This window comes from Massilia sp. MS-15, from assembly GCF_020176695.1.
GTDB lineage: Bacteria > Pseudomonadota > Gammaproteobacteria > Burkholderiales > Burkholderiaceae_D > Telluria > Telluria hydrophila.
Genome location: NZ_JAIWIA010000030.1, coordinates 53,736 through 156,044, shown reverse-complemented (window position 1 = coordinate 156,044; position 102,309 = coordinate 53,736). Strand labels below are relative to the sequence as shown.

General features: G+C 66.1%; 89 protein-coding genes, 1 tRNA gene and 1 pseudogene (1 of these 91 cut by a window edge). 23 read left to right on the top strand and 68 right to left on the bottom strand.

Translation table 11 applies throughout. The features are described from left to right. A partial coding sequence (locus LCI23_RS13135) for a GntR family transcriptional regulator (RefSeq protein ID WP_224946900.1) occupies positions 1 to 312 on the bottom strand: 312 nt, incomplete at its 3' end. 90 nt (positions 313 to 402) lie between these two features. On the opposite strand from LCI23_RS13135, the gene LCI23_RS13130 reads away from it, so the two are divergent. Both LCI23_RS13130 and LCI23_RS13125 read left to right on the top strand, forming a co-directional pair. Beyond that, complete coding sequence (locus LCI23_RS13130) at positions 403 to 864, top strand: OsmC family protein (RefSeq protein ID WP_224946899.1); 462 nt, start codon at positions 403 to 405, stop codon at positions 862 to 864. Next, positions 864 to 1,442, top strand: a complete 579-nt coding sequence (locus LCI23_RS13125; protein ID WP_224946898.1) for an FMN-binding negative transcriptional regulator — start codon at positions 864 to 866, stop codon at positions 1,440 to 1,442. Before LCI23_RS13130 ends, LCI23_RS13125 begins: the two co-directional genes overlap by 1 nt. Positions 1,443 to 1,455: 13 nt before the next feature. Here the strand turns inward: LCI23_RS13125 and LCI23_RS13120 are convergent, their stop codons facing one another. The 3 genes from LCI23_RS13120 to LCI23_RS13110 form a co-directional block, all read right to left on the bottom strand. After that, a complete protein-coding gene (locus LCI23_RS13120) occupies positions 1,456 to 2,154 on the bottom strand; it encodes a DUF4142 domain-containing protein (RefSeq protein ID WP_224946897.1) in 699 nt (232 codons plus the stop codon). Positions 2,155 to 2,247: 93 nt separating this feature from the next. Continuing rightward, positions 2,248 to 2,847, bottom strand: coding sequence for a DUF4142 domain-containing protein (locus tag LCI23_RS13115; protein ID WP_224946896.1), 600 nt, complete (start codon positions 2,845 to 2,847; stop codon positions 2,248 to 2,250). A gap of 230 nt (positions 2,848 to 3,077) precedes the next feature. Next, positions 3,078 to 3,296, bottom strand: coding sequence for an alkaline phosphatase family protein (locus LCI23_RS13110; RefSeq protein ID WP_374041170.1), 219 nt, complete (start codon positions 3,294 to 3,296; stop codon positions 3,078 to 3,080). A gap of 99 nt (positions 3,297 to 3,395) precedes the next feature. Between LCI23_RS13110 and LCI23_RS13105 the strand changes: the two genes are divergently transcribed. Beyond that, the gene (locus LCI23_RS13105; RefSeq protein WP_224946894.1) at positions 3,396 to 3,695 is read left to right on the top strand and encodes a hypothetical protein; all 300 of its coding nucleotides are present in this window, start codon (positions 3,396 to 3,398) and stop codon (positions 3,693 to 3,695) included. 152 nt (positions 3,696 to 3,847) lie between these two features. Here the strand turns inward: LCI23_RS13105 and LCI23_RS13100 are convergent, their stop codons facing one another. After that, positions 3,848 to 4,315: a GyrI-like domain-containing protein gene (locus LCI23_RS13100; RefSeq protein ID WP_224946893.1), complete on the bottom strand. Its 468-nt coding sequence runs from the start codon at positions 4,313 to 4,315 to the stop codon at positions 3,848 to 3,850. A gap of 297 nt (positions 4,316 to 4,612) precedes the next feature. Here LCI23_RS13100 and LCI23_RS13095 point away from each other — a divergent pair, with 297 nt between their 5' ends. Beyond that, positions 4,613 to 5,236 (top strand): GIN domain-containing protein, encoded by a 624-nt coding sequence (locus LCI23_RS13095; protein WP_224946892.1) that lies wholly within the window; start codon positions 4,613 to 4,615, stop codon positions 5,234 to 5,236. Positions 5,237 to 5,260: 24 nt separating this feature from the next. Here the strand turns inward: LCI23_RS13095 and LCI23_RS13090 are convergent, their stop codons facing one another. From LCI23_RS13090 to pstS, 4 genes are all read right to left on the bottom strand, one after another. Next, positions 5,261 to 5,590, bottom strand: coding sequence for a DUF4326 domain-containing protein (locus LCI23_RS13090; RefSeq protein ID WP_224946891.1), 330 nt, complete (start codon positions 5,588 to 5,590; stop codon positions 5,261 to 5,263). A gap of 155 nt (positions 5,591 to 5,745) precedes the next feature. Beyond that, entirely contained in the window at positions 5,746 to 6,147 is a 402-nt protein-coding gene (locus tag LCI23_RS13085) for an OsmC family protein (RefSeq protein ID WP_224946890.1), read from the bottom strand. A gap of 35 nt (positions 6,148 to 6,182) precedes the next feature. Then, positions 6,183 to 7,400: an MFS transporter gene (locus LCI23_RS13080; RefSeq protein ID WP_224946889.1), complete on the bottom strand. Its 1,218-nt coding sequence runs from the start codon at positions 7,398 to 7,400 to the stop codon at positions 6,183 to 6,185. A 114-nt stretch (positions 7,401 to 7,514) separates the two neighbouring features. Next, positions 7,515 to 8,543: a phosphate ABC transporter substrate-binding protein PstS gene (gene pstS, locus LCI23_RS13075; RefSeq protein ID WP_374041169.1), complete on the bottom strand. Its 1,029-nt coding sequence runs from the start codon at positions 8,541 to 8,543 to the stop codon at positions 7,515 to 7,517. Positions 8,544 to 8,753: 210 nt separating this feature from the next. Between pstS and LCI23_RS13070 the strand changes: the two genes are divergently transcribed. Continuing rightward, complete coding sequence (locus tag LCI23_RS13070) at positions 8,754 to 9,749, top strand: porin (protein WP_224946887.1); 996 nt, start codon at positions 8,754 to 8,756, stop codon at positions 9,747 to 9,749. A gap of 12 nt (positions 9,750 to 9,761) precedes the next feature. Here LCI23_RS13070 and LCI23_RS13065 read toward each other — a convergent pair whose 3' ends face one another. The 13 genes from LCI23_RS13065 to LCI23_RS13005 all read right to left on the bottom strand — a co-directional run bounded on the left by LCI23_RS13065 (position 9,762) and on the right by LCI23_RS13005 (position 24,387). Next, positions 9,762 to 10,535 (bottom strand): enoyl-CoA hydratase, encoded by a 774-nt coding sequence (locus LCI23_RS13065; RefSeq protein WP_224946886.1) that lies wholly within the window; start codon positions 10,533 to 10,535, stop codon positions 9,762 to 9,764. 170 nt (positions 10,536 to 10,705) lie between these two features. Beyond that, positions 10,706 to 11,902: an acetyl-CoA C-acyltransferase gene (locus tag LCI23_RS13060; RefSeq protein ID WP_224946885.1), complete on the bottom strand. Its 1,197-nt coding sequence runs from the start codon at positions 11,900 to 11,902 to the stop codon at positions 10,706 to 10,708. A gap of 39 nt (positions 11,903 to 11,941) precedes the next feature. Beyond that, positions 11,942 to 14,338 carry a 3-hydroxyacyl-CoA dehydrogenase/enoyl-CoA hydratase family protein gene (locus LCI23_RS13055; protein ID WP_224946884.1) on the bottom strand — a complete coding sequence of 799 codons (2,397 nt, stop codon included), beginning with the start codon at positions 14,336 to 14,338 and terminating at the stop codon, positions 11,942 to 11,944. A 58-nt stretch (positions 14,339 to 14,396) separates the two neighbouring features. After that, the gene (locus tag LCI23_RS13050) at positions 14,397 to 16,187 is read right to left on the bottom strand and encodes an acyl-CoA dehydrogenase C-terminal domain-containing protein (RefSeq protein ID WP_224946883.1); all 1,791 of its coding nucleotides are present in this window, start codon (positions 16,185 to 16,187) and stop codon (positions 14,397 to 14,399) included. Between the two features lie 57 nt (positions 16,188 to 16,244). Beyond that, positions 16,245 to 16,865: a TetR/AcrR family transcriptional regulator gene (locus LCI23_RS13045; protein WP_224946882.1), complete on the bottom strand. Its 621-nt coding sequence runs from the start codon at positions 16,863 to 16,865 to the stop codon at positions 16,245 to 16,247. Between the two features lie 293 nt (positions 16,866 to 17,158). Continuing rightward, positions 17,159 to 18,400: a DUF819 domain-containing protein gene (locus LCI23_RS13040; RefSeq protein ID WP_224946881.1), complete on the bottom strand. Its 1,242-nt coding sequence runs from the start codon at positions 18,398 to 18,400 to the stop codon at positions 17,159 to 17,161. A gap of 147 nt (positions 18,401 to 18,547) precedes the next feature. After that, on the bottom strand, positions 18,548 to 18,940 hold the full coding sequence (locus LCI23_RS13035) for an RNA-binding S4 domain-containing protein (RefSeq protein WP_224946880.1): 393 nt from the start codon (positions 18,938 to 18,940) through the stop codon (positions 18,548 to 18,550). Positions 18,941 to 18,958: 18 nt separating this feature from the next. Next, complete coding sequence (clsB, locus tag LCI23_RS13030) at positions 18,959 to 20,119, bottom strand: cardiolipin synthase ClsB (RefSeq protein ID WP_224946879.1); 1,161 nt, start codon at positions 20,117 to 20,119, stop codon at positions 18,959 to 18,961. Between the two features lie 10 nt (positions 20,120 to 20,129). Further along, positions 20,130 to 20,957, bottom strand: coding sequence for an endonuclease/exonuclease/phosphatase family protein (locus LCI23_RS13025; RefSeq protein WP_224946878.1), 828 nt, complete (start codon positions 20,955 to 20,957; stop codon positions 20,130 to 20,132). Between the two features lie 58 nt (positions 20,958 to 21,015). Continuing rightward, entirely contained in the window at positions 21,016 to 21,468 is a 453-nt protein-coding gene (gene nudB, locus LCI23_RS13020) for a dihydroneopterin triphosphate diphosphatase (RefSeq protein WP_224946877.1), read from the bottom strand. A 106-nt stretch (positions 21,469 to 21,574) separates the two neighbouring features. After that, positions 21,575 to 23,377 (bottom strand): aspartate--tRNA ligase, encoded by a 1,803-nt coding sequence (aspS, locus tag LCI23_RS13015; protein ID WP_224946876.1) that lies wholly within the window; start codon positions 23,375 to 23,377, stop codon positions 21,575 to 21,577. Positions 23,378 to 23,411: 34 nt separating this feature from the next. Beyond that, positions 23,412 to 23,999: a DUF502 domain-containing protein gene (locus LCI23_RS13010; RefSeq protein ID WP_224946875.1), complete on the bottom strand. Its 588-nt coding sequence runs from the start codon at positions 23,997 to 23,999 to the stop codon at positions 23,412 to 23,414. A gap of 67 nt (positions 24,000 to 24,066) precedes the next feature. Then, positions 24,067 to 24,387 carry an FmdB family zinc ribbon protein gene (locus LCI23_RS13005; protein WP_224946874.1) on the bottom strand — a complete coding sequence of 107 codons (321 nt, stop codon included), beginning with the start codon at positions 24,385 to 24,387 and terminating at the stop codon, positions 24,067 to 24,069. A gap of 724 nt (positions 24,388 to 25,111) precedes the next feature. On the opposite strand from LCI23_RS13005, the gene LCI23_RS13000 reads away from it, so the two are divergent. After that, positions 25,112 to 33,820, top strand: coding sequence for a DUF4214 domain-containing protein (locus LCI23_RS13000; RefSeq protein WP_224946873.1), 8,709 nt, complete (start codon positions 25,112 to 25,114; stop codon positions 33,818 to 33,820). Positions 33,821 to 33,849: 29 nt separating this feature from the next. On the opposite strand, the gene LCI23_RS12995 is transcribed toward LCI23_RS13000, so the two are convergent. The 5 genes from LCI23_RS12995 to ubiE form a co-directional block, all read right to left on the bottom strand. Then, on the bottom strand, positions 33,850 to 34,461 hold the full coding sequence (locus LCI23_RS12995) for a TPMT family class I SAM-dependent methyltransferase (protein WP_224946872.1): 612 nt from the start codon (positions 34,459 to 34,461) through the stop codon (positions 33,850 to 33,852). Further along, positions 34,451 to 36,031, bottom strand: a complete 1,581-nt coding sequence (gene ubiB / locus LCI23_RS12990; RefSeq protein WP_224946871.1) for a ubiquinone biosynthesis regulatory protein kinase UbiB — start codon at positions 36,029 to 36,031, stop codon at positions 34,451 to 34,453. The genes LCI23_RS12995 and ubiB overlap by 11 nt, the downstream gene beginning before the upstream one ends. Next, positions 36,031 to 36,681, bottom strand: coding sequence for an SCP2 domain-containing protein (locus LCI23_RS12985; protein WP_224946870.1), 651 nt, complete (start codon positions 36,679 to 36,681; stop codon positions 36,031 to 36,033). Before LCI23_RS12985 ends, ubiB begins: the two co-directional genes overlap by 1 nt. A 117-nt stretch (positions 36,682 to 36,798) precedes the next feature. Beyond that, positions 36,799 to 37,791 carry a Tim44 domain-containing protein gene (locus LCI23_RS12980; RefSeq protein WP_224946869.1) on the bottom strand — a complete coding sequence of 331 codons (993 nt, stop codon included), beginning with the start codon at positions 37,789 to 37,791 and terminating at the stop codon, positions 36,799 to 36,801. Positions 37,792 to 37,801: 10 nt separating this feature from the next. Continuing rightward, positions 37,802 to 38,536, bottom strand: a complete 735-nt coding sequence (gene ubiE / locus LCI23_RS12975) for a bifunctional demethylmenaquinone methyltransferase/2-methoxy-6-polyprenyl-1,4-benzoquinol methylase UbiE (protein ID WP_224946868.1) — start codon at positions 38,534 to 38,536, stop codon at positions 37,802 to 37,804. A 263-nt stretch (positions 38,537 to 38,799) separates the two neighbouring features. On the opposite strand from ubiE, the gene LCI23_RS12970 reads away from it, so the two are divergent. After that, positions 38,800 to 39,006 (top strand): cold-shock protein, encoded by a 207-nt coding sequence (locus tag LCI23_RS12970; RefSeq protein WP_224946867.1) that lies wholly within the window; start codon positions 38,800 to 38,802, stop codon positions 39,004 to 39,006. Between the two features lie 125 nt (positions 39,007 to 39,131). On the opposite strand, the gene LCI23_RS12965 is transcribed toward LCI23_RS12970, so the two are convergent. The 6 genes from LCI23_RS12965 to LCI23_RS12940 form a co-directional block, all read right to left on the bottom strand. Further along, positions 39,132 to 39,548 (bottom strand): gamma-butyrobetaine hydroxylase-like domain-containing protein, encoded by a 417-nt coding sequence (locus tag LCI23_RS12965; protein ID WP_224946866.1) that lies wholly within the window; start codon positions 39,546 to 39,548, stop codon positions 39,132 to 39,134. Between the two features lie 10 nt (positions 39,549 to 39,558). Then, positions 39,559 to 39,996 (bottom strand): HIT family protein, encoded by a 438-nt coding sequence (locus LCI23_RS12960; protein ID WP_224946865.1) that lies wholly within the window; start codon positions 39,994 to 39,996, stop codon positions 39,559 to 39,561. Further along, complete coding sequence (locus LCI23_RS12955; RefSeq protein ID WP_224946864.1) at positions 39,993 to 44,000, bottom strand: FAD/FMN-binding oxidoreductase; 4,008 nt, start codon at positions 43,998 to 44,000, stop codon at positions 39,993 to 39,995. Before LCI23_RS12955 ends, LCI23_RS12960 begins: the two co-directional genes overlap by 4 nt. A 214-nt stretch (positions 44,001 to 44,214) precedes the next feature. After that, positions 44,215 to 44,559 (bottom strand): hypothetical protein, encoded by a 345-nt coding sequence (locus LCI23_RS12950; RefSeq protein ID WP_224946863.1) that lies wholly within the window; start codon positions 44,557 to 44,559, stop codon positions 44,215 to 44,217. 2 nt (positions 44,560 to 44,561) lie between these two features. Further along, the gene (locus tag LCI23_RS12945) at positions 44,562 to 46,475 is read right to left on the bottom strand and encodes a M64 family metallopeptidase (protein ID WP_224946862.1); all 1,914 of its coding nucleotides are present in this window, start codon (positions 46,473 to 46,475) and stop codon (positions 44,562 to 44,564) included. A gap of 51 nt (positions 46,476 to 46,526) precedes the next feature. Continuing rightward, positions 46,527 to 47,030 carry a YqaA family protein gene (locus tag LCI23_RS12940; RefSeq protein WP_224946861.1) on the bottom strand — a complete coding sequence of 168 codons (504 nt, stop codon included), beginning with the start codon at positions 47,028 to 47,030 and terminating at the stop codon, positions 46,527 to 46,529. A 196-nt stretch (positions 47,031 to 47,226) separates the two neighbouring features. Between LCI23_RS12940 and ilvA the strand changes: the two genes are divergently transcribed. The 5 genes from ilvA (at position 47,227) to rapZ (ending at position 52,431) form a co-directional block, all read left to right on the top strand. Then, a complete protein-coding gene (ilvA, locus tag LCI23_RS12935; protein ID WP_224946860.1) occupies positions 47,227 to 48,765 on the top strand; it encodes a threonine ammonia-lyase, biosynthetic in 1,539 nt (512 codons plus the stop codon). A gap of 114 nt (positions 48,766 to 48,879) precedes the next feature. Next, positions 48,880 to 49,713: an NADPH-dependent 7-cyano-7-deazaguanine reductase QueF gene (gene queF, locus LCI23_RS12930; RefSeq protein ID WP_224946859.1), complete on the top strand. Its 834-nt coding sequence runs from the start codon at positions 48,880 to 48,882 to the stop codon at positions 49,711 to 49,713. A 329-nt stretch (positions 49,714 to 50,042) separates the two neighbouring features. Further along, a complete protein-coding gene (locus LCI23_RS12925; RefSeq protein WP_224946858.1) occupies positions 50,043 to 50,525 on the top strand; it encodes a PTS sugar transporter subunit IIA in 483 nt (160 codons plus the stop codon). Positions 50,526 to 50,577: 52 nt separating this feature from the next. After that, on the top strand, positions 50,578 to 51,513 hold the full coding sequence (hprK, locus tag LCI23_RS12920; RefSeq protein WP_224946857.1) for an HPr(Ser) kinase/phosphatase: 936 nt from the start codon (positions 50,578 to 50,580) through the stop codon (positions 51,511 to 51,513). A 39-nt stretch (positions 51,514 to 51,552) separates the two neighbouring features. After that, positions 51,553 to 52,431: an RNase adapter RapZ gene (rapZ, locus tag LCI23_RS12915; RefSeq protein WP_224946856.1), complete on the top strand. Its 879-nt coding sequence runs from the start codon at positions 51,553 to 51,555 to the stop codon at positions 52,429 to 52,431. A gap of 188 nt (positions 52,432 to 52,619) precedes the next feature. Here rapZ and LCI23_RS12910 read toward each other — a convergent pair whose 3' ends face one another. The 8 genes from LCI23_RS12910 to LCI23_RS12875 form a co-directional block, all read right to left on the bottom strand. Next, positions 52,620 to 53,705 (bottom strand): enoyl-CoA hydratase/isomerase family protein, encoded by a 1,086-nt coding sequence (locus LCI23_RS12910; protein ID WP_224946855.1) that lies wholly within the window; start codon positions 53,703 to 53,705, stop codon positions 52,620 to 52,622. Positions 53,706 to 53,849: 144 nt separating this feature from the next. Next, positions 53,850 to 54,203 carry a ribosome hibernation-promoting factor, HPF/YfiA family gene (gene hpf, locus LCI23_RS12905; RefSeq protein ID WP_224946854.1) on the bottom strand — a complete coding sequence of 118 codons (354 nt, stop codon included), beginning with the start codon at positions 54,201 to 54,203 and terminating at the stop codon, positions 53,850 to 53,852. A 58-nt stretch (positions 54,204 to 54,261) separates the two neighbouring features. Beyond that, positions 54,262 to 55,746: an RNA polymerase factor sigma-54 gene (locus tag LCI23_RS12900; RefSeq protein ID WP_224946853.1), complete on the bottom strand. Its 1,485-nt coding sequence runs from the start codon at positions 55,744 to 55,746 to the stop codon at positions 54,262 to 54,264. Between the two features lie 17 nt (positions 55,747 to 55,763). After that, positions 55,764 to 56,525 carry an LPS export ABC transporter ATP-binding protein gene (gene lptB, locus LCI23_RS12895; RefSeq protein ID WP_224946852.1) on the bottom strand — a complete coding sequence of 254 codons (762 nt, stop codon included), beginning with the start codon at positions 56,523 to 56,525 and terminating at the stop codon, positions 55,764 to 55,766. Next, on the bottom strand, positions 56,522 to 57,085 hold the full coding sequence (gene lptA, locus LCI23_RS12890) for a lipopolysaccharide transport periplasmic protein LptA (RefSeq protein WP_224946851.1): 564 nt from the start codon (positions 57,083 to 57,085) through the stop codon (positions 56,522 to 56,524). The genes lptB and lptA overlap by 4 nt, the downstream gene beginning before the upstream one ends. A 32-nt stretch (positions 57,086 to 57,117) precedes the next feature. Beyond that, complete coding sequence (gene lptC, locus LCI23_RS12885; RefSeq protein WP_224946850.1) at positions 57,118 to 57,714, bottom strand: LPS export ABC transporter periplasmic protein LptC; 597 nt, start codon at positions 57,712 to 57,714, stop codon at positions 57,118 to 57,120. Positions 57,715 to 57,720: 6 nt separating this feature from the next. Next, complete coding sequence (locus LCI23_RS12880; protein ID WP_224946849.1) at positions 57,721 to 58,251, bottom strand: HAD family hydrolase; 531 nt, start codon at positions 58,249 to 58,251, stop codon at positions 57,721 to 57,723. Further along, positions 58,251 to 59,273, bottom strand: coding sequence for a KpsF/GutQ family sugar-phosphate isomerase (locus LCI23_RS12875; RefSeq protein WP_307727730.1), 1,023 nt, complete (start codon positions 59,271 to 59,273; stop codon positions 58,251 to 58,253). Before LCI23_RS12875 ends, LCI23_RS12880 begins: the two co-directional genes overlap by 1 nt. A 99-nt stretch (positions 59,274 to 59,372) precedes the next feature. Here LCI23_RS12875 and LCI23_RS12870 point away from each other — a divergent pair, with 99 nt between their 5' ends. Next, positions 59,373 to 61,352, top strand: coding sequence for a monovalent cation:proton antiporter-2 (CPA2) family protein (locus LCI23_RS12870; RefSeq protein WP_224946847.1), 1,980 nt, complete (start codon positions 59,373 to 59,375; stop codon positions 61,350 to 61,352). 16 nt (positions 61,353 to 61,368) lie between these two features. On the opposite strand, the gene LCI23_RS12865 is transcribed toward LCI23_RS12870, so the two are convergent. From LCI23_RS12865 to LCI23_RS12845, 5 genes are all read right to left on the bottom strand, one after another. Further along, positions 61,369 to 62,487: a diguanylate cyclase gene (locus tag LCI23_RS12865; RefSeq protein ID WP_224946846.1), complete on the bottom strand. Its 1,119-nt coding sequence runs from the start codon at positions 62,485 to 62,487 to the stop codon at positions 61,369 to 61,371. A gap of 134 nt (positions 62,488 to 62,621) precedes the next feature. Next, on the bottom strand, positions 62,622 to 63,476 hold the full coding sequence (locus LCI23_RS12860) for an MOSC domain-containing protein (protein ID WP_224946845.1): 855 nt from the start codon (positions 63,474 to 63,476) through the stop codon (positions 62,622 to 62,624). 63 nt (positions 63,477 to 63,539) lie between these two features. Next, positions 63,540 to 64,454 carry a subclass B3 metallo-beta-lactamase gene (gene bla, locus LCI23_RS12855; protein WP_224946844.1) on the bottom strand — a complete coding sequence of 305 codons (915 nt, stop codon included), beginning with the start codon at positions 64,452 to 64,454 and terminating at the stop codon, positions 63,540 to 63,542. Between the two features lie 31 nt (positions 64,455 to 64,485). Beyond that, positions 64,486 to 64,722, bottom strand: a complete 237-nt coding sequence (locus tag LCI23_RS12850; RefSeq protein WP_224946843.1) for a helix-turn-helix transcriptional regulator — start codon at positions 64,720 to 64,722, stop codon at positions 64,486 to 64,488. Further along, positions 64,722 to 65,246 carry a DUF2975 domain-containing protein gene (locus tag LCI23_RS12845; protein WP_224946842.1) on the bottom strand — a complete coding sequence of 175 codons (525 nt, stop codon included), beginning with the start codon at positions 65,244 to 65,246 and terminating at the stop codon, positions 64,722 to 64,724. The genes LCI23_RS12850 and LCI23_RS12845 overlap by 1 nt, the downstream gene beginning before the upstream one ends. A 91-nt stretch (positions 65,247 to 65,337) precedes the next feature. Between LCI23_RS12845 and LCI23_RS12840 the strand changes: the two genes are divergently transcribed. Continuing rightward, positions 65,338 to 66,159: an alpha/beta hydrolase gene (locus LCI23_RS12840; RefSeq protein ID WP_224946841.1), complete on the top strand. Its 822-nt coding sequence runs from the start codon at positions 65,338 to 65,340 to the stop codon at positions 66,157 to 66,159. Between the two features lie 67 nt (positions 66,160 to 66,226). After that, on the top strand, positions 66,227 to 66,736 hold the full coding sequence (locus LCI23_RS12835; protein ID WP_224946840.1) for an arsinothricin resistance N-acetyltransferase ArsN1 family B: 510 nt from the start codon (positions 66,227 to 66,229) through the stop codon (positions 66,734 to 66,736). Between the two features lie 39 nt (positions 66,737 to 66,775). Here the strand turns inward: LCI23_RS12835 and LCI23_RS20685 are convergent. The 5 genes and pseudogenes from LCI23_RS20685 to ychF all read right to left on the bottom strand — a co-directional run. Continuing rightward, positions 66,776 to 67,557: pseudogene (locus tag LCI23_RS20685) on the bottom strand (transposase); the annotation flags it as partial. A gap of 446 nt (positions 67,558 to 68,003) precedes the next feature. Further along, on the bottom strand, positions 68,004 to 68,834 hold the full coding sequence (locus LCI23_RS12820) for a PEP-CTERM sorting domain-containing protein (RefSeq protein WP_224946838.1): 831 nt from the start codon (positions 68,832 to 68,834) through the stop codon (positions 68,004 to 68,006). 298 nt (positions 68,835 to 69,132) lie between these two features. Next, positions 69,133 to 69,564 (bottom strand): hypothetical protein, encoded by a 432-nt coding sequence (locus tag LCI23_RS12815; RefSeq protein ID WP_224946837.1) that lies wholly within the window; start codon positions 69,562 to 69,564, stop codon positions 69,133 to 69,135. Beyond that, positions 69,558 to 70,163: a peptidoglycan recognition family protein gene (locus LCI23_RS12810; protein ID WP_224946836.1), complete on the bottom strand. Its 606-nt coding sequence runs from the start codon at positions 70,161 to 70,163 to the stop codon at positions 69,558 to 69,560. Before LCI23_RS12810 ends, LCI23_RS12815 begins: the two co-directional genes overlap by 7 nt. 340 nt (positions 70,164 to 70,503) lie before the next feature. Then, complete coding sequence (gene ychF, locus LCI23_RS12805) at positions 70,504 to 71,595, bottom strand: redox-regulated ATPase YchF (protein ID WP_224946835.1); 1,092 nt, start codon at positions 71,593 to 71,595, stop codon at positions 70,504 to 70,506. Positions 71,596 to 71,854: 259 nt separating this feature from the next. Between ychF and LCI23_RS12800 the strand changes: the two genes are divergently transcribed. Next, positions 71,855 to 72,409 carry a hypothetical protein gene (locus tag LCI23_RS12800; protein ID WP_224946834.1) on the top strand — a complete coding sequence of 185 codons (555 nt, stop codon included), beginning with the start codon at positions 71,855 to 71,857 and terminating at the stop codon, positions 72,407 to 72,409. Here the strand turns inward: LCI23_RS12800 and LCI23_RS12795 are convergent. Then, a complete protein-coding gene (locus tag LCI23_RS12795; protein ID WP_224946833.1) occupies positions 72,406 to 73,500 on the bottom strand; it encodes a patatin-like phospholipase family protein in 1,095 nt (364 codons plus the stop codon). The genes LCI23_RS12800 and LCI23_RS12795 overlap by 4 nt on opposite strands. Before the next feature lie 97 nt (positions 73,501 to 73,597). Between LCI23_RS12795 and LCI23_RS12790 the strand changes: the two genes are divergently transcribed. Continuing rightward, positions 73,598 to 75,469, top strand: coding sequence for a DUF3857 and transglutaminase domain-containing protein (locus LCI23_RS12790; protein WP_224946832.1), 1,872 nt, complete (start codon positions 73,598 to 73,600; stop codon positions 75,467 to 75,469). A gap of 24 nt (positions 75,470 to 75,493) precedes the next feature. Here the strand turns inward: LCI23_RS12790 and pth are convergent, their stop codons facing one another. From pth to LCI23_RS12750, 8 genes are all read right to left on the bottom strand, one after another. Continuing rightward, positions 75,494 to 76,078 (bottom strand): aminoacyl-tRNA hydrolase, encoded by a 585-nt coding sequence (pth, locus tag LCI23_RS12785; protein ID WP_224946831.1) that lies wholly within the window; start codon positions 76,076 to 76,078, stop codon positions 75,494 to 75,496. A gap of 83 nt (positions 76,079 to 76,161) precedes the next feature. After that, positions 76,162 to 77,127, bottom strand: coding sequence for an IS110 family transposase (locus LCI23_RS12780; RefSeq protein ID WP_224946830.1), 966 nt, complete (start codon positions 77,125 to 77,127; stop codon positions 76,162 to 76,164). Between the two features lie 465 nt (positions 77,128 to 77,592). After that, positions 77,593 to 78,177, bottom strand: a complete 585-nt coding sequence (locus tag LCI23_RS12775) for a 50S ribosomal protein L25/general stress protein Ctc (protein ID WP_224946829.1) — start codon at positions 78,175 to 78,177, stop codon at positions 77,593 to 77,595. Between the two features lie 197 nt (positions 78,178 to 78,374). Then, the gene (locus LCI23_RS12770; RefSeq protein ID WP_224946828.1) at positions 78,375 to 79,325 is read right to left on the bottom strand and encodes a ribose-phosphate pyrophosphokinase; all 951 of its coding nucleotides are present in this window, start codon (positions 79,323 to 79,325) and stop codon (positions 78,375 to 78,377) included. A gap of 141 nt (positions 79,326 to 79,466) precedes the next feature. Further along, positions 79,467 to 79,543: transfer RNA gene (locus LCI23_RS12765), tRNA-Gln, on the bottom strand. Positions 79,544 to 79,610: 67 nt separating this feature from the next. After that, a complete protein-coding gene (ispE, locus tag LCI23_RS12760; protein WP_224946827.1) occupies positions 79,611 to 80,522 on the bottom strand; it encodes a 4-(cytidine 5'-diphospho)-2-C-methyl-D-erythritol kinase in 912 nt (303 codons plus the stop codon). 7 nt (positions 80,523 to 80,529) lie between these two features. Continuing rightward, complete coding sequence (locus LCI23_RS12755) at positions 80,530 to 81,135, bottom strand: outer membrane lipoprotein LolB (RefSeq protein WP_224946826.1); 606 nt, start codon at positions 81,133 to 81,135, stop codon at positions 80,530 to 80,532. A 50-nt stretch (positions 81,136 to 81,185) separates the two neighbouring features. Then, the gene (locus LCI23_RS12750) at positions 81,186 to 83,027 is read right to left on the bottom strand and encodes a tetratricopeptide repeat protein (protein ID WP_224946825.1); all 1,842 of its coding nucleotides are present in this window, start codon (positions 83,025 to 83,027) and stop codon (positions 81,186 to 81,188) included. A gap of 89 nt (positions 83,028 to 83,116) precedes the next feature. Here LCI23_RS12750 and mutM point away from each other — a divergent pair, with 89 nt between their 5' ends. The 3 genes from mutM to mutY are packed head-to-tail and all read left to right on the top strand — an operon-like array spanning position 83,117 to position 87,035. Further along, positions 83,117 to 83,956: a bifunctional DNA-formamidopyrimidine glycosylase/DNA-(apurinic or apyrimidinic site) lyase gene (gene mutM / locus LCI23_RS12745; protein WP_224946824.1), complete on the top strand. Its 840-nt coding sequence runs from the start codon at positions 83,117 to 83,119 to the stop codon at positions 83,954 to 83,956. 14 nt (positions 83,957 to 83,970) lie between these two features. Continuing rightward, entirely contained in the window at positions 83,971 to 85,920 is a 1,950-nt protein-coding gene (locus tag LCI23_RS12740; RefSeq protein WP_224946823.1) for a dynamin family protein, read from the top strand. Continuing rightward, on the top strand, positions 85,917 to 87,035 hold the full coding sequence (gene mutY / locus LCI23_RS12735) for an A/G-specific adenine glycosylase (protein WP_224946822.1): 1,119 nt from the start codon (positions 85,917 to 85,919) through the stop codon (positions 87,033 to 87,035). Before LCI23_RS12740 ends, mutY begins: the two co-directional genes overlap by 4 nt. A 94-nt stretch (positions 87,036 to 87,129) precedes the next feature. Here the strand turns inward: mutY and LCI23_RS12730 are convergent, their stop codons facing one another. The 8 genes from LCI23_RS12730 to LCI23_RS12695 form a co-directional block, all read right to left on the bottom strand. After that, entirely contained in the window at positions 87,130 to 88,275 is a 1,146-nt protein-coding gene (locus tag LCI23_RS12730; protein WP_224946821.1) for a deoxyguanosinetriphosphate triphosphohydrolase, read from the bottom strand. A gap of 2 nt (positions 88,276 to 88,277) precedes the next feature. Further along, entirely contained in the window at positions 88,278 to 89,921 is a 1,644-nt protein-coding gene (gene aroKB / locus LCI23_RS12725) for a bifunctional shikimate kinase/3-dehydroquinate synthase AroKB (protein WP_235584435.1), read from the bottom strand. 137 nt (positions 89,922 to 90,058) lie between these two features. After that, complete coding sequence (locus LCI23_RS12720; protein ID WP_224946820.1) at positions 90,059 to 92,197, bottom strand: Ig-like domain-containing protein; 2,139 nt, start codon at positions 92,195 to 92,197, stop codon at positions 90,059 to 90,061. 63 nt (positions 92,198 to 92,260) lie between these two features. Continuing rightward, positions 92,261 to 94,459: a type IV pilus secretin PilQ family protein gene (gene pilQ, locus LCI23_RS12715; protein ID WP_224946819.1), complete on the bottom strand. Its 2,199-nt coding sequence runs from the start codon at positions 94,457 to 94,459 to the stop codon at positions 92,261 to 92,263. Positions 94,460 to 94,467: 8 nt separating this feature from the next. Continuing rightward, entirely contained in the window at positions 94,468 to 95,010 is a 543-nt protein-coding gene (locus tag LCI23_RS12710; RefSeq protein ID WP_224946818.1) for a pilus assembly protein PilP, read from the bottom strand. After that, a complete protein-coding gene (locus LCI23_RS12705; protein ID WP_224946817.1) occupies positions 95,007 to 95,741 on the bottom strand; it encodes a type 4a pilus biogenesis protein PilO in 735 nt (244 codons plus the stop codon). Before LCI23_RS12705 ends, LCI23_RS12710 begins: the two co-directional genes overlap by 4 nt. Positions 95,742 to 95,744: 3 nt before the next feature. Next, on the bottom strand, positions 95,745 to 96,383 hold the full coding sequence (locus LCI23_RS12700) for a PilN domain-containing protein (RefSeq protein ID WP_224946816.1): 639 nt from the start codon (positions 96,381 to 96,383) through the stop codon (positions 95,745 to 95,747). Beyond that, a complete protein-coding gene (locus LCI23_RS12695; protein WP_224946815.1) occupies positions 96,380 to 97,459 on the bottom strand; it encodes a pilus assembly protein PilM in 1,080 nt (359 codons plus the stop codon). Before LCI23_RS12695 ends, LCI23_RS12700 begins: the two co-directional genes overlap by 4 nt. A gap of 364 nt (positions 97,460 to 97,823) precedes the next feature. Between LCI23_RS12695 and LCI23_RS12690 the strand changes: the two genes are divergently transcribed. From LCI23_RS12690 to LCI23_RS12680, 3 genes are all read left to right on the top strand, one after another. Continuing rightward, on the top strand, positions 97,824 to 100,163 hold the full coding sequence (locus LCI23_RS12690; protein WP_224946814.1) for a penicillin-binding protein 1A: 2,340 nt from the start codon (positions 97,824 to 97,826) through the stop codon (positions 100,161 to 100,163). Between the two features lie 244 nt (positions 100,164 to 100,407). Beyond that, positions 100,408 to 101,142, top strand: a complete 735-nt coding sequence (locus LCI23_RS12685; RefSeq protein WP_224946813.1) for a YIP1 family protein — start codon at positions 100,408 to 100,410, stop codon at positions 101,140 to 101,142. Continuing rightward, on the top strand, positions 101,139 to 102,309 hold the 5' portion of the coding sequence (locus LCI23_RS12680; protein ID WP_224946812.1) for an efflux RND transporter periplasmic adaptor subunit. 128 nt of this gene lie beyond the right edge of the window; only the first 1,171 of its 1,299 coding nucleotides appear in the window; the start codon lies at positions 101,139 to 101,141; the stop codon falls past the right edge of the window. The genes LCI23_RS12685 and LCI23_RS12680 overlap by 4 nt, the downstream gene beginning before the upstream one ends.

The following is a 102,309-nucleotide window of genomic DNA, read 5'->3' as shown; positions in this document are numbered from 1 at the left end:
CGGGGCGGGGCCCCCCGGCGGCGCCGGTGCGGCCGGAGCCCCTACCACCGGCAGCGCCGTGTCGACGAAGCTGCCCTGCCCTACCCCGCCGCGCAAGTAGCCTTCGGCGGCCAGCTGTTCGTAGGCCGCCAGCACGGTCTGGCGCGAGACCTGCAGCTGGCGCGCCAGCGTGCGGGTGGCCGGCAGGCGCGCACCCGGCGCAAGCCGGCCGTGCAGGATGGCCTCCTTCAGCCGTGCATAGAGCTGGCGGAACAGCGGCGTGGCGGCCCCGCGCTCGAGCGGGGTGGCGGCAATGAGTTCGTCGGCGATCATGGATTGGTATGCCCATCTTCGCGCGGATTGGCACTTTGAGCAAGCCAAGGCTGGCACTAGGATGGCGGCTCCACATCGCAAGGAGCGGCAATGAAACAGTTCGGGGCGGAGGTGCGCTGGGAACGCGCCGGCCAGGCATTCCTTGACGGGCGCTACAGCCGCGCCCACGACTGGCGCTTCGACGGCGGCCTGCAGCTGCGGGCCTCGTCCTCGCCGCTGTCGGTGCCGGTGCCGCTGTCCGACCCGCAGGCGCTCGATCCGGAAGAAGCACTGGCGGCGGCGGCCTCCAGCTGCCACATGCTGTTCTTCCTGGCGCTGGCCGCGCAGGCCGGCTACATCGTGGACAGCTACCAGGACGGTGCCGTCGCTTACCTCGGCCAGGACGCGGACGGCCGCGACGCCATCACGCGCATCGAACTGCAGCCGGCGATCGTGTTCGGCGGCCCGGCGCCGACGCCGGCGGCGCTCGCCGGGCTCCACCACGCGGCCCACACGCGCTGCTATGTCGCGAATTCGCTCAAGGCGGACATCCTGGTGCTGGAGACGCACTGATGTACCTGCCGACCCGCCACCGCCAGTCCGACCCGCAGGCGATCCATGCGCTGATCCGCGCCCATGCGCTGGGGATGCTGGTTACCCAGGACGATGGCCGGCCGGACGCCGACCACCTGCCCTTTACTTTCGTCCCCGCCGCCACCCGGACGGACACCGAACCGGCGGATCGACCGCAGGACCTGTTGCGCGCCCACGTGGCGCGCGCCAATCCGCTGTGGCGGCGCGCGGGACAGGCGGTGCTGGTGGTGTTCCGCGGCCCGGACGGCTACGTGACGCCGGATCGGCACAAGAAAATCGCCCGGGGTGGACGGGTGGTGCCGACCTGGGACTATCACGCGGTGCACGTGCATGGAACGCTGCGCGCGCTGGACGATCCGGCCTGGCTGCGTGGCTTCCTGCACGCCCAGACGGCGCAGCATGAAGCAAGCCAGCCACATCCCTGGTTGGTGGCGGACGCGCCGCCGGAATACATCGAGGACATGCTGCGCGCGCTGGTCGGCATCGAGATCGCCATCGAACGCATCGAAGCCAAGTGGAAAGGCGCCCCGCCGGCGCCGGCCGACGGCTGCGCCTGAGGGCCGGGCAGCCCTACTTCTTCATCGGTGTCGGCTCCTTGCCGGTGGCGGTGCTGGTATCGTTGCCTGGCGTTCCCGCCGTGCCGGTGGCGTTGCGCGCGGTGCGCGCGATCAGCTCGTCGGCCGCCAGCAGGTGCTGTTCCACGACCGGCCGCATCTTCGTGGCCAGCGCCTTGATGTCGGGGTCCTTGATCTTGTCCAGGTTGTCCTTCAACTGCTCGTGGGTGACGCGGTGATCGCGCCGGCCCGCCTGCTTCATGTAGGTGCGGTCGAAGATGTCGCCGCTCAGGGTCTGCAGCAGCGCGCCCTTGGCCTTGTACTTGACGTTCAGCTCCTTCGGCAATTCGACACCCTTGGCCTGGGCCAGGGCCTGGACTTCGGCCAGGGTCTTGCCGTGTTCGTCGAGCATGCGCTGCGCATAGGCCTTGATCTCGGGATTCACACCCTTGACCAGCGCCAGCCTGGCGTTGGCGATCTCGGCCATGTTGGACTGGGCCATGTCGATGAGGGCGTTGCGGTCCGAACGCTCCAGCTTGGCTGCGGGCTTGGCCGGGGCCGCGGCCGGCTGGGCTGCCGGTGCCGGAACCTGGGCCTGAGATTGGGCCGGGGTTTTGGCCTGAGGCTGGGCTGGGGCCTGGGCCTGCGCTGCGCCGGCGGCGAACAGCGCGCCGGCCAGCGCCAGCGCGGAATGGATGCGCGGTATCTTCTGCATGGAATTCTCCTTGATGCGGCTGCGTGCACGCCTGCGCCCGTCCCGCGCGGGACGGCGTCGCCGGCGTGCCACAGCCTGTAACACTTCAGCCGATCACTTGCCCGAGGTGGTGCCGGACTTGTGCGACGACATCTGCTGGGCCGCCTTCAGGTGCTGCTCGACGGTCGGCATCATCTTGGTGGCCAGTGCCTTGACGTCCGGGTCCTTGGCGCTCTTCGCCCCCTGCTGCAGCTTGCTGTGGGTCTGCTTGTGGTCGGTCACCCCCACGGTCTTCATGTATTCGCGGTCGAAGGCCTCGCCACTGAGCTTTTCCAGCTTGGCCGAGATGGCCTTGTGCTTGGCGTCCAGCTCGGTTGGCAGGGTCACGCCCTTCGTCTGGGCCAGGGCCTGCACCTCGGTCAGGGCCTTGCCGTGGTCATCGACCATCTGCTGCGCGAAGGTCTTCACTTCCGCGTTCTGGCTCTTGCTCAGGGCCAGCTTGCCGGTCTCGACCTCGGCCATGTTGGCAATGGCCATGTCGGTGAGCGTTTTCTTGTCCGCGGCGCTCAGCTTGGCGACGCCGGCCTTGCCGGTCATGTTCGACTGGCTGGTGGCGCTCTGGGCGCTGGTCTGGGCCTGCACACCGAAGGCGCTGAACATGGCGGCAAAGGCGCCCACTGCCAGCATCTTCTTGACAACCTGATTCTTTTGCATGAGCTTCTCCTGTGCTTGTCGTGAATGGGGCAGCCGCCCAGGTCGTACAGGCAGCCTCTCCATTGTTCTGATATCGGCGATGTCGAGCGCGTTCGAGTGTAGCGGTGGGTTTGACGGCACAGCGCACGTTAGCCAGATGGCAATTTCTTGCGTAAGGAGGCGGGTAATGCGGGCGAAACAAGGCCAGTCCGTGGACTGGCGCTGGCCTGGCGATCGGTCGCGCCGCCGGTTCAGCGGAAGCGCAGCGTGGCGCTAAGGTCGCCCGGTGGGCGCTTGGCATGCGGCGACACCACACTCGCCGGGATGTGCGAACCTGGCCCCCAGCGGTCGCCCTGTGGCGGCGCCACGTGGTCCCCACCAGCCGCCATTCTCGTCGAAGGTGACACCACGACCATGTCCTGCCACTGGGGCGACTTCTTGAGGTGTTTGATCACGTTCGCGACTAATATTGCGCGCTGGAATATTTACGCTGGCATCCCACCCGTGCGCCTGGCACGGCTGGCCGGCGTATAGTGGGTTGGCGCGGCGGCCGGCCGCGAAGCGAGGTCATGATGAAAGCGAATTTGTCGCCTGCCGACACCTGGCAGGGCCTTCCCCTGAGCCCGGCGCAAAACCGGGAAGTGCTCAACTATGTACAGCGTTGCCAGCGCGCCGGTGTCGACTGGGACACGCCGGCATTGCAGGCCATGCTGCACGACATGCTCAGTCCGCCCGAAGTGCCGGAAGACAGCGATGAGGACCTGGCCCAGTGTTCGGAAAGCGCCCGTTTCGCCGCTACCCACGAAGAGCCTGGCGACGAAGGCGATGCCTACGGCGGATTTGGCGCGGGCGGCGCAGGCCAGGCTTGAATCGGCTTTCACCAACGGCACGGCAGGCGGTGTGCGTCAAACTCCGGTCATCTTTCATCGTCACAATACAAGTGTTCCTGCAAAGGAACACTGGCGGTACAGGCCGCCCTACCGGCGTCGGCGGTCGGGAAATATACCGGCACCAATTCGATCTACAGCAGCGGAATCAGGATATCGTAGGCGTTGTCGGGACGGTTGCCATCGTCGAGCGAGGGCGTGTAGCGCCGGTCGTAGCGTTCGATGCGCCAGCCTTCCTCGTCCTGCACCATGCCCAGCTGCTCGATGGCGGCGTAGCCGGTCAGATAGGTAGCCTGCACGCGCGTCATCGGTCCGCGGTGCGTCAGCATCGCGTAGCGGCGTTCCGGAATCCGGATGCCGATCATGCCCGCCGGCAGATTGTTCAGGTCCGCGACCTCGGCGGCCACGCATTCGAGGTGCTGGCCATCCTGGTCTTGCAAGCTCACGCTGTAGCGCAGCCCGTTGGTGTCGCCAAGTTCGCTTTCGCGCTCCAGGAAGCTGCTCCAGATATCCGGCATGTCCGCTTCCAGAACCGAAGACGGACCTGCGAGCGGCAGCCCGGCGAGCTTCATTTCAGGCAGGGTAACAGTAGAGATGTGCATGGTATCGGCTACAAAGTGGACACAGAAATTATAGCCTTAACTCCTCGACAATATTGTCACGCACGCAATCGTGCGCACGCATTTTTCATGTTCTGGCAGGACAAGCGTGCAATAGCGCACACAGCGGTATTGACGATGGTCAGCGCCACCGCTTCGCACCCGGGGTCCGGGCTGTGCTGCGACACATATTCCGTCATCGCCACCGCTCAGGCGCGCATTCTTGCAGTTCGTCGCAAACGCCAGCCCGCCCGCGCCGGCCTCCCTACAATGGATGCATACCACTTACCGGAGACCACCATGCAACGCCTGATCCTAGCTACCCTGCTGAGCGCCGTTTCGCTGCTCGCCCATGCCGATGAGCAGGCGCGCAGCCTGCCTCCCTTCAAGGGCATCGCCGTGCACGGTCCGGTCAGCCTGAAGGTGGAAGCCGGCAAGTCGTATTCCGTCAAGGTGTTTGGCGACCCGCGCTTCATCGAGCGCGTCACCAGCGAAGTGGTGGACGGCGAACTACGCCTGGACATGAAGGACAGCAAGCGCAACACCATCGACAGCGAAGACCGCGTGGTCGTCACCATGCCGGCGCTGCAGACCTTCAAGGGCGAAGGGGCCGGCCTGATGCAGCTGACCAATATGCGCGGCGAGCGCCTCGACGTGAACTACCGCGGCGCCGGGCGCCTGGCCATCGATGGCCAAGTGAAGGAACTGCGCCTGCGCGCCCAGGGCGTGGGCGAAGTCGACGCCAGGTCGCTGCTGACGCAACATGCCGACGTCAGCTTCGAAGGCATCGGCGCGGTCCATGTCCACGCCCGCGACAGGCTGGACGCGACCGTGCGTGGCATGGGCAGCCTCAACTACTACGGCAACCCGCGCGTGGTGCACAAGTCGGTGTCGGGTATCGGCAGCGTGGTGGCGGTCAAGTAAGGCCACGGCGGCACCGCTGCGCGCTCAGCGGTTGGCGATCTCGAGCAGCACCTCGGCATGGCAGGGACCGTCGAGCGGACACCAGCAGGCCAGGTTGCGGCCGCGCAGCGCGGTGCGCGCTTCCAGCGCCAGGCACTGGCCGGCGGGATCCTGTTCCACCCAGCGGCGAAACGCGGCCACCGCTTCCGCCACGCTCGGCATGGCGACGTAGCGCGTGCCCACCGGCGTTCCCGGCGCCAATTCCGGCAGTACCGAAAAGGGATTGCCCCAGCGCCCGGGACGCGCCACCGACACCGTGTTCGGCGGCAGCTTCCAGCCCTTCTTCCTGCTCAGTTGCACGCGTACCGGGCTCATGGGACCTCGAACAAAGCGCTTGCCGAAAAAGACACCGCGTGATTGTGGCGCCGGATGCCATGCATGCGCGCACGCTTGACACCTGCTCTACCTGTCCGCGATCGGCAGCACGCGTCGATCCGCAAGCACATGATGTCGGGGTTGGCGCCGGGCCGCTAGTTGGGCTGCCGCACGACCGGGCATCCGGCCCGCAGGGTGTTGTGGACTTCGGCCACCGCATCGGTCTGCGCCAGCAGGCGCTCGATGTCGGCCGCCGGCGCCGGCGAATTCACCCAGGCCCGGTAGCGAACATCGGTGGCTGCCAGCCCAATGCCGGGGAAGGAAGCGCTGGCCTCGACCCGCACGCTGTCGAGCACGATGCCGAGCCGCTGCGCTTCGCGGTACAGGTCGTTGCAATAACAGGTGGCCAGGGCCAGCATCAGGAACTCGCCGCCGTTGACACCGGAACCTGGCCCGCCCGTCCTGGGCGGCACGTCCAGCGGGCGGCGCGTTCCATCGGTGTCCACGGCGACCTGGTGCGCCGCGGACGAATTGTCGACAAGGGCAGTGATGCGCATGAGACCTCCCGGCCCGGCAGGGGCCAGGAAGGATGCTAACCCAGCTGGCGGCGCGGCGCATCCATCGTCGGCAGGAAGACCGCCAGGATGCCGAACAGCGGCAGGAAGGAGGCGATCCGGTACACGGCCTCGATGCCGGTGCTGTCCGCCAGCGCCCCCATCACCGCCGCGCCGATGCCGCTGATGCCGAACATCAGGCCGAAGAACAGGCCCGCGATCATGCCCACCTTGTCCGGCACCAGTTCCTGGGCGAACACCACGATGGCCGAGAACGCGGACGACATCACCAGGCCGATGATCACGCTCAACACCGCGGTCCAGGCCAGGCTGGCAAAGGGCAGTGCCAGCGCGAAGGGGGCCGCGCCGAGGATCGAGAACCAGATCACGCGCTTGCGGCCGATGCGGTCGCCGATCGGCCCGCCGGCGAAGGTGCCGGCCGCCACCGCCGCCAGGAACAGGAACAGGTACATCTGCGCCGCTTCCACGCTGACCCCGAACTTCTCGATCAGGTAGAAGGTGTAGTAGCTCGACAGGCTGGCCATGTAGATGTACTTCGAGAACACCAGCAGCGCCAGCACCGCGAGCGCCCACAGCACCCGCCCGCGCGACAGCCCGGGCCCCGCATGGACCGCGACCGTGCGCGTGGCCTTGCGCAGGTGCCCGGCATACCAGTGGCTGACCTTGAACAGCACCGCCACCGCCAGCAGCACCAGCAGCATCAGCCAGGCGATCCGGCCCTGGCCGCTGCCGATGATGATGGCCGCCGCCAGCAAGGGCCCGAAGGCCGAGCCGAGGTTGCCGCCGACCTGGAACAGCGACTGGGCGAAGCCGAAGCGTCCGCCCGAGGCCAGCCGCGCCACGCGCGAGGCTTCCGGATGGAAGGTCGACGAGCCGATGCCGACCAGGCCGGACGCCAGCAGCAGCATGGCGAAGCTGCCGGCGCTCGCCAGCAACGCGACCCCGAGCAGGGTCACGCACATCCCGGCTGGCAGCAGGAAGGGAATCGGGCGCCGGTCGGTGACCAGCCCGATCCAGGGCTGGAGCAGCGAGGCGGTGCACTGGAAGGTGAGTGTGATCAGGCCGATCTGGGTGAAGCTGAGCGCGAACTCCTGCTTGAGCAGCGGGTAGATCGCGGGCAGGACCGCCTGCACGCAGTCGTTCAGCAGATGTACGAAAGCGACGGAGAACAGGATCTGCATGACTGCCGCCGGCGGCGCGGACGGCGTGGCGGTGGATGCTTGCGGAGGTGGCATGAAGAGGTGCGGCGCAGTGTGGAAAGCGGTACAAGTGTACACTGCGCGGCCCGCCCGCGTCGCCGGCGGCCGGCAAGGCCGGCCACGGCAGCGCAGGCGGCAGGCAACGAAGACTCAGTAGATGGCCTTGCCCGCCGTATCCTTGAGCTGGACCTTCCACACGCCTTCCACCAGCTTCACGACCGATGCCGGCAGCGGCACATAGTCGAGTTCCGCAGCGGCCGCGGCGCCGTTCTTGAATGACCAGCCGAAGAAGTTCAGCACTTCCTTGCCCTTGGCCGCGTCGGCCTGCGCCTGGTGCAGCAGGATATAGGACGCGCCGGTGATCGGCCATGCCGCCTTGCCCGGCTGGTCGGTGAGGATCACGGCCAGGCCTGCCGTCTTCGCCCAGTCGGCATTGGCAGCGGCGGCCTTGAAGGCCTCGTCGTCCGGCTGCAGGAACTGCCCGTCGCGGTTCTGCAGCTGGGTGTGGCTCATCTTGTTCTTCTTCGCATAGGCCCACTCGACATAGCCGATCGAGCCCTTGATGCGCTGGACGTTGGCGGCCACGCCTTCATTGCCCTTGCCGCCGACGCCGGTGACCCACTTGACCGCCGTGCCGGCGCCGATCGTCGACTTGAATTCGGCATCGACCTTGGACAGGTAATCGGTGAACAGGAAGGAGGTACCCGAACTGTCGGCGCGGTGCACCACCGTGATGTCGGTCGCCGGCAGCTTCACGCCCGGGTTCAGGGCGGCGATTTCCGGGGCGTTCCACTTGGTGACCTTGCCCAGGTAGATGTCCGCCACGACCGGGCCGCTCAGCTTCAGCTGGCCCGGCGCGATACCGTCCAGGTTCACGATGGTGACCACGCCGCCGATAATGGCGGGGAACTGCACCAGGCCCGCGGCATCGAGTTCCTCGGCCTTCAGCGGCATGTCCGACGCGCCGAAGTCGACCGTCTTGGCCTTGATCTGCTTGATCCCCGCGCCCGAACCGACCGACTGGTAATTCATTTCGGTACCAGTGGCCGTCTTGTAGGCAGCGGCCCATTTCGCGTAGATCGGATAAGGGAAAGTCGCGCCCGCGCCAGTGATGCTCGCGGCCGAGGCCGACGACAGGGTGAGCACTGCGATTGCGCCTGCCAGCACGGTGTGGATCATCTTCATCGTTACTCCTTGTTGTGGGGGATGGGTTTCGCTGGCGAAGAATGTACGTCCAGAAAATGACCGTTTGATGAACTTTCCACCTTCTTGAAAATATCTTTTTTAATTTCCGTTTTGTAACGAAACTGACATATCCAGGCAATAGGATGGCGGCCATCGCGACCTGCAAGCCCCATCGCGCAACCGTCCTTTTTCCGGAGAAAAGCAATGCAACAAAAACTTCTGGCTGCCGCCCTGTTCACCTGCCTGCCGATCGCGGCAAGCGCCCAGACCAACGTGCAGATATACGGTGTCCTGGACGCCGCCATCGCGTCGGAAGACAATGGTGTCGCCCGCCGCACCGTGCTCAATTCTGGCAACCAGTCGAGCAGCCGCTTCGGTTTTCGCGGTACGGAAGACCTCGGTAACGGCCTGAAGGCCCTGTTCAACCTGGAAGGCGGCGTGGCGATCGACACCGGCGCCGGCGACTCGGCCCTGTTCGGCCGCCGCGCGGTAGTGGGACTCGAGGGTGGCTTCGGTACCGTGACCGTGGGCCGCGAATATTCGCCGATCGCCGCGGTCGCTTCCAGCACCGACATCACCGGCCAGGGCTTCTACGGCAGCAACCTGTCGGCATTCAACTACCTGACCCGCCGCCTGTCGAACTCGGTCAACTACAAGAGCGCATCGATGTCCGGGTTCAAGGTGCTGGCCGCGTATGCCGCCGGCGAAGCCACGCCGGGCCAGCCGAAGAGCAACCTGAAAGGCGTGGGACTGGAGTACGCGCAAGGCAGGCTGTACCTGGGCGCCGCTTACCACACGAATGACAACAACGTGCTTGGCGATACCGAGGAATATGCCTTCGGCGCCGGCTACAAGTTCGGCGAGCTCGACGTCAAGGGCAACTGGCTGGTGCAGGATGCCGCCGGACGGAACAACAAGTTCACCCAGTACAACCTGGGCGCGGCCTATCCGATCGGCGCCGGCAGGTTGTTCGTGAACCTGCAGCAGAACAGGATCGAGAACGGCGCCCGCGGCAAGGGCTGGAACGTCGACTACAGCCATTCCCTGTCCAAGCGCACCAGCCTGTATACCGGCTATGCCCGCCTGGACAACAACGACAAGGGGAACTTCTCGCTGAACTCCTCGTCGGTCAGGCTGGCGCCGGGCAAGATTGGCGTCGATCCTTCGGTGTTCAACATCGGCGTGCGCCACAGCTTCTGACGCGCATTCGCTTCAATCGAACTTGCTGAAGTCCGGCTTGCGCTTCTCGAAGAAGGCGGTGAACGCTTCTTTCGCTTCCGGCGCCACCAGCATGGCGCCGAACTGCTTGTTTTCCACCGCAATGGTGTCCGCAACCAGGGCCGCGCGCGAACGGCGCATCAGGGCCTTGGTGGCGCGGATCGACGCGGCCGGCAGCGCGATCAGCTTGGCCGCCTGCTGCTCGGCGAAGGCGCGCAGTTCGGCCGCCGGCAGCACGCGCGCGACGATCCCCATCTCGAAGGCTTCCATGGCGCCGAAGGCTTCGCCCAGCATCAGCTTCTCGGCGGCGCGGGTATAGCCGGCCGCCTGCGTCACCAGCAGCGAGGAAGCGAATTCCGGACACAGGCCGAGCTGCGTGAAAGGCATCGAGAACTTGGCGTTGTCGGCGCAGTAGACCAGGTCGCAGTGCATCAGCATGGTGGTGCCGATGCCGACCGCGGCGCCGGCAACGGCCGCGATCACCGGCTTGGTGCAGCTTTCCAGCGCGCGCATGAACTGGAACACCGGGCGGTCTTCGGTCATGGCGCCGGCACCCGCGTTGTTCAGGAAGTCGTCGAGGTCATTGCCGGCGGTGAAGATCTCCGGCTTGCCGGCGATCAGGACGACGCGCACGGCCGGGTCTTGCTCGGCATCGAGCAAGGCCTCGGCCATGCTGGTGTACATGGCGCCGGTGATGGCGTTCTTGCGCGCCAGGCGGTTGAATTCGATGCTCAGGAGGCCGTTGGCCTTGTTGATCAGCATGTCCATTGTCAGGAGTCTCCCGTTTATTCTGGGTCTGGATGAACGCGTGGGCAGGAAACCTGCCCACCCTACAAAAGCGGGATTGCCGCAGATCGTAGGGTGGGCGGATCTCCCGCCCACGCGGTGATGGTTGGCAGCCGCATCACGTACACGGCGATGCAGCCACTATCCGGAAATTAAACGCGCTCGATGATACCAGCCGCGCCCATGCCGGCGCCGACGCACATCGTCACCATGCCGTACTTGAGGTTGTTGCGGCGCAGTGCGTGCACGACGGTCGCGGCGCGGATGGCGCCGGTCGCGCCCAGCGGGTGGCCGAGGGCGATCGCGCCGCCCATCGGGTTGACCTTGCTCGTGTCGAGACCCAGGTCGCGGATCACGGCCAGCGCTTGCGCGGCAAACGCTTCGTTCAGCTCGATCCAGTCCAGCTGGTCCTGGGTGATGCCGGCCGCGGCCAGCGCGGCGGGAATCGCGACCTTCGGGCCGATGCCCATGATCTCCGGCGGCACGCCGCGCACGGCGAACGAGGAGAACTTGGCCAGCGGGGTCAGGTTGTGCTCCTTCAGGATCTTCTCGCTGACGACGATCAGCGCACCGGCGCCGTCCGACATCTGCGACGAGGTCGCGGCGGTCACGCTGCCCTTGGCGGCAAACACGGGCTTGAGCTTGGCCATGCCTTCCATGCTGGCGTCGGCGCGCGGGCCTTCGTCCAGGTCCACGGTGCGGCGCTTGACCGAGATTTCGCCGGTCGCCAGGTTCGGCGTGCGGGTAACGATCTCGACCGGGGTGATCTCGTCCTTGAACAGGCCGGCCTGCTGGGCGGCGATGGCGCGGCGGTGCGATTCCAGGCCGAAGGCGTCCTGGTCTTCGCGCGAGATCTTCCACTGCTCGGCCACCTTCTCGGCGGTCAGGCCCATGCCGTAGGCCAGGCCCACGTTCTCGTCCTTGAAGGTTTCCATGTTGATCGACGGGTGGTGGCCCATCATCGGGACCATCGACATCGATTCGACGCCGCCGGCGATCATCACGTCGGCTTCGCCCACGCGGATGCGGTCTGCGGCCATGGCCAGGGCGGTGATGCCCGAGGCGCAGTAGCGGTTGACGGTGACGCCGCCCACGGTGTTCGGCAGGCCTGCCAGCACCACCGCGTTACGCGCCACGTTGAAGCCCTGCTCCGCTTCCGGGAACGAGCAGCCGACGATGGCGTCGACGATCAGGGCCGGGTCCAGGTTCGGCACGGCGGCCATCGCGCCACGGATGGCGTGCACCAGGAGGTCGTCCGGGCGGGTCTTGTTGAAGAAGCCGCGCGGCGCCTTGCCGATCGGGGTGCGGGTCGCTGCGACGATGTATGCGTCTTGAAGTTGTTTGCTCATGATTTGTTCGTCCTGTTCGTTCGGCGCTTAGTTACCCGTTTAGTTACGGACCGGCTTACCGTTCTGCATCATGCCCATGATGCGTTCCTGGGTCTTCGGATTGGCCAGCAGCGCGATGAAGGCCTTGCGTTCCATGTCGAGCAGCCACTGCTCGGACACGACGCTGCCCTGGTCGATGTCGCCGCCGGTCACGATCTCGGCGATGGTGTCGCCCAGGTGATAGTCGTAGGCCGAGATGAAGCCGCCGTCACGCATGTTGACCAGCTGGCCGCGGATGGTCGCCCAGCCGTAGCGGCCGGTGACGGTCACCGGACGCTTCGCCGGGGCGCGGTAACCGGCGTCAAACATCGCGCGCGCGGTGGTCTTGGCCACGTGCAGCAGTTCGTACGGGTTGAAGACGATGACGTCGTCTTCCTTCAGGTAGCCCATGGCCTTCGCTTCCAGGGCCGATTTCGACACCTGCGCGGTGGCCGCGTTGGTAAAGCCGGTCTTCAGGAATTGCAGGATGTCGTTGCCCTTCGCTTCGGTGAATGCACGGACCGCCGCTTCCTTCAGGCCGCCGCCGGCCGGCACCAGGCCGACGCCGACTTCAACGAGACCAATGTAGGACTCGATCGAGGCCACGCGCTTCGATGCGTGCAGCATCATCTCGCAGCCGCCGCCCAGCGCCAGCCCCGCGACAGCGGCGACCACCGGGATGTTCGAGTACTTCATCTGCATGAACACGTTCTGCAGGTCGCGCACCATCGGCTCCATCGCCTTGGCGCCGCCCATCATGAAGGCGGGCAGGGCCGACTGCAGGTCGGCGCCGGCCGAGAAGGCGCCGCCTTCGGCCGCGTCGGTGTTCCAGATCACCAGGCCCTTGTAGCCCTTCTCCGCCTCAAGCATGCCGCGCTGCAGGCCCTTCACCACGCCTTCGCCGATGACGTGCATCTTGGTCTTGAGCGAGATGACCAGCACCTCGTCGTCCGCGTGCCACAGGCGCACCGAGTCGTCCTCGAACACGGTGGTGCCGAAGGTCTTCGGATCGACAGTGGTCGAACCCAGCACAGGCGCGCGGAACTGCTGGCGCTGGTAGACCGGCAGGTCGGACACGGGAACGTAGGCGTTCTTCGATGCCGAGAACGAGCCCTCGGCGGTGTGCACGCCCTTCTCTGCCACCGGGCCTTCGAACACCCAGGCTGGCAGCGGTGCATTGCACAGGGCCTTGCCACTATCGATATCTTCCTTCACCCACTGGGCGATCTGGGTCCAGCCGGCGGCCTGCCAGGTCTCGAACGGGCCGACGCTCCAGCCGAAGCCCCAGCGCATCGCGAAGTCGACGTCGCGCGCGTTGTCGGCGATGGTGTCGAGATGGAAGGCGATGTAGTGGAAGGCGTCACGGAAGATCGCCCACAGGAACTGCGCCTGCGGGTTGGTCGATTCGCGCATGGCCTTGAACTTCTTGACCGGGTCCTTCTCTTTCAGGATGCGCGCGACGATGTCGGCGGCCTTGGCGCCGCTCGGGACATAGTCGCCGGTGGCGAAGTCGAGGCGCTGGATCTCCTTGCCGACCTTCTTGTAGAAGCCGCCGCCAGTCTTCTGGCCCAGCGCGCCCTTCTCGATCAGCTTGGCCAGCACGTCCGGGGTCTTGTACAGGCTGAAGAACGGATCGTCCTGCAGGGTGTCCTGCATGGTCTTGATCACGTGGCCCATGGTGTCCAGGCCCACGACGTCGGCGGTACGGAAGGTGCCGGATTTCGCGCGGCCCAGCTTGGCGCCGGTCAGGTCGTCGACCACATCCACCGACAGGCCGAATTTTTCCGCTTCATGGATGGTGGCCAGCATGCCGAAGATGCCAACGCGGTTGGCGATGAAGTTCGGGGTGTCTTTCGCACGCACCACGCCCTTGCCCAGGGTCGAGGTCAGGAAGGTTTCGAGCTGGTCCAGGATCTCCGGGCGGGTGCTGGTGGTCGGGATCAGTTCGACCAGGTGCATGTAGCGCGGCGGGTTGAAGAAGTGCACGCCGCAGAAGCGCGCCTTCAGTTCCTCATCAAAACCTTCGGCCAGCTTGTTGATCGACAGGCCCGAGGTGTTGGAGGCGAAGATCGCGTTCGGCGCGATGTGCGGCGCGACCTTCTTGTACAGGTCGTGTTTCCAGTCCATGCGCTCGGCGATGGCTTCGATGATCAGGTCGCAGCCAGCCAGTACGTCGAGGTTGTCCTCGTAGTTGGCCACTTCGATCAGGGCCGCGTCGTCCTTGTTGCCCAGCGGGGCCGGCGACAGCTTCTTGAGGTTCTCGATGGCGCGCAGGACGATGCCGTTCTTCTGGCCTTCCTTTGCCGGCAGGTCGAACAGCACGACCGGCACCTTGGCGTTCACGCAGTGCGCAGCGATCTGCGCGCCCATCACGCCGGCGCCCAGCACGGCGACTTTCTTGACGATGAAATTGGACATTCTTATTTCCTTGGATAAGTCGTCGCTCCCATGATGGACGGGAGCGACGTGATGGTGGTTAGAACAGGTCTGCGTCCATGGCCAGCAGGTTCGATGCACCCGAACGTGCCTGGCGGATCAGCATCGCGGTTTCCGGATACAGGCGGGCGAAGTAGAAGCGCGCGGTGTGCAGCTTGGCCGCGTAGAACTTGTCGCTAGAGTCCTGCTTGCCAAGGGCGATCTTCGCCATCTGCGCGAAGAAGTAGCTGAACACCAGATGGCCCACGACGCGCAGGTAAGGCACGGCGGCGGCACCGACTTCATCCTGGTTCTGGAAGGCCTTCATGCCGATTTCCATGGTCAGCTTGGTGACCTTTTCGCCGAGTTCGCCCAGCGGGGTCACGAATTCGGACATCGATTCGTCCAGGCCATTCTCTTCGACGAAGGCCTTGATCTTCTCGCCGAAGGCGCGCAGCTTGGCGCCGTTGTCCATCAGGATCTTGCGGCCCAGCAGGTCCAGCGACTGCACGGTGTTGGTGCCTTCGTAGATCATGTTGATGCGGGCGTCGCGCACGTACTGCTCCATGCCCCACTCGCTGATGTAGCCGTGGCCGCCGTACACCTGCATCGCTTCCGAGGTCGCGATCCAGCCGTTGTCGGTGATGAAGGCTTTCACGATCGGGGTCAGGAGCGCGACTTCGCCAGCGGCTTCCTTGCGCACTTCCTCGTCCGGGTGGTTCAGTTCGCGGTCGATCTGCAGCGCGATGTACGAGGTCAGTGCGCGCGCGCCTTCGGCGAAGGCCTTGGCCGTCAATAGCATGCGCCGCACGTCCGGGTGCACGATGATCGGGTCGGCCGGCTTGTCCGGTGCTTTCGGGCCGGACAGGCTACGCATCTGGATGCGGTCCTTCGCATACACCAGCGCGTTCTGGTAGGCGACTTCGGTCAGGCCCAGCGACTGCATGCCGACGCCCAGGCGGGCGGCGTTCATGAACACGAACATCGCCTGCAGGCCCTTGTGCGGCTGGCCGATCAGGGTGCCGATGGCGTTGTCCAGATTCATCTGGCAAGTGGCATTGCCGTGGATGCCCATCTTCTCTTCGATGGCGCCGCAGGCGATGCCGTTGCGCTCACCGATCGAGCCGTCGGCATTGACCTTGAACTTCGGCACCAGGAACAGCGAGATGCCCTTCGAGCCTTCGGGTGCGTCCGGCAGGCGTGCCAGCACCAGGTGGACGATGTTCTCGGCCATGTCGTGTTCGCCGGCCGAAATGAAGATCTTGGAACCGGTGATGCTGTAGGTGCCGTCAGCCTGCGGTTCGGCCTTGGTGCGCAGCAGGCCCAGGTCGGTGCCGCAGTGCGCTTCGGTCAGGCACATGGTGCCGGTCCACTCGCCCGAGACCAGCTTCGGCAGGAACAGCTTCTTCTGCTCGTCGGTACCGTGCTCCTTCAGGCACTCGTAGGCGCCGTGCGACAGGCCCGGGTACATGGTCCATGCCTGGTTCGAGGAGTTCAGCATCTCGTAGAACGAGTTGTTCAGCGAGACCGGCAGGCCCTGGCCGCCGTATTCCGGATCGCACGCGAGCGCGGCCCAGCCGCCTTCGACGTACTGTTTATAGGCTTCCTTGAAGCCCTTCGGGGTCGTCACGGCCTTGGTAGCGGCGTCGAAATGGCAGCCTTCGCGGTCGCCCGAGTGGTTCAGCGGGAACAGCACTTCCTGCGTGAACTTCGCACCTTCTTCGAGCACCTGGTTAATGATGTCGGCGTCGATCTCCTGGTAGGCAGGCAGGTTCTTGAACTCTTCGCTGACGTTGAGGAATTCGTGCAGAACGAACTGCATATCCCGGATTGGCGCGACGTACTGACCCATGGTTTTCTCCTGAACGAAGGTAAAAGTTGTTGTGACTGGCCGGCAGCGGGCGTAGGCCTACTGCATCGCCGGATTGCCTTGCGGCGGAGTTGGATTGCGATAGTTTTCGATCAGCCGCTCGAAACCGCGGCGTGCCCGCTCGACCGCGCCTGGATTGCGCAGGAAGCGTGCGTCGTGGTGCAGGGCCAGGATCAGCCCGTACATTTCATACACCAGCTGCTCGGCATCGGTGCCGGGCCGCAGGTGGCCGACCTCGATCGCCTGGCGCGCGGCGCGGCGCAGCGCGTCCTGCCAGGCCTGCACCATCTTGACCAGTTCCTCGCGGATCGGGCCGGGGCGGTCGTCATACTCGACGGCGCCGCTGATGTAGATGCAGCCAGACGCGATCTCGACCGACACGCGCTGCAGCCAGCGCTCGTACATCGACTGCAGGCGCGGCAGGCCGCGCGTCTCGCGCACGCTGGGGAAGAACACTTCCTGCTCGAAGCGGTGGTGGTACAGCTTGACCACTTCGAGCTGCAGGTCTTCGCGCGAACCGAAGTGCGCGAACACGCCGGATTTGCTCATGTTCATCCGGTCGGCCAGCACGCCAATGGTCAGGCCTTCCAGGCCGTCGCGGCTCGACAGCTCGAGCGCCACGTCCAGGATCGCTGCCCGCGTCAGTTCGCCCTTGCGCATGAATTTGGCTGAAGTAGAGATAGCTGCCCCTGAATCGAAAAAATCCGAACGCTCGTACTATTATCTACCAGAGATGAAATGTCAAACGGGAACTTAGAGGCGAGATTCTATTGATGCAAGACAACGGCAGGCGGCTTGGCGCACCTGCTGGGCATCCCTACCCCGACCTGGCAAGGAGAATGTTGTCGCAGATGTAAAGGTACAGCATTTCGGGGCTGCGTGGCGTATGCGGCAGGTATTCCGGAGCACTTGTTTATTTGCCCCGGAACAGCTTCCAGTACTGCCGCGCCGCCTTATGCCAGCGCGCGCAGCATCAGTCCCGTGATGTAGGCGCAATAGGTGCCCAGCGCATAGCCGAGCACCGCCAGCAGCACCCCAACCGGCGCCAGCGCCGGGTGGAATGCCGTGGCCACCACCGGCGCCGAGGCAGCGCCGCCGACATTGGCCTGCGAGCCGACCGCCATGAAGAACAGCGGCGCGCGGATCAGCTTTGCCACCAGCAGCAGCAGGCCGCCGTGCACGCAGATCCAGATCAGGCCCAGCACGAACAGCCACGGGCGGTCGAGCAGCGCGTTCAGGTCCATCTGCATGCCGATGGTGGCCACCAGGAAGTACAGCATGGCCGAGCCGAGGGTCGAGGCGCCGGCGCCTTCCAGGCTGCGCGCCCGGGTGAAGCTGAGCAGCATGCCGAAGGTGGTGGCGAACACCACGATCCAGAAGAAGGACGAAGTCAGGCTGTAGTCCTGCAGGCGCCACTCCTGCGGCAGGCTGGCGATCCAGCCCACGGTGGGACCGGTCAGTGCGTGCGACAGGCCGGTCACGCCCAGGCCCACGGCCAGGATCACCATCACGTCGTTCAGGCCCGGCATGCGCGCGTGCTCGGCCTGGTAGCGCTCGATGCGCGCCTTGAGGGCGTTGATGGCGGACAGGTCGGCGCCGGTCCAGCGGTCGAACGCCTGGGCGCGGCCGGCCAGGAACAGCAGCACCGCCATCCAGACGTTCGCCACCAGCACGTCGACCGCGACGAACTGGCCGAACAGGGTGGCATCGACCTCGAACACTTCCTTCATGGCCGCCTGGTTGGCGCCGCCGCCGATCCAGGCGCCGGTGATGGTGGTCATGCCGCGCCAGGTCTCTCCCGCCACCGTTTCCGGGTGGATGACGCGCATGATCTCGAACGAGGCGACGGCGCCGAGCATGATACCGGCGGTGCCGGTCAGGAACATGATGATCGCCTTCGGGCCGAGCCGCACGATGGCGCCGAAGTCGATCGCGATACAGAGCAGCACCAGCGCGCTGGGCAGCAGGTAATCGCGCGCCACCGGGTACAGCTTCGACAGGCTGCCGTCGATGACGCCCAGGGTGTTCAGGACGGCCGGGACCAGGTAGCACAGCAGCAGGGCCGGCACGTAGGTATAGAACTTCTTCCAGAAGCCATCTGTCCGGGAAGAAGACCAGAAGACGAAACCGAGGATGCTTGCGAGAATGCCGAGCACGACGGCATCGCTGGTGACGAGAGGAACAGCAGTTTGCATGGAATGATCATCAGGAGCTGCCGGGACATCGACCCAGGCGCAGCCCACGGTGATGCCCGACCGGGAGCCTTGCGGCCGGGAACGGGCATTTTACATTCCCGCCAGAAATTGCAAACTAAAATACGGCCACTACCGCGGCCGGCGCACTCACTCGTCGGAGATGCGGGTGATCGCGCGGCGATCGCGCTTGGTCGGGCGGCCCTTGATGTCCAGGCTCGGTTCCGGGAACAGGCGGCGCGCTGTCTTGTCGTTCTCGCGCCTGGCGATGCTCTCGTCGGTCTCGAAATACAGGGACCGTGCGACCGGCGCCGGGCCGCGCTTGTCGGAGAGCGCGGCCACGATCACTTCCCAGCGGTCGGAGCCGTTGTCGATGACCAGCCTGTCGTTCACCTTGACGTTGCGCGAAGGCTTGATCGGCTCGCCGTCGATCCGCACCCGGCCACGGTCGATCGCATCGGTCGCCATCGAACGCGTTTTAAAGAATCGCGCCGCCCACAGCCATTTGTCGATGCGTACGTTGTTGTCTTCCTTGTCTGCCATCCTGTCCTTGCTTTCCATTCATGCGTAACCGATCGCAAAGATCCGCATCACCAGTTTATACACCATGTAGGCCAACCCGTAGCTCGCACGCCGGATCCAGCCGATGCCGGCGTAATCCTCGGGGCGGACCGGTACGCCGTCCGCGATGCCGCGCTCGATGTGCTCGCGCATGGTGGCCGCGAAGCGCTCGTCCAGCACCACCACGTTGGCTTCCTGGTTCAGGAACAGCGACAGGCCATCGCAGTTGCTGGAGCCGACCGTGGCCCAGTCGTCGTCGACCACCGCGACCTTGGCATGCAGCTGGGTCTTGCGGTACTCGACCACCTTGATGCCGTCGGCCAGCAGCTTGGGATAGAAGGAGTGAGCCACCATGTCCTGGATGACGAACTCCCCTACCCCGATGAGCAAGGTGACCCGCACGCCGCGCCGCGCCGCATGGGCCAGCGCCTTGCGGAACTTGCGGCCAGGGGCAAAGTATGGGGTGGCCAGCAGCACGCTGTCCTTCGCGCGCCCCAGGGCCTGCAGGTAGGCGCGCTGGATGGTGCCGCGGTTGCGCAGGTTGTCGCGCACCACGAAGGCGGCCTTGGCCGGGAATTCGCAGGACTGCGCGGGCTCCTTGCGCATTTCCTTGAACAGCTCGATGCGCTGCCTGAGCTTCAGGCGTCCCGCCCGCAGCCACTGGCCCTGGGCCTCGTCGTGGATCTCGGTCACCAGCGGGCCGCGTACCTGTACCGTGAAATCCCAGCGCGGCGCGGGCAGCCGGTGCTTGTCGGCGTGGTCGCACTGCCAGTCGTCGTTGATGTTGATGCCGCCCACGAAGGCGAGCTCGCGGTCGACCACCACGATCTTGCGGTGCGAGCGCGCGATGCCGCGCCGGCACCAGGGATTGAAGACGCGGTACTGCACGCCTGCTTCCATCAACGCGGTGCCCAGGCGCTGGGCCGGACGGTGCTCGGTACCGATCCAGTCGACCAGCACGCGCACCTTCACGCCACGCCGGGCCGCGCGCACCAGCGCGTCGCGTACTTCGAGGCCGGTGGGATCCTCGGCGAAGATATAGGTTTCGAACAGGACGTCGTAGCGCGCCGCGTCGAGCGCGGCGACCAGTGCCGGAAAGTAGGCGGTGCCGCTTTCCAGCAGGGTGACTTCGTTGTTGTCGACGAAGGTGACGTGGCGCATGGCGCGACGTCTAGGTCAGCTGCAGTTCGGCCACGATCGGGGCGTGGTCGGACAGCTTGGCCCACAGCGCACCGTGCATCACCTGGGCATTATCGATCTTGAAGCCGCGCACATAGATGCGGTCGAGGCGGAACCAGGGCAGCATGGCCGGGAAGGTGCGCGCCGGCGCCAGGCGCGGCTGGCGATGCGGGGGCGGCGCGCGGCCGGCCCAGCTGCGCACCATGTCGCCCAGTGGCGACTTCGGCCCCAGCTCGTCGAACACCTCGGCCACGCCGAGCGCGTTGCGCAGGCGATCGCTCAGGGTGTTGCGCCAGTCGTTGAAGTCGCCGGCGATGATCACCGGCTCGCCGTCGGACGAGCCGTTGACGTGCGCGATCAGGGCATCGGCCTGTCGGCCGCGGCTGCCTTCGAACAGGCCCAGGTGCACCACATAACAGTGGATCCTGCCGGCCTGGGTGTTGAGCACGCAGTGCAGGATGCCGCGCTGCTCGTAGGCATGGTCGGACACGTCGTGGTTGTGCGAGTTCTCGATCGGGAAGGCGCTCAGCAAGGCATTGCCGTGGTGGCCATGGTCGTACACGGCGTTCATGCCATAGGCGCTGTGGTGCTTCTCGTTCTTGAAATAGTCGTACTGGGCCGTTTCCGGCCAGTGGCGGTGCGCCAGGCCTTCCTTGCCATAGCGCGCCTGGAAGCGGTCATGCCGGCCCTGCACTTCCTGCAGGAAGACGATGTCGGCGTTGAACTCGGCGATCGCTTTCTTCAGCGCGATCACGCGCGGCTGGCTGCGCAGCGAACTCACGCCCTTGTGGATGTTATAGGTAGCCACACGAATCTTCATGGGAACATTCTAACAACATCGCGCCCTGCCCCTTGCGCAACCGGACCCAATCGTGCGCTCAGGGAGCAATATGCCTTGGCAACTGCAGGATGGCTTCGGCGTTCGAGGACGAGAAGCAGCGGTCGGCCGCCTCCAGCCAGGGCAGCCAGGCGTATTGCGTGTGCTCGCGCGGGCTCAGGGTGACCGGGATGTCGCGCGGGACGCACACCGAGAACACGTGCTCGGTGTTGTGGGTGACGCCCGGCGCGTAGCGGTGGCGCCAGACCGGGTAGATTTCATAGACGTTCGAGAGCTGCCAGTCGTGCAGGCGGATGGTATCGCCGTCGGCCACGATGCCGGTTTCCTCGAACAGTTCGCGAGCCGCCGTCTCGATCAGCGGCTCGTCCAGCGCGTCGAGCGAGCCGGTGACGGATTGCCAGAAGCCCGGACGGTCGGCGCGTTCGATGAGCAAGACCTCCATGTCAGAGGTGTGGATGAGGACCAGGACCGATTCGGGAATTTTATGGGGCATGGGCAGATAAAACAAACGCGGGCGCAGCCATTATATGGCCGCGCCCGCGTGCGTCGAACGCGTGGGTCATCCGTGCCAGTGGCACGGAGACGAGCCGGCCCGCCGCTTAGGCGACTTTCGGCTCGTTGCGCAGGCGGATGTGCAGTTCCTTCAGCTGCTTCTCGTCGACTTCCGACGGCGCGTTGGTCAAGAGGCACTGGGCACGCTGGGTCTTCGGGAAGGCGATCACGTCGCGGATCGATTCGGAGCCGGTCATCAGGGTGATCAGGCGATCCAGGCCGAAGGCCAGGCCACCGTGCGGCGGCGCGCCGTACTGCAGGGCGTCGAGCAGGAAGCCGAATTTGAGCTGGGCTTCCTCGGCGTCGATCTTCAGCGCGCGGAACACCTTGCTCTGGACTTCTTCGCGGTGGATACGGATCGAGCCGCCGCCCAGTTCCCAGCCGTTCAGGACCATGTCGTAGGCCTTGGCGACGCAGGCGCCCGGATTCGTCTCGAGCATGTCTTCGTGGCCGTCCTTCGGTGCGGTGAACGGGTGGTGGGTGGCGTTCCAGCGATCGCCGTCTTCGTCGTACTCGAACATCGGGAAGTCGATGACCCACAGCGGCGCCCAGACGTCGTCGAACAGGCCGGCCTTCTTGCCGAATTCCGAGTGGCCGATCTTCACGCGCAGCGCGCCGATCGCATCGTTGACGACCTTGGCCTTGTCGGCGCCGAAGAAGATCAGGTCGCCGTCTTCGGCCTTGGTGAGCTCCAGGATCTGGGTGAGGACTTCGTCCGAGATGTTCTTGACGATCGGCGACTGCAGGCCGTCACGGCCCTTGGCCTTTTCGTTGACCTTGATGTAGGCCAGGCCCTTGGCGCCGTAGATGGCGACGAACTGGGTGTAGGCGTCGATTTCCGAACGCGGCATCGATGCGCCCTGCGGCACGCGCAGGCCGACCACGCGGCCGCCCGGCATGTTGGCGGCGCTGTTGAACACCTTGAACTCGACCGACTTCATCAGCTCGGTCAGTTCGGTGAACTGCAGCTTCACGCGCATGTCCGGCTTGTCCGAACCGTAGGAGCCCATGGCGGTGGCGAAGTCCATCACCGGGAACGGGTTCGGCAGGTCGATGCCGGCCGCGTTCTTGAAGACGACGCGCATCATGTCTTCGAACAGGTCACGGATTTCCTGCTCGGTCAGGAACGAGGTCTCGCAGTCGATCTGGGTGAATTCCGGCTGGCGGTCGGCGCGCAGGTCTTCGTCGCGGAAGCACTTGGTGATCTGGTAGTAGCGGTCGAAGTTGGCGACCATCAGCAGCTGCTTGAACAGCTGCGGCGACTGCGGCAGCGCGAAGAAGTTGCCCGGGTTGACGCGCGACGGGACGAGATAGTCGCGGGCGCCTTCCGGGGTCGACTTGGTCAGCATCGGGGTTTCGATGTCGATGAAGCCCAGGTTGTCGAGGTACTTGCGCACTTCCATCGACACCTTGTAGCGCAGGCGCAGGTTGTGCTGCATCTGGTTGCGGCGCAGGTCGAGCACGCGGTGGGTCAGGCGGGTGGTTTCCGACAGGTTGTCGTCGTCCAGCTGGAACGGCACCGGCACCGAGGCGTTCAGCACTTCGAGCTGGGAGGTGTTGATCTCGATTCTACCGGACTTCAGGTTGGCGTTGGCCGTGCCTTCCAGGCGGTTCACCACGGTGCCGGTGATGCGCAGGCAGTACTCGTTGCGCACGTGCTCGGCGGCCTTGAACACCTCGGCGTTGTCCGGGTGGCAGACCACCTGCACCAGGCCTTCGCGGTCGCGCAGGTCGATGAAGATCACGCCGCCGTGGTCGCGGCGACGGTGCACCCAGCCGCACAGGCTGACGGTTTGGCCCAGCAGTTCCTCGGTGACGAGGCCGCAGTAGTTGGTACGCATGGAGGTCATGGTTTTCGTTCCAGGTTGGTTGATTCGTTGTGATTTACTCGGGAGCGACAACGCCCATCGAAACGATGTGCTTGAGTGCCGCGTCCACGGACATGTTCAGTTCCACGACCTTGCTGCGTTCCATCATCAGGAAGAAGCCCGAGGTCGGGTTCGGGGTGGTCGGCACGTACACGCTGACGTAATCGCCCACCAGGTGGTTCTTCACGTCGCCGCCCGGCACGCCGGTCAGGAAGGCGATGGTATAGGAATCCGCGTGCGGATAAGGAATCAGCACCGGGGTACGGAAGGCGTTGCCCGAAGAGGAGAACAGCGTGTCGGACACCTGCTTGACGCTGCCGTACAGCGAGCTGACCACGGGAATCCGCTTCATGATGCGGTCGCCCAGGCGGACGATGTAGCGGCCGACCAGGTTGTTTGTCAGCAGGCCGGTGAGGAAGACGATGGCGAGCGTCAGCACCGCGCCCACGCCCGGGATGTTACGGCCGAACATGGCCTGCGGCGTCCAGGATTCCGGCACGAACAGCAGCGACTGGTCCAGCGTGCTGATGATCGCGCTCAGCACCCAGACCGTGATCACCAGGGGTACCAGGACCAGCAAGCCGGTCAGGAAATATTTGCGCATCGAATTCTCTTGTTCTTGTTCACGCCGCGGCCCAGGGCCGCAACGTCATGAAACATGCCCGCCCCGATCAGCTTGCGCTCTTGTCGCCGGACGCCGCTGGCGTCGCGGCCGGGGCTGGCGCGCTGGCCGCGCTGCCGCTGTCGGCGGCCGCTGCCGGGGCTGCCGGCGCCGCATTGGCGGCGGCGCTACCAGTGGCAGGCGGCGTGCCGCCGCGGAAGTCCGTCACGTACCACCCCGTTCCCTTCAGCTGGAAGCCGGCGGCGGTCACCTGTTTTTTGAAGGCATCCTTGCCGCAGGACGGGCACACGCTCAAGACGGGGTCAGAAATTTTTTGCAGCACATCTTTGGTAAAACCGCATTCATCGCAGCGGTAGGCGTAGATCGGCATCTGATACTCCGCAAAAATCTTCAAAACCCTGAATTATAAAGCTTTTGCGAGCAGGCTTGCCGGTTCCAGCGGCACCGGGTGGCCGATCGGCAGCTAACTGGCACATGGCAGGGTGTCAGGTGTTGTTTTTCTTCATCGATCGCAAGAGTTTCATTTGCTCAAGTTACACCCTGGGTGATTAAATAGCATTTTTCTCCGAACATGATGGCGGTAGGCAAGTTCTGCTGCCCATAGTTAAGAAGAAACAGAAGATTGCGCGGTGCTGCACCGCCGCTGGTCCGTAAAAGAACGCTGTACTTGGGAGCCCGCTGATGCGGGCTTTTTCTTTTGGTCAAGACGTTGACAAGCAGCGCGCCAGGACATTTATTCCTTTCAATCGTCACTTTTTTGCAGCGCAACTATGCGCGCGGAATAATCTTCGCGATGAAAGTCATGTAGAGACGGAATTTCTTGTGGTCAAACTTGCGCCAAAGCTATAGTTTTTACTTGGCGCAACAAGCCACCGTGTCGCCCCCCTTCACCAGCCCATCCTCTTCCTATGCCAAGCGATCTGTTCACCCAATCCATGTCCGGCCAATCCGCTTCCCTATCGCTGGGCACCGCTAAACCGGTGGAGAATTCCGCCGGCATTGATAGTGCTGTGTTCGGCAGCATCTTGCTTGGCAACGGAAATAAATCCGTCGTCCTGTGGAATGACTATCTTGGTGGCGACAAGAATTATTTCGTGACCTTGACCGCGCAAGGCGGCGCCATGACGACGGTGCCCTTGAGCTTCACGGCCGACATGACTGGTGTGGAAGTGAAAATCGCCGCCGTCGGCCAGGACCGGTTCGTGGTGGTGGTGGACGATCGGGGCGATGGCAACCCTCCCTATACCCCTCCCCATTTCCGCTTATTCGACAGTAATGGCCAGGCGGTGTCGGGCGATATCGCCCTGCCTGCCGCTGGCGGGTACGCACGCTATTTCGACGTTGCCGACCTGAAGGATGGCGGCTTCCTCGTTACCTGGTTCAACGACACCGACCAAAGGCACTATTACACCCGCTACGACCTGAACGGTGCGGCAATGCCGGGCCAGTCGGCCCAGCTGTTATCGGGCATCAACGGTATCATCAGGGTGGAAGCCGCGGGTGATGGCAGCGGCGGCTTCCTGTACGCGGCCAGGAAGGGCAACAGCGTCTATGACGGGATGGCACTCACCTACGTCAGCAGCACCGGCGTGCAGACGAGTGCGGGCACGGTCCTCCAGGCCACCGGACTGGAGGGCGACATGGTGTTCGACGGCACCGATTTCTGGTTCTTCTATACCACCCACATCACGGACGAGGTGTACGCGATCAAGGCTTCGTCGGCCGGCGTGACCGGCTCGCCAGTTCGGATCGGCAATTTCTTGTCGAAATTCTCGCCGAAGGCAGAGGTGCTCGCCAACGGCAATTTCCTGCTGACCGACGCCAACGACATGGGCGGAACCGTTTCACGCGCCGTCATCGTCAACAAGTCCGGCACCATCCTGGCCGAAACGACGGCAAAGGCGGGCACGTATAGCACGGCCACCGGGGCGCCCGACGGGGGCGTGTTGTGGGTCGAGAATTTCCCTGCCAACGGCGGTTCGTACGACACGACCATCACGCCGTGGGGCACCACCTTCTTCGAACCGCTCAACACGCCGCCCGTGCTTGCCGCTCCGGCAGCGCTGAGCTACACCGATACGGCCGCCCCCGACACGCTCCCCACCAGGACCGGCAGCTTGAGCGCCACGGACGACAAAGCCGTACTTGCCTATGGCATCACGGGCGGCCAGGCCGGCAACCAGGTCGTCAACGGCATCACCTACAACCTGTCGAAGGCCGGTGCCTATGGCACCCTCTACCTGCGCAGCAGTGATGGCGCGTACGCCTACGTCCCGAACAACGGGGCCATCGACGCCCTGGCCGCGAACAGGACCGAAAGCTTCACCGTCACCGCGACCGATGCCGAAGGCAGCTCGGGCAGCGCCACCCTGACCGTCACCGTCAATGGCGTGAACGACAGGCCTATCCTCGTCAACCTCCACGGCTACGAGGGACAATTTGTTCCTGGCAGCGCCGATCCGGTGACCGACCTCGCCTACATCACGCCCGACAACGTCTCGGTGAGCGACCCGGACTCCGCCGATTTCGCTGGCGGCTACCTGCTCATTACCCAGAACAGCGGCAATACCGACGGCCGTTTCGTCACCGACATGAGCATCGTCATGGCAGGCACCGACCAGGCGTCGGCCGATGGCATCCTGTCCGCCGGCGAGAAGCTGTACGTCGACCTGGCGGCCTGGGGCGGAGCCGGCCTGCCCGGCATGGCCGAAGTGGGCACGATCAGCATCCCCACGCCGGGGTCGCTGCGTATCGACTTCCATCCGAACGCCAACGTTTCCTATCTCAGCTACCTGCTCCAGAACCTCACCTATACCGCGCCGTCGGCAGGGACACGCGTCTTCAGCCTCACCTTGGGCGATGGCGACGGCGGCGTCTCGACGCCGGTGAGCTTCTCGATGACGGGCGCCGATACCGACCCGCCCGTGCTGCAGGCGCTCACGCCACACGACAATGCCACCGCCGTGGCGACGGACGTGTCGCCCCAGCTGAGCTTTAACGAGGCCATCAAATTCGGCACGGGCAAGATCCAGCTGATCCATGTCGGCACCGGGACGGTGGTCGAAGCCTTCGATGTCGCAAGCGCACAGGGCACGGGCAACGGACAGGTCAGCATTGCGGGCAATACGCTCACGCTCAATCCAAGCGCAACGCTCGCCTACAGCACCGCCTACGCGATCCGGATCGACCAGGGCGCCGTGACCGACCTGTCGAACAACGCCTTTGCCGGCATTGCGGACAACACAAGCTTCGACTTCACCACCATCTCGGCCCCGCCGACGCTGACGATCTCCGCCACTCCTGGCGCCCTCAAGGCCGGCCAGGGCGTCACGATCACTTTTACCTTCAGCCAGAAGCCGCACGGCTTCGACGCGCTCGACGTGCAGGCGAGCGGCGGCTCGCTGGGCAGCTTGAGCGCCGATCCGCTGGACGACAAGGTGTACACCGCCCTGTTCACGCCCGACGCCGCCCAGTCCTTGACGGTGTCGCTGTCGGTGGCAGCAGGCAAGTTCACGAATGCCGATCAGCAGGCCAACCTGGCAAGCAACACGCTCACGCTGTCGGGCGACACCCAGTCTCCTTTGCTGACCGCGATCGAGCGCGCCACGCCGCTGGCCAGCCAAACCAACGCCGACACGCTGCGCTTCAAGCTGAGCTTCAGCGAGGCGGTCGCGCTCGCTGCGGCCGATCTCCGGGTACACGGCAGCACCGCTTCCGTTACCCGGGTCGACGCCATCGACGGGTCCAGCTACTACGTGACCGTGGCCGGCGGCGACCTGGCCGGTCTCGATGGCGCGACCGTCTCGCTCGGCTTCGCGCCCGCGCAGGACATCCGCGACAGCGGCGGCAACGCCCTGCTCGACACCAGTCCGACCGGCGCCAACCAGAGCTTCGTCATGGATAACAGCGTGGCCATGCCATCGCTGACCCTGGCCAGCGACACCGGCGCCAGCGCCACCGATGGCGTGACGGCCGCCGGCACCATCAACGTCACCCTCGCGGCCGAGATGGCAAGCTGGGAATACAGCAGCAACGGCGGCGCCGACTGGCACGCCGGCAGCGGCACCAGTTTCGTGCTGGCGCAAGGCGCCTATGCCGCCGGCAGCGTCCTGGTGCGCCAGACCGACCACGCCGGCAATCTCAGCGCAGCGGCGCAGAACGGCGCCGCGATCACGGTCGATCTCCAGGTGCCGGCGCCAACGCTGGCGCTGGCTGCTGACACGGGTGCCAGCGCCAGCGACGGCGTCACCAGGAACGCCACGGTCAACGTGAGCCTGGCTGCTGATGCCGCCAGCTGGGAATACAGCACCGATGGCGGCACCAGCTGGAACGCCGGCAGCGGCAGCAGCTTTACGCTGGGAGCCAATACCTATGCGGCCGGAACGATCCGGGCGCGCCAGACCGACGTGGCCGGCAACCTGAGCGCCGCCGCCACCAACGTGGCAGCCATCACGGTCGACACCGCCGTTGCGGCCCCGGCACTCACCCTGCCCGCCGATACCGGTAGCAGTACCAGCGACGGCATTACCCGCGATGCGACGGTCCAGCTCACGCTGGCGCTTGACGCCGCCAGCTGGGAATACAGCACCGATGGCGGCGCCAGCTGGAACGCCGGCAGCGGCACCAGCTTCAAGCTGGCGGCCGCCAGCTACGCCGCCGGCGCGATCCAGGTGCGCCAGAGCGATATCGCCGGCAACCTGAGCGCGGCGGCCGCGAATGCGGCGGCCATCACGGTCGACACCGCCGTTGCGGCGCCGGTCCTCACCCTGCCCGCCGATACCGGCACCAGCGGCAGCGACGGCATCACCCGCGATACGACGGTCCAGCTCACGCTGGCGCTCGACGCCGCCGGCTGGGAATACAGCACCGATGGCGGCGCCAGCTGGAACGCCGGCAGCGGCACCAGCTTCACGCTGGCGGCAGGCAGCTACCTGGCCGGTTCGATCCAGGTACGCCAGACCGATATCGCCGGCAACCTGAGCCCGGCGGCCACGAATGCGACGGCCATTACGGTCGACACCGCCGTTGCGGCCCCGGTACTCATCCTGCCCGCCGATACCGGCACCGGCAGCAGCGACGGCATCACCCGCGATACGACGGTACAGCTCACGCTGGCGCTTGACGCCGCCAGCTGGGAGTACTCCACCGATGGCGGCGCCAGCTGGAGCGCCGGTAGCGGCACCAGCTTCACGCTGGCGGCAGGCAGCTATCCCGCAGGCGCGATCCAGGTACGCCAGACCGATATCGCCGGCAACCTGAGCGCAAGCACGGCCAGCGGCACGGCGCTGACCGTGGATACCAGCGTGGGCATGCCGGCGTTCGCACTGGCGCTTGACACCGGCGCCAGCGCCAGCGACGGCATCACCAACGCGGCCACGGTCGACGTGAGCCTGGCGCTGGACGCCGCCAGCTGGGAATACAGCCTTGATGGCGGCGCCAGCTGGAACGCCGGCAGCGGCACCAGCTTCACGCTCGCCGCAAGCACCTACGCCGCCGGTTCGGTCCAGGTGCGCCAGACCGATATCGCCGGCAACCTGGGCGCCGCCGCCGCCAACGCGGCGCCGATCACGGTCGACACGGCCGTTTCGGCCCCGGGCTTTGCACTGGCCCTCGACACCGGCGCCAGCGCCAGCGATGGCGTCACCCGGAATGCCACGGTCGCCGTGAGCCTGGCCCTGGATGCCGCTGGCTGGGAGTACAGCACCGATGGCGGCGCCAGCTGGAACGCCGGCAGCGGCACCAGCTTCACGCTCGCCGCAAGCACCTACGCCGCCGGTTCGGTCCAGGTGCGCCAGACCGATATCGCCGGCAACCTGGGCGCCGCCGCCGCCAACGCTGCGCCGATCACGGTCGACACGGCCGTTTCGGCCCCGGGCTTTGCACTGGCCCTCGACACCGGCGCCAGCGCCAGCGATGGCGTCACCCGGAATGCCACGGTCGCCGTGAGCCTGGCCCTGGATGCCGCTGGCTGGGAGTACAGCACCGATGGCGGCGCCAGCTGGAACGTCGGCAGCGGCACCAGCTTCACGCTGGCCGCAAGCACCTACGCGGCCGGTGCGATCCAGGTGCGCCAGACCGATATCGCCGGCAACCTGAGCGCCGCCGCCACCAACGCGGCGCCGGTCACGGTCGACACGAACGTCGCTGCACCGGGCTCCGTCCTGGCCGTCGATACCGGCGCCAGTGCCACCGACGGCATCACCAGGGAGGCCACGTTCGACGTGAGCCTGGCGCTTGACGCCGCCAGCTGGGAGGACAGCCTTGATGGCGGCGCCAGCTGGAGCGCCGGCAGCGGCACCAGCTTCACGCTGGCCGCAGGCAGCTATGCCGCAGGCGCGATCCAGGTACGCCAGACCGATATCGCCGGCAACCTGAGCGCAAGCACGGCCAGCGGCACGGCGCTGACCGTGGACACCAGCGTGGGCATGCCGGCGTTCGCACTGGCGCTCGACACCGGCGCCAGCGCCAGCGACGGCATCACCAACGCGGCCACGGTCGATGTGAGCCTGGCGCTGGACGCCGCCAGCTGGGAGTACAGCCTTGATGGCGGCACCAGCTGGAACGCCGGCAGCGGCACCAGCTTCACGCTCGCCGCAAGCACCTACGCGGCCGGAGCGGTCCAGGTGCGCCAGACCGATATCGCCGGCAACCTGGGCGCCGCCGCCGCCAATGCGGCGCCGATCACGGTCGACACGGCCGTTTCGGCCCCGGGCTTTGCACTGGCCCTCGACACCGGCGCCAGCGCCAGCGATGGCGTCACCAGGAATGCCACGGTCGACGTGAGCCTGGCGCCGGACGCCGCCGGCTGGGAGTACAGCCTTGATGGCGGCGCCAGCTGGAGCGCCGGCAGCGGCACCAGCTTCACGCTGGCCGACGGCCTGTACGCCGCGGGCGCCTTGCGGCTGCGCCAGACCGACCAGGCGGGCAATCTCAGTGCGGCCGGCACCAACGCGGCGCCGCTGCGCATCGATACCGTCGCGCCCACCGCCGGCCCGGTGCTGCGCCCGACCCTGAACCAACCGGGCGGGAACGACAGCTTCACCATCGGCCTTGCGCTTGCGGATGCATCCGCGGGCATCGACGCCGCCAGCCTGGGCGCGGGCGACCTGGTCGTCACCGGTCCCGGCACGGTTGGCACGCTCGCCGTGCTGGGCGCGAGCTTCGACTCGCAGACCGGCATCGCCACCTACACCATCGCAGCGCCGGCTGCGGGCTGGTCCGCCAGCCAGCATGCCGGCAGCTGGACCATCGGCCTGGCCGGCGGACAGGTCGTCGACCTGGCTGGCAATGCCATGGCGGCCAATGCCAACCTCGGGGCCTTCAATGTGGTATTCAACGCGGCACCGGTGATTACCAACCGGGGCGGCGGAACGAGCGCCGAGATCGCCATGGCCGAGAGGCAGGCCGTGGTGGCTACCGTGACGGCCAGCGACCCGGACGGCGACGCGCTCTCGTACAGCATCATCGGCGGCGCGGACAGCGCCCTGTTCGACATCGACGGCAGCACCGGCGTGCTGCGCTTGCGCACCGCCCCGGTGTTCGGTCAGCCGGCCGATGCCGGCCGCGACAACGTGTACGAAGTCGACGTGAAGGTCAGCGATGGCAAGGGCGGCATCGACACCCAGGCACTGCGCATCAGCGTGCTCGCGGACCTCGACGGCGACGGCACCGCCGACCGCGACGACAGCGACCTGGACAACGACGGCCGCCCGAACTCGATCGAGGACGCGGTGCCGGGCGCATTCGGCACGGCGGGCGATGGCAACGGCGACGGCATTGCCGACAGTGCCCAGATCAATGTGGCATCGCTGCCCACCGTGGTCGGCGGCGCGCCGTATGCCACCCTGGCGGTCGATCCCGGCCTGACGCTGAGCGCGGTCAGCAGTGCGCCCGCCCCGGGCGGCCTGCCACGTAACGTCAAGCTGCCGCTCGGCGTGTTCGACTTCACGATCGGCAACGTGGTGCTGGGAGCAGCGGTCGAGATCAGCATCTACGTCGACGCTGCGCTCAAGGTCAACAGCTACTTCAAGCAGGACATCAGCGGCAAGTGGACCAACCTGGCCAAATCGGTCACGACGGTGGGCAGCAAGACCAGGATCACCTTCGAGCTGGTCGACGGCGGCATCTTCGACAGTGACGGCCTGGTCAACGGCAGCATCACCGATCCGGGCGGCGTCGCCGTGATGGCCCCCGTGATCACCAGCGACGGTGGACTGGCGACGGCGCACGCCAGCGTGCAGGAAAACACGACGGCCGTCACCACCGTGCGGGCGGAAGCGTTCGGCTCCGTCACCTATTCGATCAGCGGCGGCGCCGACGCCGCCCTGTTTACGATCGATGCCTTGAGCGGAGCACTGCGCTTCGCTGCCGCGCCCGACTTCGAAATCCCCGGCGGCCAGGCACGCGACAACAGCTACCTGGTCGAGGTCACGGCCACCGATGCCAGCGGCAGCGCCAGCCAGATGCTGACGGTGGCGGTCACGGATGTGGACGAGCGGCCGCCGGTCGTGCACGACACCGTGGACGGCGTCGAGATCCGGATCGGCACCGTCGACCAGCCCGATGGCAGCAGCGCGCGCCTGCTGGATATCCCGATCGTCATCGACACCCGTCACGAACAGGTCGGCAACAACACGGTGGCCGACATCCCGCTGGCATCCCGTGGCGGCCAACCCGTGCTGAGCGCACAGCTGCCGGTCGGCTACGGCTTGCAGGTGATCGGCGACGGCGCACCGAAAGCCGCCGGCGCCTCGCTGACGGACCTGATCCGCGAGATCACCCTGCACACCGAGACCGGCTCGCGCGACCAGCTGAACATGGTCGGCGGCGGTAGCGATTTCCTGTCCGGGATCGCATCCGACGCGCCGCTGCTGGTACAGACCCTGCGGCCGGCCAGTTCCGCGCAAGCCGGCGCCACCCCGCTCGTCATCGCCGGCACGCCGCACGCGCCGGACGCGCCCCTGGCGGCGCTGGTGATCGACACCCGCGCCCTGTCCGCCGGCACGGCCATCGCCCTGCAGGACGTCGCGTTCGCGGCCATCGTCGGCGCAGCCACGGTGACGGGCAACGGTGCGCAGGCGGTATGGGGCGACGGCGCCAGCCAGAGCATCATGCTGGGCACCGGCAACGGCATCCTGCATGGGGGAGGCGGCGACGATATCCTCGGCAGCACGGGCGGCAACAGCCGCATCTTCGGCGACGAAGGCAACGACCTGCTCTTCGGCGGCACCGGCACCAACTACCTCGACGGGGGCAGCGGCCAAGATACCGTGCGCCTGGCCGGCGCCAGCCTGGCCGACTACAGCATGCGGATCGCGCAGGGCAACCTGGTCCTGAGCCACCGCGCCCAGGCTAGCGCCGGCGCCGACACCATCGCCAACGTCGAAACCCTGCGTTTCGCGGCAGCCGGCATGGAAGCGGCCGACGTCTCGTTCAACGGCAGCGATGTCGCCATGCTGGTACGCCTGTACAGCACGATGTTCGGACGCCAGGTGGACGAGGACGGCATCAACTTCTGGCTCGGCTGCGCCGAGGCCGGGCTCGGCATGCGCGAGATCGCCGACAACTTCCTGCAGTCGACGGAGGCGCAGCAGCGCCTTGGCCAGGCCAGCAACGCGGCCTTCGTGGCGCACCTGTACCAGGTCGGCCTGGGACGCTCGGCAAGCGTGGCGGAACTCGCGTACTGGACCGAGGTGCTCGACCGCGGCATGGGCACCCGCGCCGAGGTCCTGGTGGGGTTTGCGGAATCGGCCGAGAAGATCGGCCTGGTCGGGACGATATCGACCACGATCGATACCTTCTGATGCCGCGCCGTGGCGGCGCATGACGCCGGCTAGGCGCGGCGCCGCCAGAGCATCCAGCGCTCCTTGCCGGCAAAGATCGGAATGGAATCCGCCACCGGCGCATCCTCGACGGGATCGAAGCAAGGCGCCAGCAAGGCCGCCAGCCCTGCCCTGTCGATGCCGAAAGGCGGGCCTTTTACCGTTTGGTCAAAAAAGAAGAAGCCGCCCAGCAGGGCGCCCGGCGGCAGCAAGGCGGCCCAGCGCGCCGCCAGCTGCGCCCGCATGGCCGGCGGCAGTGCGCACAGGAAGGCGCACTCGTAGATGAAGCCGGGCGCCTGCGACGGCTGCCAGGCGAAGAAATCCGCCTGCACCACGCGCGCGCCCCACTGGCCCGCCAGCGCCCTGCCGCGCGCCACCGCCTCGGGTGCGAAATCGATCGCGAGCGCATCCCAGCCGGCTGCGCACAGGAAGGCCAGCTCGTAGGCGCTGCCGCAGCCGGGAATCAGGGTGGACAGCGGCGCCGGGTTGCGCGCCACGAAGTCGCGCAACGCCTGCGGCACGCCGCCCCGGTCCCAGGGAGTGAAAGAACGGGCGAAACGCTCGTCCCAGAATTGCGGACTGAGCGGATCGCGGCTGGCAAAGCCGGGTGGATCAGCCGCCATGCAGCACGAAATAGCCGGCCGTCAGGCTGCCCACCAGCACCACCACCGCGCCCAGGAAGGCCAGCAGGCGGTTGGTGCGGCGCTGCTCGACCAGCAGCGCCACCATCAGGTCGGCGTTGGCGACCTGATGGCCATTCTGCGTCGTCATGCTCGAGTGGGCGTGGCGCTCGAGCGTCTGGTGCAGCAGGCGCGGCAGTTGCGGGAAGATATGGGCGTAGCGCGGCGCTTCCGCGCGCAGGCGCTCGACCAGGCCCTGCCAGCCGACCTGTTCGCTCATCCAGCGCTCCAGGTAAGGCTTGGCCGTCTTCCACAAATCGAGGTCGGGATCGAGCTGGCGTCCCAGTCCCTCGATGTTGAGCAGGGTCTTCTGCAGCAGCACGAGCTGCGGCTGTACCTCGACATTGAAGCGGCGCGAGGTCTGGAACAGGCGCAGCAGGATCTGGCCGAAGGAAATGTCCTTCAGGGGCCGGTCGAAGATCGGCTCGCAGCAGGCGCGCACCGCCGATTCCAGCTCGTCGACGCGGGTATCGCGCGGCGCCCAGCCCGATTCGATGTGGGCCTCGGCCACCCGCTTGTAGTCGCGCCGGAAGAAGGCCAGGAAGTTCTGCGACAGGTAGTCCTTGTCGAAGTCGTTCAGGGTGCCCACGATGCCGAAGTCGAGCGCGATGTAGCGGCCAAAGGTTTCCTTCTCCACCGACACCAGGATGTTCCCCGGGTGCATGTCGGCATGGAAGAAGCCGTCGCGGAAAACCTGCGTGAAAAAGATCTCGACGCCATCGCTCGAGAGCTTTTTGAGGTCGACGCCCTCGGCCGCCAGGCGGTCGATCTGCGACACCGGGATGCCGCGCATGCGCTCCATCACGATCACGCTGCTCGAGCAATAGTCCCAGTACATTTCCGGCACCATCAGCAGGTTCGAGTTGGCGAAGTTGCGGCGCAGCTGGCTGGCGTTGGCCGCTTCGCGCATCAGGTCGAGCTCGTCGTGCAGGTACTTGTCGAATTCGGCGACCACTTCGCGCGGCTTCAGGCGGCGGCTCTCGGCCCATACCTTCTCGATCAGGCGGGCGGCCATGTCCATCAGCGCCAGGTCTTCGTCGATGGTCTTGCGCATGCCGGGACGCAGCACCTTGACCGCCACCTCGGTGCCGTCCTTCAGCGTGGCGAAGTGCACCTGCGCGATCGAGGCCGAGGCCACCGGCACCCGGTCGAAGCTGGCGAACAGCTGGTCGGGATGGGCGCCCAGGGCTTCGGTGATCTGGGCGATCGCCAGGTCCGAATCGAAGGGCGGCACCCGGTCCTGCAGCAGCGACAGCTCGTCGGCGATGTCGGGCGGCATCAGGTCGCGCCGGGTCGACAGCACCTGGCCGAACTTGATGAAGATCGGGCCGAGCTCTTCCAGTGCCTGGCGCAGGCGGATCGCGCGCGGCGAGGTGATGCGGCGCCAGAAGAACACCGTGTTCATGAAGCGCGCGGTGCGCGGCGCGTGCAGGCTGGTGACGGCGATTTCGTCGAGACCGTACTTGGTCGCGACGGCAAGGATTTTCAGCAGGCGCAGGAATTTCAATATCATCAGTTATCCGGACTCAGTATCACGCTTGCTGGTGCAGGTGCAGGTGCAGGTGCAGGTGCCAGTCGCTGCTCGAGGCGGGCGATGCGCTTGGCGGCGCGCTCGACGTCGTCGCGCAGGCGCACGACGTCGGCCGCGAATTCGTCCACGGCCGCCGGCCGCACCAGCACCGGGCGCTCTTCCAGCAGAAATTCGGCCAGGTTCCCGGCCAGCCGTCGGCCGCCGCCCAGCACGCCCTCGGCCGCGCCGCGCGCACCACCCACCAGGCGGCGCGCGCCGAGCGGTCCCAGCACGCGCTCAAGGTCGTACTCGGCATCCCAGCGCAAGTCTTTCGACAGCGTCGACAGGGTGTTGGCGAACTCGGCGTCACCCTCGATCTTGACGTAGGAAAAAGCCCGCTCGCGGTTCTGCAGGAGCAGGGGCAGGTCGGCCAGCTTGAGGCGGATGCTCACGCTGGCGGTCTCTTCCCCGCCGGCGGCTTCCAGCATGCCGTCGCGCGCCACGCGCACGCGCAGCGCGAACTGGCCCAGGTCGATGCAGGCCAGCTTGCCGGCATGGCGCGCCAGCGCGGCGCGCGCCCAGGCTTCCTGGGCCAGCAGATGATTGATCGCGGCGACGGCGGGCGTCGCCAGCATGGTGGAACTCGGGAACATGGCAGCACACGTTAATGAAAAAAAACCGCCCGGCTAGGTCGGGCGGTTCGATCTTACCAGTTTGCCAGTCACAAACCCGGCAGCACGAAGCTTTACCGAAAAATAATTACCCAGCGATCAAGCAATCTGCTGGATACCGGCCAGCACCCAGCCACCCTGGCCCGACAGGGGTTTCGACATGTTCCAGACTTCCACGAAGGGCTCGGCCGGCGCGTTCGGGGCGGTGCGGATCATGCCGTTGAACTGCACGCTGGCCAGGTAATCGGTGGCGGTGGTCTCGATGCCCAGCAGCTGGGCGTCGATCGTCACCACGTCGGTGAAGTCGCTGGCGCCGTTGCGCTCCTGGATCTGCAGCTTGAGTTCGGCAAAGACCTCGGGCGTGGTGAATTCGCGCAGGTCCTGGGTGTCGCCGCGGTCCCAGGCGGCCTGCATGCGGATGAACGAGGCTTTCGCATGGCGCAGGAAGGCGTCCTGGTCGAAGTCGGACGGCACGCCCCACTGGCTGTGCGCGGCCGCTGCCGCCGGTACCGCGCCCGGCTTGCCGAGCGAGACGCCGCCCTGCCCTGGCTGGCCCTGGAATGCGGACGGCTGGCGCAGGGCGGAGCCGATTTCCGGCGTCGCCACCGCGCCCGCATGGCCATGCGGCGCGGCGCCGGCCGGCACCGGATTGGCATAGCCGCCGAAGGATGGATTGGCCGGGGTGTCCTTGCGGCGCAGCATGCGCACCACGAACAGCACCGCCAGGGCCAACAGGCCGATCATCAGGATCGCCGAGATGGCGCTGGCCAGCGCGCCGCCGATGCCGAAGTGCGACAGCAGCGCGCCCAGGCCCAGGCCCAGCAGGGCGCCGCCGAGGATGCCCTTCCACATGCTTGGACGCTTGGCCTGCGCGGCGGCGGCACCGGCGGCACCGGCGGCGGCCGGCGCCGCCGCCGGTGCGCGCTGCGGCTGCATGCCCGGCGTCGGGGCGGGGGCTGGCGCCTGCATCTGCTTCACCGGCTGCGACTGGCGGCCGAAGGAGCGCTTGCCACCCATCGGGCGCGCGCTGGCCTCGGCGACCATCGACAGCGCGGTGACTGCCAGTACCATCGTTGCCACGATTTTTTTCATCTCTGCTTCCTTACAGTTTGATACCGGTATGCAGTGCCGCCACACCGGCCGTCAGGTTGTGATACTGGACCCGCTCCAGGCCCGCATCGAGCATCATCGCCCTTAGGGTTTCCTGGTCCGGATGCATGCGGATCGATTCCGCCAGGTAGCGATAGCTCTCGGCGTCGCCGGCGATCTTCTGCCCCAGCCACGGCAGCACCGAGAACGAATACAGGTCATAAGGCTTTTGCAGCGGCGCGATCACCTTCGAGAATTCCAGCACCAGGAGCTTGCCGCCGGGCTTGAGCACGCGGCGCATCTCGGCCAGCGCCTGGTCCTTGTGCGTCATGTTGCGCAGCCCGAAAGCCACGCTGACGCGGTCGAAGTAATTGTCCGGGAAAGGCAGCTTCTCGGCGTCGCACAACAGAGTTGGGGTCACCAGGCCCTTATTCAATAGTCTGTCCCGGCCCACGCGCAGCATCGACTCGTTGATGTCGGTGAGCCAGACTTCGCCCGTGCGTCCGGCCTGTTTCGCGAAGGCCTTGGCCAGGTCGCCGGTGCCGCCGGCGATGTCGAGTACCTTGAAGCCGGGCCGCACGCCCGCCTGGGCGATCGTGAACAGTTTCCAGGCCCGGTGCAGGCCGGCCGACATCAGGTCGTTCATGACGTCGTATTTCGATGCGACAGAATGGAAGACCTTCGCGACTTCCTGGACCTTCTGGTCCTCGGCGACGGTCTTGTAGCCGAAGTGGGTGGTATTGGTCATATGTGCCTGCGGATGAGGGGTTGTCACATTATACAAGCTCGGCCATGTGTCACGCGCCGGCCCCGGCCGCGATGCCAGCGACAGCCAGAACGGCGTACGCCTAACATGCTGCAAAAAAGTGCCATGCACGATTGATTTCCCGCTTCACTTTTGAAAATTAGTGTTTATAATCATTTTTGCAATGTTGAGCACGCCGCTGGTCCCGAACCTCCTGGTTGCGCCGACAACGCAATAAAACAGACAAACTTCGAGAGGGAATTACCATGGCGACTGGCACTGTAAAGTGGTTTAACGATGCAAAAGGTTTCGGCTTCATCACCCCGGACGGCGGCGGCGAAGACGTGTTTGCACACTTCTCGGCCATCAATGCACAAGGCTTCAAGTCGCTCGCTGAAAACCAGCGCGTGAGCTTCGACATCACTGCCGGCCCGAAAGGCAAGCAGGCAGCGAACATCCAGCCACAGGCCTGATTCGCCAGGGCCTGCCTTCCACGGGAGGGCAAATGCGAAAGGCACGTCGTCGACGTGCCTTTTTGTTTTCTGGCGCTGCTGAAAGGGGCGCCGAACGCGCCCAGGGCGCAGCCGCGCACCCTGGGTCAGTGGCGGTGGCCGCAGCCGGATGCGGGCGCCGCTCCCGGCATCATGGTGCCGGGGTCGCGCCCCCTGTCGCCTTCGTAGCCGGCCGCATGCAGGCGCTCGAGGTACTGGCCCCACAGCGCATCCTGCTCGCTGCCCAGCTTGTAGAGATAATCCCAGGTGAAGATGCCGCTCTCGTGGCCGTCGTCGAACAGGGGCTTGATCGCATAGTTCCCGACCGGCTCCACGCCCTGGATGCCAACCTCGCGCTTGCCGAGCTGGAGGACTTCCTGGCCCGGGCCATGGCCCTTCACCTCGGCCGAGGGAGAATAGACGCGCATCAGCTCGAAGGGTATCGCAAAGCGGGTGCCATCGTCGAAGGCGATCTCCAGTACGCGCGATTTCTGGCGCACGGCGATGTCGGTTGGGTTGTGCATGGGGCTCCTCTTATTCCTGGAAACGGTGGGCGATCGCGGCGGACAGCGCCGGCAGCAGCGCGCGGCGCGCGGCCAGCGCCGCCGCATCGGTCTGGCGCACGGCCTGGGCCCATACGGGCGCCGGGAAATGCGCATCGTCCGCATAGCGCGGAATGACGTGCCAGTGCAGGTGCGGCACCACGTTGCCGAGGCTGGCCACGTTGACCTTCAGCGGCTGCATGATTTCACGCATCGCCTGTTCGACCCGGTAGACGGCATCGTTCAGCAGCAGCCGGTCGGCCTGCGCCAGGTCGCTCATCTCGCGCACGTGCTCGCGCCAGATCACGCGGCAAAAGCCCGGGTAAGCCACATCGTCGACCAGGATGACGCTGAATTTTTCTCCCTGCCATACCACGGGCACGGCCAGCTCGCACAGTTCGCAGCCGGGCTCCCGCAACACTTCCTTCATACCAGCACCCTTTCGATCCCGCCGTTGTTGGCGCGCGCCACGTAGTCGGGCATCCAGTTTTCTCCCAGCAGGTGGCGCGCCATCTCGACCACGATGTAGTCGGCCGTCGTGCCGGCGTCGTGATTGTAGCGCGACAGGCCCTGCAGGCAGGACGGGCAGCTGGTGAGCACCTTGACCTGGCCGTCGAAGCCGTCCGCGCGCAGCTTGTCCGCGCCCTGCTCCATCTCGGCTTGCTTGCGCGAGCGCACCTGGGTCGCGATGTCCGGGCGGCTCACGGCGAAGGTGCCGGACTCGCCGCAGCAGCGCTCGTTCTTCTCGATCTTCACGTTATCGAAGGTCGAGACCAGCGCGTTCACGGTCTTGAGCGCGTCCTGCATCTTCATCGGCGTGTGGCAGGGATCGTGGTACATGTAGCGGGTGCCGCTCACGCCTTCCAGCTTCACCCCTTTTTCCATCAGGTATTCGTGGATGTCGATGAGGCGGCAGCCCGGGAAGATCTTGTCGAACTCGTAGTTCGCCAGCGAGTCGTAGCAGGTTCCGCACGACACCACGACCGTCTTGATGTCGAGGTAGTTCAGCGTATTGGCCATGCGGTGGAACAGCACGCGGTTGTCCGTCACCATCTTTTCGGCTTTGTCATACTGTCCGGCGCCCCGTTGGGGGTAGCCGCAACACAAATAGCCCGGCGGCAGCACGGTCTGCACCCCCACTTCCCACAGCATGGCCTGGGTGGCCAGGCCCACCTGCGAGAACAGGCGCTCCGAACCGCAGCCGGGGAAGTAGAACACGGCCTCGGTGTCGGCCGTGGTCTTCTTCGGGTCGCGGATGATCGGGATGACCTTGTCGTCCTCGATGTCGAGCAGGGCGCGCGCGGTCTTCTTGGGCAGGTTGCCCGGCATTTTCTTGTTGATGAAGTGGATCACCTGCTCGCGCACGGGCGCCTTGCCGGTGGTCGGGGGCGGCGCTTCCACCTGCGGCTTGGCCAGGCCGCGCAGCATCTGGTTGCCCAGGCGCTGGGCTTTGTAACCCCAGTCGACCATCAGCTTGCGGGTGGCGTTGATGGTGGTCGGGTCGGTCGCGTTCAGGAAGAACATGGCGGCCCGGTTGGCCGGCTTGAAGCTGCGCTTGTCCATCTTGCGCAGCAGGTTACGCATGTTCATCGAGACGTCGCCGAAGTCGATGTTCACCGGGCACGGCGTGACGCACTTGTGGCACACGGTGCAGTGGTCGGACACGTCCTCGAATTCTTCCCAATGCCGGATCGAGACGCCGCGCCGGGTCTGCTCCTCGTACAGGAAAGCCTCGATCAGGGCCGAAGTGGCCAGGATCTTGTCGCGCGGCGAATACAGCAGGTTCGCCTGCGGCACGTGGGTGGTGCAGACCGGCTTGCACTTGCCGCAGCGCAGGCAGTCCTTGATGCTGTTGGCGATGTCGCCGATATCGCTCTGCTGCATGATGAGCGATTCGTGGCCCATCAGGCCGAACGACGGCGTGTAGGCGTTGCGCAGGTCGGCCGACACCGCCGTCGTATGGAGCAGCTTGCCCTTGTTGAAGCGGCCTTCCGGATCGACGCGCTCCTTGTAGTCGCGGAACTCGCGGATCTCGTCGTCGGTGAGGAACTCGAGCTTGGTGATGCCGATGCCGTGCTCGCCCGAGATCACGCCGTCCAGCGAACGGGCGAGTTTCATGATGCGCTCGACGGCCTGGTGGGCGTCCTGCAGCATCGCGTAGTCGTCCGAGTTCACCGGCAGGTTGGTGTGCACGTTGCCGTCGCCGGCGTGCATGTGCAGGGCCACGAACACGCGCGAACGCAGCACGCGCTTGTGGATGGCCGAACACTCGTCGAGGATGCACTTGTAGGCCGCGCCGTTGAAGATCTGGCGCAGCGGCGCGCGCAGTTCCTGCTTCCACGAGACGCGGATCGTATGGTCCTGCACCACGTCGAACAGGGTTGCCGCCGGCTGGCTGCCGATGCGACCGTCCAGCGTCGCGCTCAGGTGGTCGAGTCCCAGCTCATCGAGCTTGCCGCGCACGTCGCGCAGCGGTGCATCCAGGTTGGCGAGGATGAAGCTCCAGCGCGCCTGTACCTGCGCTACCTGCGCCACCGCCTGCTGCGGGCGGTCGCCCAGGATCTCGGCGCGGTCCACCGTATCACCGGTGGCGTCGTCGCTCTTCTCGATCGGCAGGTGCTCCTGCGCGAGATAGGTGCGCAGCTCGCCGGCCAGCTGCAGCTTGTTCTTGATCGACAGCTCGACGTTGATGCGCTCGATGCCGTCCGTGTACTCGCCCATGCGGTTGAGGGGAATCACCACGTCTTCGTTGATCTTGAAGGCGTTGGTATGGCGCGCGATCGCCGCGGTGCGGGCACGGTCGAGCCAGAATTTCTTGCGCGCTTCCGGGCTCACGGCGACGAAACCTTCGCCGACCCGGGTGTTCGCCAGGCGCACCACTTCCGAGGCGGCGATGGCCACCGCGTTCTCGTCGTCGCCGACGATGTCCCCGAACAGCGCCATCTTGGGCAGCACGCCGCGCTTGGATTTGGTGGCGTAGCCGACCGCGCGCAGGTAGCGCTCGTCCAGGTGCTCCAGGCCGGCCAGGCGCAGCGTGGCAAAGGCCGGGTCGCCGTTCTTCGGCAGGCTGTCGAGGTAATCCTTGATTTCGACGATCGACGGAATCGCATCGCGCGCCTGGCCGAAGAATTCCAGCGCCACGGTGCGGGTGAACTTCGGCATCTTGTGCAGGATCCAGCGCGCCGAGGTGATCAGGCCGTCGGTGCCCTCTTTCTGGATACCCGGCAGGCCGGCCAGGAATTTGTCGGTGACGTCCTTGCCCAGGCCTTCCTTGCGGAAGCGCTTGCCTTCGATCGTCAGGGTCTCGGTACGGAAGGGCTCGCCTTTGGTCGCGCCGCGCGTAGCCGGATGGGTCCATTCGAGCTTGAAGGTGGCCACCGGCGCGTCGTGGATCTTGGACAGGTTGTGGTCCATGCGCGTGACTTCGAGCCAGTCGCCGTTCGGATCGACCATCCGCCACGAGGCCAGGTTGTCGAGCGCCGTGCCCCACAGGACAGCCTTCTTGCCGCCCGCGTTCATCGCGATGTTCCCGCCAATGCAGGAAGCGTGGGCCGAGGTCGGGTCCACCGCGAACACGAAGCCGGCCTTTTCGGCGGCCTGCGAGACGCGCTGGGTCACCACGCCGGCGCCGGTATGGATGGTGGCGTACTCACGGTCCACGCCTGGCAGGCGCGTCATCTCGACCTCGCCCAGCTGAATCAGCTTTTCGGTGTTGATCACGGCCGACATCGGCGTCAGCGGAATCGCGCCACCGGTATAGCCAGTGCCGCCGCCGCGCGGGATGATGGTCAGTCCCAGTTCGATGCAGCCCTTCACCAGGCCGGCCATCTCTTCCTCGCTGTCCGGCACCAGCACCAGGAAGGGGTATTCGACGCGCCAGTCGGTGGCGTCGGTGACGTGCGACACGCGGTGCATGCCGTCGAAGCGGATGTTGCGCTTGTCGGTATAGGCGCCCAGCACCTGCTTCGCGCGCTTGCGCAGGTCGTAGGTCTCGCGGAATTCGCGCGCGAAATCGTCCACCGCCTGGCGCGCGCTGGCCAGCAGCTGTTCGACCGCGGCGCTGCGCGCGGCGGCGCCCTGGCCGTCGCCGTCGGCCGCATCGACCGTCAGGCGGCGCCTGTCGACTTCGGCCAGGCGGTGGTGCAGCGCGTCGATGAGCTTCTGGCGCCGCTTCGGGTTGTCCAGCAGGTCGTCCTGCAGGTAGGGATTGCGGCGCACTACCCAGATGTCGCCCAGCACTTCGTACAGCATGCGCGCCGAACGGCCGGTCTGGCGCGCCCCGCGCAGCGCGTCGAGCAGGCGCCAGGACGACTCACCCAGCAGGCGGATCACGATTTCGCGATCGGAGAACGAGGTGTAGTTGTACGGGATTTCGCGCAGGCGCGCGGGAGCGTTGTCGGCGAGCAGGGTATGGATGTGTACGGGCGCGTTCATGGATTGCCTAGCGTCGGTCGGACCGGTCCGAAGGACGTTCATTCTAGCTTATTGCGATGCACCATGCCGGCGCCGAAGCAAAAAGCACAAGCACCCGCGCAAGAAAATGCTGGCAAGCACTGTCAGTACAAAATTTCCTTTGCACAAACCCGCCTTCGTGCATCGTTCCTTTGCCCTTGGCGGCAGAACTGCAAAGGACCTGCGGGCAAGCGGTTTACGGCGCCGGCGCCTGGCCGAGCAGGCGCTCCAGGCGCGCCCCGGTCTCCGACTGCGCCCCGCCGCTCACCGAGCGCAGGCATTCGACCACCTCGGGCCGCGTCGCCGGACGCGCCGACACATTGCAGGTCAGCGCGAGCTCGACCAGGAAGTTGCGCTCCCCCTGCGGCAGGCGTGCCAGCCCCGGCCAGACCAGGGCCAGCTGCTGCTCGGTATTCGCCGCATGCTTGCTCAGCATCATCCTGGCGCCGAAGAAGCCGAACACGGCCAGCGCAACGAGGATCAGCGCCAGCACCAGCAGGCTGGGCGCCTTCGACGGCTTGTCCATGTCCTTGCCTTCCATGCTCAACCCCAGGGCGTGTAGGCGAAGCCGTCGCCGATCAGGCTGGCCACGGCATCCTGGTTTTCCCGGCTTTCGCTGATGGCGGCCAGCACCGCGGCCAGGTCGGCCTTGCCCTGGTCCAGGATGTCCAGCCAGAAGGCCGTGCCGCCGCTGTCCCCGGGCCGGTGCAGGATGTGCTGGTACAGCTTGTCGATGATCTGGGCATTGTTGGTAGCGCTGCCATACAGGGCCCTGAATTCGTTCTGATCCATGAACAGCTTTGCCACCTCGTGCAGGCTGTAGCCGCCGTCCATGGCCGCGATCCAGTAGCCCAGTCCGCCGCTGTCGGGCACGCGGTCGAAGGCGGCCTGGTACAGGCGGTACACCTGTCCGCCGACGCCGTCGATGTCGAGCGCGATGACGGCATCGTCGAACAGCAGGCGCTCGACGCTGGCGAGGACGTCGGCCGCGCCGCTGGCGCGGTCGGTGACGGTGAAGCCGCCCCCGCTCTTCTCGACCACGAAGCCGGCGCGTGCGCCGCCGTAGCGCAGCAGGTCGGTGCCGGCGCCGCCATCCACCACTTCGCTGGCGGGGCGGTTATGCAGGTAGTCGTTGCCGCCCGCCCCGAACACCAGCTCGGCCAGCGCGCGCAGCGTGTCGCTGAACTGGATGAACTCGACGTTGCGCAGCGCCAGCAGCGGCGCCGCCGCGCCGCCCAGCAACCAGGTGCCGGTGGCCAGCTGCTCCAGCGTGAACTGCCCCTGCGCCAGTCCCAGCATCAGGGTGTCCACCCCGTTGCCGCCATCGACATAGGAGGCGGCGGCGCCGGCCTGGAAGGACACGGTGTTGCTGCCGCCATCGAAGCGGAACAGGCGGCCGCCGTCGGCGATGCTGGCATGGTCTCCGGCCATGTCGACCACCTGCCCCTGCAGTGTCACGCTCTCGCTTTGGCGCGTGCCGTCCAGGCCCGTGCGGATCAGGCCAGTGGCGTCGCGCGTCGACAGGGTGAGCTGCGCGCCACTGCCATGCAGGCTGGCGCCATAGGCGTCGAAGCGGTAGTCGGTGGACAGGACGGCGCCGTCGCGGCTCCAGGTATAGGCCAGGCGCGTGGGGTCCGGCACATCGGCGATGTACAGGCCGGGAATGCGCGCGTCGAGCGCCAGGTAGTCGCCCGCCAGGCGGTAGAAGCTCAGCGCCAGCGCCTCCTTCTGCGGCGCATTGAAGGGCTGGCCCAGGTGCAGCATCTTTGAATCCTGGGTAGCGCGCCAGACCCCGCTGGAGCGGTAGTAGCCGCCTTCGTAGACGCCGACCTTCCCCAGGCTGTCCTCGTAGCCGAGCCAGGCCGCCCAGGGCGGGGACTCCTTTTCACTGGTGACGTTCGGCAGGCGCAGCGGCCCGTTCAGGGGGCTGGAACCGAGCGCCGCATCGACGTATTCGTCGGCCATGCCGGCCACGCTGTGGCCCAGTTCATGCAGCAGGATCTCGGCCGAGGACAGGTTGCCGGTAGTGACCCAGGACAGCGAGCCGCCGGCCCCGCCGTAGGCCTTGGAATTGACCAGGATGATGGTGATGTCCTGCGCATTCTGCGGCAGGCTGGCGCGTACCGTGTCGTACACCTTGGCGCTGTCGCCGTACACCAGGCGTCCGTCGGCCAGGTAGGTATTGGCCTTGAAATAGGTGTCGGCCATGCCCGAGGTGACGTCCCAGCGCGACTGGTTCGAGGCCACGAACAGGGCGTTGGCATTGAAGTAGTCCTGGTACTGCGAGAATGGCGTGTTCAGGGCGGCGTTGCCCGAGTTGAACATGTAGTCGAGGAAGCGGGCCGCATCGGCCAGGAACTTGTCGCGTTCGCTGGCCAGGTAGCCCTCGGCGACAAAGGTGATATCGACACGGGCGGCGGGGGCGCCGTTCGAGCGCAGCGGGGTGACATCGGCCATGGTGGTAAGCGCGGGTTCGGTTGTTGCAAATATTACACTCTAGCACAGCCATTAGCCGATCAGGCGTTCGAAGAAGTCGCCCAGGGTCTTCCAGAAGCCGTCCGGGATGTAGAGCAGTACGACGGTCATGCTGACGTAGCGTGCGAACTTACCGATCGCCATGTACATCACGCTCGGCCAGAACGGCAGGTGCAGCCAGCCGGCCAGGGTGCACAGCGGGTCGCCCACGCCCGGCAGCCAGGACAGCAGCATGGTTTTGGCCCCGTATTTCTTGAGCCAGCCGAACCAGCGGCTCTGGCGCTCCTTGGCGAAGGCGATCTTGGCGCGGTAGCCGATGAAGTAGTCGACCGCCCCGCCCAGAGTGTTGCCGAGCGTGCCCACCAGCACCGCCGGCCAGAACATGGCCGGATTGGCCTTGACCACGGCGAATACGGCCGGCTCCGACCCGAGCGGCAGCAGGGTGGCCGAGACGAAGCTGATGATGAAGATGGAAGTCAGTCCGACGGCCGGCGCGGCAAGGACGTTGAGCAGCCAGAGGACGGCGGATTCGATCATCGGAGAGGGGTCTTGGGCAAGGACGACGGGTGTCCATTATAATGAGGATCACTCATCGTAACGACACGATACGCCGCAGCCCACCCGGCCAGCCGTATCGCCACGACACGCGCCGGTCACCCTCCGAGCCAGTCAGTGTGCGTCGTCCGGACCGCCGGCCCCATTCCCCGCCGGCCCTGCAAACCGATTGCCGACCATGACTACCGACTACCTCAAGAAAATCCTGACCGCCCGCGTCTACGACGTGGCCGAAGAAACGCCGCTCGAATACGCCCCCACCCTGTCGCAGCGCATCGGCAACCGCATCTACTTCAAGCGCGAGGACATGCAGAGCGTGTTCAGCTTCAAGCTGCGCGGGGCCTACAACAAGATGGCCCAGCTGGCGCCGGAAGCGCTGCGGCGCGGCGTGATCTGCGCCTCGGCCGGCAACCATGCCCAGGGCGTGGCCCTGTCGGCGAGCCGGCTTGGCTGCCGCGCGCTGGTGGTGATGCCCACCACCACCCCGCAGGTGAAGGTCGATGCGGTCAGGGCGCGCGGCGGCGCCAGCGTCGAAGTGGTGCTGCATGGCGAGTCGTATACCGACGCCTACCACCACGCGCTGCTGCTCGAAAAGGAGCAGGGCCTGAGCTTCGTCCACCCCTTCGACGACCCCGACGTGATCGCCGGCCAGGGCACGATCGGCATGGAGATCCTGCGCCAGCACGCGGGCCCGATCCACGCGGTCTTCGTGGCCATCGGCGGCGGTGGCCTGATCGCGGGCGTGGGCGCCTACATCAAGGCGGTGCGTCCGGACATCCGGGTGATCGGGGTGCAGACCGTCGATTCGGACGCGATGGCGCGCAGCCTGAAGGCCGGCGAGCGCGTGACCCTGAACGACGTCGGCCTGTTCTCGGACGGCACCGCGGTGCGCCAGGTGGGCGTGGAGACCTTCCGCGTGGCGCAGCAGGTGGTCGACGAGATCGTCCTGGTCGATACCGACGCGATCTGCGCCGCGATCCAGGATGTGTTCCAGGACACCCGCAGCATCCTCGAGCCGGCCGGCGCGCTGGCGGTGGCCGGGGCCAAGGCCTATGTGGAACGTTCGCAGATGGCGCGCGAACCGGTCAGGGGCGAGACCCTGGTGGCGGTGGCCTGCGGCGCCAACATGAACTTCGACCGCCTGCGCTTCGTGGCCGAACGGGCCGAGCTGGGCGAATCGCGCGAAGCCGTGTTCGCGGTGACCATCCCCGAGCAGCGCGGCAGCTTCCGGCGCTTCTGCGCGCTGGTCGGGCCGCGCAACGTCACCGAGTTCAACTACCGCATCAGCGATGCGCGCGAGGCGCACATCTTCGTCGGGGTACAGGTCGGCAGCCGCAGCGAGTCGGGCCTGCTCGCTGCTACCTTCGAGTCGCACGACTTCCGCACCCTCGACCTGACCCACGACGAGATGGCCAAGCTGCACATCCGCCACCTGGTGGGCGGAAAAAGCGCACTGGCGCAAGACGAATTGCTGTATCGTTTCGAGTTTCCCGAACGGCCCGGCGCCCTGATGCGCTTCCTGGACAGCATGGCGCCGAACTGGAACATCTCGCTGTTCCACTACCGGAACCAGGGCGGCGACGTGGGCCGCATCCTGGTCGGCATCCAGGTGCCGGCCGCCGAGATGGACGAATTCCGGCAATTCCTCGCCACCCTCGGCTACCGCTACTGGGACGAGAGCGCCAACCCGGTCTACAAGCTGTTCCTGGGCGCATAAGCACGACCCATTTTTGTACCGCGGCCCTACCCGGGCCGCCGGTATGCAAGCTAACCTGAACGCGGGGCCGGCACAGCCGGCCACCCTACGGGCGCCACAAGCGCCCCTGTTGCCATGAATACTCCTGACCAATCGCCACTCGGTAAATCCTCCGCCTACCAGAGCCAGTACGCTCCCGAACTGCTGTTCCCGATCCCGCGCCTGCAAAAGCGCGAAGAGATCGGCCTGGGCGCCGGCACCCGCCTGCCCTTCTTCGGGGTCGACATCTGGAACGCCTACGAGCTGTCGTGGCTGAACATGCGCGGCAAGCCGCAGGTGGCGATCGCCACCATCACGGCGCCCGCCGACTCGCCCAACATCGTCGAATCGAAGTCGTTCAAGCTGTACCTGAACTCGTTCAACCAGACCCGCCTGGCCGGCACCGACGCACTGGTGGAACTGCTGCGCCAGGACTTATCAAGCGCCTTCGGCGCGCCGGTGCACGTGGCGCTCACCACGCCCGACGCCTTCGGCAGCCTGAGGATGGGCGAACTGGAAGGCACCCTGCTTGACCGCCTCGACATCGAGATCGACGCCTACCAGCCCGCGCCGCAGCTGCTGTCGGCCAGCATGCACGAGGCACCGGTCGAGGAAACCCTGGTCTCGCACCTGCTGAAATCGAACTGCCTGGTCACCGGCCAGCCGGACTGGGGCAGCGTGCAGATCCACTACGTGGGACCGCAGATCGAGCAGGAAGGCCTGCTCAAGTACCTGATCGGCTTTCGCGAGCACAACGAATTCCACGAACAGTGCGTCGAGCGCATCTTCACGGACGTGCTGCGCCAGTGCCGGCCGACCAAGCTGGCGGTGTATGCACGCTATACCCGCCGCGGCGGCCTGGACATCAACCCCTGGCGCGCCAATTTCAGCACCGGCATGCCGGGCAACCTGCGCGGCGCACGCCAGTAAGCGGCGGGCTGTGCGTTTTCAGCCACAGCCGCCGGCCTTGCGCGCCACGTGAACGGCAGCCGAAACGCCCGATCAAAAAACAGGCAGAATACGGGGAAAAGACGGCGCACGGCCCGGTGCGCCGCGTTTGCCACGGTTTGGGTGGGATTTCGTTTAAGAAATTGCGTTTTCCGCAGGTCTGCTTTCCATGGAGAAACGGATGCTTCCGCCACACTTTCCCTGCCTGCTTGACTGTATGCCTGTACAGATGCGAAATCAAATGTCACTGTCCTGAAACAGGCCTATAATTCCGCCTCGCAAGCAGCTACCCTGTGCATCGCACACTAGTCATGACGAACCTAAGCAAAATCCTCTCACTCGAGAACGTGCAGCTCGACCTGGAAGTCTCCAGCAAGAAGCGCGCCTTCGAGCAGGCCGGCCTGATTTTCGAAAACAATTGCGGCATCGCGCGTTCGACCGTCTCGGACAACCTGTTCGCGCGCGAACGCCTCGGCTCCACCGGCCTCGGCCACGGGGTCGCGGTGCCGCACGGCCGCATCAAGGGTTCCAAGAGCCTGAAGTCGCCGCTGGCCGCCTTCGTTCGCCTGAAGGAACCGATTCCTTTCGAATCGCCCGACGGCCAGCCGGTCAGCCTGCTGTTCTTCCTCCTGATCCCGGACCATGTCACCCAGCAGCACCTGGAAATCCTGTCGGAGATCGCCGAGCTGTTCTCGGACGAAGCCGTGCGCCAGGCACTGGCCACCGACCCGGACCCGAAATCGGTCCACGAGCGCATCATCAATTGGCAGCCGAGCCTGCAGGCCCTGGGCTGACTCATAGTAGACTATCTACGCGGCAATGTCGCCGCGTCCTGATGCCATGCCCATGCTGCAGACCCCGCTGACCATCCAAAGGCTGTACGACGATAACCGGGACAGCCTGCAACTGGGCTGGTTCGCGGGTTTCCCTGGCGGCGAGCGGCAGATCGCGGGCGACGCGGCCTCGGCCGCCGACCAGGTCGGCCACCTGAACCTGATCCACCCCGGCCGGATCCAGGTCTTCGGGCACCAGGAACTGAACTACTACCACCGCCTGAAATCGAGCTCGCGTACCCACGTGATCGGCGAACTGATCGGCGGCGGCCCGCCGGCCCTGATCATCGCGCAGGGCCTGGAAACCCCGCCCGACATCCTCGCCATCTGCGACGAGCAGAACATTCCCCTGTTCTCGACCCCGCTACCGGCGGCGCAGGTGATCGACTTCCTGCGCGTCTATCTCTCCAAGAAGCTGGCGCAGCGCGTCATCATGCACGGCGTGTTCATGGACGTGCTGGGCGTGGGCGTGCTGATCACCGGCGAATCGGGCCTGGGCAAGAGCGAGCTGGGGCTGGAACTGATCTCGCGCTCGCACGGCCTGGTGGCCGACGACGCGGTGGAATTCTCGCGCATCGCGCCCAACATGATCGAGGGCCGCTGCCCGCCGCTTCTGCAGAACCTGCTGGAAGTGCGCGGCCTGGGCCTGCTGGACATCAAGGCGATCTTCGGCGAGACGGCGGTGCGGCGCAAGATGCGCTTGAAGCTGATCGTCCACCTGGTCAAGCGCGGCACGCTCGACGAAGAAGTCGAGCGCCTGCCCTTCCACCACCCGACCGAGGATGTGCTCGGCCTGCCGATCCGCAAAGTCGTCATTCCGGTGGCGGCCGGCCGCAACATCGCGGTGCTGCTGGAAGCGGCGGTACGCAATACCATCCTGCAGCTGCGCGGCATCGACACGCTGCAGGAATTCATGGAGCGGCAACGTCAAGCGATGAGCGGCGACTAGGTCCGCAATGCGCGGCAGGTTTGGGTTATCATCCCGGCCATGCACATCGTCCTCATTACCGGTATTTCCGGCTCGGGCAAATCGGTTGCCCTGAATGTCCTGGAAGACGCAGGCTACTACTGCGTCGACAACCTGCCGCCGGCCCTGCTGCCGGCCCTGGTCGACGCGGTCAGCGAGAAGGGCACCGACAGGATCGCGGTCGCGGTCGATGCGCGCAGTGCCGAATCGCTGGTGGAACTGCCGGTGAGCGTGCGCCGCCTGAAGGAAGAAGGCCACAGCCTGAAGGTGATGTTCCTGACCTCGAGCACGCACTCGCTGGTGGCGCGATTTTCCGAGACCCGGCGCAGCCATCCGCTGTCGCACGAACTGCGCCCCGGCGAGAACCCGGCCTCGCGCCGTACCCTGATCGAATGCATCGCCGAGGAACGCGAGCGGCTGTCGGCGATCGAGAACCTGGGCCACGTGATCGACACCTCGGAACTGTCGGCCAACAAGCTGCGCGCCTGGGTCAAGGAACTGGCCGACCTCCAGCACGCGCCGCTGACCCTGTTCTTCGAGTCCTTCGCCTTCAAGGTGGGCGTGCCGCTGGACGCGGACTTTGTGTTCGACGTGCGCGCGGTGCCGAACCCCTACTACGACCTGGCGCTGCGCCCGCTGACTGGGCGCGACCAGCCGGTGATCGACTTCCTCGACGCCCAGCCCAGCGCGACCGAGATGCTGGAGGATATCCGCGCCTTCGTGGCCAAGTGGCTGCCCTCCTTCAAGACCGATAACCGGTCCTACCTGACGGTAGCGGTGGGATGCACCGGCGGGCAGCACCGCTCGGTGTACATGGCGGAGCGGCTGGGGGCGTATTTCGGGCAGAGCGAGCGGGTGATCGTCCGGCATCGGGAGCAGCCGAAGCACACGGCGGGGTAATACGGCCTGCGGTCCTTGACCCAGAAGCACGCCGCGGGGGAATACGGCCTGCGGGCCCTGATCCGTCGCGTAGGGTGGGCGGTCCTCCGCCCACGCGGCGATCGTTGGCTGTCAATCAGCCGGGCCGGCAGATCTTGTGCTGCTTGACCGCGTGGGCAGGAATCTGCCCACCCTACGAAGAACAGCTGTCAGGCCAGGTGGCGCAGCGGATGCGCATGGTCCGGCCACACCGGCTCGAAGAACCGGTCCACCATCTCCTGCGTCACGCCTTCGAGCGTCGGCGGATTCCAGCGCGGCTGGTTGTCCTTGTCGATCACCAGCGCGCGCACGCCTTCCAGCACTTCGCCGTGCTCGAAATTGCGGCGCACCAGGTTGCGTTCCATGCGCAGGCAGTCCGCCACCCCGAGCGCGGCGCCGCGCTGCAGCAGTTCGTGGGTCACGCACATCATCAGGGGCGAGCGCTGGCGCATGGCCTTGAGCGCCTTCTGCGCGAACGGGTTCTCGTCGCGCTCGAGCGAGGCCATGATCGCGCCCACCGAGGCCGCGCCGAAGTGCGCGTCGACCACGCCGCGCTGGGCCTGCAGCTCGCTCGTTCCCGCCTGGGTGGCGAACGGCGCCGCGAAGTCGCGGATGGCCTGCGGCAGCTGCGCGCCCGGTGTCGCTTCCACCAGCGCCATCAGCGCGCCCAGCTCGGCGCCCGGCACGAACACGTCCGCCAGGCCCACGTAGAGCGCATCGGCGGCGCCGATGGTCAGCCCGCTCAAGCCCAGGTACTGGCCCAGCTGGCCCGGCGCATGCGACAGGAAGTGGCTGCCGCCCACGTCCGGGAACAGGCCGATGTTCACCTCGGGCATGGCCATTTTCGTGCGTTCGGTAACGATGCGCAGTCCGCACTCCGGGCCGCCCTGGGCGATGCCCATGCCGCCGCCCATCACCACGCCATCCATCACCGCGATATACGGCTTCGGATAGAAGTGGATCAGGTGGTTCAGCGCGTATTCCTCGGTGAAGAAATCTTCCAGCAGCGCGCTGCCGCCCATCGGCGTGACGCGCCCCATTTCGTGAAAGAAACGGATGTCGCCGCCAGCGCACAAGGCCTTCTCGCTGCTGCTGGTGATCACGACCGCCTCGACGCCGGCATCCTCCTTCCATTGCAGCAGGATGGCGCTCAGGGCGCGCACCATGTCGAGCGAGAGCGAGTTCAGGGCTTTCGGGCGGTCCAGCGTAATGACGCCGGTGCGGTTGGCGACGCGGGTCAGGACGGTGTCGGTCATGATGGGCTTCTGTGGTCGAAAAGACATGCATTCTACAGAAGTCCAGCGCCAAACCGAAGCACTGAAAAGTAACAACTGATGATTTGCGGAAAGCAAAAAGGGCGTCCCTCCGACGCCCTTGCGATTGGTGGCTACAGCCCGTCTTTACGCGGCGGCAGCTTCTCCGTTGTCCGGAAGGCGCTTGTGCGCCACGTGGCTATGGTCTTGCAACATGGATTTGTGTTTCAGAACCTGTCGATCCAGCCTGTCCATCAGCGTATCGATCGCCGCATACAAGTCTTGCGCGGCGCTGGCCACATGCAAAATCTTGCCCGACACCTGGAGGTTGATCTCGGCTTTCTGCCTTTTTTCTTTTTCGGTGAGATTATCGATGGCGAGGAACACGTGGGTGTCGATCACGTGATCGAAATGGCGGGTGATGCGCTCGAGCTTATTCTGAACGTATTCACGGATGGCGGGGGTGACTTCGAGATGGTGGCCGCTGATTGTGAGGTTCATACACACTCCTTTGGAAAGGTGCCCCGCCCGCGCCACAAGGTGGGGGTGGGCAGGTGCTTTACAGGGATTTGCGGAGGCTGACGGGCGGAATCTTGAGCGCTTCACGGTATTTGGCGACCGTCCTGCGCGCAATGACCATGCCTTGTTCCCCGAGCATCTCCGCGATCTTGCTGTCGGAAAGAGGATTCCTAGGGTCTTCTGCTCCTGTCAATTGCGCGATGAGCGCGCGGATCGCCGTCGAGGAGGCTTCTCCCCCCGCTTCGGTGGCGACGTGGCTTCCGAAAAAGTACTTCAGCTCGAACATGCCGTGCGGGGTCAGCATGTATTTCTGCGTGGTCACACGCGAGATCGTGCTCTCGTGTAGGCCTAGTGTATCAGCTATCTCACGCAAAACAAGAGGGCGCATGGCAACCGCGCCGTGGCTGAAAAAGTTGCGCTGGCGCTCGACGATCGCCTCGGCGACGCGCAGGATCGTATCGAAGCGCTGGCGCATGTTCTTGATCAGCCACTTCGCTTCCTGCAGCTGCGCGCCCATCTGGCTTTCGCTCTTGCCCTGCTTGAGCAGGCTGGCGTACAGGCTGTTCACGCGCAGCTTGGGCATCACGTCCGGGTTGAGCGAGACCGCCCAGCCGCTCCTGGCGCGGCGCACGATCACGTCCGGCACCACGTAGTCCGACACGTTCGCGGCAAAGGCCGCGCCCGGGTGCGGATTGCACTGGCGAACCACGGCCTGCACCTCGCGCAAGTCTTCGTCGTCGCAGTCGAGCGCCTTTTTCAGCTTGGTGTATTCGCGCTGGGCGAACCAGCTCAGGTAGCCTTCGACGATGGTCAGCGCCAGGCGCCGCGTCACCAGCGGCACGCCCGGCATGCGGCGCAGCTGCAGCGCCAGGCATTCGGCCGCGCTGCGCGCGCCCACGCCCACCGGGTCCAGGCTCTGCACCAGCGCCAGCGCGCAGCGCAGCTCGTCCATCTCGATCTCGAGCTCGGCCGGCAGGCGCGCATGGATCTCGTCGAGCGGCTCTTCCAGGTAGCCGTTGTCGTCGAGCGCGTCGATCACCAGCTCGGCCAGCGCGCGGTCGCGCAGGCTGCAGCCGGTCAGGCGGATCTGCTCGGCCAGGTGCTGGCGCAGCGAAATGCCTTCGGCTTCCAGCTGCGGGCGGCCATCCTCGTCGTCGCCGCTGCGCGCGCCGCCGCCTTCGCCACCCCAGTCGCTATCGCCCTCCCTGCCGTCTCCGCGCTCGCCGTCGGCGGCGCCGTCCTCGAACCCCTCGCCTTCCTTCGGCGCGCCGGCATCGGCCGCTTCCTGGCCCGGCTGCGGCGCCTCGCCGCTGGCCGGCGCGCTGTTGATGGCGCCGTCAGCCAGCAGCCGCACCGAGCGGTCGAGCGGATCGTCGAGCCGCTCCAGCAAGGGATTGTCATGCAGGAGCTGCTCGATTTCCTGATGCAGTTCGAGCGTGGACAGCTGCAGCAGCCGGATCGACTGCTGCAGTTGCGGCGTGAGCGCCAGGTGCTGCGAGGTGCGAAGCTGGAGGGACTGTTTCATGCAGGAGGCGTTCGTGGCTACATGCGGAAGTGCTCGCCCAGGTAGACGCGGCGCACCGATTCGTCGGCGATGATGTCGTCAGGGCGGCCCGAGGCCAGCACGGCGCCCTGGTTGATGATATAGGCGCGGTCGCAGATGCCGAGCGTCTCGCGCACGTTGTGGTCGGTAATCAGGACCCCGATGTTGCGCTCCTTCAGGAAGCGCACGATGCGCTGGATCTCGATCACGGCGATCGGGTCGACCCCGGCGAAGGGTTCGTCCAGCAGCACGAAGCGCGGGTTGGTGGCCAGGGCGCGCGCGATCTCCACGCGGCGCCGCTCGCCACCCGACAGCGACAGCGCCGGATTCTCGCGCAGCTTCTCGATCTGCAGATCGGCCAGCAGGGTGTCGAGCCGTTCGTTGATCTCGTTCTTCGACAGCGCCTTGCCATTGGCGTCGTGCTGCAGTTCGAGCACGGCGCGGATGTTGTCCTCGACCGTGAGCTTGCGGAACACCGAGGCTTCCTGCGGCAGGTAGGACAGGCCCAGCACCGCGCGCCGGTGGATCGGCAGGCTGGAAATGTCGGTACCGTTGATGTCGATGGTGCCGGCATCCGACGGCACCAGGCCGACGATCATGTAGAAGGAAGTGGTCTTGCCGGCACCGTTCGGACCGAGCAGGCCGACCACCTCGCCGCAGTCGACCTGCAGCGAGACGTCGCGCACCACCAGGCGCTTGCCATAACTCTTCTGCAGGCCCTTGACGATCAGGGTGCTGCAGCCCGCGGATGCTGCCGTCATTGCTTGGCACCCTCGGCAGGTGCCGCGGCCGGGTTGCGGCGCGGCGCGATGATCAGGGTGCCGCGTCCGCCGCCGACCTTGCTGGCGCCGCTGACGTCGTTGCGCACCTGCGCCACCTGCTTGCGGTTGTCGTAGGAGATGAAGGGACCGCGGATCTCGTTGCTCATGCGGCCGTTCTCGAGCTCGCGCACTTCGGCATTCGCGAACAGCTTCACCAGTTCGGCGCGGTCATCGTATTCGATGCGCTGGGCCTGGCCTTCGACCCACAGGTCGGGGCCGCCGTCGCGCTTCTGGCGGAAGGTGGCGGTCTTGCCGCTGTTGGCGGTGAGGGTCACGCTCATGTAGCCTTCCGGCGTTTCCTTCATCAATGCGCGGTCCGACTTGAGCACCAGGGTGCCGCGCGTGATCACCACGTTGCCGGTGAGGATGCGGGTCTGGGTGACCTCGTCCACGTCGAGCGTGTCGAAGGTGATCACGGCCTGCTTGAGCGAATCCGCGCGCTCGGCCGAGGCGCCGAAGGCGGCCAGGCTGAGGAAGACGGCGGCGAAGAGTTTTTTCATGTTGCTGGTCCTGGGTTAACCGCGCGCTGCTGCTAGCGCGCGCGGGGCGGATAGACGATCTGGCCACGGCTGGCCAGGTGCAGCTTCTGGGTTGCGTTGTTGGCCTCCATGCCGGTGCCGTGCACGGTGGCGGCGCCCAGCTGCATCTCGATCGGAAGCCGGGTCCTGAGGATTTCCTCGTCGGGCAAGACGGTCAGGGCCTCGGTGCGCACGCGCAGCGCTTCGCTGGTGGGCGTGGCCGGACGCTGGATGTCGACCTTGCCGAGCAGTTCGACCCGGTGCTCCTCGTGATAGATCTCGGCGCGGCTGGCGACGATGGTCATGCGCGGCCGGCCGGGCGCCATGCCCTCCAGCACCGGCGCCTCGACCCGCGACACGTCGCCCTGCGGCGTGTGCGCCATGCGCCGGCCCGACACCACGTAGTTCGGCTTGCCCTCGGGCGTCATGCGCACGAAGGAGAAATTCTCGACGATGTAGTCCGGCTCGTCGAGCGGCCCGCCAAGGCGGGCGTCGCGGTCTTCGTCGTCCATCAACTGCACCAGCCAGAAGCTGCCGAAGGCGCAGAAGGTGGCGATCATCATGATCGCCAGCAGCTTCCAGCGGTGGGCGGTGCGCTTGTAGTTGACCATGCGTCGTCAGCCGAAATACGGCGCCAGCGCCTGTTCATAGGTGCCCTGGGCACGCATGACGAGGTCGCACACCTCGCGCACGGCGCCGCGGCCGCCCGCGTTCTGCGTGACGTAGTGGGCGCGGTGCTGCACTTCCGGGTGGCCCGAGGGCACGGTGACGGCGAAGCCGACCCGGGTGAACAGCGGCAGGTCGATCACGTCGTCGCCGATGTAGCCGCATTCTTCGGGCGTGACGCCTGTTGCTTCGAGCAGCTCCTTGAAGCCGACCCGCTTGTCGTGGATGCCCTGGTAGACGTGCGAGATGCCCAGGTCGGCGGCGCGCCTGAGCACGATCGGCGATTTGCGCGCGCTGATGATGGCGGTCCGCACGCCGGTCTTGTTCAGCAGCTGGATGCCAAGGCCGTCGAGCACGTTGAAGGTCTTGGTGACCTCGCCGTCCGGGCCGTAGGTCAGGCTGCCGTCGGTGAGCACGCCGTCGACATCGAAGATCATGACCTTGACGCGCGCGGCGCGCTGCATGTGCTGGAGCGGCGTCATCAGATCACCTTGGCGCGGGTCAGGTCGTGGATGTGCAGCGCGCCCACCAGGCGCTCGTCATGGTCCACCACCAGCATCTGGTTGATGCGGAATTCCTCCATCACGGCGACGGCGTCCACCGCCAGCTGTTCCGGATGGATGCGGCGCGGGTTCGCGTGCATCACGTCGCGGATCGCGATGTTCGAGAAGTCGGTCACGCGCTCGATCAGGCGGCGCAGGTCGCCGTCGGTGAACACGCCGACCGGGCGCCGTTCGTCGTCGACCACGGCGGTCATGCCCATGCCCTTCTGGCTGATCTCCAGCAGCGCGCGCGTCAGCGGCGTGTCGGGCGAGACGCTTGGCACGGCGTCGCCGCTGCGCATCACGTCGCGCACGTGGGTCAGGAGGCGGCGGCCGAGGGCGCCGCCCGGGTGCGACATCGCAAAGTCTTCCTCGCGGAATCCGCGCGCGTCCAGCAGCGACACGGCCAGGGCGTCGCCCATGGCCAGCGTCACGGTGGTGCTGGTGGTCGGCGCCAGGTTCAGGGTGCAGGCTTCCTTGGCCACCGAGATGTCGAGGTGGATCTCGGACAGCTTGGCCAGGCGCGAATGCGGCTTGCCCGTCATCGAGATCACCGGGGTGCCCATGCGCTTGATGACGGGCAGGATTTCCAGCAGTTCGGAGGATTCTCCGGAATTCGAGATGGCGATGAAGACGTCGTGCGAGGTCACCATGCCGAGGTCGCCGTGCGCGGCTTCGCCGGGATGCACGAACATGGCCGGCGTGCCGGTCGAGGCCAGGGTGGCGGCGATCTTGCGCCCGACGTGGCCCGACTTGCCCATGCCCGAGACCACCACCCGGCCGGTGCAGCCGTACAGCAGGGCAACGGCGCGCACGAAATGGTCGTCGTCGCCCAGGCGCGCATGCAGCGCCTGGATGGCGTCCGCTTCGATGGCGAGGGTCTCGCGGCCCAGCTCGAGCGCGCGGCGCGCGGCGGCCTCGTCAAAACTTTTCAGCATTATTTTTTCATCGGTTACACTCATGTGGGCAGTATAAACGAATTGGCCAAGCAAAAAACTTGCCAGTCGTAACAAAGCACGACAAAGATAACGACAAAGATAACCAATAGTTAACTGGGGATAATGCATTCCGGACTTGAACTGACCCTGCTCCTGCTGGGCTGCGCCGTGCTCGGCGTGGTCGCCTTCCGGATGCTCCAGCTCCCGCCGATGCTCGGCTACCTGGCCGTCGGCGTGCTGATCGGCCCCCATGCGCTGGCGCTGGCCGACGACAGTCCCGCCACCCATACGCTGGCCGAATTCGGCGTCGTGTTCCTGATGTTCTCGATCGGGCTCGAATTCTCCCTGGCCCAGCTCAAGTCGATGCGGCGCATCGTGTTCGGACTCGGCCTGGCCCAGGTGGTGCTCACCATCGTGGCGGCGATGGGCTTCGGGCTGTTCATCTCCTGGTGGGCGCCGACCCTGCACGTGAGCTGGCAGGCCGCGTTCGCCCTTGGCGGCGCGCTCGCCATGTCGTCCACCGCGATCGTGGTCAAGATGCTGACCGAGCGGCTCGAACTGGAAAGCGAGCACGGACGGCGCATCATCGGCATCCTGCTGTTCCAGGACCTGGCCGTGGTGCCGCTCCTGATCATGATTCCTTCGCTGTCGCGTCCCGCGGAAGACCTGGCGGTGACGCTCGGCTGGGCGGCGCTGAAGGCGGCCGCGGTGCTGGCCCTGTTGCTGTTCTTCGGCCAGAAGCTGATGCGCAAGTGGTTCACGGTGGTGGTCAAGCGCCGCTCGCAGGAGCTGTTCATGCTCAACCTGCTCCTGGTGACGCTCGGCCTGGCCTGGGTCACCGAGCAGGCCGGCCTGTCGCTGGCCCTCGGCGCCTTTGTCGCCGGCATGCTGATCTCCGAGACCCAGTACAAGCATCAGGTGGAAGAAGACATCAAGCCCTTCCGCGACGTGCTGCTCGGGCTGTTCTTCATCACGGTCGGCATGCTGCTCAATGTCGGACTGGTGCTGCAGCACTGGTGGGTGGTGCTGGCGCTGGTGATCTTCCCGGTGCTGCTCAAGTTCGCGATCATCGCGCTGCTCGCCAAGGCCTTCGGCTCGTCGGACGGGGTGGCGATGCGCACCGGCCTGGCGTTGGCCCAGGCCGGCGAGTTCGGCTTCGTGCTGCTCAACCTGGCCATGGGCTCGAAGCTGGTCGATCCGTTCCTGATCCAGCTGGTGCTGGCCTCGATGGTGCTGTCGATGCTGCTCGCGCCCTTCATGATCGAGAACATGGACCGCATCGTGATGAAGGTCGCGGCCAACGAATGGATGATGCAGTCGCTGCAGCTGACCCAGCTCGCCAGCCGCACCATGAAGACCCAGAAGCACGTGATCGTCGCCGGTTTCGGCCGCAGCGGCCAGAGCCTGGCGAACCTGCTGTCCGAGGAAAAGCTGCCCTGGTACGCGCTCGACCTGGATCCGGAGCGGGTGCAGGAAGCGCAGAGCGCCGGCGCCAACGTGTCCTACGGCGACGCCGCGCGCCGCGAAAGCCTGATCGCGGCCGGCATCCACCGCGCCAGCGCGCTGGTGATCACCTTCGCCGACACCCGGCTGGCGCTGAAGGTCCTGCACCTGGTGCACGAACTGGCGCCGAACCTGGCCGTCATCGTGCGCAGCCACGACGACCGCGACCTCGACGTGCTCAAGAAAGCCGGCGCGACCGAGGTGGTTCCGGAAGCGCTGGAGAGTTCCCTGATGCTGGCGTCGCACGCGCTGGTGACGATGGGCGTGCCGCTGCGCCGCGTGGTGCACCGGGTGCAGGCGGCCCGCGACGAGCGCTATGCTTCGCTGCGCGGCTACTTCCATGGCGCGAGCGATGTCAGCGACGACCCGGAGCATGCGCACGTGCGCCTGCATTCGGTGACGCTGCGCGAGGGTGCCGCGGCGATCGGCCGCGCGCTGGGCGAACTGGCGCTGGGCGACACCGGCGCCGAGGTGACGACGCTCAGGCGCGGTGGCCAGAGCCTGTCCTTCGATCCGGCGACGCTCCTGCTGGCGGGAGACGTGCTGGTACTGCGGGGCGTGGGAGAAGCGGTCGACCGCGCCGAAAGCCGCCTGTCGTAGGGCCCGCGCGTCCGGACTAGGCCAGCGACACCACCCGGTTACGCCCGTTCGCCTTGGCCTGGTACAGCGCCGTATCGGCCTGCGCCACCAGGTCCTGCGCCACGCCCTCGATCGCATGGTCGCGCTCGAAATCGTCGAGCGTCGCCACCCCGATCGACACCGTCACACCGACCCGGTCGCCGCCGCTGATGTCCACCGGCGCCGCCGCCACGCTGGCGCGGATGCGCTGCGCCACCGTGCTGGCGCTTTCCAGGTCGGCATCGATCAGCAGCACCACGAACTCCTCGCCGCCGAAACGTCCGAGCGCATCCGACATGCGCAGCTCGGCCTTGATGCGCTGGGCCACTTCGCGCAGCACGTCGTCGCCGCCCTGGTGTCCCACGCTGTCGTTGACCTGCTTGAAGTGGTCGATGTCGATGTACATGCAGGAGATGCGGTAGCCCTGACGGCGCGCGCGCGCGATCTCTTCGACCAGGCGGCGGTCGATGTAGCGGCGGTTATAGACGCCGGTGAGCGAATCGGTCAGGCCGATGAACTTGAGCATCTCGTTGCTGATGACGTTCTCGAGGCAGATCGCGACGATCGATCCCATGTGCTCGATGAAGTCGGTACCGAGCGCCGGCGTGAAGCGGTTCGGGTCGGCGCTGCCCAGGTTCAGGCTGCCGATCAGGCGGGTATTGCGCAGCAGCGGCACCAGGGCCACGCTCTGCAGCCCCTTGGGCGGATGCGGGAACATCGCCCCGTGGCGCGACGGCGCATAGGGCCCCAGCAGCGGCCGCGGCACGCGTCCTTCCGGCGCCTTGAAACCGAGTTCGGCGGCCTGCTCGCAGAACAGCAGGTTGGGCAGGCCTTCGTAGTCCACGCCCAGCTTGTGCATCACGGTATAGATGTCGGCGTCCGGGTCCACCAGCGACAGGGTCACCGTGTCCAGTTCCGAGATGATGGGCAGGGTGCCGAAGATGGTCGAGACCAGTTCCTGGAACGAGCTGGCGCCCACGATCTGCAGGTCGAAAGCCTGGTGCCGCGTCATGATCGAGTGGTTGCGCTCGGCCTGTTCGAGCAGGTACGCCATGCGGGAACGCAGGGTCTCGTTCTCCAGCATCAGTTCTCGCGTCAGCGCATCCGGCTCGTGCATTGAAAATTCCTTTCAGCAATAGCCGTAACATTACGCCATCTTTCCGGGCTTGGAAACGAAAAATCACCCCGCAAGGGCGTTTTCGCGACACTGAAGCCGCCGCTTCTCCCTTCCGGAGGCTGGTCAGGATCGCGTCAAAATGCAATGGCGGCGTCGAGTTGCTGGTCGACGCGCAGCGTCCCGCCCGCCCCGGCCGTGACGATGCAGTTCATGCCCATGCAGACCGCGCCTTCCATGCGCGGGTTGGCGCGGTAGGCCTGCAGGATGTCGAGCGGATCGGGGCCGGGAATGCCGGTGGCCTGGTCGATGGCCGGGATCGGGCAGCGCGCGCAGGGTTTCACGGGACGCAGCGCGACACCGCCGTCCGAGAGCGAGGCCAGGTAGTCTTCCTCGAAGGCGTCCAGGCCGCTCACGACCAGGTTCGGGCGGAAGCGGTCCATCGGCAGCGGGGCGCGCCCGGCCAGCGCGAGTTTCGCATTGAGGTCGTCGAGCGAGGCCTGGCCGATCAGCAGGACCGGGTAGCCGTCGGCGAAGCGGGTCTCGGCCGGCACGCCGCCCGTCCATTTGATGCTGGTCGGGCGCCGCACGTCGGGGCGGAAGCGCACCAGGCGACACGGCGCCTGGAGCACATCGGCGAACCAGGCCGCCGCCGCGTCGCCGCAGTCGGCGGCTGGCACGCTGCTATCCCAGACCTGCACCGTCATGCTTGCCGCCAGCGCATCGTGCGCGAGCGGCAGGCGCAGCGGCGGCATGCCAGGCGCGCTGACCTCGACGGCGTCGCCATCGATGCGCGGCGTAATGCAGGCCATGCGCGGATACTCGCGCTGGGTCAGGAACTGACCCTCGCGCGTGACCAGCATCCATTCGCGGTCGTGCACGCCCCCGGCCACCAGGCCGGAGACGTGGAAGGCGGCCTCCGGCACCGCGATGCCGGCGCAGGATTTGATCGGATAGATGTGGAGTGCGGCGATGCGGGTGTCGGTGGCCATGCTGTCAGCGCTTGCGAACAAGAGGCCGACAGTATGGCAGCAATCGCCGCCTGCCGCACCGCCTCAGCGGCCGCCGGCCGCGGCCTTTTCCGTACGTTCGCGCTGCAGGCGCGCTTCCAGATTGCGCCCTGCCCCGGCGGCCAGCTTGCGGCAGCCATCCGGGTCGATGAAGGGATTGACCTGGGCGCTTTTCGCCGCCGCCTTGCCGAAGACGTCGCTGAAGCCCGGGTGGGCGGCGATGACGATGTCGCACTTCAGGCTGGCGATGCGGTCGATGGTCTTGCGAAAGCTCGCCGAGCGGTCCGGATAGCCGGCACCCCCGGTGTAGTGGAAGCCATCGGTGGAGACCGCGGTCAGGCTGTCGGCATACACCATGTCCAGGCACTTGCCGCCTTCGCAGGATTGCCAGGTCCAGGTGGTGCCGCCCGGCGTGTGGCCGGGGCTGTAGTGCACGGTGAAGCGCAGCGGGCCGACCGCCAGGGTTTCGCCGTCGGCCACTTCCCTCACCTTCTCGACCCTGGGAATATAAAAGCGCTCCTTCGGGTCGTACTGCGGATCGTCGGTGCCGGGGGTACCGTCGCGCAGCACCTGCGCGCCATGCGGACTGTGGGCCACGGTCGCCCCGCTCGCCTTCTGCAGCGCGGCGATGCCGCCGGCATGGTCGAAATGGGCGTGCGAGTTCAGGATCAGCTTCACGTCCTGCATCCTGAAACCGAGGGCTTCGATGTTCTTCCGGATCAGCGGCGCCGACTGCGGCAGCGCGCCATCGAGCAGGACGTGGCCCTGCGGACCGGTGACCAGGACGGCGGACAGGCCGGCGGTGCCCACGTACCAGGCGTTGCCGTGGATATTGAAGGGCTTCGCCGGCTGGTTCCACTCGGCGCACTGCGAGCAGTCGATGGCGTCCTGCGCCAGCGCGGCAGGGGACGTAGACAGCGCCAGTGCGGCGCCCAGGAGGCTCAAGGTCTGGAAGGGCATGCGGTTCTCCGCTGGGTCGTGGAAAAATGGTTCAGGGCTCGCCGTCATCGTCGGCAAGGGGGGCGCCGGGCACGTAGCGAATGATGTCGCCGGGCTGGCAATCGAGGCGTTCGCAGATCTTTTCCAGCGTCGAAAAACGGATGCCTTTCACCTTGCCGGATTTCAGCAGGCTGAGATTCTGCTCCGTGATGCCGACGTACTGGGCCAGCTCCTTCGATTTGACCTTGCGCTGGGCCAGCATCACGTCCAGGTGCAGCACGATCGCCATCAGACGAAGCCCTCGTTGTCCTCGGCGATCCGGCGCGCTTCGTGCATCAGGGAGGCGAGCACGAAGAACAGCACGCACATCAGCACCAGCATCCATTCTTCGGACGAGACGCCGATGCTGAAATGCTGGGGGCTGCTGTCCATCGCGAAACGCCAGGCCGCGGCGCGCAACAGGGGCTCGAAGATGGTCAGCACCAGGGTCGCCAGGATGGCGCCGGTGAAAGCCTTCATGTGGCCGATCGTGGCCAGCGCGAACATCCGGCCCTGGACGCAGGCGCCGAGCATGCGGTCCAGGCGCAGCAGCGCGTAGCCGAGTGCGAGCAGCGCAGGCAGTGCGAGTGCGGCGCCGGTCCAGCGCAGCGCCGGCGCCAGGCTGGCCACCGCGCCTGCTTCCATGCCGCGCGGATAGAAGGCCATGGCCACGGAACCGGCGTGCAGCGACACGGGCGGAAACCAGGACAGCAGAAAATAAGCCAGCTGCATCAGGCCCAGCACCACGGCGAGGACCCGCGCAAGATAGCTCAAACGGTGGATTGACTTATCGTTTAACATTAATTTATTATCGTTTAAAGTTAATTGATTATTTATTTACGATCAGTATATCCCAGGAGATCCCATGCATCATCCTTGCCTTGCCCTTTCCCTGCTGGCCTGTGCCGCGCTGGCTGGATGTACCCAGATGCGCGTTACAGAACGCCATTTCATCCGGCCTGATCCGCCGGGCACGGTGCTCGAAAAACGCTTTGCGGGTGAAGCCGTGCGCGATCTGTCGGTCGTCGCGCAGGATGGCGTGCTGCTGAACGGGATCCTGGCCGAGCGGCTGGACGCCCGCAACACCGTGCTCTACTTCGGCGGCAACATGTTCCACCTGGACCGGCACGCGGACACGCTGCTGGCGACACTGGGTTCCTGCCGCACCAACGTGGCCGTCTTCGATTACCGCGGCTACGGGCGCAGCGGCGGCGCGCCCACCGTGGAAAACATGAAGGCCGATGCGCTGTCCCTGTTCGACAGCCTGAATGCGCGCTACCCGGGCCGCGTGATCGTGCATGGGCAGTCGCTGGGCAGCTTCATGGCCGCCTACGTGGCGCAGGCGCGGCCGGTGCTGGGGACGGTGCTGGAAACCACGGCCACCAGCGCCACCGAACTGGTGGACGCGAAGATGCCCTGGTATGCCCGGCCTTTCGTGCGGATCGAGATGGACGCGTCGCTGCGGCAGGTCGACAACCGCATCGCTGCCAGCGGTGTGCGCTCGCCCACGCTGGTGATTGCCGCGGGCAAGGACGAGATGACGCCGGCCTGGATGGGCAAGGCCGTGTTCGATGCGATTCCGGGGCGGGACAAGCGCCTGCTCATTCTCGAGAAGGCCGGGCATAATAACGCCTTGCGCAGCGAGGAAGCGATCGGCACGTATTGCGGCTTCGTGCAGGGACGATGAGACACGGGACATGAAGCCGGGGTCGACAGCTTTCCGGAGGATATATCCCTACCCCTTTGATAATGCCATGCAAAATTTCCGCCTCCGTTTAGCAAGCGCCGCCGATGCCGCCTCCATCTGCGCCATCTACAATCTCTACGTCGCCACGACGACGATCACGTTTGAAGAAGAAGCTGTCGGAGAACAGGACATGGCGCAGCGCATTGCGGAGGTCGGCGCCGCCAGCCTGCCCTGGCTGGTCCTGGAGATCGACGGCGCCGTGCGTGGCTACGCCTATGCTACGAAGTGGCGGGCGCGTTCAGCCTACCGTCACTCGGTCGAGAGTACCGTCTACCTGGACCAACAGGCCGCTGGCCATGGGTTCGGACGTGTGCTCTACGGCGCACTGCTGGACGAGCTGCGCAAGCGCGAACTCCATCTCGTCATCGGCGGTATCGCACTGCCGAACGAAGCCAGCATCGGCCTGCACGAGGCACTGGGCTTCTCCAAGGTTGCCCATTTCAGCGAAGTGGGCAGGAAGTTCGGACAATGGCTCGACGTGGGCTACTGGGAGCTGAAGCTTCAGTCAATGCGCTGAAGGCCGGCGGCGTCCAGCCGCCCCCCCTTCAGCGCGCAGTCAAGCCGGCGTAGAGTCCGCAAACGGCAGCAGCGAATCGATCTTGCTGTTCGGGCAGGTCGGCAGTCTGTCGAGGGTGTCGGCAAGCCAGCGGGCCAGGTCCAGCCCATTGAGCTTGGCGGTGGCAAACAGGCTCTGGATGGCCGCGGCGCGGCGGCCAGCCCGCTCCGAAGCAGCAAACAGCAAACAGCAAACAGCCAGTTTTTCTCGCCAATGGCGATCGGGCGAATCGCATTCTCGACCGGGTTGTTGTCGATCGGTAGGATGCCGGAGCTGGCGTAGCGCACCAGGGCTGGCCAGCGTTTCAAGGCGTGCTCGATGGCCTTTCCCATCCCGCTGCCGACGGTGCGCTGCGTGGCCAGCAGCCAGGCGTGCAGTTCGCCCAGTGCAGGCACGGCGCGCGCCGCGCGCACCTCGAGGCACCCGGCAGGGCCCAGGCTGGCGGCGTTCTGCTCGATGGCGTACAGCTGCGCGATGCAGCGTAGCGCTTCCTCGGCCAGGGGGCTGCCGCTGGCGGCCTGCAAGCAGCTGCGCTGGCGCAGCAGCTCTCCCAGCCGCTCAGCCAGCGGCTGCAGGGCCACGCCGATGCGCCCGATCCACTGCGCCAGTGTCGAGCGTGCCAGCGGCACGCCCTGGCGCGCGGCGATTCTCTCGATCCGCTACAGCGGCAGGTGATCCAGGTACTTGCTGGCGGCACCCCAGGCCAGCAGGCCGGGTGCAGCCAGGCCGCCGTCGATCACCGCGGGCGGTACTGGCGCCGCCGTCACGCTTTTGCTGTGCCTGCTGCTGCTCGACCAGTGCGCACACCTTCCCCATCATGGCGGGATCGATATCGGTGCGGGCGAGTTCATCGCGCAGGTTCATGGCGATGTGGTGTAGCGAGCTGCGCAAACCGCAAACGTTTACAAGCAAAACAGTTTACGTCTCGTCCCTACAACCGCCACTGGGAAGGCGCCTGTGTCGACAGGCGCCAGCCAGACGAACTGGCCACGGTGCAGGCGGCGCAGGCACATCCATACGCCGGTTCCACATGCGTAGGCCGGAGTGCCTTTGGCCTCCCCCGTGGGGTGGGTGAGCCGCCTGGCTGCATAACTTCCGAGCGCCATGGCCCCCACCAGAAACCGCGGGTCTGTTGTCATAACAACTAAGACGTGCAATCCTCCACGGGGCGGCCTTTGCGGTCGCGGTGGTGATCGTGGCTCTCGTACCCCCGTTCTACGTCCCTGCATTACGGACTGTGGCGGCGCCGACGCAAGCGCGCAATGCAGCCGGCCAGTCCAAGAGAAAACAGCGCAATACTCGATGGCTCAGGAACGCTTTGCATCGGCTCTGCATACAGAAAATCGTCCATGACTACCACGTCGTCATTCGGGTTGCCCAGTAGCCCATTGGAAACGACGGTGTTCAGGCCCGATGTGAGCCGAACCCGGCTGATCATCTCGCCCGCATCGGCAACCCCACCGACGAAGCTCAAGCCCTGGTTCCCCGCGACCATGACGTCTCGCGTAAAAATGAGCGCATCGTTCCGGTCGAAGAACTCGATCTTCGTCAGGTTGGCCACTTCGACGTCGACGAAAATCGCAGCGAAGGCACTGGTGGTGGCCGCCGTCATCGTGCCTGGTACAAAGAACGTCACGTCCGTGATGTTGCTGTTGACCGCAGTGAACAAGCGCTGCGCACTGAAGGCCTGGAAGTCGTTGGGAAAACCGAATAAAGTGGGGGTGGCCAGTCCGGCGTTGGCGCTCACGAGGAAGCCCGTCCCGGGCGTGCTGAATACGACCCCGCGTGGTGAATTGACGTGGAAGAAGTTGCCAGGCAAGAGATTCGGGTCGGCGACCGTGTCGGGCACGCCGTCCCAGTTGATTTCGCGGCGCAGTCCGCCGAAGGAACCATTCGCGCCGGCCACTGCGCCGCCGCCGAGTGCGCTACGAAAGGCATCGCGCTTCGCTGTGATCGCAGCGGGACTGTTTCCGGCGGACTCAAATGTGATGAAGCCAGCCCAGGCCGACGGGACCGTCAACAATGTGGCCAGGAAGGCAGAGGCAATGCGTAGTTTCATGGAAACTCCTCGTTTTTAACCTTGGAAGATTCCCAAACCCTTTATGACTTCTCACTGTGGGAGGAAGTGAGGGGACGGTAGTCATGACTGCGACCTAAGCTCGCACGGTATTGACGACCGTGAGGCGCGTTAATGGTTGTAGCACCATCTGTGCCAAAGGTTAAAGGCACCGATAACAGGCTGAATTTATTGTGGTTTTTCTGGAGGGCAGAAGCTGGCACGCTTGTGCCGCCACCATATGTAATGTTTTTCGACAGCCTCGGTCACGTATACGGATCCAAACACTGTCTCGGGGGACCTACTCATCCGCGGGCGGGAAGGCTTTAGCGTAGCAGCGCGGGCAATACAAGTAGAAAGTTCGGCCGGTGCTTAGCGTGAGTGAGCCGGCGCGATACTGCTGGATTGCCCATGTCCCGGTAACGCCATTCTTGAAAACGACATATCCGCTCGCATAGCAGGGCGACCAGTCGAGCATATGGAAGTAATCGTGTTCGGCGACTTCAGCTGCTTTGCTGATGTACTCGCCGATCTCCTGAGCGCTGAGCTGGAAATCTGCGCATTGCTCTGCCGGCTTCTCTGACGCTGAAGACCTTGCACCGTTGTTCCGGATAGTGACTGTACTGATCGGCGGGAAATGTGTCATGTGCATTGTTGGTTCAATATCTGAACCATCGCCGTTCTCTATGGCCGCGTTTGCCATCATGGCAAGGATGAGTGCCGTGATTACCATGATGCGCTCTTTGCTTCAGTCGGATTCTTGCGGGAGACGACTGGGTGCTTGAATATTTCAGTCATCGGTATCCCGAAAGTCGAGGCGAGTTCACCAATCAGCCAGCGAAGAGATGTCTTTTGCTGGCCATTCACCGGCTCATAGATTCCATGCTCAGCGGGGTTTAGACCTTTGCCGACGAACACAGCGCCAACGATCTCAATCCCAACACTATCTTCGTTCGAAGGATAGCGCTGAGGCACTTCCTTGGCCATTTCCATCCGGTGTTCATTTTTTGGATTGAAGTTTTTGAGTACTTGAAGCTCGGTCGGGCTGCATCGATGTTCGGCGCGACATCGGGCGCGCAATCGCCCCACATGTGAAGTCCGCCGCAACATCGACGCAGTCTGATAGATCGTTCCGTCCTTATCGATCAAAAAATGCGTGCCGTTGGCGTTCTGCATCGCGTAGCTAGTCAGGCTTGACGCGCCGGACGAGCCACCGGTCTGGTGAACGATTATTCCTTTGATCTTTTGCAAAGCTCCGCGCTCAATGAGTGGGCGCGGTGTCCGTTTCACACGTGCGTTAATGACGTAGCCCTGCCTGTCTAGAGAGAACACCACTCACCTCCGTCTTGCCACGATTATGTTAACAACCCAAAGTTGGTACAAATAACTTGGTGATGTCATATACCGTACGCAGTGCCTTTAGAAAGACTGGAAGGCCATCGAGTCGCCCAGGATCACGCTGCGACTGAAAGGCGTCGTGCGCGGTCGCCGCTCTTCTACGGTGCGCAACCCGTCGACCATTTTCGACCGCCGAAGAAAGGGAAACTGTGTGGCAAATCAACTTCCGCGAGTATCAAGGCGACTTGGCGTTCCAGATAGAAAAAGCGCCGGCTCTAGAAAGAAGCCGGGGCTTTCGTTATTCACTGGAATCCGTCGGATTCCGACCTCTTGCTTAGACGTTGAACAGGAAGTTCAACACATCCCCATCCTTGACGATGTATTCCTTGCCTTCCGCCCGCATCTTGCCCGCTTCCTTGGCGCCCGCCTCACCCTTGTAAGTGATGTAGTCGTCGTAGGAGATGGTCTGGGCGCGAATGAAGCCGCGCTCGAAGTCGGTGTGGATCACGCCCGCGGCTTGCGGGGCGGTGGCGCCGACCTTCACGGTCCAGGCGCGCACTTCCTTCACACCTGCGGTGAAATAGGTCTGCAGGCCGAGCAGCTTGTAGGCGGCGCGGATCAGGCGGTCCAGGCCCGGCTCTTCCATGCCCATGTCGGCCAGGAATTCCTTCTTGTCCGCGTCTTCCATCTCGGCGATTTCCGATTCGATCGCGGCGGAGATGGCCACGATCGGCGCATTCTGCTTCTTCGCGAACTCGGTCAGCTTGTCCAGCAGCGGATTATTGGTGAAACCGGTGTCGGACACGTTGGCGACATACATCGCCGGCTTGGCGGTGATCAGGTGCAGTTCGCGGATCAGGGCCATCTCGTCGGCGTCCAGGCCCATGGTGCGGACCGGCTGGCCTTCGTTCAGGTGCGGCAGTATGCGTTCGCAGATGGCCACCAGCTTGGCCGCATCCTTGTCGCCCGAGCGCGCCTTCTTGTTCTCGCGGTGGATCGCCTTCTCGACGGCGCCCATGTCGGCCAGCGCCAGCTCGGTCTGGATGACTTCAATGTCGTCGATCGGGCTGACCTTGCCGGCCACGTGGATCACGTTATCGTCTTCGAAGCAGCGCACCACGTTGACGATCGCGTCGGTCTCGCGGATGTGCGACAGGAACTGGTTGCCCAGGCCCTCACCCTTCGAGGCGCCGGCCACCAGGCCTGCGATGTCGACGAATTCGACGATGGCCGGCACGACGCGTTCCGGCTTGACGATGTCAGCCAGCGCCTGCATGCGCGGATCCGGCACCTCGACCACGCCGACGTTCGGCTCGATGGTGCAGAACGGATAGTTTTCAGCCGGGATGCCGGCCTTGGTCAGGGCGTTGAACAGGGTGGACTTGCCGACGTTCGGCAGGCCGACGATGCCGCATTGGAGACTCATGGGAACTCTTTCTAATCTGTGGATGCGGAGCGGAATGAAAGCCCGGCTCCAAAACCCCACATTGTAACCGCGGACGCCCCACACTGCTGAAAAAAACGGCGTGAGGAGGACGCGCCCAGTCGACCTGGAAGCCTGCCTGTTGCTTGTTGCGACCACGCAAAGCCCGTCCGGCAGGCACATGGAATGCTACATGCTGTTTGGCAAGTTTTACGGCCCAGCCCCTCTGGCCAGGGCGTTTCCTGACAAAAGGAGCTTTCGCATGAACACCTCATCGGCACACCTGCGGCTGGCCATCTGCCTGATCGGCATCGCGCTCGCGCTATCGGCCTGCTCGCGCCAGACCGCCCAGGAAAAAGGGACGGAGATGGCCACGGAAAAACTCGACATCGCCACCGGCGTCGGCGATGCGCTGCAGAACAAGGGCGCCGCCGCGGGCGAATCGGTGGCCGCCGGGGTCGGCACGGTCATCAAGGGCCTCGAACGGGGCGTGCTGAAGTCGGGCCGCGAGATCGTGGCCGACAAGTCGCTGCAGGCGGCGGGCCTGTCGATCACGCGGGTGCAGGAGGCGGCGCCGGGCGACAAGCCGACGCACGGCTTCGACGCCTACATCATCGCCAGCGCGCCGGCCGCCGGCACGCTGCGGATGCTGGCCTTCGATGCGCTGGGCAAGGAAATCGGGCGCGCCAGCGTCAAGCTCGAGCTTGGTGCGGACGCGTCCAGCTACCTCAGCTTTCCGCTCGCACCGCAGGTCAGCCTGGGGCTGGTAAGCAAGGTGGCGTTCACCTTCCACGCGGCGGGCAAGCCGGGCGCCTAGATCGGCCGGATCCGCGCCAGGTCCGGCCGGGCCACGAATTCGGCCAGCTCGTCGCGCAGACGCTGCCCTTCCCCGATCGCGCGCTGCCAGTTGCGCATGCGCGCATCGTGGTCCAGGCCGTAGAACTTGAAGTCGGCGCGGTCCGGCAGCTTCGCGCGCGGCAGGCTGCGCAGGAAGTCATCCGAAGGTGCGACGATCAGGACGTTGTCGAGCCAGCCGCGGTGGGCGCGCGCGGCGCGGCGCCACGGGAAGCCCTTGTCGAGCCAGCCCGGCACGATGTGCTGGGTGAAGTGCGGATACAGCACCAGGTCGGACCTGGCCGCTCCCGCTGCCCGCGCATACGGCAAGGCCAGGTGGTAGTCGATGATGCCGCCGTCCCAGTAGCTGCCCGGCGGCAGCTCCTGGATCCCCGTTACCGGCTTCATGATGAGCGGCAGGGTCCCCGATGCCAGCAGGCTGGCGGCGAGGTTGTCGCGCGTCAGCGTACCGAAATGGGTGGTGAAGGCGTCGAAGCGCTCGCGCAGCCAGGGCGCCTGGGCGCGCGCGTCGCCGATCACGACCCGCTCCATCATCCGTCCCAGCAGGGCGCGCGAACAGGCATTGTGCAGGGCCGCGGCGGCGAAGCCGCGCAGTTCGGCGCGTGGATGGGGCGGCGCGGCGAGCCCGCCCTTGCCGCGCACCGCCAGCAGGTGCAGGCGGTAATGGGGATGGCCGACGATGTCGTCCTCGTGGCCGCGCACCAGTTCCGCCAGCAGGTGCTGGATCACCTCGTCGATCTCCTGCGGACTCGGCTTGCGGCTGGCATAGCGCTGGCCGGCGTACAGCTCGCCCAGGCGCGCGAAGGCGCGGGCCGGATCGCGCTGGCAGGCAGCGGCCATGCGCCAGGCGCCGATCGAGGAACCGATCAACACCCGCTCGCGCGGCGCGGCGGGCAGCCATTCGCCGAACATCCAGCTGTCGAGGGACTGGAACACCAGCCCCTTGGGGCCGCCGGCGGCGCCGGGGACGACGGCGATGTCCTGCGCACGCAGTCCCTGCGCGCCGATCTGGGCCAGGGCCAGGGGCCCGGCGTGGAATGTGAGTGCCTTCATGGGGCAAAATTATCGCAGGAAGAGCGCCCTTGCGCTGGCGCAAAGCCAGGCCGGCGGCGCTGCCTAACATGGATCGATCCCCGTCGCGGAGACCGCCATGCCGATACGACTTGCGCTGTTCCTGATCCTGCTGCTCGGCTGCGGCCGCCTGGCGGCAAGCGGAGACGGCAGCGGCCGCCCGGCCGCCGTCGAGCGCCACACCCAGCATTTCACGGTCGAGGAGGACGGGTCCTACCGGCTCGACGCCGAACTGGTGAAGACCCTGGCCACGCCGGCCGCGGTAGAGCAGCATGCCGAGCAATACATCGGCTTCAACGCCTCGCTCGATGAGGTGCTGTCGATCGAGGCCTGGACCACCAAGCCGGACGGACGCCGCCTGCCGGTCGGGCCGCAGGGCATCCGCGAGCAGCAGGAAGCGGTCTCCGCCGAGGCGCCGATGTTCCAGGACACGCGCCTGAAAGTCGTCATCTTCCCCGGCGTGGCGGAGGGCGATACCCTCACCCTGCGCTATACCCTGCGGCGCCACACGCCGCTGTTTCCCGGCCAGTTCGAGGACTTCACGGTGGCCCGGCCGGGGCCCCCGCAGGAATACCGGGAATTCCTCCTGACCTACGACCTGCCGCTGTCGATGCCGCTGCAGGCCGACGCCGCCGGCTTCGTGCCCATGCCTTCCACGAGTCCGCCCGGACGCCGCCGCTACGCCTGGCGCCAGGGCGACGGCACGCCCGCGCGCGGCGAGCAGGATGCGGTGAGCTACCTCGACTACGGCCGCCGGCTGGCGGTATCGACCTTCGCCGACTACCCCGCCTTCGCCCGCGCCTACCGGCTGCGCGCCGCGCCGGCCGCCCTGCCCGATGCCGCGATCGCCAGGCTGGCCGCCGACATCACCCGCGGCATCACCGCACCGCGCGCCCGCGCCATCGCGCTGTCGGACTGGGTCCGGCGCAACATCCGCTATGTCGCGGTCTACCTCGGCCCGGGCGGGGTGGTGCCGCACCCGGCCGCGGCGGTGCTGGCGAACCGCTATGGCGACTGCAAGGACCATGCGGTGCTGCTGCAGGCCCTGCTGGCGGCGGCCGGGATGCCGGCCGAAGCGGCATTGGTCAATGGCGACCATGCCTATCGCCTGCCGGCGGTGCCGACGCTGGGCGTGCTGAACCATGTGATCGTCCATGTACCGGAACTGCAACTGTTCCTCGACCCGACCGCGGCCAGCGTCGCCGGCGGCTTCCTGCCCCCTGCCCTGCTGGGCAAGCCGGCGCTGCTGGCCGGCAGCGGCGAATTCGCGCTGACGCCGGCCTATCAGCCGGCGCGCAGCCGCACGCAGACCCGCTTCGACATCGCGCGCGACGGCAGCAGCCGCTTCCAGGTGCGGCGCACCACGGGCGGCGCGCTGGCGGAATCCTACCGCCAGGCGGTGCGCGCCACGCCCCAGGCCGAGCGCGACGGCTTCGTGCGGCGCATGTTGGCCGGGCTCGGACAGCGGGGCGAAGGCCGCTTCGACCCGGGGGAAACGGAACAGCCGCAACAGGATCCGTCTGGCGACCGGTATACGCTGGCCTTCTCGGGCACGACCGATGGCTTCCTGCGCCTGCCGGGACCGGTCGCGCTGGCCACGACCTACAATTTCTGGGGTGGGCTGGGCGACGCCGTGTTCGACCTGGGGCGCGAGCCGGAGCGAAGCCTGGATTTTATTTGCCCCGCCATCGATGCCGAGGACGAATTGCGCTATGCGCTGCCGCCGCGCACGCGGGTGCTGGCGCTGCCGAAGCCGCTCGTGGTCGATGACGGCAGGTTTTACTATCGCTCGCAGTACCTGCGCCAGGGCGACGCGGTGCTGGTGAAGCGGCGCCTGCAGTTCCGGCACACGGGCCCCACCTGCACCCCGGAAGACTACCGCCGGATGCGGCCCGCGCTCGAACGCATGATGCACGACCTGCGCGGGCAGGTGGTGGTGCGGGGACGCTAGGAGCCCCGGCTGACCTTCAGTCCTTCAGGCCGTATGCAGTTGCATCGTCGCCACCTCCATCTTGCCCTCGCAGCATAGCGGGATGATGCGCAGCGCCTTGTCGATCGATTCCTCGATCAGGGTCTGCTCCTCGCGGCGCGGGCGGTGCAGCACGAAATCGGCCACGCCCTGCTGCAGGTTGAGGCTGCGCGGGTGGCCGATACCGATGCGCAGGCGCCAGTAATCCTGGGTGCCGAGGGCGGCGGTGATGTCCTTCAGTCCGTTGTGGCCGCCCGAGGAACCGCCCTTCTTCAGCTTGGCCACGCCCGGCAGCATGTCCAGTTCGTCGTGCACGACCAGTACTTCATCCGGATTGATCTTGTAGAAGCGCGCCAGCGCGCCCACCGACTGGCCGGAGCGGTTCATGTAGGTCAGCGGCTCCAGCAGCCACACTTCGTTGCCGGCGATGCGGGTCTTGGCCACCAGGGCGTTGAAGCGCGACTCGCGCTGCAGGCGGCAGCCCGGCAGCGAATTGGCCAGGTTGTCGACCAGCCAGAAGCCGGCGTTGTGACGGGTTTGTTCATAGTCGGGGCCCGGGTTGCCGAGGCCGACGATCAGGCGGATGGACATGCTGTCTACTTTGATTCTGGGAAAAACAGGATTATCGCTGAAAACCGCAGCGCGCCGGGCGTCCGTAGATACTGTTATGGTCGTCAAGCGCCGTGCAGTACCGGCTTGAACTTTTCGCCGCTTTTCAGCACGCCGAAGGCGACATGCAGCATCTTGCGCATCATGGCTACGATCATTGTCATCGGGTTTTTCCCATTACGGGAGAGTCGTTCAAGGAACTGCCTTCCCCAAGTCGTCCGATACAGCGTGTACATTGCAGGCATGTACATCAGTTTTCGGACGACGCTGTGTCCGAAGCGGGAGATGTGAGGACGACCACGAACGCTGCTGCCCGATTCGTGTTGACGAGGATCGAGGCCGACGTAGGCCGTCACCTGTCGGGCATTCCTGAAGCGCTCTGGCGTAAGTGAAAAGGCTAGCAGCATCGAGATCGTGCGCTCGCCAACGCCTGGAATACTCTCGAGCAGCTCCTTTCGTTGCCTCAAGCCTGGATCGTCATCAATGCTGTTGCGGATTTTCTTGGCCAGATTCTTGATTTCGTTGTCGAGCCATTGGATGTGAGAAGAGATTTCCTCTCGCACCACATCGCGCGCCACTGCAAGCCGATTGCTCTCCTGCTGGCGCATCTCCTGAAGCGCATCAAGACGAAGCACCATTGCCCGTAGCGCCTGCTCCTGAGCCGACGGCGCCTTCCAGGCTTCCGGCTGATTTTCCTTGCAAAACTCTGCAATCAGTTTTGCGTCGACCTTGTCGGTCTTGGTTCGCACGAGACGCGATGCGCCGAACGCCTTGACCTGAACGGGATACACGACTCTGAAGACGTGGCCTTCATAGGCAAGGTCCTCGGCGATGCCTTCCCAATACACACCAGTCGCTTCCATACATGCGCGCAGTTCGGCCACCTGATAGTCCAGGAGCCATCGGTGCAGCGATTCAAACCCGTTCGGGTTATTGTCGAACACCTTGTGTTTATGTTTCCCGTCCGGCTGGCGCAGCGCGCAGTCGAACTTAGCCTTGGCAACGTCAATTCCCAGATACCACACCTGCATTCTTGTCCTCTTCTGATCAACCTTGTGAATACGGGCTCACGGCTTGGCCGGGCCAAAGATACTTGTCCGATCTTCGAACGAGGGTGAGCAGCTGGTGCGAAATCTACAAATCACTGGCTATTTGCCAAAGGGTGGGCTCGGCATCCAGCTGCTCGAACCCGAGGTGCCCCTCGGGTTGAAGTGAGCGGTTGGCTCAGAAGGGATAATACAAGGGTGGGCGGCTCCACCACCTGGTCGATCAGCCCCTGCGCCTGTGCCGCCCACGCGGTCAAGCAGCGCCCGGGCAGACGAGCGGGCAGCATTGCCGTGGTGTGAACGCGTGGGCGGCGCAAGCCCTGCGGACATGCACCGTCAAGGCTGGAGCCGCCCACCCCACAAAAACGCGGCCGCAACAAAAAACCCGCCGGGCAAGGCCACGGCGGGTTTCTGTTTCCGATCAGCCGCCGCAGCGGCTTTCAGAAGGTATTACTCAGCAGCTTCAGCCGATGCCGCGCCACGCGGGATCGAGGTGGTCACCAGGGTCAGGTTCTGGCCGTGGGTCAGCGCGGTCACGCCTTCCGGCAGGGTCAGGTCACCGGTGTGGATCGACTGGCCGGCTTCCAGCTTGCTCAGGTCGACTTCGATGAACTCCGGCAGTTTGCCCGGCAGGCAAGCCACTTCCAGTTCGTTGGCCACGTGCGAGATGACAGCACCGCTCAGCTTGACGGCTGGCGAGATCTCGGCGTTGACGAAGTGCAGGGTGACCTTGGTGTGGATCGGCTTCGAGGTGTCGACGCGCTGGAAGTCAGCGTGCAGGACCAGTTGCTTGTATGCGTGCATCTGGAAGTCACGCAGCAGGACTTGCTGGGTCTTGCCTTCGATTTCGAGGTCCAGGATCGAACCGTGGAAAGCTTCTTTCTTGAGCGCGTGGAACAGCGCGTTGCCGTCCAGGGCGATCAGTTGCGGGGCTTCGGCGCCACCGTAGATGATGCCCGGGGTCTGGCCAGCGTTGCGCAGGCGGCGGCTCGCTCCGGTCCCCTGCTGAGTGCGGTTGAATGCGACTACTTTCATGTGAAACTCCAAAAATAAACGGGCCCGCATGCCGGTGTCGAAACACCGGCCCGGCAACCCAGTGGTGACCGCCCCGCGACCAGGGCAGTCATGAACAAGCGCCGTACAGCGCGCTCAAGATACGGAAAACCCAAGATGTTACAACGGCGCGCCGGCTTCGTCAGCCAGGCGCGCCGCAAAATACGACGATCTGTTGTTTAGTCGACGAACAGCGACATCACCGAGTCGCCCTTCACGATCCGCTTGAAGGTCTCGGCCAGCAGCGGTGCGCAGGTCAGCTGGCGGATCTTGGTGCAGGCGGCACCGGCGGCGCTCAGCGGGATGGTGTCGGTGACGACCAGCTCGTCGAGCGGCGAATTCTGGATACGGTCGATGGCCGGACCCGACAGCACCGGGTGGGTGCAGTAGGCGATGACTTTCTTGGCGCCGCGCTCCTTGAGCACTTCGGCGGCCTTGCACAGGGTGCCCGCGGTGTCGACCATGTCGTCCATGATCACGCAGTTGCGGCCTTCGACCTCACCGATGATGTTCATGACTTCCGACACGTTCGCCTTCGGACGGCGCTTGTCGATGATCGCCAGGTCGCAGCCGAGGCGCTTGGCCAGGGCGCGGGCGCGCACCACGCCGCCGACGTCCGGCGACACGACCAGCAAGTCGTCATAGTTCTTGCGCTGCAGGTCGCCCAGCAGGACCGGCGACGCGTAGATGTTGTCGACCGGAATGTCGAAGAAGCCCTGGATCTGGTCGGCGTGCAGGTCCATGATCAGGACGCGCTCGACGCCGGCTTCTTCCAGCATGTTGGCGACGACCTTGGCCGAGATCGCGACACGCGCCGAACGCGGGCGGCGGTCCTGGCGTGCATAGCCGAAGTAAGGAATGGCGGCGGTAATGCGGCCGGCCGAAGCGCGCTTGAGCGCGTCGACCATCAGCATCAGTTCCATCAGGTTGTCGTTGGTCGGTGCGCAGGTCGACTGCAGGACGAAGACATCCTTGCCGCGCACGTTCTCGTTGATTTCGACCATGACTTCGCCGTCCGAGAATTTCGAAACGACTGCTTTTCCGAGAGGAATGCCGAGGTTCTTAGCGACCCCCTCTGCTAGTGCCGGATTGGCGTTGCCGGTAAAAACCATCAGGTTTTCGTAAGCCATGGAGGGAGTCCCAAGAGATAACGTTGAATCTGGAAAAACAATCAGCCGGACGAACCGGCTGATTAGCTTGTGGATGCAGGCCGAACGCTGCACCGCTTTCTTTCCCGCCGGAGGCATTCACCTCGACAGCCAGGAAAACTTTGGCAGGGGAACAAGGATTCGAACCTTGGAATGCCGGAATCAAAATCCGGTGCCTTAACCAACTTGGCGATTCCCCTACACGACTGAACTGCTTGCCGTTACATTCTGCGTATTTTACCGCTTAACGTCGCGACAGGCAAAATTTTATTCCATAACTGCTTGATTCTGCAAGAGCGATTTCATCGGGTGGCTCTTCAGCGAACGGGCTTTCCACGCTTTCCACGCGCCCGATCCACCGAGTGGTACCTGCGCCAGAACCTGGTCCGCTTCATGTTCGCCGGAGAAGGCACAGAACACACATGCCCCCGAGCCAGTCATCCTGGCATCGCCGTAGCTTCCCAACCATGCCACCGCCTCTGCTACCGGCGGGAACAGGCGCTCAGCCACGTCCTGCAAATCATTTTTCCCGAAGCCTAACTGCTTGCCTGAAGCAACAAGGCTGCTGGAAAAGTCCGCTATTGTAACGGGTGTCGTGTTCCTCGTCAAATCGGGCGCCGAAAAAATCGCGGGGGTCGGTACCGACACGCCCGGCTCGATCACCACATACCAGCAATCCGGGCCCGGCACGGCCTGCAGCGCCTCGCCCACGCCTTCAGCGAAAGCGGTCTCGCCGAACAGGAAGAAGGGAATGTCGGCGCCCAGCGGCAAGCCGAGATCCATCAGCTCCTGCTGCGTCAGGCCGGCCTGCCACAGGTGGTTGGCCGCCATCAGCGCGGTGGCCGCGTCCGAGGAACCGCCACCGAGCCCGCCGCCCAGCGGCAGGACCTTCTCGACGGCGACCTCGATGCCGGGCGGCGAGTGGCCATGGCGGCGCGCATATTCCGCCTGCAGCAGGCGCAGCGCACGCACGATCAAGTCCTGCTCCTCGGGCACGCCGGGCACGTCGGTACTGCGCACGATGCGCTCGTCCGCGCGCAGGTCGAAGTGCAGGACGTCGCCATGGTCGATCAGCTGGAACACGCTCTGCAGCAGGTGGAAGCCATCGGCGCGGCGGCCGACGACGTGCAGGAACAGATTGAGCTTGGCCGGAGCCGGGCAATGGTGCAGCGAACGCATGTGTCTCTCAGCCCTGCCCTGCCGGATTGATCACGATGCGGATTGCCAGGTCCTGGATATCGCCGACCGCGGCGCGGCTGGCGTGGATCACGCGCGGCGCCGGCTGGGCCGCATCCGGGTTCTGCCATTCGACGAAGCGCAGGCGCCAGCCATCCTGCGTCACGACTTCGTTGCGCGCCGGCGAAGCGGCGAAGCGCTGGCCCTGCGCATCCACCGCATAGCCCTGCAGCCAGTCGCGCAGGCCAGCCACCGGCAGCGGCCAGCCGAGCGTGCGCTGGGTGAGCGTGTCGATGTCGGCTTCGGTCACGGGCGCGCGGCCGGCCTGGGTCAGCGTGGCCGACTGCGGCGTGACGGCGATGGTGGCCACCGTCTGCCCCAACGGGTTCGAGAGCGTGACGTCGACGCGGCCCGGCTGCTGCGACCAGTCGAAGCTGCCGTTCAGCGACTCCACGCTGCCGCCCTTCTGGTAATTGACCGACAGCCGGCCGCCCAGGTCGATGCTGTCGCGGTAGGCGCCCACGGTGGCGAGGTTGGTGCTGGTGCTGGCGCAGCCGGCCAGGGTGGCGAAGGCAGCGCAAATCGCGAACAGGGTGAGGCGTCGGGTGATCGGCATGGACGGCGGCGGCATCGGCTTCAGGGGAGGTTTGCGGAAGCTGGATTATTTCACAAGCTCTGGCGCAGGCGCGCCAGCGTGCTGCGCAGCGTGTCGTTCTGCGGATCCTTCGCGCGCGCCTCGCGCCACAATTCCTGCGCCGCGGCCTGCTGCCCTTTCTGGAACAGCACCTCGCCCAGGTGCACCGCGATTTCCGGATCGCGCCGCAGCGCATAGGCATCGCGCAGGTATTTCTCGGCCTCGTCCAGCTTGCCCAGGCGGTACTGCACCCAGCCCATGCTGTCCATGATGAAGGGGTCGCCCGGCGCCATCTCGAGCGCCCTGGTGACCAGCGCAAGGGCTTCTTCCAGGCGCACGTTGCGCTCGGCCAGCGAATAGCCGAGGGCGTTGTAGGCGTGGTGGTTGTCCGGCGCCAGTGTCATCACTTCGCGCAATGCCTTTTCCATCACGTCGACCCGGCCGATCTTCTCGGCCAGCAGCGCGAAGTCGTACAGCAGGTCGGGATTCTTCGGAAAGCGCCGGGCCGCGCTTTCCATCAGCGAATACGCTTCCAGCACGCGGCCGGCATCGCGCAGCAGCTGGACCTCGGCCACCGCCACCTGGGCCTGCTGGGCCGCTTCGGTCGGCTTCAGGCCCGCCAGCAGCTTGCGGCCGCCGGCCAGGTCGCCCTGCTTGCCGAGCAGCTGGGCGCGGCGCAGCTGGGCGCTGAGCAGCAGCTGCGGCTCGGTGCCGGCCGGGACCTTTTCCAGCCAGGCCTGGGCGGCCGGGTAATCGTCGCGCTCTTCCGCGATCTGCGCCAGGATCAGCAGCGCGCGGGTCGGGTCGCGTTCGTCCTCGGGATCGCGCCCGAGCACGGCGACGAAGCGCGTGAAATAGGATTCGGCGGCGGCCATGTCGTTCATCTGGGTGGCCAGCACGCCCAGCGCGTACAGGTTGCCGGCATCCTCCGGACGCGCCTTGAGCAGCGCCTCGAACTGGGCGCGCGCCTGCGGGTAGCGCTTCTGGTTGACCAGCACCCGGGCGTGCGCCGCGCGCACCTCGCGCGCATCCGGGTGGGTCTGCAGGAAACCTTCCAGCATCGGGGCCACCTTGGCGTCGTCGTCCAGCACCTGGGCCAGCATCAGCACCGCGATCTCGGAATCGGGTTTCGCCACCAGCGCGGCATGGGCCGCGCGCTGGGCCGCTTCCTTGTCGCCCCGTCCCAGCGCCGCCTGGGCGCGCACGATGTGGACCTCGAAGCTGCCGTCGTAGGGCGCGATCACGCGCTCGAGCATGGCGGCGGCGGCTTCCTTGTCCTTGGCGCGGCCCAGCATCTGCTGGATCTGGAACAGCAGCACGCCGCGCTTGTCCGGCGCCGACAGGCGCAGGCGCTCGGCGAAGATCGGCTCGGCGTCCGCGATGTTGTCCGAGGTAACCACCAGGCCGACGAAGTACTGGGTCGCCTCGTCCGATTGCGGATCGAGCTCGCGCCACAGGCGCACCGCGGCCAGGGTATCGTCGCCCTGGCGCGCCGCCACTGCCATCTCGGCCGCGCGCCGCGCCAGGCGCGGGTCGCGCGTCTGCTGGGCCAGCGACAGCATGGTCAGGTAGGGCCCCTGCCAGTCGCCCTTGCGAAATGCGAACTCGGCCTTAAGTAACTGGTTCAGCAGGCTGCTGGTCAGCGCCACCTTCGGCAGGCGCGCCTCTTCCTCGGCGTGCGCCTTCGCCTGCTGCGCTTCCTCGCCGGCGTCCTCGCCAGGCTGCTCGTCCTCGTCCTCCGCGGCCGCCTCGGCAGCCAGGGGCGTATCCGACGCGGCCTGGGCGGCGTCGGCGACGGACGCGGGTGGCTTGGGCGCGACAGCGCATGCCGCCAGGAGACTGGAGAGGGTTACAATGGCGAAAGCGTTTTTCAAGGCAAGTCCGGGATTCTGAGATGTTGTCTGATTCTACGCTCAAGCATGCGCCCGCGTGCACTGCAGAATTTACACGAATCCCCTTCCCCATGCCCGAATTGCCAGAAGTAGAAGTCACCCGGCGCGGTGTCGCGCCCCATCTCGAAGGCCGCGTCGTGCAACAGGTGGTCTTGCGCCGCGAAGGCCTGCGCTGGCCTTTCCCGCCCGCCCTGCCGGCGCTGCTGGCCGGGCGCCGCATCCTGGGCACCGGCCGCCGCGGCAAGTACCTGCTGATCGAGTTCGAGCACGGCACCCTGATCGTCCACCTCGGCATGTCCGGCCACCTGCGTGTGCTGCCGCCGGGCGTCGAGCCGCGCAAGCACGACCATGTCGACCTGGTGGTGGCCGGGCCGGACGCGGGCAGCACGCAGGTGCTGCGCCTGCACGACCCGCGCCGCTTTGGCGCCGTGCTCTGGCATGGCCACGAGGAAGGCGCACTGGATGCCCACCTGCTGCTGCGCGGCCTCGGCGTCGAGCCGCTCGGCGAAGGCTTCTCGGGCGAACTGCTGTGGCGCGCCACGCGCAAGCGCAGCGCGCCGATCAAGCAGGTGCTGCTGGCGGGCGACATCGTGGTCGGCGTCGGCAACATCTATGCCTGCGAGAGCCTGTTTCGCGCCGGGATCAATCCGAAGACGGCCGCCTCGCGCATCAGCCGCGCCCGCTACGAGCGCCTGGCCGAGGCGATCAAGGACATCCTGGCCGCCGCCATCGTGCAGGGCGGCAGCACACTGAAGGACTTTATTGCAGTGAATGGTCAATCCGGATATTTCCAGCAAACATATTTCGTCTATGATCGTGCTGGAGTGCCTTGCCGCAACTGTGGAGAGCCGGTCCGCCAGATCAAGCAGGGCCAGCGCTCGACCTTCTACTGCGCGCAGTGCCAACGCTGAACGGGTCCAGGACGATGCAGGATTTTCAACACTATGGTGCATGGCGCGCGGCCGCCGCGAGCGCGCTGCAGGCGTACGGCGCCGCGCTGCGCGAGACCGCGCTGATCGACGGTGCCGGCGCCAGCCAGCTGGAGCAGGCCCTGGCACGGCTGCGCGAGGAGCGCCTGTCGGTGGCCTTCGTGGCCGAGTTCTCGCGTGGTAAATCCGAGCTGATCAACGCGATCTTCTTTGCCGACTATGGCCAGCGCATCCTGCCTTCCAGCGCCGGCCGCACCACGATGTGCCCGACCGAACTGCTGTACGACCCGGCGCTGCCGCCCTGCATCCGCCTGCTGCCGATCGAGACCCGGGTCCAGCACCTGTCCACCAGCGATTTCCGCGCCGACCCCGACAGCTGGACGGTGCTGGAACTCGACCTCGCCGCGCCGGAGCGCATGGGCGAAGCCTTCCGCCAGGTGAGCCAGACGCGCCGGGTGCCGGCCGCCGAGGCCGAAAGCTACGGCCTGTGGGATCCGGAAGACCCGGACGGCGCCCACGGCCTGGGACCGGACGGCACGGTGGAGATTCCGCGCTGGCGCCACGCCATCATCAACCTGCCCCATCCCCTGCTCAAGCAGGGCCTGGTGATCCTCGACACCCCGGGCCTGAACGCGATCGGTACCGAGCCCGAACTCACCCTGAGGCTGATCCCGAACGCGCACGCGGTGCTGTTCGTGCTGGCCGCCGAAACCGGCGTCACCAGGAGCGACATCGAGGTCTGGCGCACCCACATCGGTGGCGGCCCCGGGCGGCTGGCGGTGCTGAACAAGATCGACGCGATGTGGGACGAACTGCGCACCCCCGCCGAGAACGAGGCCGAGATCGCGCGCCAGCAGGACGAGGTGGCGCGGCTGCTGGGCCTGGACGGTGCGCGTGTGTATCCGGTGTCGGCCCAGAAAGCCCTGGTCGGCAAGATCAACGGCGACATGGGCTTGTACGAGAAAAGCCGCCTGGGCGCGCTGGAAGCGGCCCTGTTCCACGACCTGATCCCGGCGCGCCGCGAACTGGTCGCGCGCCAGCTGCGCGCCGACCTGGCCGTGCTGGCCGCCGGCCAGCAGGCCCTGGGCGCGGCGCGCACGCGCGACCTGGTCGAGCAGCTGCAGGAGCTCAAGAGCCTGCGCGGCAAGAACCAGGGCGTGATCGCGCACATGATGCGCCGCATCGAGCTGGAGAAAAAGGAATTCGACGCCAGCCTGTTCAAGCTGCAGGGCACGCGCGCCGTGTTCGCGCGCCTGTCCACCGAGCTGTATTCGACGCTGGGCATGGACGGCGTCGGCGCGCAGACCGAGGCGGTGCGCGCGGCGATGCAGGCGGCGCGCTTCGCGACCGGCATGCGGACCCCGGTGCGCAGCTATTTCGCGGCGATGCGCGCCAACCTCGATGCCTCGTCCGGTAAGGTGGCCGAGATCGGCGCCATGATGGACAGCATGGTGCGCCGGTTCTCGGCCGAACACGGCCTGAGCCTGGCCAGCCCGATGCCGCTTTCGCTGGAACGCTACGGCCGCGAACTGGACGAGGTCGAGGCCCTGTTCCTGAAGCAGTTCGGCACCGCCACCCTGCTCATGAACAGCCGCGCGACGCTGCTGGCGCGCTTCTTCGACTCGATCGCCTCGCGCGTGCGCGACATCTTCCGCGCCGCCAACACCGACGCCGAAGCCTGGCTGAAGACGATCATGGCGCCGCTGGAAACGGCGATCCGCCAGCACCGCGACGGCCTGCGCCAGCGCCAGGCTTCGATCGGCCGCATCTTCGAGGCCACCGACAGCCTGGAACAGAAGATCGCCGCCTTCGAAGCGACCCAGCTGGCGCTGGAAGGCGAACGCGTCCGCCTGGCCGCGCTGGCGGCGCAGGTCGAGGCGGCGCTGGACGCGCCGCTCGACGCCGCTTCCGTCGCCAGCACCGCACAGGAAACCGAACCCGCATGAACCAACTGACCCGATTCGGCCTGGCCGGATCCGAGCAGCTGGCCGATCCCGGCTTCTCGCAAGCCGTGATCGACTGGCAGCGCGTCCACGGGCGCCACAGCCTTCCCTGGCAGAACACCACCGACGCCTACCGCATCTGGCTGTCCGAGATCATGCTGCAGCAGACCCAGGTGGCGGCGGTACTCGGCTACTACGCGCGCTTCCTGGAACGCTTTCCCACCGTGCAGGCACTGGCCGAGGCACCGGGCGAGGACGTGATGGCGCACTGGAGCGGCCTGGGCTACTACACCCGCGCGCGCAACCTGCACGCCTGTGCCAAGCGCGTGGTGCAGGACTACGGCGGCGTGTTCCCGAGCGACCCGGCGCTGCTGGCCGGGCTGCCGGGCATCGGACGCTCGACGGCGGCCGCGATCGCCGCCTTTTCCAGCGGGGTGCGCGCCGCGATCCTGGACGGCAACGTCAAGCGCGTGTTCGCGCGGGTGTTCGGCATCGACCAGTATCCGGGCGAGAAGCGGGTCGAGGATGGATTGTGGCGGCGCGCCGACGCGCTACTCCCGGAGCGCGGCATGCAAGCCTATACGCAGGGCCTGATGGACCTGGGCGCCACCCTGTGCACCCGCAGCCGCCCCGATTGCGTCCGCTGCCCGCTGCAGGCGCGCTGCGTCGCCTACGCCACCGGCCGCACGGCCGAGCTCCCGGTGCGCAAGCCGAAAAAGACCACGCCCGAGAAACGCGCCGCGCTGCTGGTCGTGATCGACCGCGGCCAGGTGCTGCTCGAACAGCGGCCCGCCAGCGGCATCTGGGGCGGCCTGCTGTCGCTGCCGGAGGTCGACGGCCATCTCGGCGCGGAGCTGGAGGCGGTGTCCGCGCCCGAGGTGCTGGCGGCGGCGGGCGCCTACGGGACCGTGGAAGAGCTGCAGGCGCTGCGCCCGCTGGTGCACGTGTTCACGCACTACAAGCTGCACATCCACCCCTGGCAGGTGACGCTGGCGCGGCGCGGCGGCGCGGGCGGCAGGCACCTGTGGTGGGACCTGCACACGATCGGGGCGGCGCCGCTGCCGGCACCGGTCAAGAAGCTGCTGCAGGAACTGGCAACGCCCGGCCTGTTCAGTTAAGTAGGGTGGGCGGCTCCCCTCATCATGTTGCCAAACCGCGCCGTCAGCGCCGCCCACGCGTTCACATCACGCCAACGCCACCCGCGCGCCCGCCTCAGAAATGGTCGAGCGAGAAGATGCGCCGGTGCTCCCGGATCGCATAGCGGTCGGTCATCCCGGCGATGTAATCCGCGATCTTGCGTGCCTGGCGCAACGGGTCGCCCTCGACCTGGTAGTCGTTCGGCAGCAGCACCGGATCGGCCAGGAAGGCGTCGAACAGCTCGCGCACGATGCGGCTGGCCTTGACCCGCATCCGGTTCACCTGGAAGTGGCGGTACAGGTTGGCATACAGGAAGCGCTTCAGGGCGGTGGTCTCGGCCCGCATCTGCGGCGAGAAGCGGATCAGGGGCTGCGAGGCGCGCACGTCCTCGATGCTCTGCGGCGCCGCCTCCAGCAGCAGCGCGCGCGAGGTCTCGACCAGGTCGGCCGTCATCGCCGTGATCATCAGGCGGATCGTCTCGTACAGCGCGCGCCGGCCCGGCAGCCCCGGGTACTGGGTTTCCACCGTATGCCGGTGGCGCGCGAACAGTTCCACTTCCTCCATCTGCGCCATGGTGAGCAGGCCGGAACGCAGGCCGTCGTCGATGTCGTGGTTGTTGTACGCGATCTCGTCGGCCAGGTTGGTCAGCTGCGCTTCCAGGCTGGGCTGGCTGCGCTCCATGAAGCGCCGTCCCAGCTCGCCCAGCTGGCGCGCATTGGCCAGCGAGCAGTGCTTGAGGATGCCTTCGCGCGTCTCGAAAGTCAGGTTCAGTCCATCGAAGGCGCCGTAGTGCTCTTCCAGCTCGTCCACCACGCGCAGGCTCTGCAGGTTGTGCTCGAAGCCGCCATAGTCGCTCATGCATTCGTTGAGCACGTCCTGGCCCACGTGGCCGAAAGGCGTGTGCCCGAGGTCGTGCGCCAGCGCGGTGGCCTCGACCAGGTCTTCGTTCAGGCGCAGGCTGCGCGCCAGCGTGCGGCCGATCTGCGCCATCTCGATCGAATGCGTGAGGCGGGTGCGGAACAGGTCGCCCTCGTGGTTCAGGAAGACCTGGGTCTTGTATTCCAGGCGGCGAAAGGCCGTGGAGTGGATGATGCGGTCGCGGTCGCGCTGGAACTCGCTGCGCGAGCCGGCCGGCGGCTCGATGTGCATGCGGCCGTGCGACTTCGACGAGTGCGCGGCGTAGGGGGCCAGGTGGGCATCGAAATCCAGCGCGAAGTCCATCGTCACTCCTTGTTCGGGGCCACACAGGCGGCCAGGGTCTCCTTCAGGATCTCCGGCGGCACCGTCGTGATCGCCGGGCTGCCGAGGGGCTTGAGCAGGATGAACTTGATTTCCCCGCCCTCGTTCTTCTTGTCCACCGCCATCAGCTCGATCCAGCGCTCCAGGCCGAGGTCGGGCGCGGCGACCGGCAGGCCGGCGGCCGCCACCAGGGCGCGCACCCGCTCGACGGTGGCCGCGTCGACCAGGCCCAGGCGGGCCGACAGGTCGGCCGCCATCACCATGCCGCAGCCGACCGCCTCGCCGTGCAGCCAGGTGCCGAAGCCCAGGCCGGCCTCGATCGCGTGGCCGAAGGTATGGCCGAAATTCAGCACGGCGCGCAGGCCGCCTTCGCGCTCGTCCTTGCGCACCACCTCGGCCTTGATCTCGCACGAGCGCGCGATCGCGTAGGCCATCGCCTCCGGCTCGCGCGACACCAAGCGGGCGATGTTGGCCTCGATCCAGTCGAAATAGGCGGCATCCAGGATGGCGCCATGCTTGATCACCTCGGCCAGGCCGGCGGCCAGCTCGCGCGGCGGCAGGCTGTCGAGGGTGGCGGTGTCGGCGATCACGGCGCGCGGCTGGTAGAAGGCGCCGATCATGTTCTTGCCCAGCGGGTGGTTGATGCCGGTCTTGCCGCCCACCGAGGAATCGACCTGGGACAGCAGCGTGGTCGGCACCTGCACGAAGGGCACGCCGCGCATGTAGCTGCTGGCGGCGAAGCCGGCCAGGTCGCCGATCACGCCGCCGCCCAGGGCCACGATGGTGGTCTTGCGGTCGCACTTGTTGGCAAGCAGCGCGTCGAACACCAAGTTGAGCGACGCCCAGTGCTTGTGCTCCTCGCCGTCCGGCAGGACGATCTCGACCACGTCGTGGCCCCCGGCGCGCAGCGCGCCGGCCACCTTGCCGAGGTAGAGCGGCGCCACGGTGGTGTTGGTGACGATGGCGGCCTTGCCGCCGTCGATGTGGCGCCCGAGCAGCGCGGCGTCGTCGAGCAGGCCGCGCCCGATGCTGATCGGGTAGCTGCGTTCGCCCAGTTCGACGTTGAGGATGGTGGGTGCTGCCTGGTTCGTTGCGTTCATCGGATCGCTTGCCAGCCGCTGCGAGTGGGAGGCAACATGCGCCGCCTCCCCTGCCGCCAGCTGGTCGAGTATGGTCTGTACCATCGATTGTACGTTAGGTCGGCCGGTATCGATGACCAGGTCCGCAATCTCGCGGTACAGCGGGTCGCGCTCGGCCAGCAGCTGTTCCAGCTTGGCGCGCGGGTCGGCGGTCTGCAGCAGCGGACGGTTCTTGTCGTGCGAGGTGCGCTGCAGGATGCTGCCGATCGCCGCGCGCAGGTAGATCACGGTGCCGCGCTCGGCCAGCAGCGCGCGGCTGGCCGGATTCAACACGGCGCCGCCACCGGTGGCCAGCACCAGGCCCTGCTGGGCCGTCAGGATGCGGATCATGTCCGCTTCGCGCCGGCGAAAACTGGCCTCGCCCTCGATCTCGAAGATCCAGGGTATCGAAGCCCCGGTGCGCGCTTCGATCTCGTGGTCGGAATCGACGAAGCGCATGCCGAGCCGGCGCGCCAGCTGGCGCCCGATGGTGGTCTTGCCCGCTCCCATCAGGCCGACCAGGAAAAGGTTGTTGTTCTTGGGATGAGGCACTGCCAGGTCCGCAGAAATGAAAAAAGACGGCCAGTATAGACTGGCCGCCTTCGGTAACGCCAACATTGCGCGTCGCTTGCTTCGCTTGGTTCGGCTTAGTTCGACTTGAAGTTGAAGCCCGTCACCTTGCCCTTCGGGGTTTCCACGCGCACCATGAAGGTGCCGGACTCGCAGGTCGTGTTCGGCTTGACGGTCAGGTAGTGGATGGTGCCGCCGATCGCATTGGTCGAGGCGACCGTGTCCGGCAGGAAGCTCGACACCGAAATCTTGGTGCTGTCGCTGGCCGTGACCCGGGTGTTGAAAGGCAGCGGGTTGTTGTTCCTGTCGAACAGGCGCACCGCGATCGTCTGCGGGCTGCAGCTGGAACCGGCCACGCCCTGCACCACCGCCGGGTCGCCATCGGCCGCGGTCCAGTCGCGGCAGCCGTCCGTGCTGCAGACCTGGCGCACCATGGTGGTGTCGGAACCGCTGAACACGATCTCGAGCGAGCGGCGGATATAGTTCAGGCCCCACTTGCTGTCGCCGGCCGCGCTGTAGCTGCTGCGGTTGAACGGGAACGGCAGGTCGCCCTTGGCCGCTTCGTAGCTGCCGTCCAGGCTGTCCTTCCTGGCCGGCTGGCCGAACACCACGGCGTGGCTGCCGGTGTCGAGGAAGGGATCGCCCTGGTCGACGAAGGGCTCGCCGCCCGAGGGGCAGCTGTCCACCAGCGGACGGTAAGGCGTGCTGCCGCTGTAGCCGGTGCAGGAGTACTGGCCATCGCCGTTCGAATCGGTGAAATCTTCCACGCCCTGCAGGTAGGCCAGCACCGTGACGCGGCCGTTGACCGGCTTGAAGGCCTGGCTGCGCAGGGCCACCGTGCAGGCGCCTCCCTTGGTCACGCAGGCGCCCTGGGCCGAGGTGCCGACCGCGCCGCCCTCGGTGACGAAGTTGATCGCCGTGTTGTCCGACACCGGGTTGCCGTACTGGTCGGCCAGCAGCACCGTGATGTCGGTCGTCTCGTTGTCGTAGTCGAGGCCTTCGATGTTGAACTTCTCGGCGCTCATCGACATGAAGCGCTGGATCGGCAGGCCGGTGGAGACGGTCAGGGTGTCCGACAGGCCGCTGATCTTGACCCCGTTGCGGGTGGCTTCGGCGATCACGCGCACCGGTGTCGGCACCGTGCCCGAGGACACCATGGTCGACACCGAGCCGGTACTGTCGGTGGTGGCGCGGGTCGGCGACACCGTCAGGCCGCCGGTATAGGTAGTGGCGCCGAAGTTCACGTCCACGCCCGCCAGGCCGTTGCCGTGCTGGTCGACCACGCGGAAGGTGATCTGGGCCGCCTCGGTGCGGCCCTGGCCGCCCGAACCCTTCAGCACGATCGAGCTGCCCGACACGCTGCTGCCCGAGAACTGGATCGCGCCGATGTTGGCCGCGCCCACGTCCAGGCTGATGGTCTGGGTCGAGTTGCCGATCGCGACGCTGATGGTGTCGCGCCCGCGCAGGCAGCCGTTATTCGTGTAGGTGGCGGTCTGGATGCCGTTGGCGAAGCTGCCCGGCACCAGGGTGGCGGTGCCGTCGCCCACGCACAGCGAGTTCATGGACAGGCCCGAGATCGAGGCGGCCGGCTGGCCGCCGCTGGTGACCGGGATGCTCAGGGAGACCGTGCTGAAGGCCGGCAGGGTGCCGCTCGGGGCCGGCGAGAAGGACAGCGTGCCGAGCGTCAGCGGCGCCGCCCCCACCGCGATGTTGCTGCTGGCGGTAGCGGTCTTGCCGCCGATGACGGAGGTAGCGGTGATGGCGGTGGCGCCGGCCGAGCTGACGCTGGCCGGCTTGACGCTGACCACGGCCACGCCATTCGCATCGGTCAGGGCCGAACCGGTTTCCGGCGTGAACACGACCAGGCTGCTGGCGCTGGCCGCGAATTGGACGATGGCGTTCGCGGCCGGCTTGCCGGCCGCGTCCAGCACGGTCGCCTTGACGCTGGCGCTCTGGCCGCCGGACAGCGAGGTGACCGTGGCGCCGCTGCCGTCGACCAGCGCCAGCGTGAGCTTCGGCTCGAGCGTGACCGGGGTGCCGCCGCCGGTCCCGCCACCGCCGGTCCCGCCGCCACCCGAGCCCGAGCCGCCGCCGCCGACCGTGGTGCCGGGATTACCGCCGCCGCCGCCGCAGGCTGCCAGGCTGGCCGCCACGAGCCCGATCGCGGTCCAGCGGCCGAGCGTGGCCAGGACCTCCTGTTTCGCTGTATGGTGCATGAATCTGTTCTTCCTTGTTGTTGTGATGTCGCGTTGTCTGGCCAGGGAGGCAAAAGGGACGGATCAGCGCCCGGCTGCGGCGTCGGTCACGATCTTCGGCGTGATGAACACCAGTAATTCGGTCTTGGTGCTTTCGCGGCCGGTGGACTTGAACAGGTAGCCCAGCACCGGCACGTCGCCCAGCAGCGGCACCTTGTTCTCGTTATTGCGCTCGGTCTGCTGGTAGATTCCGCCCAGCACCACCGTGCCGCCGTTTTCCACCATCACCTTGGTCTTCACGTGCTGGGTGTTGATCGCCGGGCCGGCCCGGGTTTCCTCGCCCTTGGAGTCCTTGTTGACGTCGACGTCGAGCACGACGTTGCCGTCCGGGGTGATCTGCGGCGTCACTTCCAGGCGCAGGTTGGCCTTCTTGAACGTGATCGAGGTCGCGCCGCTGCTGGTGGCGACCTGGTAGGGCAGCTCGATGCCCTGCTCGATCACGGCGATCTGCTTGTCCTCGGTGACCACGCGCGGGCTGGAGATGATCTTGCCCTTGCCGTCCGCTTCCAGCGCCGACAGTTCCAGGTTCAGGAAGCGGTTGGCGGCCGAGGAGAACAGGCTGAACGCGAGCGAGGACGCGGGGGTGCCGCCAATCGCCGCCGCCGGCAGGTTGACCATGGTCGTGTTGGTGTAGCCGTCGCCATCGTCCGGGGTCTGGCCGGTGACCTGGCCGACGCCGGTGAGGTTGCCGCCGATGGCGACCCGCTCGTTGCCCTTGACCTGCCAGCCGGAGTCGCCGCCGCGCAGGGTGCGCAGGTCGGCGAAGCCGAGCTTGGCGCCCAGGTTGCGCGAGAAGCCGTCGTTCGCTTCCACCAGGCGCGCCTCGATCAGCACCTGCTTCGAGGCGACGTCGGTCTTCTGGATCAGCTTGCGGATATCCTCGATCTTGGACGCGATGTCGGTCACGAACAGCTGGTTGGTGCGCGGGTCGATGATGGCGCTGCCGCGGCGCGACAGCACGCGGTTGCGGCCGGTGTCGCTGCCGGTGGTGGCGGCGCCGTTGGCGTCCAGGCCGAACACCGTGCGGAAGGCTTCCACCTTCTGGTAGTTCAGCTGGAAGATCTCGGAGCGCAGCGGCTCGAGGTCGGCGATCTGGGCGCGCTGCTCGAGCTCGAGCTTTTCCTTGGTCAGCAGTTCTTCCTTGGGCGCGATCCACAGCACGGTGCCGTTCTTGCGCATGTCCAGGCCCTTGGCCTGCAGCACCACGTCGAGCGCCTGGTCCCAGGGCACGTCGCGCAGGCGCAGGGTCAGGTTGCCGGTGACGGAGTCGCTGGTGATGATGTTCAGGCCCGAGATGTCGGCGATCGCCTGCAGGGCGGCGCGCACTTCGACGTTCTGGAAGTTGAAGGACAGTTTCTCGCCGCGGTAGCCGGTGGCGTTGCCGCCGCCCGGGCGGTTCGGGTCTTCCTTGACCGGACGCACGTCCACGATCAGCTGGGTGTCGCTCTGGTATACCGACTGTTCCCAGGCGCCCTGGGCCTCGATGGTCATGCGCACGTTCTCGCCCTGGGTGGCGGTGCTCACGCGCGTGACCGGGGTGCCGAAGTCGCTCACGTCCAGGCGCCGGCGCAGCGCTTCCGGCAGACCGGTGCGCAGGAAGTCGACGATCACCTGGTTGCCGGCCTGGCGCACGTCGACGCCGACCTGGCCGTGCGGCAGGTCGACCACGACCCGGCCCTCGCCATTGCTGCCGCGGCGGAAGTCGAGGTCGCGCAGGATGTGGCGCGCCGCGGGCGCAGGTGCCGGCGCCGCGCTGGCCATCGGCTGTCCGGCGGCGTTCACGGCCTGGGCCACGGCGCCCGAGCCTTCGATGGTGACCATCACCGACTTGCCGTCGATGGCGGTGGCATAGTTCAGCGGCCGTGCCAGGTTCAGCACCAGGCGGGTGCGCTCGCCGGCCTGGACCAGGTTCAGGCCGCGCACGTCGCCCAGGTTGACGTCCTGGGACTGCTTGCCGGTGGCGTTGGCGGTGGCGCCGAAGTCGAGCGCGATGCGCGCCGGATTGGTGATCGAGAAGCCGATCGGCGCGCGCGCCGGCGCCTCGCGCATGGCGATGTGCAGGACCACGTTGCCGCCCTGCTGGTTGGCCGTGATCGATTCGATGGCATTGCCCTGGGCGGCGGCCGCGCCGGCGCCCAGCGCCAGCAGGAGCGCGAGGCAGAACGAGGCGCCGCGCGCCAGCCAGGCCGGCGCCGCGAGGCGGATGGTACTGCGATGGTTCATGCGTGGGCTCATTTGCTGCTCTCCTTGCTGTCCGCCAGCTCGATGGTCGCCTTGCGCGCCACCCAGTCGCCGGTGGGGTCCTGCACGACTTCCCTGATGTCGATCGCGCCTTCGCTGACGCGCGTGACCAACCCGTGATTCTGTCCGATGCGCTGGCCAGCCTTGACCTGGAAGATCGAGGCATCGATCTGGACCAGCGCGTAATTCACCCCGGCCTTCTGCAGCGTGCCGACCATGCGCATGGTGTCGAGCGGGTAGTTCTCGAGCACTTCGCGCACGCGTCCGGCGTCCGGCTGCAGCGGGTTGGCGCTGTTGGCCGCCACCCGCGCCAGCTCGTTGAGCAGCTTGGTTTCGCTGAACGGCTCGATGGCGGCGCCCGGCTGATAGGCGTAGGGCACGAAATCCTTCGGTTCCGGCAGCGGCTTCACCGCCGGCACGGTTTCGCGCTCGACCTTCTTCATCCAGTCGCGCACCTCCTGCACGTCGCCGTCGCCGCAGCCGGCCAGCAGCAGGGCCGCGCCGAGGGCAGCCAGTAGTCGCAGCCGCATCATTTCCGTTTTCCCTTGCTTGCGCCGGCCTTGCCGTCGCTGTCCGCATCGGCGTCCTTGCCCTTGCCCTTCTTGCCTTTCTTGCCCTTGCCCTTGCGCTCGTCGCGCGCCTTCTTCTGCGCGCTGATCTCGTCCGGATCGAGGTAGCGGAAGGTCTTGGCCACCGCCTGCAGCGACAGCACGCCGTCCTTCAGCTCCATCGCCATGTTGTTGAGCGTGACGATGCGCGGCAGGTTGGCCATGTCGGCGGCGAAGGCGCCCACGTCGTTGTACTTGCCGGTCACCTTGATGTCGATCGGCTGCTCGGCGTAGTAGTCGCGGATCACTTCGGCGCCCGGCTTGAACAGCTCGAACTGCAGGCCGCGGCCGACACCGGCCTGGTTGATGTCAGACAGCAGGTCGGCCATCTCGGACTTGTTCGGCAGCTGCTTCTCGAGGCGCTCGACGTACTGGTCGACCTGCACCTTCTGTTGCTGCAGGGCTTCGAGGTTGATCGCCTGCGCCATCTTGCTGCGGTACTCGGTGCGCAGCGAGGCTTCCTCGCTGGCGCCCTTCTTCTGGCGGGTGAACTGATCGTCCCAGTAGAAGAAGTAGCCGAGGCCGACGACGGCCGCCATCACGCCGGCCGCGCACAGCAGGCGCGGCGCCAGCGGCCACTGGCCGGGCTGGCGTCCCTGCAGATCCTGGAACTGGGCCGCGAAGCGGGCGCCGAGGTCTTTGAGATCGATATTCATGGGTCAGTCGCGCTCCTGCGGCGCCGCTTTCGCGAGCTTGGGCGACGGCGCGCCGGTGCCGTCGGCGGCCGCGTCCTGTTCGCGCGGACGCTTGAGCGCCACGTCCACCTGGAACTCGACGACCTTGCGGCCGGTCTTGCTCTTGTCGAGCGTGGTGGCCTTGATTTCGGTCAGGTTCGGCGCTTCCAGCCAGGGCGACGGACCGGACACGTTGCGCAGCAGTTCGGAGACCCGCTCCTGCGACTGTGCATAGCCACTCAGCGTGACCTTGCGGCCATCCTGGCGGAAGGATTTCAGGACCACTCCTTCCGGCGTCTGGCGCACCAGTTCGTCGAGCAGGTAGACCGACTGGTTGCGGTCGCCCTGCAGGTCCTCGACCGCCTGCTGGCGCGCCTTCAGGGCCTCGATCTCTTCCTTCAGGGTGCGGATCTCGCCGATCTTCTTGTCCAGTTCCGCGCTGGCCGTCTTGAGCACCAGGTTGCGCTGGTTCTGGACCGCGATGCGGCTGGCATTCCAGGCGCCGACCAGCAGTACCACGGCGGCGCCGACCACGGCGCCCGCCGCCAGCAGGGCGACGAAGGCGGCCTGCTTCTGCTTGCGGCGCGCTTCGCGGTGGGGTAACAGGTTAATGCGGATATTCAAGCGAACCTCCGCAGGGCCAGGCCGCAGGCGACCAGGTAGGCCGCGCCTTCCTGGCGCAGCTGCTGTTCGCGCACCGGCGCGCCGAAGGCCATGCCCTCGAAGGGCGCGACGATGCTGCTCGGGATGCGAGTGCGGCTGCCGATCAGCTCGAGCAGGCCGGGCAGCGCGGCGCAGCCGCCGGCCAGGTACAGCTCGTCGATACGGGTGTAGGGCGTGGAGGTGAAGAAGAACTGGATCGCGCGCGTGATTTCCAGCGCCGCGCTTTCCAGGAAGGGCGCGAGCAGGTCGGCGCGGTAGTTCTCGGGCAGGTCGCCGCTCTTCTTGCGGGTTTCCGCCTCCTCGAACGACAGGCCATAGGCACGCACGATGTCCTGGGTCAGCTGGTTGCCGCCGAAGGGCTGCTCGCGCTCGTAGATGGTCTCGCCGTCCTGCAGCACCGACACGTGGGTGGACTGGGCACCGATCTGGAACAGGGCCACGATCTGCTCCGGCTTCGCAATGCCGGCGCGGCCGCGCGTGGCGCGGTCCAGCGCGGCGCGCGCGGCATAGGATTCGATGTCCATCACGATGGCGGTAAGGCCGGCCGCCTCGGCGATCGCGACCCGGTCCTCGACCTTTTCGCGGCGCGCGGCGGCCAGCATGACTTCCATGTCTTCCTGCGCATGCGGGGCCTGGCCGATGACGTCGAAGTCGAGGCTTACCTCATCCAGCGCGAACGGGATGTACTGGCTGGCTTCCGACTCCACCTGCACTTCCAGCTGGTCTTCCGACAGGCCGGCCGGCAGGATGATCTTCTTGGTGATCACCGCGGCCGGCGGCATGCCCAGCGCCACGTGGCGCGCACGGGTACCGCTCTTCTTCCAGACGCGGCGCACGGCTTCGGAGACCTGTTCGATGTTTTCGATGTTGCCGTCCACGACCGCCCCGCGCGGCAGCGGCTCGGCGGCATAGCGCTCCAGGCGCAGTTCACCCTTGCCGGCATCGCCCAGCTCGACCAGGCGCACGCCCGACGTGCTGATATCGAGCCCGACCATCGGCGGACTGGACTTCCCGAACAAGGAACCTAGATTAATCACGAGCGTACTCCTTGACTTCCCTTACCGCCTGATGCGGAAAACCTGATGTTGAACGCCCGGGTGGGAATTTCTCTGTTAAAACCGGTACTTGGTGCATATATATGAGGCACCGCGTTAGATCGTAGCGAAAAGGATGCACCCCGACAAGAAATTTCTGTGAGGGAACACCTCATTGCGGCGCGTCCACGCCACACTCTGGCGCAGGGTGTTATCACCCCTGCCACGACCCTTATTTGCTTGATATCTCGGGGCTTGTCGGGTGGCATTGCGCTGGCTTAAACCTTGGCTCAGCAGTGCGCGTGTCAGCGCCAAAAGGCCTGTCTTATAATGAAGCGTTGCGCACAGCCTATTTGCGAAAGTCAGCATGAAACAGAAACAAGCGTCCGGTACGGCAGCAGCGCCGTCGACATACACTCCCAAGCGCCTGATCCTGATGGCGCTCGGCGCGCTCACGGGCCTGGCCGTCATCGGCGTGCTGGTACTGGCATTCGCGCTCGCGATGGCCTACCCCAACCTGCCCGCGCTCGACACCATCACCGACTACCGGCCCAAGATGCCGCTGCGGATCTTCACCGCCGATAACGTCCTGATCGGCGAGTTCGGCGAAGAGCGCCGCACCCTGGTCCACTTCAAGGACATCCCGGACGTGATGAAGAAGGCCGTGCTCTCGATCGAGGACGACCGTTTCTACGAGCACAGCGGCATCGACTACTGGGGCATCCTGCGCGCGGCCTTCAAGAACGCCACCGGCGGCTCGCGCCAGGGCGCGTCCACCATCACCCAGCAGGTGGCGCGCAACTTCTTCCTGTCCTCGGAACAGACCTTCAAGCGCAAGGCCTATGAAGCCATGCTGGCCTGGAAGATCGAGAAGAACCTGAGCAAGGACCAGATCCTCGAGCTGTACATGAACCAGATCTACCTGGGCCAGCGCGCCTTCGGCTTCCAGTCGGCGGCCCAGATCTACTTCGGCAAGGACCTGCGCGACATCAGCGTCGCCGAAGCGGCGATGCTGGCCGGCCTGCCGAAGGCGCCCTCCGCCTACAACCCGGTGGTCAACCCGACCCGCGCCAGGACCCGCCAGCAGTACATCCTGCAGCGCATGCATTCGCTCGGCTACATCACCGATGCCCAGTACCAGCAGGCGAAGGAAGAACCGCTGAAGATCAAGACCGACAGCACCGCCTTCGGCGTGCACGCCGAGTACGTAGCCGAGATGGCGCGCCAGCTGGTCTACGAACAGTTCAAGGAAGACACCTACACGCGCGGCCTGAACGTGTTCACCACCATCACCAAGGCCGACCAGGACGCGGCCTACCTGGCGGTGCGCCGCGGCGTGATGGAGTACGAGCGCCGCCACCCGTACCGCGGGCCGGAGGCCTATATCGAGATCCCGGGCGACAAGGCGGAGGCGGACGAAGCGATCGAGGCCGAGCTTGCCGAGCACCCGGACAGCGACAACATCGTGGCCGCCATCGTGCTGCAGGCCTCGCCGTCCAAGGTGACGGCCACCATCGCCTCCGGCGAGACCATCGACATCACCGGCGCCGGCCTGTCCTTCGCCAAGGCCTGGCTGTCGGACAAGGCGGCACCGAACCGCCGCGTGCGCCGCGGCGCCGTGATCCGGGTGATGCAGGACGACGAGTCGAAATGGATCATCACCCAGATGCCGGAAGTCGAATCGGCCTTCGTTGCGGCCAGTACCGAGGACGGCGCGATCCGCGCGCTGGTGGGCGGCTTCGACTTCAACCGCAACAAGTTCAACCACGTGACCCAGGCCTGGCGCCAGCCGGGCTCCTCGTTCAAGCCCTTCATCTATTCCGCTTCGCTGGAACGCGGGCTGTCGCCGTCGACCGTCATCAACGACGCCCCGATCTCGTTCGACGCCGGCCAGACCGGCGGCCAGGCCTGGGAGCCGAAGAACTACGACAACCGCTACGAAGGCCCGATCACCATGCGGCGCGGCCTGACGCAATCGAAGAACATGGTCTCGATCCGCATCCTGAACAAGATCGGCGCGCGCTATGGCCAGGAATTCGCGACCCGCTTCGGCTTCGACGCCGAGCGCAACCCGGCCTACCTGACCCTGGCCCTGGGCGCGGGATCGACCACGCCGCTGCAGATGGCGGGCGCCTACGCGGTGTTCGCCAACGGCGGCTACCGCATCAGTCCCTACATCATCTCGAAGGTGACCGACAGCGACGGCAAGGTGCTGTCGGAAGCGCGTCCGGAGCGCGCCGGGGTCGAGGCCAACCGCGTGATCGATGCGCGCAATGCCTTCCTGGTCGACAGCATGCTGAAGGACGTGGTACGCCATGGCACCGCGACCAAGGCCATGGCGCTCAAGCGCACCGACCTGGCCGGCAAGACCGGCACCACCAACGATTCGATCGACGCCTGGTTCGCCGGCTACCAGCCAAAGCTGGTGGGCGTCGCCTGGATCGGCTACGACCAGCCGAAGAACCTCGGCAACCGCGAGACCGGCGGCGGCCTGGCGCTGCCGATCTGGATCAGCTACATGGGCAAGGCGCTCAAGGGCGAGGAAATGATCGAGCGCGAAGTGCCGCCGGGGCTGATCATGGCCAACGGCGAGTACTACTACGCGGAGAATCCGCCGGGCACCGGGGTCCAGGCGCTGGATGTCGGGCCGGCGCCGGCGCCAAGCGAGCAGAAGCAGCGCGATGCGGTCAGGAACGAGCTGTTCTGATTCTTGACCAGTTGGCAAGCATTGGCGGCCCCACGGGCCGCCAATTTTTTGGAACGTTTTCTTGCAGCTTGTGGCAAGAACACAGCAATCCTATCCGCAGTGGATAACTTTTCCCGATTTCGGCAGTTAGGACAAAAGCGCATGGCGGTATAGGTTTAGCTCATGATATGTTGCGCAAATGAATGTTCCCAAAAGGAACTTCTGTTAGCGTACTCCTTCATTGTTTACCTATGGATCGCCTCCCATGGAACTGACCGAAAAATCGGCCCCGGCCGCTGCCCTTGCCTCCCCGTCCAGCGCACTCGTGAGCATCTTCCACGAGCCGAGCGCCACCTTTGCCCGCCTCGCCGCACGGCGCACCACCTGGCTGCCGGTGGTACTGGTCGCCCTCGCCAGCTCCCTGCTGCTGCTGTGGTACTTCCTCGGCTTCGTCGACTATGCCTGGTTCCAGGACCATATGCTGGCCAGCGTGAGCGATCCGGCCGAGCGTGAGCAGGCGGCCACGATGGGCATGGGACAGCAGACCATGGGCATCGTCTCCGGCGTCGGCGCCCTCGTCAGCGTCGTGTTTTCGTATGCGATCGGCGGCCTGTACTTCCTCATCGTCGCCAAGGTCAAGAACCAGGATTTCGGCTTCCGCCAGGGCTTTTCCCTGTGCGCCTGGGCGGCGCTGCCCAACCTGCTGCTGCTGCCTCTCGGCGCGATGCAGATGCTGCTGGCCGCCAACGGCCAGATGCCCCTCGAAGCGCTCAACCCGCTCACCCTCAACCAGCTGCTGTTCCACTACGAAACCGGCCATCCGCTCGCGGGTCTGCTGGAAACCGTCTCGGTCCCGATGGTCTGGGGCACCGTGCTGATGGTGATCGGCTACCGGGTCTGGACCGGCGTGTCGCGCGCCACCGCCCTGCGCGTCGTGCTCACGCCGTATGCCGTCGTGTACGGCCTCTGGCTGGCTTATGCGTTGAGCAAGGCAGCATGAAGCAGGCCAGCAAGCGCAAGCTGGTCGTCGGCCTGGCGGTGGCCGCCCTGCTGGGCGTGCCGGTCGCCACCAAGCTGGTGCGCGGCAGCGGACCAGCCAAGGCGGTCGATACCGAACGCGTCGCCCAGCGCGAAATCCGCTCCTCGATCCTGGCCTCCGGCCACCTGCTGTACGAAGAACAGGTCAAGCTGTCGCCCGAGGTGATCGGCAAGGTCAGCCGCATCTTCGTCAAGGAAGGACAGCAGGTCGCGCGCGGCGACCTGCTGCTGCACCTCGACGACGAAAGCTACCGCGCCGAAGTGGCCCAGCAGCAGGCGGCGGTGCGCCAGCAGCGCATCGTGATCGAGCAGCAGCAGCTGAACGTGCAGAACCAGGAAAAGCAGTACCGGCGCAAGATCGAGCTGCACCAGATGAAGATGATCGCCGATTCGCAGATCGACGACGCGCGCTATGCGCTCGACCTGGCGAAGATCGAGCTGCGCAACAGCCGCACGCGCCTGGAACAGGTGGAAGCGATCCTGCAGCAGGCCAACGAGCGCCTGTCCAAGACCACCATCCGCGCGCCGATCGCCGGCACCATCACCGCGCTCGACATCAAGGTCGGCGAAACGGCGGTGGCCAGCCAGATCGGTATCGCCGGCTCGAGCCTGATGACCATCGCGAACACCGCGACCATGGTCACCGAAGTGAACGTCGACGAAGCCGACATCGCCAAGGTGGGAGTGGGCCAGGAGGTGGCGATCCATACCGCCGCCTATCCCGATACCGCCCTCAAAGGCAAGGTGCTGACCATTCCGCTGTCGCCCAGGCAGGACCCGGCCGCCGCCGCGCAGGGCAGCTCGCGCGCGCGCAACTTCAACGTCAAGGTGCAGCTGGCCGACACCGGCAAGCTTGCGCTGCGTCCCGGCATGAGCTGCCGCGCCGAGATCTATACCGCCAGCAGCGGCAAGTCGCTGGCCCTGCCCTTGCAGGCGGTGCTGTCCAACAATGAGGAAGGCAGCGACGGCGCCGGCAAGGGCAAGGGCAAGAGCGCGCCCGCGCCGAAGAGCGAAAACTGGGTGTTCGTGGCCAAGGACGGCAGGGCGCAAAAACGCATCGTCACCGTCGGCGCCTCGGACGACAGCATGCAGGAGATCCGCAGCGGCCTGGCGCAGGGCGAGACCGTGA

What these genes read in the sequence shown, in the direction of transcription:
- LCI23_RS13055 (WP_224946884.1), bottom strand. Translation starts at nt 14,338, where the DNA reads ATGTCCAATTTCATCGTCAAGAAAGTCGCCGTGCTGGGCGCCGGCGTG.
- LCI23_RS13095 (WP_224946892.1), top strand. Translation starts at nt 4,613, where the DNA reads ATGCAACGCCTGATCCTAGCTACCCTGCTGAGCGCCGTTTCGCTGCTC.
- LCI23_RS13035 (WP_224946880.1), bottom strand. Translation starts at nt 18,940, where the DNA reads ATGGCAGACAAGGAAGACAACAACGTACGCATCGACAAATGGCTGTGG.
- LCI23_RS13090 (WP_224946891.1), bottom strand. Translation starts at nt 5,590, where the DNA reads ATGAGCCCGGTACGCGTGCAACTGAGCAGGAAGAAGGGCTGGAAGCTG.
- bla (WP_224946844.1), bottom strand. Translation starts at nt 64,454, where the DNA reads ATGCCCTTCCAGACCTTGAGCCTCCTGGGCGCCGCACTGGCGCTGTCT.
- LCI23_RS13125 (WP_224946898.1), top strand. Translation starts at nt 864, where the DNA reads ATGTACCTGCCGACCCGCCACCGCCAGTCCGACCCGCAGGCGATCCAT.
- pstS (WP_374041169.1), bottom strand. Translation starts at nt 8,543, where the DNA reads ATGATCCACACCGTGCTGGCAGGCGCAATCGCAGTGCTCACCCTGTCG.
- LCI23_RS13010 (WP_224946875.1), bottom strand. Translation starts at nt 23,999, where the DNA reads ATGCGCAAATATTTCCTGACCGGCTTGCTGGTCCTGGTACCCCTGGTG.
- LCI23_RS13085 (WP_224946890.1), bottom strand. Translation starts at nt 6,147, where the DNA reads ATGCGCATCACTGCCCTTGTCGACAATTCGTCCGCGGCGCACCAGGTC.
- LCI23_RS12705 (WP_224946817.1), bottom strand. Translation starts at nt 95,741, where the DNA reads ATGAATATCGATCTCAAAGACCTCGGCGCCCGCTTCGCGGCCCAGTTC.
- LCI23_RS12955 (WP_224946864.1), bottom strand. Translation starts at nt 44,000, where the DNA reads ATGAACGCGCCCGTACACATCCATACCCTGCTCGCCGACAACGCTCCC.
- pth (WP_224946831.1), bottom strand. Translation starts at nt 76,078, where the DNA reads ATGTCCATCCGCCTGATCGTCGGCCTCGGCAACCCGGGCCCCGACTAT.
- pilQ (WP_224946819.1), bottom strand. Translation starts at nt 94,459, where the DNA reads ATGAACCATCGCAGTACCATCCGCCTCGCGGCGCCGGCCTGGCTGGCG.
- hprK (WP_224946857.1), top strand. Translation starts at nt 50,578, where the DNA reads ATGCTGCAGACCCCGCTGACCATCCAAAGGCTGTACGACGATAACCGG.
- LCI23_RS12945 (WP_224946862.1), bottom strand. Translation starts at nt 46,475, where the DNA reads ATGGCCGATGTCACCCCGCTGCGCTCGAACGGCGCCCCCGCCGCCCGT.
- hpf (WP_224946854.1), bottom strand. Translation starts at nt 54,203, where the DNA reads ATGAACCTCACAATCAGCGGCCACCATCTCGAAGTCACCCCCGCCATC.
- mutM (WP_224946824.1), top strand. Translation starts at nt 83,117, where the DNA reads ATGCCCGAATTGCCAGAAGTAGAAGTCACCCGGCGCGGTGTCGCGCCC.
- ilvA (WP_224946860.1), top strand. Translation starts at nt 47,227, where the DNA reads ATGACTACCGACTACCTCAAGAAAATCCTGACCGCCCGCGTCTACGAC.
- ubiE (WP_224946868.1), bottom strand. Translation starts at nt 38,536, where the DNA reads ATGACCAATACCACCCACTTCGGCTACAAGACCGTCGCCGAGGACCAG.
- LCI23_RS12790 (WP_224946832.1), top strand. Translation starts at nt 73,598, where the DNA reads ATGCCGATACGACTTGCGCTGTTCCTGATCCTGCTGCTCGGCTGCGGC.
- LCI23_RS12850 (WP_224946843.1), bottom strand. Translation starts at nt 64,722, where the DNA reads ATGGCGATCGTGCTGCACCTGGACGTGATGCTGGCCCAGCGCAAGGTC.
- LCI23_RS13080 (WP_224946889.1), bottom strand. Translation starts at nt 7,400, where the DNA reads ATGCCACCTCCGCAAGCATCCACCGCCACGCCGTCCGCGCCGCCGGCG.
- LCI23_RS12925 (WP_224946858.1), top strand. Translation starts at nt 50,043, where the DNA reads ATGACGAACCTAAGCAAAATCCTCTCACTCGAGAACGTGCAGCTCGAC.
- LCI23_RS13130 (WP_224946899.1), top strand. Translation starts at nt 403, where the DNA reads ATGAAACAGTTCGGGGCGGAGGTGCGCTGGGAACGCGCCGGCCAGGCA.
- LCI23_RS12820 (WP_224946838.1), bottom strand. Translation starts at nt 68,834, where the DNA reads ATGAAACTACGCATTGCCTCTGCCTTCCTGGCCACATTGTTGACGGTC.
- lptC (WP_224946850.1), bottom strand. Translation starts at nt 57,714, where the DNA reads ATGGTCAACTACAAGCGCACCGCCCACCGCTGGAAGCTGCTGGCGATC.
- mutY (WP_224946822.1), top strand. Translation starts at nt 85,917, where the DNA reads ATGAACCAACTGACCCGATTCGGCCTGGCCGGATCCGAGCAGCTGGCC.
- LCI23_RS12730 (WP_224946821.1), bottom strand. Translation starts at nt 88,275, where the DNA reads ATGGACTTCGCGCTGGATTTCGATGCCCACCTGGCCCCCTACGCCGCG.
- lptA (WP_224946851.1), bottom strand. Translation starts at nt 57,085, where the DNA reads ATGAAAAAACTCTTCGCCGCCGTCTTCCTCAGCCTGGCCGCCTTCGGC.
- LCI23_RS12720 (WP_224946820.1), bottom strand. Translation starts at nt 92,197, where the DNA reads ATGCACCATACAGCGAAACAGGAGGTCCTGGCCACGCTCGGCCGCTGG.
- LCI23_RS12710 (WP_224946818.1), bottom strand. Translation starts at nt 95,010, where the DNA reads ATGATGCGGCTGCGACTACTGGCTGCCCTCGGCGCGGCCCTGCTGCTG.
- LCI23_RS12965 (WP_224946866.1), bottom strand. Translation starts at nt 39,548, where the DNA reads ATGCACAACCCAACCGACATCGCCGTGCGCCAGAAATCGCGCGTACTG.
- LCI23_RS13005 (WP_224946874.1), bottom strand. Translation starts at nt 24,387, where the DNA reads ATGCCGATCTACGCCTACCGCTGCGATGAATGCGGTTTTACCAAAGAT.
- LCI23_RS12840 (WP_224946841.1), top strand. Translation starts at nt 65,338, where the DNA reads ATGCATCATCCTTGCCTTGCCCTTTCCCTGCTGGCCTGTGCCGCGCTG.
- LCI23_RS13025 (WP_224946878.1), bottom strand. Translation starts at nt 20,957, where the DNA reads ATGAAGATTCGTGTGGCTACCTATAACATCCACAAGGGCGTGAGTTCG.
- LCI23_RS13050 (WP_224946883.1), bottom strand. Translation starts at nt 16,187, where the DNA reads ATGGGTCAGTACGTCGCGCCAATCCGGGATATGCAGTTCGTTCTGCAC.
- LCI23_RS13045 (WP_224946882.1), bottom strand. Translation starts at nt 16,865, where the DNA reads ATGCGCAAGGGCGAACTGACGCGGGCAGCGATCCTGGACGTGGCGCTC.
- LCI23_RS12865 (WP_224946846.1), bottom strand. Translation starts at nt 62,487, where the DNA reads ATGCACGAGCCGGATGCGCTGACGCGAGAACTGATGCTGGAGAACGAG.
- LCI23_RS12685 (WP_224946813.1), top strand. Translation starts at nt 100,408, where the DNA reads ATGGAACTGACCGAAAAATCGGCCCCGGCCGCTGCCCTTGCCTCCCCG.
- LCI23_RS12835 (WP_224946840.1), top strand. Translation starts at nt 66,227, where the DNA reads ATGCAAAATTTCCGCCTCCGTTTAGCAAGCGCCGCCGATGCCGCCTCC.
- LCI23_RS12780 (WP_224946830.1), bottom strand. Translation starts at nt 77,127, where the DNA reads ATGCAGGTGTGGTATCTGGGAATTGACGTTGCCAAGGCTAAGTTCGAC.
- LCI23_RS13115 (WP_224946896.1), bottom strand. Translation starts at nt 2,847, where the DNA reads ATGCAAAAGAATCAGGTTGTCAAGAAGATGCTGGCAGTGGGCGCCTTT.
- LCI23_RS13105 (WP_224946894.1), top strand. Translation starts at nt 3,396, where the DNA reads ATGATGAAAGCGAATTTGTCGCCTGCCGACACCTGGCAGGGCCTTCCC.
- ubiB (WP_224946871.1), bottom strand. Translation starts at nt 36,031, where the DNA reads ATGATATTGAAATTCCTGCGCCTGCTGAAAATCCTTGCCGTCGCGACC.
- LCI23_RS12755 (WP_224946826.1), bottom strand. Translation starts at nt 81,135, where the DNA reads ATGCCGATCACCCGACGCCTCACCCTGTTCGCGATTTGCGCTGCCTTC.
- nudB (WP_224946877.1), bottom strand. Translation starts at nt 21,468, where the DNA reads ATGCCCCATAAAATTCCCGAATCGGTCCTGGTCCTCATCCACACCTCT.
- LCI23_RS12985 (WP_224946870.1), bottom strand. Translation starts at nt 36,681, where the DNA reads ATGTTCCCGAGTTCCACCATGCTGGCGACGCCCGCCGTCGCCGCGATC.
- LCI23_RS12995 (WP_224946872.1), bottom strand. Translation starts at nt 34,461, where the DNA reads ATGGCGGCTGATCCACCCGGCTTTGCCAGCCGCGATCCGCTCAGTCCG.
- LCI23_RS12960 (WP_224946865.1), bottom strand. Translation starts at nt 39,996, where the DNA reads ATGAAGGAAGTGTTGCGGGAGCCCGGCTGCGAACTGTGCGAGCTGGCC.
- LCI23_RS12795 (WP_224946833.1), bottom strand. Translation starts at nt 73,500, where the DNA reads ATGAAGGCACTCACATTCCACGCCGGGCCCCTGGCCCTGGCCCAGATC.
- LCI23_RS12775 (WP_224946829.1), bottom strand. Translation starts at nt 78,177, where the DNA reads ATGAAAGTAGTCGCATTCAACCGCACTCAGCAGGGGACCGGAGCGAGC.
- LCI23_RS13065 (WP_224946886.1), bottom strand. Translation starts at nt 10,535, where the DNA reads ATGGACATGCTGATCAACAAGGCCAACGGCCTCCTGAGCATCGAATTC.
- LCI23_RS13100 (WP_224946893.1), bottom strand. Translation starts at nt 4,315, where the DNA reads ATGCACATCTCTACTGTTACCCTGCCTGAAATGAAGCTCGCCGGGCTG.
- clsB (WP_224946879.1), bottom strand. Translation starts at nt 20,119, where the DNA reads ATGCGCCACGTCACCTTCGTCGACAACAACGAAGTCACCCTGCTGGAA.
- LCI23_RS12950 (WP_224946863.1), bottom strand. Translation starts at nt 44,559, where the DNA reads ATGGAAGGCAAGGACATGGACAAGCCGTCGAAGGCGCCCAGCCTGCTG.
- LCI23_RS12880 (WP_224946849.1), bottom strand. Translation starts at nt 58,251, where the DNA reads ATGACGCCGCTCCAGCACATGCAGCGCGCCGCGCGCGTCAAGGTCATG.
- LCI23_RS12910 (WP_224946855.1), bottom strand. Translation starts at nt 53,705, where the DNA reads ATGACCGACACCGTCCTGACCCGCGTCGCCAACCGCACCGGCGTCATT.
- LCI23_RS13070 (WP_224946887.1), top strand. Translation starts at nt 8,754, where the DNA reads ATGCAACAAAAACTTCTGGCTGCCGCCCTGTTCACCTGCCTGCCGATC.
- LCI23_RS12740 (WP_224946823.1), top strand. Translation starts at nt 83,971, where the DNA reads ATGCAGGATTTTCAACACTATGGTGCATGGCGCGCGGCCGCCGCGAGC.
- LCI23_RS12980 (WP_224946869.1), bottom strand. Translation starts at nt 37,791, where the DNA reads ATGAAAAAAATCGTGGCAACGATGGTACTGGCAGTCACCGCGCTGTCG.
- rapZ (WP_224946856.1), top strand. Translation starts at nt 51,553, where the DNA reads ATGCACATCGTCCTCATTACCGGTATTTCCGGCTCGGGCAAATCGGTT.
- aroKB (WP_235584435.1), bottom strand. Translation starts at nt 89,921, where the DNA reads ATGGGAGCGGGCAAGACCACCATCGGGCGCCAGCTGGCGCGCCGGCTC.
- LCI23_RS13040 (WP_224946881.1), bottom strand. Translation starts at nt 18,400, where the DNA reads ATGCAAACTGCTGTTCCTCTCGTCACCAGCGATGCCGTCGTGCTCGGC.
- ispE (WP_224946827.1), bottom strand. Translation starts at nt 80,522, where the DNA reads ATGCGTTCGCTGCACCATTGCCCGGCTCCGGCCAAGCTCAATCTGTTC.
- LCI23_RS12770 (WP_224946828.1), bottom strand. Translation starts at nt 79,325, where the DNA reads ATGGCTTACGAAAACCTGATGGTTTTTACCGGCAACGCCAATCCGGCA.
- LCI23_RS12800 (WP_224946834.1), top strand. Translation starts at nt 71,855, where the DNA reads ATGAACACCTCATCGGCACACCTGCGGCTGGCCATCTGCCTGATCGGC.
- LCI23_RS12900 (WP_224946853.1), bottom strand. Translation starts at nt 55,746, where the DNA reads ATGAAACAGTCCCTCCAGCTTCGCACCTCGCAGCACCTGGCGCTCACG.
- LCI23_RS12870 (WP_224946847.1), top strand. Translation starts at nt 59,373, where the DNA reads ATGCATTCCGGACTTGAACTGACCCTGCTCCTGCTGGGCTGCGCCGTG.
- lptB (WP_224946852.1), bottom strand. Translation starts at nt 56,525, where the DNA reads ATGACGGCAGCATCCGCGGGCTGCAGCACCCTGATCGTCAAGGGCCTG.
- LCI23_RS12940 (WP_224946861.1), bottom strand. Translation starts at nt 47,030, where the DNA reads ATGATCGAATCCGCCGTCCTCTGGCTGCTCAACGTCCTTGCCGCGCCG.
- LCI23_RS12875 (WP_307727730.1), bottom strand. Translation starts at nt 59,273, where the DNA reads ATGAGTGTAACCGATGAAAAAATAATGCTGAAAAGTTTTGACGAGGCC.
- LCI23_RS13060 (WP_224946885.1), bottom strand. Translation starts at nt 11,902, where the DNA reads ATGAGCAAACAACTTCAAGACGCATACATCGTCGCAGCGACCCGCACC.
- aspS (WP_224946876.1), bottom strand. Translation starts at nt 23,377, where the DNA reads ATGACCTCCATGCGTACCAACTACTGCGGCCTCGTCACCGAGGAACTG.
- LCI23_RS12860 (WP_224946845.1), bottom strand. Translation starts at nt 63,476, where the DNA reads ATGGCCACCGACACCCGCATCGCCGCACTCCACATCTATCCGATCAAA.
- ychF (WP_224946835.1), bottom strand. Translation starts at nt 71,595, where the DNA reads ATGAGTCTCCAATGCGGCATCGTCGGCCTGCCGAACGTCGGCAAGTCC.
- LCI23_RS12970 (WP_224946867.1), top strand. Translation starts at nt 38,800, where the DNA reads ATGGCGACTGGCACTGTAAAGTGGTTTAACGATGCAAAAGGTTTCGGC.
- LCI23_RS12690 (WP_224946814.1), top strand. Translation starts at nt 97,824, where the DNA reads ATGAAACAGAAACAAGCGTCCGGTACGGCAGCAGCGCCGTCGACATAC.
- LCI23_RS13120 (WP_224946897.1), bottom strand. Translation starts at nt 2,154, where the DNA reads ATGCAGAAGATACCGCGCATCCATTCCGCGCTGGCGCTGGCCGGCGCG.
- LCI23_RS12815 (WP_224946837.1), bottom strand. Translation starts at nt 69,564, where the DNA reads ATGGTAATCACGGCACTCATCCTTGCCATGATGGCAAACGCGGCCATA.
- queF (WP_224946859.1), top strand. Translation starts at nt 48,880, where the DNA reads ATGAATACTCCTGACCAATCGCCACTCGGTAAATCCTCCGCCTACCAG.